Raw genomic sequence first — 115343 nt, 5'->3', positions numbered from 1 at the left:
CGGGCGATACCCACCGATGACTGGGTGTCGGGGTCGGTCTCCTCCCCCAGCGGCACGACGAGCTCGAGGTTGGTGCCGACCTCGGGGACGGGGTCGTAGGCGACCGGGTCCGCGGAGTCGGTGAGCCCGGCGAAGGCGGCCGCCTCGAGCTCGCCCTCCTCCCCCAGGGCGACGACGGTGTGGGGGCCGGAGATTTCCACGCTCAGGGCGGCCCGCGGCCCGTCCAGGCCAGGGACGACGACGGCCGTGTCCCAGCCCTCGTCCTCGGCCTCCTCGGGGCTGGCCAGGCGGGCCGGTCCCATGTCCACGGTCCACAGCTCCCCCAGGCGGGTGATGGTGCGGGCCCCGCCGCGTGTGCCGATGGTGACCGACTCGCCGTCGGCGATGGGGCACAGCCCCTCATGGTCCAGGACGTGGGCGAACAGGCGTGCGGCGTTGCCGCTCATCTCGGCCACGGTTCCGTCGGCGCGGTAGTAGTCCAGGAACCACTCGGCCTCGGGCACGGAGGCGGCGAAGGCTCCGCCGCCGGGCAGGGCGGTGGTCCGTACGACGCGCACGAAGCCGTCGGCGCCGATGCCGCGGTGGCGGTCACAGGCCGCCGCGATGTCGGCGCCGCTGATGGCGACCTCGCAGCCGGGGTCGACCAGCATGAGGAAGTCGTTGAGGGTCGCGTGGCCCTTGATGAGCTCACGACCGCGAAGACCTGTCGAGTGCGGCATGGTCCCTAGCCTAAGCGACGCCGCGACCCACGCAGACGAGCTCCCATGCCTGCCGGGTGAGCCGGGAGCGCTCGGAGTCGGTGCACTGCCCGGTCTCGGTGAGGGCGACGTCGATCCAGAGCAGCCGTGGGTCACGCCGAAACCACTTGATCTGGCGGGAGGCGAGCTGGCGGGTGGCCAGGGCGGTGGAGTCGACCGCCTCGGGCACGCTCATGGTCCCGTCGATGACCGCGAGCGCCTGGGCGTAGCCGATGGCGCGTGGGGCGGTCTCCCCCTCCCGAAGACCCTGGTCGATGAGGGCCTCCACCTCCTCGACGAGGCCGCCGTCGAACATGGCGCGGGCCCGCTCGTTGATGCGCTTATCCAGGAGCCGGCGCTCGCAGCGCAGGGCGATGTGGACGGTGGGGGCGATGTCCTCGTAGCGGGGCAGGGAGGCGGAGAAGGGACGGCCGGTGATCTCGATGACCTCCAGGGCCCGCACGATCCTGCGGGTGTTGGAGGCCTCGACGCGCTCGGCGGCGACCGGGTCGAGGCGGGCCAGCTCGGCGTGGAGGGCGGCGGTTCCCTCCTGCTCGGCGCGCTCGCTCAGGCGGGTGCGCACGGCCGGGTCGGTGCCGGGGAAGTCGAGGTCGTCGGTCAGGGCCCGCACGTACAGGCCAGAGCCTCCGGCGATGATCGGCAGGTGGCCCCGTGACTCGACGGCGTCGATGTCTCCGCGGGCGCTGCGCTGGAAGGCGGCCACGGATGCCCTGTCCCTGACGGTGAGGACGTCGATCTGGTGGTGGGGGACGCGGGCCCGCTCGGCGGGGCTGGGTTTGGCGGTGCCGATGTCCATGCCGCGGTAGAGCAGGGAGGCGTCGGCGTTGATGATCTCGGCGCGGGTCGCCGGTTCGTCGGAGTGCATCCGCTCGGCGAGGTCGAGGGCGAGGGCGGACTTGCCGGTGGCGGTGGGCCCCACGACGACGAGTCTGGGCAGACGGGGGGCGCTCGGGGACGCTGGGCTCATGGGGGCTCAGATCTCCGGCAGGAGAGGACCCACCAGGCTGAGGGCCTGGGTGCAGGCGGACAGCGCCGTGTCCAGGTGGAGGCGCAGCTGGGCGTCGGTGGCCCCGGCGGACAGGTCGGTGAGGTAGGTGGCGCGCACCAGCGGACCGATGGGGGTGTCGATGACGCCGACGGTGGGGAAGAACTTGTCCCGGTTCCAGTCGTTGACGCTGGCGGCGATCTCGTCCCTCTGGGAGGCGGGGGCGGCCTCCTCCCAGTCCCCCGAGACCAGGAGCCAGCCGTCGTGCCCCTCAGGAATCTCGATGACGAAGGGGAAGGAGTCCCAAGTGCCCAGGAGGCAGGGGTGCTCGCGGTCCTCGGTCAGCTGGACGTTGTACTCCATGGGGCCGGTGAGCATGGACTCGATCCGCGCCAGGGTCAGCTCCTGGGGCTCCTCGTCGGTCGCCTCCAGGTCCGACGAGCGGTCGGCGCCCCGTCCTTCCGCTGCCGGCTCCTCTTCCAGTCGGCTCGATGTGCTCGACCAGCTGCGTGAGGCGTCCAGGGTCTGCGCCGAGGCGGTTGTCCTGGTCGGCTCCGATGGACCACTGGAGTCGGTCGGAGTGGTTGAGTCGGCTGATTCCCCTGAGGCTGAGGGTTCCACGTGACCTGTGACGTACGGCGAGATGGTCGGGGGCTCGTCGGGTCGGCTCTGGGAGTCGACGGGCCCACTGCTGCGCCGGTGGTCCAGCGCCCGCACGTCCCACTCCTTGCCCAGGAGGCGTGCGATGAAGTCGGTGAGGCGTTGCAGTCTGGGCATCACGGCTCCAGGCTTCCGCGCAGCTCGTCGGGGAACTGCTCCTCGGCCTCGTGCATGAGGGCGACGATGAGCCGGCAGCCGCCGAAGACGAAGTCCTCGAGCTGTCGGTCCGTCATTCCCGCCTCGAGGGGGTAGGTGTACTCACCGTGAAGACGCACGACTCCGCCGTCGGCGACGGTGAGGTAGGCCTTGGGGCCGATGCGGGTGGTGTTCCAGTCCTCGACCAGGGCACGCAGCTGGGTCAGGTGCTCGGTGTCGGCGATGCGGTGCCAGATTCCGCGCATCTGGACGGCCCTGGTGTCCTGGAAGATGGCGTGGACGGTGACGTAGCGCCAGGGGATGCCGATGTCGCCCTCGTCGTCGATGAAGTAACGCAGTCCCAGTCGTTTGACGCACTCGTGGATACGGTCGACGTCCACGGGCCTGGGGACCGTGGCGGCGGCAGCAGAGCTGGCGTCGAAGCTGGGCATGCTTCCCAGCCTAGCGGGGCCTGCGGGCTGCTCCCCAGCGCAGCCCGGCCCGCTCCACCGTCAGCGCAATCAGCCGTGGTCCGCCTCAGGCCGGTGCGCCCACGCGCAGGGTGGGCAGACCCAGGCTCACCGGGGCGGTGTCGGGTTCGGGAGTGGCGCAGGCCTCGGCCTGGCGGCGCTCCCAGGCGTCTCCGGCGCGGGTGCGTCGCACCTGGAACAGGGCGGGGCCGTCGTCGAGCCAGAGGCGGTCGCCGGGCTTGAGGGCCTCGTTGGCGGCCGCGGCGCGCGGGTCCAGCTCGCGCCCGCAGCGGGCGGAGTCGGCGATGAGGTTGTGGGGGGCGCCGTGGGTGACGCGCACGGTGACCATGTCGCCGGGGCGCGGGGCCCCGCCGGCGTAGTCGTCCTCGGTCAGACCATCGGGCAGGGCGACGTGGACGAGGCGGTTGTCGGCGGCGCGCCCGGAGATGCGGGCGGTGACCGCATCCCGGCGCCCTTCGCCCTCGGCGACGAGCACCTCCACGACGCGCCCCTCCTGGCGCTCGTTCTCCTCGTGGGCGATGCGGCGCACGAGCGCGTCAAGCCGCCGGTAGCGGTCCTTGACGACCTCGGTGGGAACCTGGTCGTCGCGGTCGGCGGCGGGGGTACCCGGGCGCGGGGAGTACTCGAAGGTGTAGGCCGAGGCGAAGCGGGCCTGCTCGACGACGTCGAGGGTGGCCTGGAAGTCCTCCTCGGTCTCGCCGGGGAAGCCGACGATGATGTCGGTGGTGATGGCGGCCTCGGGCATGACGGCGCGGACCTTGTCCAGGATGCCCAGGAAGCGCTGGGTGCGGTAGGAGCGGCGCATGGCGCGCAGCACCCGGTCCGAGCCGGACTGCAGGGGCATGTGCAGGCTGGGCATGACGGCCTCGGTGGTGGCCATGGCCTCGATGACGTCGTCGGTGAAGGCGGCGGGGTGGGGGCTGGTGAAGCGCACGCGCTCGATGCCCTCGACTGAGCCGGCCGCCCGCAGCAGCTTGGCGAAGGCACCGCGGTCCCCGAAGCCGACCCCGTAGGAGTTGACGTTCTGCCCCAGGAGGGTCACCTCGATGGCGCCCTGCGCGGCGACGGCCTCGACCTCGGCCAGGACGTCGCCGGGACGGCGGTCGCGCTGCTTGCCGCGCAGGGAGGGCACGATGCAGAAGGTGCAGGTGTTGTTGCAGCCCACGGCGATGGAGACCCAGGCGGCGTAGGAGGACTCGCGGCGGGTGGGCAGGGTGGAGGGGAAGACCTTGAGGGACTCCTCGAGCTCGACGGCGGCCGCGGAGTTGTGCCGGGCGCGCTCGAGCAGGGCGGGCAGGACGTCGAGGTTGTGGGTGCCGAAGACGACGTCGACCCAGGGGGCCCGCTCGACGATCCCCTCCCCCATCTGCTGGGCCAGGCACCCAGCCACGGCGATCTGCATGCCGGGGCGCTCGCGCTTGACGGCGGCGAGCTGGCCCAGGTTGCCGAAGAGCCGGGTGGCGGCGTTCTCACGCACCGAGCAGGTGTTGATGATGACGACATCGGCCCCGCCGTCACCGGCGTCGGTGGCGCGGGCGGCGGCCTCGGGCACGTCCTCGACGCGCAGGTAGCCGGCTCTCTCCAGCAGTCCCGCCATGTGCTCGGAGTCGTGGACGTTCATCTGGCAGCCGAGCGTGCGCACGTGGTAGGTGCGCGGCAGGCCGCCTCGGGCGTCGAGAACGGGGGCGGAGGTGGTCAGCGTGGTCATCGCCGAGCAGTGTAGGTGGCGGCGGGGCCCCGCCCCAGCCCTGGCGCAGCGTCGTGACCAGATGCACGACTGATGGTCCTCGACCTGGGCCTCACGGAGCGCCGCTTCCATTCTGCTGCGCGGATGCGGGCTCCTTCACTAGGATGTGACGCGCCACACGATGAGAGGGAGGGTTATGACGGCGCCCCACACACCCGCGCGCTTCCTGGACCGGCACCTGGGCACGACGGGAGCGGACCTGGACGCGGTCCTGACCCGCATCGGTGCTCGGAGCCTGGAGGACCTGGCCGTCCGGGTGGTCCCCGCCACCCTGCCCGTCCTCGACCCCCCGCAGCAGCCCGAGCGACCCGATGCCGTCGTCGGCGGGCTGAGCGAGGACGAGGCCGTCGGCGCGCTCAGGTCCCTGGCCGCCCTCAACGACCCGCACACCGAGATGATCGGGCGCGGTTACCACCCCACCGTCACCCCCGCCGTCATCGTGCGCGACGTCCTGTCCAACCCCGCTTGGACCACCGCCTACACCCCCTACCAGGCGGAGATCAGCCAGGGGCGCCTGGAGGCCCAGCTGCTTTTCCAGACCGTCGTGGCCGATCTCACCGGCCTGCCGGTGGCCTGCACCTCCCTGCTGGACGAGGCCACGGCCGTGGCCGAGGCCGTCCTGCTCATGACGCGCGCGCACCGCGGCCCCGGCGCTCCCGTGCTCCTCGACTCCGGCCTGCACCCCCAGCTCATCGAGGTGGCCTCGGCCCGGGCCGAGGCCCTGGGCATCGACGTCGAGGTCGTCTGCATCTCCACGATCACCGAAGACGGCGCTCCCCTGACCGGGGCGGTCCTGGCCCACACCACCAGCCGCGGACTCGTCCAGGACCTCTCCGGTGCCATCGCGGCCGTCCATGCCCGCGGCGGCCTGGTGGCAGTCGATGCCGACCCGCTGGCCCTGACGCTGCTGACCGAGCCGGGCGCCGTCGGCGCGGACATCGCCGTCGGTACCGCGCAGCGCCTGGGGGTGCCCCTGTTCTTCGGAGGCCCCCACCCGGGCTTCATGTCCGTCACCGAGGCGCTGCGGCGCCAGCTGCCGGGACGCGTCGTCGGCGTCTCCCGGGACACCGAGGGCCGTGAGGCCTACCGCCTGGCCCTGCAGACCCGCGAACAGCACATTCGCCGGGAGAAGGCCACCTCGAATATCTGCACCGCGCAGGCCCTGCTGGCGGTCGTCGCGGCCTTCTACGCGGTCTACCACGGTCCCGAGGGCCTGGTGTCCATCGCCGAGCACGTGCACCGCCGGGCCGAGCACCTGGCCGTCGGCGCCTGCGCGCTCGGGCTCGCCCTCGAGCACGAGGAGTTCTTCGACACGGTGAGCGTGCGCCTGCCCGGCGCCGCCCGCCGGGCCATCGAGCGTGCTGAGGCGCTGGGCTACAACCTGCGCATGCTCGATGCCGACCACGTGGGTGTGAGCGTCAACGAGACCACCACCGATGACGACGTCACCACGGTCCTGCGGGCGCTCGCCGACTCACTCCCCCGCGCCGCGCAGGAGCCCACCCCGGGCACCGACGGCGCCTCCCGGTTCCCCCTGCCCACCTCGCTGGCGCGCACGAGCAGCTTCCTGACCCACCCGAGCTTCCACCGCTACCGCAGCGAGACCGCCCTCGTGCGCTACATCCGACGGCTGGCGGACCGCGACCTCGCCCTCGACCGGACGATGATCCCGCTGGGCTCGTGCACCCTCAAGCTCAACGCGGCCGCGCAGTCGGCCGTGTGGCTCAGCCCAGGGCTCGCCGGCATCCACCCCTACGCCCCCACGTCCCAGACGCGCGGCTGGCGCCTGCTGCTGGACGGTCTCGCCGACCGGCTGGCGCGGCTTACCGGCTACGACCGGTGCAGCCTGCAGCCTGCCTCCGGCGCCCAGGGCGAGCTCGCCGGCCTGCTGGCGGTGCGCGGCTACCTCTGGGCCACCGGGCAGCAGCAGCGCGACCTCGTCCTGGTACCCGCCAGCGCCCACGGCACGAACGCCGCCTCGGCCGCCGGCGCCGGCTTCAGCGTCACGGTGGTCGCCACCGCCGAGGACGGCTCCATCGACATCGACCACCTGCGCGAGCTCCTGGCCGAGTACGGTCAGCGCGTCGCGGCCATCATGCTCACGTACCCGTCCACCCACGGCGTCTTCGAGCCGCAGGTCACTGAGGTCACCGCCCTCGTCCACGACGCCGGCGGCCAGGTCTACATCGACGGCGCCAACCTCAACGCCCTCACGGGGCTGCTGCGCCCGGGTGACCTCGGTGGCGATGTGTCCCACCTCAACCTGCACAAGACCTTCGCCATCCCTCACGGCGGCGGCGGTCCGGGCGTGGGCCCCGTCGTCGTCAAGGAGCACCTGGCCCCCTACCTTCCGGCCGGCCCCACCGGATCGGCCCTCCCGACGGACGAGGACCATGACCGGGGCTTCGGCGGAGCAGCGGCCATGGGGGCCCGCTTCGGCTCGGCGGGGGTCATGCCGCTGGCCTGGACGTACCTGGCCACGCTCACCGACGCCGATCTGCGCCGGGCCACCCTCACGGCGCTGGCCCACGCGAGCTACCTCTCGCAAACGCTCGCCGACGTCTTCCCCACCCTGTACACCCACCGCGGGCACGTGGCGCACGAGTGCGTCCTCGACCTGCGTGCGCTCACCGCCGCCACCGGCGTGACCGCCGAGGACGTGGCCAAGAGGCTCATCGACTACGGGTTCCACGCGCCGACCCTCTCCTTCCCCGTGGCCGGCACGCTCATGGTCGAGCCCACCGAGTCCGAGCCCCTGGCCGAGCTGGACCGCTTCATCGCGGCCATGCGCTCGATCCGTGCCGAGATCGACGAGGTCGCCTCGGGGGCCGTGGCGCTGGAGGACTCGGTGCTGCGCCGCTCGCCGCACACGCTGGCGGCCGTCACGGCCGAGCCCTGGCAGCGGCCCTACTCGCGCGCCACCGCGGCCTTCCCGCTGGCGGGCATGGAGACGGACAAGTACTTCCCCCCGGTCTCGCGGGTGGACAACGCGTGGGGCGACCGCCACCTGATGTGCACCTGCCCGCCACCCGATGCCTTCGAGGCGCACGAGGCATGAGCCGAGACCACGTCTGACGAGGAGACAGCGATGAGCGAGCACACCGAGACCGGCGCATCCGTCCTGCGCACCACGCCCCTGCACCGCGTGCACACGGCCCTGGGCGCGTCCTTCACCGACTTCGGCGGCTGGCAGATGCCGTTGCGCTACACCTCTGACCTGGCCGAGCACCACGCGGTGCGCCGCAGCGCGGGGATCTTCGACCTGTCCCACATGGGTGAGGTCAAGGTCGCCGGCCCCGAGGCGGGCGCCGCCCTGGACCACGCGCTCGTGGGGGCCCTGTCGGCCGTGGCGGTGGGGCGCGCCCGCTACACGATGATCGTCTCGCCCTCCGGCGGGGTCATCGATGATCTCATCGTCTACCACGTGGGCGACGAGGAGTACCTCGTGGTGCCCAACGCCGGCAACCGCGAGCGCGTCGCCGCCGAGCTGGTCGCCCGTTGCGCGGGCTTCGACTGCACGGTCGAGGACATCTCTCTGCGCACCTGCCTCATCGCCGTCCAGGGGCCGCGGGCACAGGAGGTGCTCGTCGGCGTCGTCGAGTCCGGTGCCGCCATGCCCGGCGCCCTCAGGCCCCTTGAGGGCTCGGAGGAGGAAGACTGCGGACCGGACGTGCTGTGCGGTCCCACGCTCTTGGAGCGCCTGCGCTTCTACGCTGCCGTCAGGGCGACGGCGGCGGGGCACTCGGTGCTGCTGGCCCGTACCGGCTACACGGGTGAGGACGGCTTCGAGCTGTTCTGCGGCGCGGAGGACGCCGTGGACCTGTGGACGGTCATCACCAGTGCCGCGGCGGCCCTGGAGCCCACCGTCATCGACGGCGAGCCGGTGCCGGCGCTGACCCCCTGCGGGCTGGCGGCGCGCGACTCTCTGCGACTGGAGGCCGGGATGCCCTTGTACGGGCACGAGCTCCACGAGGGGATGACGCCCTACGACGCCGGCCTGGGCATGGTGGTGCGGCTCGACAAGGGCGCTTTCGTCGGACGTGACGCCCTGGCCGCCCGGGCCGAGCAGGAGGGCGCTGAGGGAACCTCAGTGCTGGTCGCTCTGACCGCTGAGGGTCGACGTGCGGCCCGGGCCGGTGCGCCGGTACTGGGCGACGACGGCGAGGTGCTCGGTACCGTGACCTCCGGCCTGCTGTCACCCACCCTGGGTCACCCCGTGGCCCTGGCGCTCCTGCGTCCCTGGAGTGAGGACGCCCCCGCCTGGCCCGTGGGCACGGTGCTCGTCGCCGACGTGCGCGGCAGGCCGCTGGAGGTCACGGTCGTCGACTCCCCCTTCTACAAGCGGACCCGATAAGGCGTCCCGCACCACCCACCACCACCTGACAGGAAGGACCCCATCATGGCTCAGAGCGTACACGCCCACCTGCGCTACAGCATCGACCACGAGTGGCTGGAGGACGGTGAGCCCGCATGCGTGGGCATCACTACCGTCGCCGCCGATGCTCTCGGTGAGGTCGTCTTCGTCGACCTGCCCGAGGTCGGCGCCCAGGTCGAGGCGGGCGAGCCCTGCGGCGAGCTCGAGTCGACCAAGTCCGTCTCGGACCTCGTCTCGCCCGTGAGCGGCACCGTCGTCGCCGTCAACGATGCGGTCGTCGACGAGCCGGGCACCATCAACGAGGACCCCTACGGTGCCGGCTGGCTGTTCACGGTGACGGTCAGCGCTGAGGGAGATCTGCTCAGCGCCCAGGACTACGCAGACAAGTTCGACGCCGTCGTCGACGGCTGAGCGCTCAGGCCCCGCTGTCGGCGGCCTTGCGGCGGGCGGCGAGGTCGGCGTCGTGACGGGCCGCCGTGGCGAAGGCCGCGCCGGGCTCGGCGATGGAGCCGAAGGAGGCCAGGTCGCGACGGAAGACGACGGCGGCCAGCCAGTCCATCATGATGCGCACCTTCCGGTTGAGGGTCGGCATCGCGTAGACGTGGTAGCCGCGGTGAGCGGTCCAGGCGGTGAAGCCGCGCAGGTCCCGGCCCATGATGCGGGCGACGCCCTTGCCGATGCCCAGGGAGGCCACGGTGCCCAAGTTCGCGTGCGCGTAGGACTTCAGAGGCACACCGTTCTCGTCCCCGGCGGCGAGGACGGCCACGAGGTTGTCGGCCAGCAGCTTGGCCTGACGCACCGCGTGCTGGGCGGTGGGGGCGCAGGTGGCCTCGGGGTCCTCGGAGGTCAGGTCAGGAACGGCGGCGCAGTCGCCGGCGGCCCAGGCTCCCTCGACCGGCGCGCCGTCGCGCGCCACCTGGAGGGTGGGCAGCGCGGTGACCCGGCCGCGGGCATCGATGGGCAGGTCGGAGGCGGTCTGCAGCACCGGGGCGGCCTTGACGCCGGCGGTCCACACGATGGTGTCGGCGTCGAACTCGGTGCCGTCGGACAGGACGACGTGGCCGTCGACGCAGGAGCTGAGGAAGGTGTTGAGCCGCACGTCGATGCCACGCTCGCGCAGCTGCTGCAGCCCGTAGCCGGAGAGCTCCTCGGTGAGCTCGGGCAGGATGCGGCGCGAGCCCTCGACGAGGACGAAGCGGACGTCGCGCTGCTCGATGGAAGGGATGGTGCGCACGGTCGCGCGTGCCATGTCCTCCAGCTCGGCGATGGCCTCGACGCCCGCGAAGCCTCCTCCGACGAAGACGAAGGTGAGCAGGCGCCTGCGGCGCTCGGTGTCCCAGGTGGAGGCGGCGTCCTCGATGCGGGTGAGCACCCGGTTGCGCAGGGCGGTGGCCTCCTCGACCTGCTTGAAGCCCATGGCCTGCTCCGCCAGGCCGGGGATCGGCAGGGTGCGGGCCTCGGCGCCCAGGGCGATGACGAGGTGGTCGTAGGTCAGGGTGTAGGGCTCGACCCGCTCGTGCGTGGACTGGGGGGTCGGGGACGCACGGTGACGGTGCGGCCCGCGTGGTCGATGGCGGTGACGGCGCCGGTGATGATGGTGACGCCGTCGAGGTTACGGCGGTGGGGGGCGACGACGTGGCGCGGCTGGATGGAGCCGGCCGCGACCTCCGGCAGGAAGGGCTGGTAGGTCATGTAGGCGCGCGAGTCGATGATGGCGATCTCGACCTGGTCGAGGTTGAGCTGGGCGCGCAGGGCCCGGGCGACGCAGAAGCCGACGTAGCCGCCACCGGCAATGACGACGCGGGGCGGACGGCGGCTGCCCGTGCCGGCGGCGACGTCGGGGACGTCGTGGCGGGCCGGACGTACGGCCAGTGCGAGGGCGGCTCCGGCGGCCAGGAGGCCGGCGGTCGACAGGGCAATGGTGGTGCGACGACTCATGGGCACAATCTAAGGGCACCCTTATTCCAAGATCACGCTAGGACCTATTTCCCAGACATGGTTCCTGTCACAGTGCCGCGCCCGGCCAAGAGCCGCCTTCACCGGCCGCCTGCGACCACCGTCCACTGATCCAGGGCCAGAGCGGCCGCCCCACGCGCCCACTCGTCGAACTCGAAGGGACGCAGCAGGACGGGCACGGGCGCCGCGGCCCAGTGCCGCAGACCGCCCACCTCCTTATCAAAGACCTCGCGGTAGGTCTCCACCACGGCGACCCCCTCCCCGGAGACGACGACGAGCTCGGGATCGACGTAGGCGATGAGAGTCCCCACGACCCTTCCGATCGCCAGCACTGCACGCCGTAGGACGTCGTCGACGCCGTTGTGGCGACGCATGTCGGGACTCAGGAGCAGATCGAGACTCAGCTCGCTGGCCTCACACTCCAGGTGCTCGGCGGCCGCCCGCAGGATCCCGGGGGTCGAGGCGAGGGCCCGAGCGCACCCGGGGTGCCCGATCTCGCAGCTGGGCCCCGAGGGATCCACCGGCAGGTGCCCGACACTGCCGGCCGCCCCCTGCGCACCGGAGACGACCTCACCGGCCACCACGACCCCGCAGCCGATTCCAGCCCCCAAGGTGACCATCGCGAAGGGGTCCTTCCCGCGGCCGGCCCCGAACCACGCCTCGGCGTAGGCGAAGGCGCGCACGTCGTTGGCCGCGACGCAGGGCAGCCCGGTGGCCTCGGCGACCATGGCGGCCAGAGGTACGTTGCGCCATCCCAGGAAGCTGGCCACCACCACAGTCCGTCTCCCGACGACGGCCGCCCCCAGGGAGATTCCGATGGCATCGGGCCGTCGCCCGCTGCGCTCGGCCAGCTGCACCACCACCGAGGCGATGAGGGCGGTCACGGAGCCGGCATCGGTGTCGGTCAACGGCCGAGAGTCACTGATGAGGACCTCACCCAGCGGATCGGTCAGGACGGCGTAGAGGCGGTCATCTGTGAGCTTGATGCCTGCAACGGTGGCACTGCTCGGGACGACGGCCAGCAGGCGGGTGGGTCGCCCCGGCCCGGCCACCTCCACCGGCGGCTGCTCCTCGATGAGTCCCGCCTCGATGAGGGGGCGCACCGTACGTGTCGTCGTCGCCGCGGACAGCCCCAGGCGCTCGGCGAGGTCGCCGCGACTCATGGGGCCGGCGGAGATCAGGGCGAGCAGCGCCCTGGCGCCGAGGCTGCGTCCATCGCCCATCGTCGACTCCCACTCCCATCGTCGTCAGCTGCCACTGGGACCGCACGGCCTGTGACCTGGGACGACGTTCACCGCCGTCCACGTCGTACCGACACTGTAGAGCAAACCCTTGCAAAATCTAACATTGTCAATTATTTTCATCCTACAAGGAATCGCTCCCGGTTCCTCCCCCTCCCCTGGAAGGACGATGATGACCCTCCATCTGCGATGCGCCGACACCTCCGTGGTCCTCGACCTGCCCGAGGACCGTTTCCCGGTGGTGCGCCACTGGGGCCCTGACCTGGGTGACGTCAGCGGTGACGACCTGTCCGACGCGGCCCTGGCCGCCGAGACGTCCTTGGGCACCAACACCGCCTGGATCACCAACGACCTGCCGATCCTGCCCCTGGCCCACCTGGGCTGGAACGCGCGCCCCGCCGTGGCGCTCTCACGCACCGACGGCTCGGCCTTCTCACCCCACCCCACCGCCTTCACCCACGAGGAGGGCTCCGAGGACACCCCGGCCGGGCCCGCCCTCGTTGTGCGCTCCAGCGGAACCGACGCCGCCCACGAGCTGACCCTGGGTACTGAGCTGCGTCTGGAGGCCTGCGGCCTGGTACGTCTGCGCGCCTGGGTCCGCAATGACCGCCCCGAGTCCGACGGCGAGCAGGGGGCCGACCTCGTCGTCGGCGAGCTCACGCCGGTACTGCCGCTGCCCGACAGCGCCGACGAGCTGCTGGACACCACCGGACACCATGTCCAGGAGCGCCGGCTCGTGCGCACCCCCTTCACCCCGGGTACCCGCCTGCGCGAGTCCTGGGAGGGACGCCCGGGGCACGACGCCGTCACCTGGCTGGCCGCCGGCCCCACCGGCTTCGGCTGGCGCAGCGGACGCGTCCATGGCGTTCACGCGGCATGGTCCGGCAACGTCCGTCACCTGGCGATGAACCCAGCCTCGGGCCGCAAGCTCCTGGGAGCCGGAGAGCTGCTCCTGCCGGGCGAGGTCTCGCTGGCCCCGGGGCAGACCTACACCTCTCCGTGGACGGTCTTCTCCTGGGGCGAGGGCCTGGACGCCCTGGCCCAGCGCAGCCACGCCTGGCTGCGCTCGCGCCCCTCCCACCCCACCCGTCCCCGCCCGGTGCTGCTCAACACCTGGGAGGCCGTCTACTTCGACCATGACCTGGACAAGCTCAAGGCCCTGGCCGACGCCGCCGCCCAGGTCGGTATCGAGCGCTACGTCCTGGACGACGGCTGGTTCGGCTCCCGCCGCGACGACACCTCGGGGCTGGGCGACTGGCAGGTCTCCCCGGAGGCCTGGCCGAACGGTCTGGAGCCTCTCGTGGAGCACGTCCACGCCCTGGGCATGGAGTTCGGCCTGTGGTTCGAGCCGGAGATGGTCAACGTCGACTCCGAGCTGGCCAGCGCCCACCCGGAGTGGATCCTGTCCGACGGCGCCGGCGGAGCACCCGAGCACCGCCACCAGCGGGTCCTGGACCTGACCGCCCCCGGCGCCTGGGACTACCTGTTCGATGCCATCTCCACCCTCGTGGAGCGCCTGGACATCGCCTACCTCAAGTGGGACCACAACTCCCCTCTGCTGGCCACGGGGCATGAGGTCTCCGACCCCACCGCGGGGCGTCCGGGGGCGGCCGCCATCCACGACCAGACCCTGGCCGTCTACCGTCTCCTGGATGCGCTCCATGAGCGCTTCCCCTCCCTGGAGATCGAGTCCTGCGCCGGCGGCGGCGGCCGCATCGACCTGGGGATCATGGAGCGCACTCAGCGGGTGTGGGCCTCGGACTGCATCGACGCTCACGACCGCCAGAACATCCAGCGCGGCACCACGCTGCTGCTTCCTCCCGAGATGGTGGGCACCCACGTCGGCTCGGGACGGGCCCACACCACCTTGCGCGACCTCGATCTCGACTTCCGGGCCGGTACCGCCCTGTGGGGCCATATGGGTGTGGAGTGGGACCTCACCGAGGCCGACGACGCCACCCGCGAGCGCCTGGCCTCCATCATCGCGCTGCACAAGGAGCTGCGCGGCCTGCTGCACTCGGGGGTGACGGTCCACGCGGACCTGCCCGACGACGACGTGCTGCGCATCGAGGGGGTCGTCGCCCCTGACGGCTCCGACGCCCTGTTCGAGATCGCCTCGCTGGGCCAGCTCCTGGCCTGGCCCACGGCACCGCGACCTCTGCCCGGCCTGGACCCCTCGCGCCGCTACCACGTGCGCCTGGCGGCGCCGACCTACCCCGAGCTGCGCCTGGCAGCGGGCTGGATGGCCCAGGGCGTCACCCTGCCGGGCTCCTACCTGACCACCACGGGTCTGGCACTGCCGGTGCTGCACCCCGACCACCTCATCCTGCTGCGCGCGAGCGCCGTCGACTGACGGCTCAGCGATCCTCCGAGTCGCTGATCCGTCCTCTCTTCTTCTACCCGCCCCTACCCCGCCCGTCCGTCTTCGACCCGTTTTCCCTCATCACCGTCGATTTGGAGACCCGATGTCAACCTCGACCCTGCTCGCACGACCATCGCGTCGGCAACGCAAGCCACGCTCCGACCTCAAGCTCGGCCTCGCCTTCATCCTCCCGGCGACGATCGGCCTCGTCGCCTTCTACATCTGGCCCCTCATCCGAGGCATCTGGCTGTCCTTCACCGAGTACAACCTCCTGACTCCCGAGGAGTTCACCGGCCTGGACAACTACAAGCGCATGGCCCAGGACGACACCTTCTGGAACGCCGTCGTCGTCACCGTGGAGTACGTGGTCATCAACATCGGTCTGCAGACGATCCTGGCGCTCCTCATCGCCGTCCTCATGCAGCGCCTGACCCAGTCCACCTTCGTGCGCTCCATCGTGCTGACGCCCTACCTCGTCTCCAACGTGGTCGCCGCCATGCTGTGGCTGTGGATCCTGGACAACACGCTGGGCATCACCAACCAGCTCCTGGAGTCCCTGACGGGCTCAGCCGTCGACTTCTTCTCCTCGTCGATGGCCATCCCCACCATTGCCATCATCAACGTGTGGCGGCACGTGGGCTACACGGCCCTGCTCATCTTCGCGGGTCTGCAGTCGATCCCGAACACGGTCTATGAGGCGGGCAAGATGGACGGCGCCAGCGAGTGGAGGATGTTCTGGCGGATCACCGTCCCGCTGTTGCGTCCCATCCTGGCGCTGGTGCTCATCATGACGATGATCGGTTCCTTCCAGGTCTTCGACACCGTCTCGGTGGCCACCCAGGGCGGCCCCGTCAACGCCACCCGCGTGCTGCAGTACTACATCTACGACATGGCCTTCGGACGCTTCCAGTTCGGATACGCCTCCGCCATGGCGGTGGGGCTGCTCCTCGTCCTGGCGGCGATCACGATCCTGCAGTACCGCATGACCCGTGCCGGCGAGACGGACCTGGACTGAAGGAGGACCACCCATGACAACGACAACCGCATCCGTCTCCTCCGCACCGTCCCCCAAGGCGCCCGCTGCGGCGTCCTCCGAGGCCCCGGGGCGCCGGTTCACCGTCGGCAAGGCCCTGGCCTGGGCGGCGATGATCCTCATCATGCTGTTCACGCTCCTGCCCTTCTACTGGGTCCTGCGTACGGCACTGTCCTCCAACGCGGGCATCACCGCCCACCCCACCAGCCTGCTGCCGGTGGACATCAACCTGCGCGGCTTCGCCCGTGTCTTCGGCATGCAGTCCACTGAGGAGGCACTGGCCGACGGCGGCAGCGGCGCAGCCATCAACTTCTGGCTCTACCTGCGCAACTCGGTCATCATCTCCACACTGGTCACCGTGGGGCAGGTGTTCTTCTCAGCGATGGCCGCCTACTCCTTCTCCCGCCTGCGCTGGAGGGGACGCGACACGGTCTTCGCCGTGTTCCTGGGCGCCCTCATGGTCCCCTCGATCTTCACGCTCCTGCCCAACTTCGTGCTGGTCAAGCAGCTCCACCTCATCGACACCTTCCTCGGGGTGGCACTGCCGACCATGTTCATGACGCCCTTCGCGGTGTTCTTCCTCAAACAGTTCTTCATGAATATCCCGCGCGAGCTGGAGGAGGCCGCCCTGCTCGACGGAGCCTCCAAGGTCCGGGTGTTCTTCACCCTCATCCTGCCCATGGCCAAGGCCCCGATCTCGACGCTGGCGATCCTGACCTACATCACGGCCTGGAATGACTACTTCTGGCCCCTGCTGGTCTCCTACACGGACTCCTCGCGGGTACTCACGGTGGCTCTGGCCGTCTTCCGCTCCCAGGCCCCTCAGACCGGTCCCGACTGGGCCGGGCTCATGGCCGCCACGCTCGTGGCCGCCCTCCCGATGCTCCTGCTGTTCATGGCCTTCGCCCGGCGCATCGTCAACTCCATCGGCTTTACCGGAATCAAGTGAGGCACCAGATGACGACTCAACCGATCAGCCCTCTTCGCTCCTCACTGTCGCGCCGAGGCCTCCTGTGCGGCTTGGCCTCGGGCGCGGCCGCCCTGACCCTGGCCGCCTGCTCCGGCGGCTCCAGGAAGTCGGGAGCCGGCGCCGTCGAGTACTGGATGTGGGACGCCAGCCAGCTGCCCGCCTATGAGGCCTGCGCCAAGGCCTTCGAGGCCAAGACCGGCATCAAGGTCAACATCACCCAGATCGCCTGGGGTGACTACTGGACCAAGCTGACGGCCGGCTTCATCGCCGGGACCGGCCCGGACGCCTTCACCGACCACATCTCCAAGTTCGCCCAGTTCGTGGACCTGGAGGTCCTGGTCCCGCTGGAGAAGCAGGCCGCCTGGGCGGGCGTCGACGAGTCCGCCTTCCAGGAGGGCCTCATCGACCTGTGGAAGGGGGAGGACGGCCACCAGTACGGCTGCCCCAAGGACTGGGACACCGTGGCGGTCTTCTACAACCGGGACATGCTCGCCCAGGCGGGCCTGTCCGAGGCGGACCTGGCCGACTGGTCCTGGAACCCCGCTGACGGCGGAACCTTCGAGAAGGTCCTGGCCCGCCTGACCGTGGACAAGAACGGCGTGCGCGGAGATGAGCCCGGTTTCGATAAGAACCGCGTGGCCGTCTACGGCCTGGGTATCCAGGACGCCGGTACCGGGGACGGCCAGACCCAGTGGAGCCCCTTCACCGGCTCAGCCGGCGACTGGTTCTACACGAACAAGGAAACCTGGGGTGACCACTACCGCTACGACGAGAAGGTCTTCCAGGACACGATGGACTGGTACTTCGGCCTGGTGGACAAGGGATACATGCCTCCGCGCGGCGCCTTCTCCTCCACGACCAGCACCGATGTCCAACTCGGCAGCGGCAAGATCGCCATGTGCTTCAACGGGTCGTGGATGTTCGGCACCTACGCCAAGCTCGACGTCAAGGTCGGGATCGCGGCGAACCCCGTGGGCCCCAACGGCAAGTCGGTCTCCCTGTTCAACGGGCTGGGCGACTCAATCTCCAAGCAGTCGGCCAATATCGACAACGCCTCCAAGTGGGTGGCCTTCCTGGGAACCGCTGAGGCGCAGGACATCGTGGCCTCTCACGGAATCGTCTTCCCAGCGATCGCCTCCTCCACGAAGAAGGCCGTCAAGGTCTTCGAGGAGACGGGGCTTCCCACCAAGCCCTTCACCCAGCACCTGGAGGACAAGTCCACGTTCTTCTTCCCACTGACCTACTTCGGGGCGGATGTGGGCGCCATCATGAAGCCGGCGACGGACGACCTGTGGGCCAACCGGGTGCCGGCCTCAACGCTGACGAAGTACAACGAGCAGGTCAACCTCCTGTTCAAGACGTCCAAGCACAAGAAGAGCTGACAGCTCGGTTGCTCGTGACCACCACGGGCCGGGTCCGGTACATCGCCGGACCCGGCCCGCGATCGTCAACGCAGCCCCACGATCTGCCCGGTGTCGAGGTCGACGTCGATGCGCTCGGCGGCTGGCCGGCTCGGCAGCCCCGGCATGGTCGACAGGCTGCCGCAGATCGCGTAGACGTAGCCGGCCCCCGCGGCCAGGCGCACCTCGCGCACCGGCAGGCGCCACCCGGTGGGCACACCCTTGCGGCCGGGTTCAGCGGACAGGGACAGCGGGGTCTTGGCGACGATGACGGGCAGGTGGCCGAAGCCTGCCTGCTCGTAGGCCTCCAGCAGCCTGCTCGCGGCGGGGGTGTAGTCCACGCCGTCGGCGCCGTAGAGGTCGGCGAGCTTGGAGATCTTGGTGCACAGGTCGTCCTGCGGCTCGTAGGCGGGTCGGCTGCTGGCCGGCTCTCCCGCCTCCTGGCAGGCCTCGACGACGGCTCCGGCCAGGTCGAGGCAGCCCTCGCCTCCCCTGGTGACGGGGTGGCAGACCGCGACCCGGGCTCCGGCGTCCCCGGCGATACGCGTCACCTCCTCGATCTCGGCGTCGTGGTCGGTGGGGAAGACGTTGACGGCCACGACCGGGGTGATGCCGAAGCCCCGCACGATCTGCAGGTGCTTGAGCAGGTTGGCGGCGCCGTCGCGCACGTCATCGACGTTCTCCTGGAGCATCTCCTCGGGCAGGTCCTTGCCGCTGACGAGGCGGTGGCGTCCGCTGTGGGCCTTGAGCGCCCTGATGGTGACCACGACGACGGCGACGCTCGGGTGCATCCCGGAGACGGCGCACTTGAGGTCGATGAAGCGCTCCAGGCCCATGTCGGATCCGAAGCCGGCCTCGGTGAGGATGTAGCCGCCGTCGCGGGCTCCTGCCGCGGCGACGCGGTCGGCGATGACCGATGAGCAGCCGGTGGCAATGTTGCCGAAGGGGCCGGTATGGACCAGGACGGGGGTGCCCTCGCCGGTGCGCAGGAGATTGGGCTCGAGCGCATCGCGCAGGACGGCGCACATGGCGCCGGCCGCCTTGAGGTCCTCGGCGCTGATCCACTCCCCGCCGCGGCTTCGGCCGATGACGATGCGCCCCAGGCGCCTGCGCAGGTCGGCCAGGTCCGTGGCCAGCGACATGATGACCATGAGCTCGCTGGCCGGGGTGATGTCGAAGGATGCCTGCCGGGTGACACCGTCGATCTTGGCCCCCAGGCCGGAGACGATATGGCGCAGGGCGCGGTCGTTGACATCCAGGACCCGGGGCCAGGTGATGGTGCGCTCGTCAATGTCGAGCTCATTGCCGTGGTGCAGGTGGTTGTCGATCATCGCCGACAGGAGGTTGTGGGCGGCGGTGATGGCGTGGAAGTCGCCGGTCAGGTGCAGGTTCATCCGCTCGGCCGGCAGGATGCGGGCGCCTCCGGAGCCTCCGGCTCCGCCCTTGATGCCGAAGGTGGGGCCCATGGCCGACTGGCGCAGGGTGAGAACCGCCTGCTCTCCCAGGCGAGCGAGCCCCTGGGCCAGTCCGATGGCCGTGGTGGTCTTGCCCTCCCCGAAAGGCGTCGGCGTGATCGCAGTGACGACGACGTAGTGAGGGCTACTCGCCCGACCGCCACTCACGTGCTGGCTGGATTCCAGCGCCCGCAGGTCGATCTTGGCCACATCACGGCCATAGGGAATGACGTATTCGGCAGCTATTCCCGCTGACGCCGCCAGCGCGTGAAGGTCGATCGGAGCGTCGGAGCCGCCAGTGGCCGCAATCACCTGGGTCATGGATGAAGCCTAGTCGGAACCGGCTCCCGGCTTCTGTCTTTCGCCATGGAGCCGCCAATCAGTGGAACATTAATTGCTCCTGACAAAGAGTCATACCTTCAGCACGCCGAGCCTTATTCGACTAGTCTGTCGGTTACCCATCGACCAACCATGGAGGTTGTTGTGAACCGTCGGATCGTCCTCTCCGCCCTCGCCGCATCGGCGTCACTGTGCCTTGCCGTGACGGGATGCTCCGGCACATCGGGGACATCGCAGGCCGGTGCCAGCAGTTCTGCGAGCGCGTCGCCCGCGGGCCCTGTCGGCACCGTCGACCCGCCATCGGACATCAAGGGCCTCGACAAGCTCGGCCTGTCAAAGGCCACGATGAGCATCAAAACCGCTCCCGGACTGAGCAACTATGACGACAAGGGCCTCACCTACGTCGACCCGATTACGGATCCGGCCGCTGATCTCTCGGTCCATCACGTGACCTGGGACGGCAAGGAGGCCTGGAAGGCGAGCGTGCCGGTCCCCAGCGGCGCCGATCCCGCCTCACTGACTCCCATGATGAGCTACGACGACGCGCTGGGTGTCGTCTCCTACTGGTTCACCACCGACCAGATCAACCGGGAGGACTCCACCCTGCGCCTCCACCCGGTCAGCGGCCAGCTTCACTGGTTCGACACCAGCACTGGGAAGCAGGGGTCTGATCCCTTTGCCGAGGATGGCAACACCTACTCGGCGCACACGCAGCTGGTCGGAGGACTTCAGTTGGGCTCAGACGGCGGAATGAGTGCCGTGAAGATCGTGGACTCCTCGCAGGCCCTTGTGAGTCACTCCGCGCAGGAGCTGGGACTGAGCGGCGGCAGTCGGGGCGAGTTCTACTCATGGAAGGGGCAGGTGCGTTTCAGAGGCACTGAGCCCGCCGACCCCGCAGATCTCCTCAAGCTCAACACCTCCAAACCCATCCCCGACCTCAGCGCCGACGCCCGAATCTGGACCACGCCCACCAGAATCCTGGTTCTGGACCAGTCGGACAGCCGCTTGCAGTCTGTGACCGACAGTGGGGCGCAGGTCCTGGATCTCAAGGGATGCACCATTCCACCCAAGAGCAACCTCACGGTCGGCAGCGGCGACACCTATGACCACCTCGGGCAGCTGCGCATCGCTCAGGACGGGACCACTGAGTGCCTCTCCAAGACCATTGGAAACCCCGCCGACACCATCAGCACCACCCTGAGCGACGGCAGCATCATCGTTCGTTCCACCGCCGATGAGGGAAAGACCTTCTCCTTCCGCTACATCAGCGCCGACGGCTCCACGAAAGTCGACCTGCCGAACAAACCGGTCCCCAGCGCCCACGACAAGCACCTCGTGTACTCCACCTCCGCCGACGGCATCTCGACCGTGACCGCCTTCAGCGAGAAGGACCTCAAGCCCTCGGGCTCCTGAGCCATGGGCTCCCCTCGGGGCTACTCCTCGGCGAGGGCCTCGGCGATGGCCCGCATGGTCACGTCCCGGCTGTAGCCCTTGCGCCCCAGCACGGCCGCGGTGCGACGCCGGCGCACCTCCCAGGGCAGGTGGCCGGTGGCGGAGAGCTTCTTGCGAGCCAGCGCCAGCGCCGCTGAGTCCTCGTCCTCGGAGCTGATCTGCTCGAGGGCTTCGGCGACGTCCGACTCACCCAGCCCCTTGCGCCGCAGCTCCTCGGCGATGGCTCGCCTGGCCGCCCCCTTCTCCGCGAAGCGGGTGCGCGCTAGGCGGGCCGCGTAGGCGGTGTCGTCAATGACTCCGGCGGCCTCCAGACGGTCAAGAACCTCGGAGGCTACACGGGGGTCCACCTCCTTGCGCTCGAGGAGCTCGGCCAGGGCGGCGCGAGGAGCCGCGCTGCGGTCCAGGCGGCGCAGGACGATCTCCCGCGCCGCCTCGACCGCCTGCGCATGGGCGTCAGGGATGAGCCAGGGCATCAGAACCCGCCGGCCTCCTCACCGAAGATGGTGTCCGACTCATCCGCCGACGCCTCCTTGGAGGTCTTGACGCTCTTGGAGGTCTTAGCAGTGGAGGTGGCCTTCTTCCCGCGCCCTCGGGCGGTCTTGACCGCGCTCGTGGCGGCGGTGTCAGCGCTCTCCACCGGGACGGCTGCCGCGGCCACGGCGGCCTCGGCAGCAGCGAGCTCCTCAGCCTCCCGGGCCTTGCGGCCGGGCTCACCGATGCCCAGGGCGGCGAGGATCTTCTCCTCGATCTCGGCGGCCAGCTGCGGGTTGTCCTTGAGGAAGTTGCGGGCATTCTCCTTGCCCTGACCGAGCTGGTCCTCCCCATAGGTGAACCAGGCCCCCGACTTGCGCACCACGCCGTTGTCCACTCCCAGGTCCAGCAGGCTGCCCTCGCGGGAGATGCCCTGGCCGTAGAGGATGTCGAACTCGGCCTGCTTGAAGGGCGGCGCCATCTTGTTCTTGACGACCTTGACCCGGGTGCGGTTGCCCACAGGCTGGTCCCCGTCCTTGAGGCCGCCGATGCGGCGTACATCCAGGCGCACGGAGGCGTAGAACTTCAGGGCCTTCCCTCCGGTGGTGGTCTCCGGGTTGCCGAAGAACACACCGATCTTCTCGCGCAGCTGGTTGATGAAGATGGCCGTGGTGCCGGTGGAGGACAGCGCACCGGTGATCTTGCGCAGCGCCTGGCTCATGAGGCGGGCCTGGAGACCGACGTGGGAGTCCCCCATCTCTCCCTCGATCTCAGCCTTGGGGACCAGGGCCGCCACGGAGTCGATGACGATGATGTCCAGGCCGCCTGAGCGCACCAGCATGTCGGTGATCTCCAGGGCCTGCTCCCCGGTGTCCGGCTGTGAGACCAGGAGGTTGTCGATGTCGACGCCCAGGGCCTTGGCGTAGACCGGGTCGAGGGCGTGCTCGGCGTCGATGAAGGCCGCGTTCCCGCCGGCCCTCTGCGCGCTGGCCACGGCGTGCAGGGCGACGGTGGTCTTTCCGGAGGACTCCGGCCCGTAGACCTCGACGATGCGTCCCCTCGGGAGCCCTCCGACTCCCAGAGCCACGTCGAGGGCGACCGACCCCGTCGGGATGACGGAGACCGGAGGACGGGACTCGTCCCCCAGACGCATGACGGATCCCTTACCGAAGCTCTTGTCGATCTGGGCGAGGGCTGTGGCCAGGGCCTTGGAGCGGTCCTGGGTCTGGCTGGCAGCAGGCATTGTTCTACCTCGGTTCTCAGGGCGGCGCGCAGCCGCGGCGGGCATGGCTGGTCAACTTCGGCGAGGTCCCCTCTCCGGGGCTCACCAACGACGGTATGCCTGACCACTGACATCTATCTCCGCCCCGCATCAGCCCTGTGGACTCACGTGGCGTCGTCGTCGTTCGTGGAGAACAGTACCCGAACACCTGTTCGATCGTGACATCATCGTCACGCGCGTGTCGGCGGCTCCACACCTGTCCCCCGCATCCACCCTCGTCACCTGGGCTCAGCGACGCGGATCCGAGCGGAAGATCCACCGCTCGGCATCCGAGCGCTCGGTCTCCTCACACAGAAGACCCCAGACCCGCTCCGGTGCCACACCGTCGTCGAGCGCCTGCACGCAGGTCACCCCCAGCCCTGGAAGAACCAGGTCCTGAGCCAGGGACCGGCCGTAGGCCGGACCGAAGACCGTCTCGACGGCATTCCAGAACTCCGAGTGCTTCACCACTCCCCCTTTGTCAACAGGCAACCCGGCGGCGAGTCCACTCATTGTGGCCCCACCGCCGGGAAGGTCGGCTCACTGGCAACGATCTGCGCGCCACAAGAGCGGCGCACGCGGAGCGTCAGCGGATGGTCACCGCAGGGCGACCCCCTGCTGACGCACGAGCTCATCGGGAACCGTGTCCGGAATCATGACACCCTCGGTCAGGGCAATGCGGTCGGAGACCTCACGCAGCACCATGGACAGGGGGGCGTCAAGCGCCTGGCAGATGGAGGCGAGCAGCTCGGAGGAGGCCTCCTTCTGGCCGCGCTCGACCTCGGAGAGGTACCCCAGGGAGACACGGGCCTGCGAGGAGACCTCGCGCAGCGTGCGTCCCTGGTGCTGTCGGACGCCGCGCAGGACTTCTCCGATCTCGCGGCGCAGGACGACATTCTCGTGCTTCGGGGTGTCCACGGACACACCGTACCCTGCCCCGGGTCCCTGGCGCATCGGCATCCGGTTGTTGATCGGGCGAGTGGTGCGGGGGTGAGTCGTGTTGTTCATCGTCTAGCACAACCATTCACGTCGTGGATTCATTCCCGCCACGTGGGGCCAGGTCTCCGGCTCCTGTGACGTTGAGAACCACTCTACCGGCATTCCTGAGAGAAATCTGAAATACGTCTTAGTCTGCGGTCTGTAGTTGGTCAGTCGTCATTGAGAAGCAATCAGGGCTGCGGCCCACACTCGTCCTTCTGTAGGAAGCCGATGGCCAGCTCGCACACCTCCATCACGGTGGCGCACCGGATCTGCGAGCGATCACCGCTCAGGTGCAGCTCGCGGTGCCTCTGCCCCCAAGGAGCGACGACGGCGATATGGACCGTTCCGGCCGGATGTCCGTCGGCCGGCCCCGGCCCGGCCACCCCGGTGGTCGCCAGTCCCAGATCGGCCCCGAGGAGCCGACGCACTCCGTGCGCCATCTGCAGGGCGACATCGCGGTCCACTGGCCCGGTCCGCTCCAGGTGCGCGGCATCGACCCCAAGGACCTGCGCCTTGATCCGGGTGGCGTAGGCCACGACCGCCCCCACGAGCACACGGGAGGCGCCGGGAACCTCCACCAGACTGGAGGCGACCTGCCCACCCGTCAACGACTCGGCGATCGCCAGAGTCATTCCGCGCTCCTCTGCGGAGTGCAGGAGAGCCCTCGCCGCGCGGACACGGTCCTCGGCGCCGGACGCCCCCTCGATCACCACGGCCCCCGGGCGGTCACTGGCCGCCCCGCCCGTTCTGACGGCTCAGCAGCATCGCCTCGCGGACGTAGTCCAGGCCGGTCACCACCGTGACGATGAGCGCCGCAGCCACAATGACGTAGGCCGCCTTGGTCAGGAACGCGGCCGGCCCCGAGGGCAGCATGAGCATGGACCATGGCGTGAGCAGCCCGACCAGCCCCACCATCTGCAGCGCCGTCTTGATCTTGCCGCCGCGCGAGGCCGCCATGACGGCACGACGCAGCATGAAGAAGCGCATGACCGTGATGCCGAGCTCGCGCACGACGATGAGGATGGTGACCCACCACCACAGTCGTTGGTTGACGCTCAGCAGGACGAAGGCGGACAGAGTCAGTGCCTTGTCCGCGATCGGGTCGGCGATCTTGCCGAAGGAGGTCACCAGCCCCCACGAGCGCGCCAGCTGGCCGTCCAGGCGGTCCGTGAAGGCCGCGACGACGAAGACCACGACTGCGGCGAGCCTGGCCCGGTCCCCGGGCAGCAGGGCGAGCCAGATGAAGACGGGCACGAGCAGCAGGCGCAGCACCGTCAGGACGTTGGCGATGTTGAGCAGCGGCGCCTGCTCTGACGGCGCGGCGCCATCCGGGGCGGTCGGGGCGTTCATCAGGTCCAGCCTAGTCGCGGACGACCTCCCACCGACGCAGAAACCTCGATCCATCTTCTCAACGGCCTCGCATCCGAACGCCTGCACCGTACGCGTTATGCCCCATTGCAGACGACACGCGGCATAAGATCCGTTCTCACCCACGGTTCACGCCGACATCCGGGAGCCTCCCCCGCACCATTGGAACGAGCACGAACCGCGCACACACTCTTAAGGTTCACTTCATACGTTCATCATCATGCACCCCTCCACTCTTCTCCCCTCATCTTCACCGGACTCCACCGGCCTCACCCGCAGGTCACGGGGTCCTGGCCTGCTGACCGCCGTCGTTCTCACCGCATCCGTCGCCGTGAACGGTTGCTCAACGAGTTCCGATCAGGCTGTGCCGGCTCAATCGCCGACTCCGTCCGCCTCCGCCAGCGTCGGCGGCTCGCAGGACGTCCACTTCACCGTGGGTTACGCCGGCGACGTCCTCATGCATATGCCGGTGATGGAGTCCACTCCGGCAGGCTCAGGGGATATCACCGCCAACATCGCCGCTGAGACCCCCTGGGTCGAGGGCCTGGATCTGGCTCTGTGCGGGATGGAGGTGCCCGTCGCTCCGGACGGGGTCTACTCGGGCTACCCCGCCTTCGGCACCTCTAGCGAGGTCGTGGCCGCCTTGGCGAGATCCGGCTGGGACGGCTGCGCGACCGCCTCCAACCACGCCGCGGACCGGGGGGAGGCCGGCGTCGTGGCCACCTTGGACGCCCTGGACGCTCACGGGTTGGGCCACGCGGGCACCTACCGGAGCCAGCAGGACGCCTCGGTGCCCTTCGCGCTCTACGAGCTGGAGCGGGGCGGGCGCACCGTGACCGTCGCCCAGATCTCCACGACCATGGACCTCAACGGCCTGGAGGATCCCACCGGATACTCCGTGTCGCTCAACGACGTCGGCGCCATCACGAAGGCGGCGAAGTCGGCCCGCGCGGCGGGTGCCGATCTCGTCGTCGTCCATTCCCAGCTCGGTGAGGAGTACGAGACCACGCCCAACGACAAGCAGATCTCCTACGCCCAGTCCCTGGCCGACACCGGGCAGGTCGACATCTTCTTCGGAGCTCATCCCCATGTGCCTCAGCCCGCCGAGAAGCTCTCCGGAGGAGTCGGGGGCAAGGGGATGTGGGTGTCGTACTCGGCCGGCAACTACATCTCGAACCAGGATGAGGAGTGCTGCGCCCCGCTGTCCGACGTCGGTCAGCTGGTCTGGGCCGACGTCACCTCCCACGCCGACGGCTCGGTGAGCGTGGACAAGCTGAACTGGCACCCGTTCACCATGGATCTCGCCGGCGGCCACAAGATCAGGGACCTGGCGGCGCTTCACAACGGCGAGCAGCCTGCCGGCCTGGGGCTGAGCAAAGAGCAGATCGACCGGCGCTGGAGCCTGCTCACCTCTCAGGTCAAGGACGCCTCGACCATGGCCGGCACACCGCCCAAGCCCACCGGACCGGCTCCGACGATTCCCAGTCGGGAAGAGGTCATCACACGGGCAGGGGCGCACCCGGCCCCGCAGGGCGCGGCATCGGCCTCCGCCTCACCACGATGAGCCGCGGCCAGTGAGCGACCAGGCGTCCTCGGAGTCCTCATCGGCGGAGGTATCGTCCCAGGACTCCGACTCCGGCAGGCTGGAGGCGACCTCCAAGGGATCCGTGCTGTAGCGGTTCGACGGCATGACCGCAGTACGGGGCTCGTTCGCGGCCGCACCCGCCGGGGCCTCGGAATCGGGCTCGCCTTGAGAGGCGTCAGGGGCCTCGGGACTCTCCGCGCTTCCCGGCGCACCGCCCTCGCCCTTGATCCAGGCCAGGGTCTCCTCGAGCTGCTCGGGCTGGACGAGGACATCGCGGGCCTTGGACCCCTCCGAGGGGCCGACGACCTCACGGGACTCGAGCAGGTCCATGAGCCGTCCGGCCTTGGCGAAGCCGACACGCAGCTTGCGCTGGAGCATGGAGGTGGAGCCGAACTGACTGGAGATGATGAGCTCGGCGGCCTGCAGGAGCAGGTCCATGTCATCACCGATCTCCTCGTCGATCTGCTTCTTGACCTCCGGGACGACGACGTCCTCGCGGTACTCGGGCGTCAGCTGGGACTTGACGTGCTCGACGACGGAGCGGATCTCGGACTCGGTGACCCACGAGCCCTGGATGCGCACTGGTGTGGAGGCGCCCGGGCCCAGGTAGAGCGCGTCACCCTGACCGGTGAGCGTCTCGGCCCCGTTCTGGTCGAGGATGACCCGGGAGTCCAGCTGGGAGGCCGTGGCGAAGGCCAGGCGCGAGGGGACGTTGGACTTGATGAGGCCGGTGACCACCTGGGCGACGGGACGCTGGGTGGCCAGGACCAGGTGGATCCCGGCAGCGCGGGCCAGCTGGGTGATGCGCTGGATGGAGGCCTCCACGTCCTTGGGGGCGGTCATCATGAGGTCGGCGAGCTCGTCGACGACGACCAGGAGGTAGGGGTAGGGGCTCAGCTCTCGCTGGGATCCCGGCAGGGGCTGGACCTCTCCTGCGCGCACCGCCTTGTTGAAGTCGTCAATGTGCTTGAAGCCGAAGGAGGCCAGGTCGTCGTAGCGGGCGTCCATCTCGCGCACCACCCACTCCAGGGCCTCGGCCGCCTTCTTCGGGGAGGTGATGATCGGGGTGATGAGGTGGGGGATGCCCTCGTAGATGGTCAGCTCCACCCGCTTGGGGTCCACCAGCACCATGCGCACCTCCTCGGGGGTGGCACGCATCATGATCGAGGTGATCATCGAGTTGACGAAGGAGGACTTACCCGAACCGGTCTGCCCGGCCACCAGCAGGTGCGGGGTCTTGGCCAGGTTGGTGACGACGTAGTCGCCCTCGACGTTCTTGCCCAGCCCGACCACCAGCGGGTGCGCCTGCTTGCGCGCGGCCTGGGAGCGCAGGACGTCGCCGAGCTTGACCATCTCCCGGTCGCTGTTGGGGATCTCGATGCCGATGGCGCTCTTGCCCGGAATGGGGGTGAGCAGGCGGATCTCGTCGGAGGCCACCGCGTAGGCGATGTTCTTCTCCAGCCCCGTGATCCGGGAGACGTTGACCCCCCGGCCCCGGTGGACCTCGTAGCGGGTGACCTGGGGGCCGCGCGTGTAGCCGGTGACCGTGGCGTCCACGTTGAACTCGGCGAAGACGTTCTGCAGGGACTCCACAATGGCGTCGTTGGCGGGGGTGCGGGTGGAGTGGCCCGGGCCGGGACCGAGCAGCGCGTCATCGGGCAGGGTGTAGGTCGATCCGTCGGGCAGAGCCATGTTGCTCAGGTCGCTCATGGCGATCTGGTCGGCGAGGTCGGGCTCCTCCAGCGCGACCTCGGGGGTCTCCTCAGTGACGGCGTCGAAACCGGAGGGCGACTGCGGGGTCGGCTGCGGTGCGCCGCGCTTGGCGGATGAGGGTTTGCGCTGCCCTCCTGCGGCCGGGCCGGAGGCCACGGGGCCGCCTGCCGGGCCGGCGGGCCTGCTCCGGGTGGCGGAGGCGGCCGAGGATGCCGGGGAGGTGATGACATCGGTCTCCTCGCCCACGTCCGGGATGACGAAGTCCTCGCCCTCGGAGTGAGCCCCGTGATCGGCGCCCGGCTCGAAGAGCTCGGTGATCGTCGTCTGCTGGGCCTGCCGGTCGGCCGAGCGCTTACGGCGCCCGCTGCCCCGTTTACGAGAGGCCGACTCCTCCACCTCCAGGGCGGAGCGGAAGGGCTCGTCGCCGTCGTAGGAGTCCAGGAGCGCCGTCTGATCCGAGTCCGCGCCCGAGGCGCCGGCCCGCCCAGAGCCTCCGCGAACCCGCCCCAGCAGGCGCCGGGCCAGGGAGTCACCCGATCCATCGGCGCCGTGGGAGGCTCCGTCACCGTCCGCGGCCCGGTACTGATCCAGCAGGTCACGGATCTCGGCAACGGTCTTGCCGGACATGACCAGGGCGGAGAACGCAGTCAGGAGGAGGAACAGGATGAAGGCCCCCACGGAGGAGAACAGAGCCGCCAGCGGGTAGCCCACCAGCCACCCCAGCAGCCCTCCGGCGGCCTCCAGTCCGCCGAGGTTGTTCTTGAGGACCGGGTTGCCGCTGCCGACCTGGATCATTCCGGTCAGAGCTGTCAGCAGCCCCAGGCAGCCCACGGAGACCCGTGCGTGCACCGCCCCCAGGGTGTGGGCCCGCAGCATGGCGATGCCCAGCGCCGCCAGGAGCGGGGGCACGAAGACACCCAGGACGCCGACGGGGCCCGCGGCGATGTGGTGCAGGAGATCGCCTGCGGCGCCGGAGATCCCGAACCACTCGCGCAGTGCCAGCACCGCTGCGAGAGCCAGGATGAGGAAGGCCCAGCCGGTACGGCGGTAGCGTCCGCCCGAGGGCCCGGTTCCAGGCGCGGAGAAGGGTGCGGCCCCTGGAGCGGAGCCGCCGCGATTACGTCCTCCGCCGGTTCCCGGTGAAGGCGCAGCTGTTCTCGTGGTGCGACGATTGGCCATGATGCTCCAGAAACTATCGGATTCTCGGTGTCATTGACCTTGCCACGCCGCCCGCCCCGGCCGGAGACACGTCACCTTCTCGGTGCCGCGGCCCGGTGCGGGGACTCATCCCCTGAGGGCAGAGGCAGGCGCGCCCCGGTCCCCCGTCAGGACCTCTCGTCGTCGGCGCGGAGGAACTCATCGATCTCCTCGCACAGCGGTGCCTGGGCCGGGCCGCTGCGGGCCACGGCGTGGGCGGCGGCCGCGTTGGCTCGCCTGGCCGCCTCGACGACGTCGAGCCCGCCCAGGAGGCCGGCGACCAGGACACCGGTGTGCGTGTCTCCCGCTCCCGTCGTGTCCACGACCTCACGCACGAAACCGGGTACCTCGATCGGCTCACCGCCCACCGGGTGGAGAACACAGCCGTTCACGCCGGTTCGGTGGACGATCAGTGCTTCAGGGCAGGCCTGCCGGATGGCACCGGTGCCGCCCAGCCGCTTCTCGAGGCGCCCCATCTCCAGGTCGTTCCCGGTCAGTATCGTTGCCCTCCTCAGCAGCGGAAGGAGCACCTGGTCGGGGATGTCGGGCTGCACCGGGCCGAGGTCGATCACGAGCCCGACGCCGTCGGGGATCGACAGGAGCCAGTCGGTCAGGATGCCACGGCTCGTGTAGTGGGCCAGGTCGTAACCCGTGGCGTAGACCCAGTCCCCGGCCCTGAGGTCGATGCTCTCGAGATCCTCACGCTGAGGCTCGCCCTCAACACCCGCGGTGGTGATGAAGGTGCGTCGGCCGGAGGGCTCGATGAGCGTGGTGCAGGTGCCGATGTCCCCGACGAGCTCCTCGACGAGCAGCTCCACCCGGTCCAGCCGCATCGACTCGCGCACCCGCGCGGAGTTGGGTCCGGTTCCCAGGGTGGCGGCCAGGGCCGTGGGAACACCCTGCCGGGCTGCGGCCGAGACCACGGTGTACCCGCCACCGACGACCGGACCCGACGACGCCCCGGTGATCGCCCCTCCTGGCGTCGGCACACTGCTGACGTGGAGGGGGATGTCAATGAGGATGGATCCGGTGGATATGAAGCACGCGGGCCGGAAGAGAGTCATGCAGTAAGCGCCCTCCCGCTATGCCTCGATGACGACCGGGACGATCATGGGACGGCGCCTGAGGCGGCGCCCGATCCAGCGCCCCAGGGTGCGGCGCATGACCTGCTGGAGGGAGTAGGCGTCCGCCTTCCCGGTCTCCAGCGCAGCCGACAGGGCCTCAGTCACATCGGGAAGGATCTCCTCGAAGACCGAGTCGTCCTCCGCCACGCCCCGCGCCTGGATGTGGGGGCCGGCCAGGATCGTGCCGGTCGTGGTCTCCACCACGGCGTAGACCGAGACGAAGCCCTCCTCCGCCAGGATGCGGCGGTCCTTGAGCTCGGCCTCGTCGATCTCCCCCACCGAGGAGCCGTCGACGTAGATGTAGCCGCAGGGCACCTGGCCGGCGATACGGGCCACTCCCCCCTCCAGGTCGACGGCCACGCCGTCCTCGCACAGCATGACCCGTTCCGGGGCGATTCCCGTCTTGACGGCGAGCCCACCATTGGCCACCAGATGACGAATCTCACCGTGAATGGGCATGACGTTGCGGGGCTGGACGATGTTGTAGACGTGGAGCAGCTCCTCGGAGGAGGCGTGCCCGGAGACGTGGACCTTGGCGTTGCCCTGGTGGACCACGCGTGCCCCCAGCCTCATGAGCTGGTTGATGACCCGGAAGACGGAGTTCTCGTTACCGGGGATGAGGGAGGAGGCGAAGATGACGGTGTCCCCGGGCTCGATGGTGACGCTGCGGTGCTCGGAGTGGGCCATCCGGGACAGGGCCGCCATGGGCTCTCCCTGAGAGCCGGTGACCATGAGGACTCTCTCGTGCGGGGGCAGCGAGGTGATGTCCCGGGCATCGATGAGGACGCCGGCGGGGACCTTGAGGTAGCCGCGCTCGGCGGCGATCCCCATGTTGCGCACCATGGAGCGCCCCACGAGGGCGACCCGCCTGTCGTGCAGGGCGGCGGCGTCGAGGACCTGCTGGACCCGGTGGACGTGGCTGGCGAAGGAGGCCACGACGATCTGCCCGTCGGAGTCGGCGAAGACGTTGTCCAGGACCTGGCCGATCTCGCCCTCATGGCCCACCATGCCCGGGACCTCGGCGTTGGTGGAGTCAACGCAGAACAGGTCCACGCCCTCCTCACCGAAACGGGCGAAGGAGCGCAGGTCCGTGATGCGCCCGTCGATGGGCAGGGAGTCCATCTTGAAGTCACCGGTGGCCAGCACGTTGCCGGCATCGGTGCGGATCATGACGGCCATGGCGTCGGGGATGGAGTGGTTGACGGCCACGAACTCCAGGTCGAAGGGGCCGTAGGAGACCTCCTCGTGCTCGATGACCTGGCGCAGCACCGGGCGAATACGGTGCTCCTTGAGCTTGGCCTCCACGAAGGCCAGCGTGAGCTCGCTTCCCACCAGGGGGATGTCGTCACGCAGGCGCAGCAGGTAGGGCACACCACCGATGTGGTCCTCGTGCCCGTGAGTTAGCACCAGGGCGACGACGTCGTCGATACGGTGCTCGATGGAGGAGAAGTCAGGAAGGATGAGATCGACGCCGGGCTGGTCCTCCTCGGGGAAGAGCACACCGCAGTCAACGATGAGCAGCTTGCCGTCCAGCTCGAAGACGGTCATGTTGCGGCCGACCTCGCCCAGGCCCCCCAGGGGAGTGATGCGCATGGCGCCATCAGCGAGGGGGCCGGGGGTCTTCAGCGCGGGAAAGTTCGTCACGCGGGCATCCTACCGAGGATGTCTCGGATATCGATTGATACGGCGCGGGGCAGTTCGACGCCGTCGTGGTTCTGCAACGTTCCGACGGCGAGTTCAGGGGCTTGCCGGGTTCGCTCTACGATATGCCGGTGACGACCACGAGCCTGCCGGATGACGGAGCTAGGGACACCGCTCCCTCTTCGTCAACAGAGTCACAGCCGAGTCCCGCTCCTCGTGAGAGCCGGCGAGGCCTCCTGGGAAGAGCCGCCCTGGCAACGACGGCGGGCGTGCTCGGCGCGGGCGCCGGCGCAGGAGCCACTCACTGGCGGGAGACCCACCTCTCCCCCACCGCCAGAACCGCCCCTCGCCCGGCGGGCCCCGGCAGCGCGCTCGGTACGCGAGTGGTCTTCCAGACCGACGGGAAGTCCGGAAAGCTGGCGCTGACCTTCGACGACGGGCCGGACCCCCGTTGGACTCCACGGGTGCTCGACATGCTGGCGAGGCTGCACATACAGGCCACGTTCTTCGTTCTTGGCTCCGCGGTGCAGGCCCACCCCGAGCTGATCGCGCGACAGGTCGCCGAAGGACACGAGGTCGGGGTCCATAACTGGGTGCACACGGATGTCTACGGCGTGAGCTTCTCCGAGCTGAGCGACTCGGTGGACCGCACGTGTGAGGCGATCGAGGCGGCAGGCGCCCCGTCTCCGCGCCTGTGGCGGCCTCCCTACGGCCGGGTTGACGCGCCGGCCATGATGGTTGCCTCGCTCAAGAGGATGGACCTGCTGCTGTGGAGCGTTCACACGCCAACGGCGGCCGCCGCCGACGCCGTCAAGGACGATGCCGGCGCCGGGTCGGTGGTGCTGTGCCACGACGGGCGCACGCAACCCTCCGAGGGCCTGTTCTCCGCCCTGGAAGGAGGTCTGCGCTCACTGCTGGAGCGAGGGCTCACGGTCACGACGGGTAGCGACCTGCTGGCCTCCGCCTGATGGACCACTGAAGAACCCTCACCCGCATGAGCGCGGTTCACCGCGGCGGCATGGGGCGAACAGATGGGCGAGTACACAAGGCGCCCGTTCCACCGTGCGGTGGAGCGGGCGCCTGTTCCTCGTACCCCCAGCCGGATTCGAACCGGCGCCGCCGCCGTGAGAGGGCGGTGTCCTAGGCCACTAAACGATGGGGGCATGCTATGGAGTTGTGAACCAGCAGACCTGATCGGACTGATTGATCCGTACCCCCAGCCGGATTCGAACCGGCGCCGCCGCCGTGAGAGGGCGGTGTCCTAGGCCACTAAACGATGGGGGCATATGACAGTCCGAATACCGTAATCGGCAACCGGACCCTCGTACCCCCAGCCGGATTCGAACCGGCGCCGCCGCCGTGAGAGGGCGGTGTCCTAGGCCACTAAACGATGGGGGCCACAGATCATGAGATCCGCTGGGGTACCAGGACTCGAACCTAGAATAACTGAACCAGAATCAGTCGTGTTGCCAATTACACCATACCCCAAAGGGCTTCACCCCGGAACGGATCACGTCCGAGGCAGCGGGCAGTAATCTACACGCCCGCCCTCAGCCCATCAAATCGCCAGGAGGTGAAGACCGACACACAACGGACGTCTCGGGATCGTCCCCCTCCATCCTCCCACTCGCCGCCTCACAGGCCCCTGGCAGCCGGCACCGCAGCCCCTCCTGAGTGCTCACAACCAAGCGGAGCTCCAGAGGCATCCCCTACACTCCCATCTAGTTCCTGCTCACCCCACCCTCCTGGAAGGCCTTATGCCCATCCACCCTCAGCGCCACCAGGCATGTCGCGGCCCGCGCAGCAACCGCCTCCTCACCCTTGGACTGACCCTGACCGCAGCACTCGCGCTGAGTGCCTGCGGGCCGGCCCACAAGGGGCAGCTGACCGTCGAACCTGCGAACGCCTCCGCCGAGGCCAGCACCTCCGCCCCGGAACCATCCGAGACGCCGAGCCCAACGCCGTCGGCAACAACCTGGACGGCCCCGAACGTCACGATCTCCAACGACACCACCGGCGCGTGGCACCGACAGGACGACATACTCAAACAGCCGACCAACACATCATCAGAAATCAGCCAGGCCTACAATTTCGACACAGAAGGCTGCCTGGCCATCATCTTCTACAAAGCGAACCACTCAATCTACGACGAAAGAAAAATAGGTGGAGACAACACCACCTCCTCCGCCAAGGTTCAGGAGACGATGCCGAACCACAGTTCTTTCGCGATGACCTCAGGGCCGACTTCCGTCAGCGCCGTACGAGACGACAATGGAACACTCCCCGGATACGAGATCGGCTACACGGCCACCGTCAAGTACGCCAGTGGCTCGACGGGCGACGTGGCTGGATATCGTTTCTTCCGGCAGATCAGCGATCAGGGTGTCACCCTGGAAATCTTCCTGGAGTGCTCCCCGGACAAGCTCGCCTCCGCCGACACATGGCACCAGTTCTTGTTCTCGACACGAGTGACGGGAGTCGACGCCGGGTCCATGGGATAGATGAGTTCCAGGACCGAGCCACAGCACCTCCCTTCCTCCTTCCTCACCACCAGGAGAGCCGCATTGCCTCATCCAGCACCGCATCGCCACATGTTCCTCGCCCGCACCCCCTCCAGAGCTCGTCGCCTCGCCCTGGGGATGTGCCTCGCAGCCAGTCTGGCGCTGAGCGCCTGCGGCCCGGCCCACCAGGGGCAGCTGAAGGTCGAGCCGGCCGACGCCTCCGCCGAGGCCAGCCCCTCCGACTCGGAACCATCCGAGACACCGAGCCCGACGTCGTCGAAGACGCCGTCCGCCACCCCCTCTGCAGCCGCCACGTGGTCTCGACCGTCAGTCACCTTCACCAACGAAGATACATCCGTCTGGTCCCGAAACGACGATCTGGCCAACACCGATAAGAACTCCGATTCTGTCCACATCGAGGGATACCAGTTCACCAACGGGCAGGTCTGTCAGGGATACATCAGCCAATACGTCTCGGAAAAATATTTCACGCCCCACCCCACCGATGGGCTGCAGTCGATGACTGACGTATCGATTAAGACTGACGACTACACAACCTATCAGACCACCAGCACCCCTTCCCCTGTCGAAGCAGTGCGCGACGACAACGGAACGATTCCCGGTTACGAGGTGGGATTCAGCGGTAACGTCAACTTCTCTAACGCCCCGAATACACCTGTCGTGGGATATCGTTTTAGCAGGACCGTCGGAAAAGAGGGATACGTCCTGAATGTTGGACTTGTGTGCCAAACGAATACACCGGCCTCTTTAGAGCAGTGGCACACAATTCTCGCCGGTATCCGAGTCCAGGGAATCGACGCCGGAGCCATGTGATCGGCCGGCGCGACCCGCAGAAGAGCGGGACGGCTGGTGCGGTCCTGTACTCAGCTCCGCACTCACTGGCTGGTGGGGCCGGGACGCACGCGCTAGCGCTGCGTCCCGGCCCCACCGGCTCAGTTCATCGTGCAGTCACCTCACCCGAGCCGGGCCCGAAGAGTCTTCAGCCTGGTCAGGGTGGAGCTGCTTCCGAGGATCTCCATGGACTCGAACAGGGGCGGAGAGACCTGCCGCCCGGTCACCGCGACGCGCAACGGACCGTATGCCAGGCGCGGTTTGATCCCCTCGCCGTCGGGCATGCCCCGCCCCTCGACGATGGCGGTCTTGAGGGCCTCCTCGAGATGGTCCTTGTCCCACTGCTCAGGGTTGAGCCCCTCTAGGGCGCTGATGCCCGCATCCAGCACGTCTCCGGCCGAGGCCTTGAGCTTGGCCACGGCCTTGTCGTCGACGACGAGATCGTCGTCGGACACGAAGAGGAAGCCGAGCATGTCGCGGCTCTCTCGCAGCAGCTGGATCCGCGTCTGGATGAGCGGGGCCGCCGCGTTGAGGATCTCCTGCTCGCGCGCTGTGAGCTTGTCGAAGGCCTCCGCTGAGACCAGTGGCACCTGAGCGGTCTCACCGGTCGGGTCGGGGTAGGCGTCGGCGAGGTAGGGCACCAGCCGGTCCCGGAAGTCGATCTCTCCCAGCGCACGCACCTGCTCGGCGTTGATGGCTTCGCACTTCTTGGGGTCGAAGCGGGCCGGGTTGGGGTTGACGTCATGGACGTCGAAGGCCTCGATCATCTCCGCGGCTGAGAAGACGTCGCGGTCCGCGCTCAGTGACCACCCCAGGAGGGCCAGGTAGTTGAGGAGACCCTCGGGGATCATGCCGCGGTAGCGGTGGATGAGGAGGTTGGACTGGGGGTCCCGCTTGGACAGCTTCCGGTTGCCCTCCCCCATGACGTAGGGCAGGTGCCCGAACTCGGGAATGACCTGAGCCCGACCGATGTCCATGAGGGCCCGGTAGAGGACCACCTGCCGCGGCGTGGAGGACAGCAGGTCCTCACCGCGCAGAACGTGGGTGATGCCCATTGCGGCGTCGTCAACGGGGTTGACCAGGGTGTAGAGCGGCTCACCGCCCGCGCGCACGACGACGTAGTCCGGCACGCTGCCGGCCTTGAAGGTGATGGGGCCGCGGACCAGGTCGGTGAAGGTGATGTCCTCGTCCGGCATCCGCATCCGCAGGACGGGCAGGCGCCCCTCGGCGCGGAAGGCGTCCTTCTGCTCCTGGGTCAGATCGCGGTCGAAGCCGTCGTAACCGAGCTTGGGGTCCTCGCCGCGCTCACGGTGACGGGCCTCGATCTCCTCGGGGGTGGAGAAGGACTCGTACAGGTAGCCGGCAGCCAGCAGCTCGGCGGCCACCTCCTTGTACAGGTCCATACGCTGGGACTGGCGGTAGGGCTCATGAGGGCCCCCTTTACCCACGCCCTCGTCCCAGTCCAGGCCCAACCAGGTCAGGGAGTCCAGGATGGCGTCGAAGGACTCCTCGGAGTCACGGGCGGAGTCGGTGTCCTCGATCCGGAAGACGAAGGTTCCGCCGGTGTGGCGGGCGTAAGCCCAGTTGAACAGGCAGGTGCGCACCATGCCCACGTGAGGGGTTCCCGTAGGTGAGGGGCAGAAACGTACGCGCACGGACGATGAGCCCTGCTCCGGGATACCGGAGGTGCTGGTGGGCTCAGGACGGAAGGCGGATGAGTGATCACTGAGTTCAGGCATGATGGGGCCAGGATAGTCCCCTCTGACGCCACCCAGGGAACAGGTCGGGCCCCTCGGGCGGGGTGCCCCGCCACGCCGGCCGCCGCCGGCACCGTGAACGCTCCAGCTGTCAGAACCAGCAACCCAGGCCCCTGTGGCAAGGTGCCCAGCAAGCACCGCCCTCCTGGCAACGACGGCCTTTCTTTCCATCAACATGTTCTGAGGACGATGCGTTGCCCAGAGTTCATCATCAGGCACAGAGACGCTATGAGGAGATCAATCTCCTCTCCATCGAGGTCACCCCTCTTCGGCATGACCACCCACATCCTGTAAGCGGAATTACCGCATAGACGCCCCCCCATTATCTGGGTCTCTCACCTGAAGTATTCGCCATCGACTCCGCGAGATGGGGATCTCGCCCCATCGCACTGCGCATACGGAGGAATTAGGGTGCCATCCGTGAGATCATGATGTCGCCGCCATGAAGTCCTCGCGGCTCCCACCAGTGGTGATGACATCCCCAGCCCGTTCGGGAAGACTCCCGACTCATCGTTCCTTGGAGGCCTCATGTCCCCGTCCCCTCATCCCGCAGCACGTTCCGCCAGCCGCCGCCGATCATCACTCAAACTCCCCCTTGTCGCCGGCCTCAGCCTTGCTTTGGCCCTCCCGGCTCTCGCGGCGTGCCAGGACGAGTCCGGCCCCGCGCGTCCCAGTGCCTCCAGCAGTGCGTCATCATCCGCCAAAAAATCGGACAAGACTGCAGAACCATCGGAAAAGCCCTCCAAGGGAGGTAAGAACAGCAACGTCGAGTACGTTCCTTCGTGGGAGTTCCCGCAGTCTCACTCCGGGTGGAACGTGACCACCTACGACACCGACGGCAAGAACCGGATGGAAAAGTCGAACGGTTGCGTGTTCTCCGCGACGCAGAACCTGTACGAACCGAGCGGTGAGGGTGATCGCGCCGAGTCGGACTATCAGGCGGACGCCTTTATCGCCGCCTATCAGAAGCCGGAATTCAAGAATGTCTCCTTCGAGCCTACCAAGGACGATTCCACCCTGGTCAAGGACACCGATGGTCACCCCATCGAGACCAGGCGGCTGGACTTCACGTACACCGGCACACAAGACAACAAGGACTACAAGATCACCAGGGTCGTCCGTGTATTCAGCACGGTGGGCAGACCCGTCATGCTCCAGGCGGCGTACGCCTGCCCTGTTGATGCCTACTCCGCCAGTGAGATGGAGACGCTGTTCAAGGCCACACCGATCAGTAATCCCGGTCCGACAGACATGGATGAGGGCACATCTGACAACGGAACCGGCAAGGGCTCCAAGAGCGAGGACAAGAAGAGCGGATCCGAGGACAAGAAGAGCGACGAGAAGGGCTCAGGCAGCTCGCCCAAGGACACCTGATCGACTCTCCCTCGGCTCACCATGAGCCGATGAGTAACGCCGGTACCTACCGGCATGGGTGGGGTTCTCGGAACATGTCTCGAGAACCCCACCCGTCGTCGTCTTCGGGGCGAGGACTCCGGCTCCGCGGGGCCAGACGTGTCGCCTCAGCGGCGAACCACCGGGTTGGAGAAGGAGCCGATGCCCTCGACCTCGACCTCGACGCGCTGACCGGCTCGGATCTCGCCGACTCCCGCCGGCGTGCCGGTGAGAATGACGTCGCCGGGCAGGAGGGTGAAGATCGTCGATACGTAGGCGACCAGCTCGGGAATCGATCGGATCATGTCAGTGGTCCGTCCCTCCTGGACGAGGCGGCCGTCGACCCGGGCGCGCACCACCGCGTCTCCGGGTGAGAAGAGCGGCTCGCGGCCGGGCTCGGGGACCTCGATCCACGGCCCCAGGGGGCAGGAGGTGTCGAAGGCCTTGGCCCGCACCCACTGCGGCTCGGCGCGCTGGCGGTCGCGGGCCGAGACGTCGTTGGCGACCGTGTACCCCAGGATGACGTCGTCGGCGTGCTCCACGGGGACGTCCTTGGCGAGGGTCTTGATGACGACGGCGAGCTCGGCCTCGTAGTGAACCTCCTCGCTCCAGGCGGGCAGGACGATGGGAGCGTCCGGCCCGATGACGGAGGTGTTGGGCTTGAGGAAGACCACCGGGTCGCGTGGCGGCTGGTCCTCACCCATCTCGGCGATGTGGCCCGCGTAGTTCTTCCCGATCCCCACGACCTTGGAGCGCGGGATGACCGGCGACAGGAGCCGGGCCTCGCCCAGCTCGACGACCTCCCCGGTGGCCTCGGGCAGGGAGTAGAGGGGGTCTCCCTTGAGGACCAGGAGGTGCCCCTCGGACTCGCCCGAGGCGACCTCGTGCTCGGGCAGGCCCTGGACGATGCCGTAGCGGGGCTCGTCACCGGTGGAGAAGCGCGCGATCTTCATGGGCCTCAGCCTAGCGCTGTTGGGCTCAGCTGCCCGAGGCCTCCTCGAGCGCGGCGCGACGCTCCGTGATGGCGGCGTGGGCGGCGCCGTCGGCGGCCCAGATGTCCCCGGGAAGCGTGCCGGGCAGATAGGGGTTGTCGGTGGCGATGAAACGGATCTCGTCCTTCTCACCGGCCTCGACGGCGCGGCGCTGGGCCTCCCAGTCGCGCAGGGCTCCGAAGGCCCAGCCTCCCAGGGCGAGGATGGAGACCATGTTAATGACGGTCATCGCCCCCATGACGAGGTCGGACAGGCTCCACACGAAGGAGAGTGTGGACAGGGAGCCGACGGCGGTGGCCACGATGATCATGGCCCGCAGGGCGTAGTGCTTGTGCTGCTTGCCCTGGAGATAGTCCACGTTGACCTGGGCATAGGTGTAGTTGCCCAGGAGCGAGGAGTAGGCGAAGACGAAGATGATGACGGCCATGAGGTACTGCGCCCAGCCGCCGAGCACGTTGGTGACCGATGCCGACGTCAGGGTATTGGCGGCGTCTTCGGCCGCTTTGGCTGCCGCCTTGGAGACGTTGGGGCCTGCCGGGGTGTAGACCCCGGAGAGCAGGACGATGAGGGCGGTGACGGTGCACACCACGATCGTGTCGACGAAGACGCCCAGGGACTGCACGAATCCCTGCTGGACGGGGTGGGAGACGGTGGCGGTGGCCGCGATATTGGGGACCGAGCCCTCACCGGCCTCGTTGGAGAACAGGCCTCGTCGGGTACCGTACTGAAGGGCGGCAATGAATCCTCCGGCGGTCCCCGCGAAGGCCTGGTTGATTCCGAAGGCGCCCTTAAAGATGGAGACGAACGCACCCGGGATCGCACTGGCGTGCAGCACCAGGATGGCCACGGCGATGAGGGCGTAGACCACCGTCATGATCGGCACGAGCCACTCCGAGACGGCAGCGACCGACTTGATGCCCTTGAAGATGATCGGCGTGGTGATGACGACCAGAGCAACGGCGGTCATCCACGGCTCGATGTTGAAGGTGCTCTTCATCGTGGCGGAGATCGTGTTGGCCTGAAGAGCCTCGAAGGCGAAGCCGAAGACGAAGGTGATGACGACGGCGAAGAGCATGGCGGCGGGCTTGGACCCCAGGCCGCGCTGGATGTAGTAGGCGGGGCCGCCACGGAAGGTGCCGTCGGGGTGGGTGACCTTGTAGAGCTGGGCAAGGGTGGCCTCGATGAATCCGGTGGCCATGCCCACCAGCGCCACGATCCACATCCAGAACACGGCACCGGGGCCACCCATGGTGATGGCGAGGGCCACGCCCACGATGTTGCCGGTGCCCACGCGGGAGGCCAACCCGATGGCGAAGGCCTGGAAGGAGGAGATCCCGCCCTCCTTGCTGTCACGGGAGGAGGTGATGGCCCGCACCATGTAGGGGAAGAGCCGCAGCTGCACGAATCCGGTCCGCATGGTGAAGTACAGGCCCCCCAGCACGAGCAGCCAGGCGAGCAGGTAGAGGAACAGGTACCCGGCGGCGTCATCGAGGATCTTGGCGCCATCGTTGAAGAAGCGCTCCAAGGATGCGGTCCAGCCGTTGCCTGCGCTGGATGCCGCACTGGTCAGGGAAGCCAGAACCGGTTGCACGTGAGATCCTCCGTAGGGGTGGGACGACGGCGCGGACGAGGTGGGCGTCGGGCGCGCGAACCAGCACGGGAGCGGTCCGGGATACACGTCCTGCCCACGTCCCCCTCCTTCGGGAGGGAGGGCACCGTATTCGCGAAGGCTACGGATACAGTGTTTCGATTCGGTGACGGCCCTGTGGCATCGCTGCCGCACGTGCGCGAGGCGCGTGGTGCGTTGTGCGCGACACCGCCCATCTACCGCTCGCCTGCCCCCTCCCAGGCGCCTTCCGGCAGAGGCGCCGGAAGGTACTCGGAGTCCCTGCGGAAGACCGACTTGTCGCCCTCCGCCGTTGACGTGCCCCGCCTGGCCTCCCAGTCCCTGAGCGCGCCGACGACCCATCGGCTCAGGAGCACCAGCGCCACGAGGTTGATGATGGCGCCCAGTCCCAGGAGCACGTCCGCCAGGGTCCACACGGTGGTCAGCTGCTGCACGCTGCCGATGCCGGCGCAGATGACGGCGCCGATCTGCAGCGCACGCGCGACCCAGGGACGATCGGTGAGGTAGTCGAGGCAGACCTGGGCGTAGGAGAAGGCCCCGATGATGGTGGTGTAGGCCAGGACGACGACGAGCAGGGCCATGGGCCAGCGGCTCCACTCCCCCACGAGGTGGGCGATGGCGTCCTGGGTCAGGGTTCCGGCACTGTCCTTGGCACTCGCCCCGGGCTGGAGGACGTCCGCGCCGGCGACCAGGATCGCCAGCGCCGTCGCCGTGCAGACGAACAGGGTGTCCACCACGACCCCGAAGGCCTGGATGAATCCCTGCTGGACGGGGTGGCTCACGGTGGCCGAGCCCGCGGCGCAGGCGGCCCCTCCGAGTCCCGCCTCATTGGAGAACAGGCCGCGGCGCACGCCGTTGAGCAGCGCGGCGGTCACCCCGCCGGCCAGGCCGCCCAGCCCCTGGCGCAGGCCGACGGCGCCCTCGATGATGGACCACAGCGCCTCCCACGCCTGGACGGGGTGGGTCACGAGGATGGCCAGGACCAGCACCAGGTAGGCCAGCGCCATGAACGGGGCCAGGTACTCAGCCACCCGGGCCATGGCGCGCAGGCCCCCCAGGAGGACCGGCGCGGTCAGGGCCACGACGAGGACCGCTCCCAGACTCGGTGAGAGCCCTCCGGCCCCCTGCAGGGACGCGGTGATGGCGTTGGCCTGCACCATGGGCATGACCAGGCCGTTGGCGATGAGGAAGACGACGGCGAACACCCCGCCCAGGATCGGCAGCCCCAGTCCTCGCGAGATGTAGTAGGCGGGACCACCGCGGAAGGTGCCGTCGGGGCGACGCACCTTGAACAGCTGGGCGAGCGTGGCCTCGCTGAAGGCGGTGGCGGTTCCCAGGATCGCCACGAGCCACATCCACAGCACGGCTCCGGGCCCGCCCAGGATGAGCGCCAGGGCGACCCCGACGATGTTGCCGGTCCCCACCCGGCAGGCCAGTCCGACGGCGAAGGCCTGGAAGGAGGTGATGCCGCCGTGGCTCCCGTCGCGCGATCCGACCACCGAGGCGGCGATCGCGTCGGTGTGCCGCAACTGGACAGCCCCAGTTCTCACGGTGAAGAAGATGCCCGCCCCGATGAGGAGCCACATGAGGCCCCAGGAGTAGAGCATGTCGGAGAAGGAGGCCAGGACGGCGTCGACCTGGCCCATCCATGAGATGCGCCCCAGAGGTGCCATGAGAATCAGCCCCGCTTCGCCACGTCGTCGGGCTCCCAGATACCGGGGACCACGTCTCCGGGCAGGAGGGAGTTGCCGTGCCCCACGAAGGCGGGCTCGGTGATGCCCCGGGCACGCTGGGACTCGAAGTCCCGCAGGGCTCCGATGACCCAGGGGGCCAGACGGACGATGACGACGAGGTTGAGCACGCCCAGCAGTCCCAGGGCGATGTCGGTCAGGGCCCAGACGATGGGCAGGGTCAGGACGGTGCCGCCGAAGGCCGCCACGGTCAGGACGATCCCGAAGACCTGTTCGGCCCGGCGCTCTCCGCCCAGGAAGTTGACGTTGACCTGGGCGTAGGAGTAGCAGCCCAGCACCGTGGAGAAGACCAGGACGAAGATGAGCACCACCATGGGCCAGGTGGTCCAGGCGCCCAGATGCTCGGCAACGGCCTGCTGGGTGAGAATCGCGCCGACCAGGGAGTCGTCCCCAGGATGGTAGGTGTCGGTGGCCAGCAGGATGAGCAGGCCGGTGGCCGTGCACACGAGGATCGTGTCGACGAAGACGCCGAAGGACTGGATGAGCCCCTGACGCACGGGGTGGGCGACGGTCGCGGTGCCGGCAGCATTGGGGACGGTTCCGAGCCCGGCCTCGTTGGAGAACAGACCGCGGCGCACACCGTTGAGCAGCGCTGCGAGGACTCCTCCGGCGGTGCCGAAGAAGGCCTGGTTGACGCCGAAGGCCCCTTCAAAGATGCTCACAAGGACCTCGAGAAGCTTGTCCGCGTTAAGGACGATGACCACCACGGCCATGAGCACGTAGGCCAGCGCCATGACGGGAGCGAGCCACTCCGCGACGCGGGCCACGAGCCGGACTCCCCCCAGGACCACCGGCGCGGTCAGTAGAACGAGGAAGACCCCGACCATCCAGCCCGAGACGCTGGGGACGGTGGCGGTGATGACCTCGGCCAGCGAGTTGGTCTGCACCATGACCACTGTGACGCCGACCGAGACGATGCACATGGCGGCGAAGACCTTGCCCCACAGAGCCGATCCCAGGCCGTTCTTGATGTAGTAGGCGGGGCCCCCACGGAAGGTGAAGTCCCGGCCGCGCTCCTTGAAGATCTGGGCGAGCGTGGACTCCACGAAGCTGGTGGCCATGCCGATGAGGGCGACGACCCACATCCAGAACAGGGCGCCGGGGCCGCCGGCCACAATGGCCAGGGCCACTCCAGCGATGTTGCCGATGCCGACGCGCGCGGCCAGCCCCACGGCGAAGGCCTGGAAGGAGGAGATACCGCCCTGCGCACCGGATCGGGACCCGGACAGCGAGTTGACCATGGTGCCGAAGTGGCGCAGCTGAACCAGGTGGGTGCGAGTGGTCAGGTAGATGCCGGCCAGGATGAGCAGGGCGGCAAGAAGGTAGGTGTAGAAGAAGTCGTCGACGACCTTGAGCAGGTTCTCGATACTGGTGAGGTTCATGCGTCGGCTCCTGTCGAGGCGGCGGGCTGGCTGCTGGCCGGGGTGGCTGCGGGAACGCCGTCGTCGGCGGTGCCGCCCGCATCGGCCAAGTGGGTCCTCTCGCCGGTCCAGACGTCACCGGGAAGGTCGCCGGGCAGGTAGGGGTTGCCCACGCCGGTGAAAAGGGGGGCGACTCGTCCCGCCGCGCGCTGGGCGTCCCAGTCCCTGAGGGCGCCCACGCCCCAGCGGGCGAGCCAGATGAGGGCGACCAGGTTGGTCAGGGTCATGACGGCCATGGTGATGTCGACGGTGTTCCACACGACGGTCAGAGAGGCGAGCGCCCCCAGCCCGGTGGAGACCACCGAGACGAGCCGGGGCAGCCAGCGCCACTCGGGCCGCTCGGAGATGAAGGTCATGGAGACCTCGGAGTAGGTGGCCGCGGCGATGATGGAGGAGAAGGCCAGGACGAAGATGACGATGGCCATGGGGACGGCCGTCCAGCTGCCGAGGGTGGCGGCGACGGCGTCGGAGGTCAAGGTTGCCGCGGCATCGGGGGTCAGCGTGCCGGCCTGGACGAGGGCGGGGCTGTAGACCCCGGAGACCAGGATGATGAAGGCGGTCGCGGTGCACACGACGATGGTGTCGACGAACACGCCGAGGGACTGGATGAGGCCCTGCTGGACGGGGTGGGCCACGGTGGCGGTGGCGGCGGCGAAGGGGGCGGTGCCCTGCCCGGCCTCGTTGGAGAACAGGCCGCGGCGGGTCCCGTTGGTCAGAGCGGCGATGATGCCCCCGGTCACCCCTCCGGCGAAGGGCACCGGGCCGAAGGCCGAGAAGACGATCGTGACCAGCAGCCCCGGGAGCTGAGTGACGTGGAGGGCGACGATGACGACGGCCATGACGACGTAGACCAGGGCCATGATGGGCGCCATCCACTCGGTGACGCGGGCGACCCGGCGTACTCCGCCCAGGATGACCAGGGCGGACAGCCCCACCAGCACCGCGGCGGCGGCGCTCGGGGGCAGGTGCAGCGGGGAGTCAGGGCCGATGACCCCGGCGACGGCGTTGGACTGGACCATGATGATGGAGAAGCCGCAGGTGAAGATCGTCAGTCCCGCGAAGGCGACACCCAGAAGGCGGCTGCGCATCCCGCGCGCCATGTAGTAGGCGGGCCCGCCGCGGAAGGAGCCGTCGGTGTGGCGGACCTTGAACATCTGGGCCAGGGTCGCCTCGAAGAAGGCGGTGGCCATCCCGACCAGGGCGACCACCCACATCCAGAAGATCGCACCGGGGCCGCCCAGGATGAGGGCGGCGGCCACTCCGAAAACATTGCCGATGCCCACGCGGGCGGCCAGGGAGATCGTGAAGGCCTGGAAGGAGGAGATCCCCCCCTGAGCACCCGAACGCGACCCGGCCACCTGGCGGAACATGTCCGGCAGGCGGCGGAGCTGCACGAAGCCGGTGCGGGCGGTCAGCAGGATCCCGGTACCGACGAGCACCCACATGGTGATGTGGAGCGTGATCCAGTCCGAGACCGCCGCGAGCTGAGCAGCGAGGACATCCATGGGAGATTCAGCCTTTCACGGTGTCACGACAGGTGGGGACGGCCCGCATGCTCTCATGAATCTCCGCCCGGGACATAGTGCGGTCGTTCCTCAGGACGCGGGAGCGGCTCCTCAGCATCGGATTCCCGCCCTCCTCCCCGGATCGTTCACGATCCAGCCTCGTGAGACGATGACGCCGTGACCTCCCAGACTGCTCCGGCCCTCAACGCGATGCTCGACGCCCTCATTCCGGCTGACGATCCCGAGCGCGTCCCCGAGCCCGAGGAGGTCTACCTGGCCTTCTCAAGCTGGGCGGAGACGACCGGCCGCCCCCTCTACCCGCACCAGGACGAGGCGCTGTCGGAGATCCTGGAGGACCGCCACGTCATCGCCGCCACCCCGACCGGATCGGGCAAGTCGATGATCGCGCTGGCAGCCCACACCGCCTCCCTGGCCCGCGGGGGCCGCTCCTACTACACGGCCCCCCTCAAGGCCCTGGTCAGTGAGAAATTCTTCGAGCTGGTGCGCCTGTTCGGGGCGGACAACGTCGGCATGGTCACCGGGGACACCTCCATCAACGCCGCCGCCCCGATCATCTGCTGCACCGCGGAGATTCTGGCCAACCAGTCCCTGCGCGAGGGCGAGGACATGGACGTGGACTGCGTCATCATGGACGAGTTCCACTACTACGCCGACCCGCAGCGCGGCTGGGCCTGGCAGGTGCCCCTCCTGGAGCTGCCCCAGGCGCAGATGGTGCTGCTGTCGGCCACGCTGGGCGACGTCTCCTTCTTCGTGCGGGACCTGCGCGAGCGCACGGGCCGCGAGGTCGCCGTCGTCGACGACGCCGTGCGGCCGGTTCCGTTGGAGATGGAGTACGTCGTCGAGCCGATCGGTGAGCTGCTTCAGCGCCTGGTGGGGCAGGACAAGGCGCCGGTCTATGTCGTCCACTTCTCCCAGAAGGAGGCGGTGGAGCGGGCGACCTCCCTGCTGAGCGTGGACCTGGTGCCCAAGTCCCGCAAGGCCGAGGTTGTGGAGGCGCTGGGCGACTTCCGCTTCGGGGGCGGTTTCGGGGCCACGCTCTCGCGGCTGCTGCGCGCCGGGATCGGCGTGCACCATGCGGGCATGCTGCCGCGCTACCGGCGGCTGGTGGAGCGCCTGGCCCGCGAGGGCCTGCTGTCCGTCATCTGCGGCACTGACACGCTCGGGGTGGGGATCAACGTGCCGATCCGCTCAGTGGTCATGACCTCCCTGGTGAAGTTCGACGGCTCCAAGGAGCGCCACCTCACCGCCCGCGAGTTCCACCAGATCGCCGGGCGGGCCGGGCGCGCCGGCTTCGACACCCGCGGCTACGTCTCCGTCCAGGCCCCCGAGCACGTCATCGAGAACGCCAAGGCGCTGGCCAAGGCCGGCGACGACGAGCGCAAGCGCCGCAAGATCGTGCGCAAGAAGGCCCCTGAGGGGCGCGTCAACTGGACGGACAAGACCTTCGAGCGGCTGCGCGACGCGGCCCCGGAGACACTGACCAGCCAGTTCCAGGTCACCACCACCATGGTGCTCAACCTCATGGAGCGCGCCGGCGACCCGGTGGCGGCGATGGCGGGCCTGCTGGAGCGCGCCCACGAGCCCGAGGCCCAGCGGCGCCGGCACGTGCGACGCGCCCTGGAGATCTACCTGTCCCTGCGCACGGCGGGGGTCCTCACGCATGTCTCCAGCGCCCAGGCCGCCGCCGATGGGCGCCCCCGGTTGCGCCTGGCCGTGGACCTGCCGGCCGACTTCGCCCTCAACCAGCCCCTGGCGCCCTTCGCCCTGGCGGCCATGGACCTGCTGAACGTGGAGGCCCCGGAGCACACGGTCGACGTCGTCAGCGTCGTCGAGGCCACCCTGGACGATCCGCGCCCGCTGCTCTACGCCCAGCAGCGCGCCGCCCGCGGCGAGGCGATCGCCGCGATGAAGGCCGAGGGCATGGACTACGAGGAGCGCATGGCCGCCCTGGAGGAGGTCACCTGGCCCCAGCCGCTGGCCGAGCTGCTCTCCCCCGCCCTGGAGATGTATAAGCAGGCCAACCCGTGGATCGCCGAGCACGAGCTGGCGCCCAAGTCGGTGGTGCGCGAGATGGTGGAGAACGCGATGACCTTCTCCGACCTCATCTCCCGCTACGAGCTGGGCCGCAGCGAGGGCGTGGTGCTGCGCTACCTGACCGATGCCTACCGGGCGCTGCGCCAGGTCGTGCCCGAGGAGCACCGCACTCCTGAGGTGGTCGAGCTCATCGACTGGCTGGGGGCGCTCGTGCGCGCCGTCGACTCCTCCCTGCTCGATGAGTGGGAGGCGCTCGGTCAGGCGCAGGCGGGCAAGGCCGGCGAGGCCGCCGGCCTGCTGGAGGGCGACCGTCCCGGTGCGGACGACTCATCCGGGGTGGAGCGGGCCTTCGGCGCGGACGAGAACGGGACGGTGGCCTTCACTCGCAACCGTCACGCCTTCCGGGTGGCGGTGCGCCGGGAGATGTTCCGGCGCGTGGAGCTCATGGCGCGCGACGACGTCGAGGCCCTGGGGCGCCTGGACGCCTCCTCCGGCTGGGGCGAGGACCGCTGGGACGAGGTGCTGGGCCGTTACTGGGACGAGTACGACTGGATCGGCACCGACACCTCGGCTCGGGCGATCTCACTGGCGCCGCTCGACGAGGCCCCCGATGAGACGGCCCTGGCGGCCGCCGGGGTCAGTGAGCGCCTGCGCGAGGCCCTGGAGGCCTCCGGCAAGCAGGTGTGGCTGGCCACGCAGGTCCTGGAGGACCCCGACGGCGACCACGACTGGCGGCTGACGGCCCTGGTGGATCTGGCTGAGTGCGACCGGGAGGGACGCGCGGTCGTCCACCTGCTGTCCGTGGGCCCGCAGCAGGGTTAGCGCGCCTCGCGGGAGTCCGTGACGGGCCTGACCGGCTGGCGCAGGAGGGTCTTCATCCTCTCGGGTGCCACGCGCCTGGGGTCGCTGAGGTAGATCTCGTGGTGGGGCCCGTTCCAGGTGAGGCCGAGGCCCGGCATGATCTCGTCGTGCAGGCGCGCCAGGGTGGGGGCCTCGTCGTCGTAGGTGCCCACGTGGAGGATCTGCAGCGACCTGCCCTCACTCAGGGAGAGTTCCTTGAGAGCGGAGACGGGCAGCTCCGGTTTCTTCCGCGCCACCTGCGCCAGCCCCTCGGCGATGTCCTGCGAGGAGACCGCCTCGGGCAGGGGGATCATCATGGTCCAGTCCCACTCCCCCTTGTCACCGGCGACGAAGGCCGCATTGTCGGCGCTCGTCCACAGTCCCTCCAGGGGGCCGACGACGAAGTCATCGCCGGTTCGTTTCTTCAGCACCGCGCGGATCGCGTAGGCGCCCGCGTAGAGCGTCTGGATCGCGGTGGCGTAGGCCGGTGAGGTGTTGGGGTCGCCGTGGCCGTCGATGGCCAGGTAGGTCATGGCCGGTACGTCCACCTCCGTGAAGTCGGCTCGCCCCGGCAGGTACAGGTCCTTGCGGTCCTTCTTGATGTCAGTCCTCATCACTGTCTGCTTTCTTCAGAAGGGATCGGGTCCAGGCGAGATCCGCTTCCTGGCGCAGGATCTCGTAGTCGAAGATGGCCAGGGCGTGCTCCTCGTCGACCTGGGCACGCAGGGCGCGCAGCTCATCGAGCCTGCCGAGGAGTGCCTCGGCGCGACGCGCGAGGAGGGCCGCGAGCGCGGGATCCTCGAGCCGGCTATAGGCATTGAGCGCCGGGAGCACACCGGCGGAAGGCGGAGCCGGGGCGAGGACACGTTCACCGGCGGCCTGCCTCAGCTCACGGCGCCCGGCCTCGGTGACCCGGAAGACGGTGCGCCGCCCCTGGGAGCCCTCGTCGGGCTCGAGGAGCCCCCGCTCCGACAGGCGCTTGAGGAGGTAGTAGACGGAGGAGAAGGCCAAGGAGGTCCACTGACGGTAGCCGCGCTGCTCAATGACCCGATCGAGGTCGTAGCCATGGCGCGGCTGCTCGGCAAGGAGCGAGAGGACAACGATGTCGGCGTCGGAGGACATACCAATACTCTAGCACTAGAGTAATGGTGAGCAAGTCGGTTACCGGGCTGATTCACCGGAGCGGCGAGGTCGAAGGACTCTCGGTTACGGGCAGACCGCGCGGGCGAGCTGGCGGATCTGGGCCGGCCGGGTGCGGCAGCAGCCGCCGACGAGCCGAACCCCTTCGGCGATCCATGAGGGCGCCAGCTCCGGGATTCCAGCCCCGTCACCTGTGGACTGCCAGGTCTTGGTCGCCGGGTCGTAGAGATCGCCCACATTGGGGTAGGCCACCAGCGGCTTGCCGGTCGCCGCACGCAGTACCGGCAGCGCGCGGGCGACGACGCCCGGGGCCACGCAGTTGATGCCGACCGCGACGACGATCTCCTCCTGCTCAGCCCAGGCCGCCGCCTCGGCCAGCGGCGTACCGTCCGCAAGCGTGGAGCCGTCGGGGCGCACCTGAAAGGAGACCCAGCACTGGGCCTGAGGGGCGAGGTCCGTGACCATGGAGGCGAGCGCCCGCGCCTCATCCAGTCGCGGAAGCGTCTCCAGGGCGAACAGGTCGAGCCCCTCCCCCACCATCACCTCGATACGAGGCAGGTGAACCTCCTGGAAACCGGGGTCCTCAAGGATGTCGATGCCGTAGGTGCCGGTGTACTCACTGCCATCAGCCAGATAGGCCCCATACGGCCCGAGCCCTCCGGCGACGAGTACCGGCTCCTCGGGGTGCTCCTTGCTGAACTGGCGGGCCGCTCCCTTGGCCAGGCGGGCGCCGGCTGCGATGACCCGCCTTGCTCCGGCGGCATCCTCCCCGGAGTGGATCAGCGCCGGGAGCGTGGCCTGGTAGGTGTTGGTCGTGATGACGCGAGCCCCCGCATCCAGGTAGTCGGAGTGCACCTCGCGCACGACGTCGGGCGCCGTGGTGAGCGCGCGCGCCGACCACAGCGCGTTGCGGGTGTCGATCCCGCGGGCGTCGAGCTCGGTCCCCATCGCCCCGTCGAGGACGACCGGACCTCGGTCCAGCAGATCAGACAACCGGACCGGCTCTCGCCCGAAGGACGTGGCGGATTCCGAGAGCGTTCGCATTGCGACACGGTATCGAATGGCTCGAGACGGCACCGGTAGCGTCTCAGGCATGGACCCGGTTGCACATCACCGCGAGCCCGCCGCCGCATCGGATACGTCACCCGCCCCTCCCCCTCGACCCCACCACGACGGCCCCGAAGGTCGGGGAGACCATGACAGCCGGGGGCATGTCACCGCGCTGGAACGCCGCATGAACCGCCGTCATCTCATGATGATTAGCTTTGGCGGAGTCATCGGCACGGGACTGTTTCTCTCGACCGGCAACACGATCCACCAGGCCGGCCCCTTGGGGACCGTGCTGGCCTACTCCATCGGTGCCGTCATCGTCTACCTGGTCATGCTGTGCCTGGGAGAGCTGAGCGTTGCGATGCCCTTCACCGGCGCCTTCCATGTCTACGCCCGCCAGTACCTGGGGCCGGCCACGGGTTTCGTCACTGCCGTCCTGTACTGGCTCACGTGGACGGTCGCCCTGGGAAGTGAGTTCACCGGCGCGGCGATCATCATGTACGGGTGGTTCCCGGGCGTTCCGGTATGGGTGTGGGCGGCCGCCTTCATCGTCCTGGTCCTTGTGCTCAACATGGTCTCGGTCCGGGTCTTCGCCGAGGCGGAGACTGTGCTGTCCGGGATCAAGGTGGTGGCCATCATCGTGTTCATCGCTCTGGGCACGGCCGCAATCGTCGGGCTCCTGCCCTACGAGGGGCACCGCTCGTTCCTGGGGCTGACGAATCTGTACCGGGACGGTCTCTTCCCCAACGGCTTCGGCTCGGTGTTCACCACGATCCTGGCCGTCAACTTCGCTTTCTCCGGCACCGAGCTCATCGGCATCACCGCCGGGGAGGTCGAGGATCCGGGCACCACTGTTCCGCGCGCGATCCGGGCGACCCTGGCCCGCCTGGCCATCTTCTTCATCGGCTCAATCATCGTCATCGCAGCGCTGATCCCGTGGGAGAGGGCCGGAGTCGAGGAGAGTCCCTTCGTGACGGTCCTGTCCAGAATCGGCGTGCCATACGCCGGGGTCCTCATGAACATCGTCATTCTGGCCGCGATCCTGTCGGCGGCGAACTCGGGGCTCTACGCCTCGACCCGCATGCTGTGGTCGCTGGCCAACGAGGGCACTCTGCCCAAGGTCCTGGCGCGCACTAATCGCTTCGGGGTGCCCGCCCTGGCGATGGGCCTGTCCATGGTCGGCGGGCTGGCCTCGCTGCTGACCTCGACCTATGCGGCCTCCACGGTCTATCTGGTCCTTGTGTCAGTCTCCGGTCTCGCCGTCGTCCTGGTCTGGGTGGTGATTGCCGCGTGCCACCTGTCCTTCCGACGGCGCTGGCTCGCTGAGGGCCGCAGCCTTGAGGACCTGGCCTACCGGGCTCCCGGGTATCCGTGGGTCTCGATCGCGGCGCTGGGGCTGTCTATGGCCTCGTGCCTGCTCATCGTCTTCGACCCCGAGCAGCGCGCCGGCCTGGCGATCACCGCCGTCTTCCTCGTGGTCTGCTACGTGGGCTACTGGGGAGTCAACCGCCGCGTCAGTCTGTGAGCCGCTGGCGGTCCGGCACCCGAGGGGCCTTAGCGGGTCTCGATGATCTGCTTACCGAAGGGGAAGCAGGTGACGGGGATGAGCTTGATGTTGGCCACGGCCAGCGGGATCCCGATGATGGTGATGGCCTGCGCGGCGGCGGTGGTGAGGTGGCCGATGGCCAGCCAGAGCCCGGCGACGAGGAACCAGATGATGTTGCTGATCCCGCTCATGGCGCCGGCCCCGGGGGCCGGAACCACCTCACGCCCGAAGGGCCACAGGACGTAGGCGGCGATACGGAAGGAGGCGACACCCGCTGGAATCGTGACGATGAGCAGGCAGGCGATCAGTCCGAAGAAGAGGTAGCTGAGGAAGAGCCAGAACCCGCCGAAGACGACCCAGATGATGTTGAGCAGCGTGCGCATGGCACCTATCTACCACACCCGGGCGCCTCGAGAGCCCCGTGCCCGTACGGTCACCAGAAGATGCGCTGAGCGATGGCGTCGGCGAAGTTGTCCAGTGCCTCCGGTGCCGCGCCGAGGTAGAGGCCCGCGTCGATCAGCGAGACCTCCATGAGGTAGAAACCGCCCTGACCGTCCCCGACGACGTCGACACGGTTGAACAGGAGCTGGATGTCGCGACCGGAGACCTCCTTAATCAGCGTGTGGATGGCCTTGCGCACCCGCTCACCCCAGAGCCACTCCTGCTCACTGGGCTCGCGCGCCGTGACGATCTCCTCGTGGATCTCGTCGGTGGACTTGAAGGAGGGGTGGAGCATCGGGGCCTTCTCCACCGCGTGGGACAGCACGCCGTTGAAGTAGACCAAGGAGACCTCGCCCTTACGGTCGACCTCCTCGAGGTAGCGCTGGACCATGACGGTGCGCCCGCGGCGCAGGTGGTGCATGGCGTCATTGATCGCGGCGGACCGGGAGGCGGCGTCGGTGGCGGTGTATCGCCCAGTGCCGCGCCCACCCGAGGAGACGGCCGGCTTGACGACGAAGTCGCCATGGGCCGGGAAGCGGGTGTGAACCTGGTGCTTGGAGTATCCGGCCTCGGGCTCCAGCCACATCGTCGGGATCATGGGGACCCCCCACTCGCTGAGCCGGGTGAGGTAGTGCTTGTCCGAGTTCCAGGTGACGACGTCGGGGTGGTTGGCGAGCCTGGGCACTGACCGGGCCCACTGGAGGAACCGGGAGTAGTTGCCCTTGGTGGCGTAGTCGCGCACGCTGCGCAGCACGACTGTGCCGGACTGGCTCCAGTCGACGTCGGGGTCGTCCCATACGGCAACCCGCGGCTCGATGCCACGCGCACGCAGGGCATCCGGCAGGCCACGGTCATCGTCATCAAGGTGAGGGAAGTCGGCGCAGGTCGCCAGCGTCACGATCGGGTCGCTCATGCGGCCCACGCTACCGCGCGCAGCACCGCGGCGAGAGCCACCGACATGTGACACTGAACCGCGCCCGCACCAGCACACATGTCTACCTACCGGTTGGGGCGACCAGCTGGTCTCCGTTCCGCAACCTTTCGACACCCGCACGCTGCTCAGCCCGCGCGTGCGAGGGTGTCACAATGCCGAGGTGACTTCTCAATCCCGCAAGCCGCGCATCACCGCCGCGCAGCGCTACTGGGCATCCATGGCCGCCATCGTCGTCGTGACCATTCTTGCCGCGGGCCTGCTCGGAGGAACCGTCTCGATACTCACTGGCGCCCGCGCTGGCCGCAGCAGCATGTGGGGCGGCATGGTGGTCGCACTGGTCATGTTGGCGGGCTGGACCCTCGGCACCCGGGTGCGCGACCGCAAGAAGCTCGACCTGCCCCTGTGGCACCGTCTCACCGAGGAGCAGGCGGCCACGCTGAAGCAGTACCACCAGTGGTCTCGCACCGGCCGCATCGAGCAGGACGACGACGCCAAGCGCACTTCGGCCGGGCGGAGCGGCCATCGCCGCAGCGGGCGGACTGGCACTGGCGCATCGAAGGCAGCGCCGTCGAGGGGGTCCTCCTCGACCGGTGCGATGTCGAAACGCGACCGCGCCCGTGCCGCCGACGTGCGCCGTCGCAGGCAAGGCCGCGAGGGCCGTTCGTCGCACTGAACAGGGACACTGGGCAGCGCGCAGTGGCAACTGCGTCTACCCACCCACCCCACCGCACCCTTGAGACTTGCCGCACAATCGCCAGGTTTCATGGATCCCGACTGGACGAAGCCCTCCTCCATCCGTAAAGTATTCCTCCGTCGCCCAGCGAGCCACATCAAATGACATCGCTGTGGTGAAAGCACCGCTAGCTCAATTGGCAGAGCAGCTGACTCTTAATCAGCGGGTTCAGGGTTCAAGTCCCTGGCGGTGTACGAGTCTTCCAGCCCTCGGGCCCGGAAGAGTTGGTCACAAACTGACCGAGCACCGCTAGCTCAATTGGCAGAGCAGCTGACTCTTAATCAGCGGGTTCAGGGTTCAAGTCCCTGGCGGTGTACCACGAAGGGCACGCGCTTCGCCCGGGATGATCCCGAAGGCACAGCAGAGGCGCATGACGGCGGTCGAAGACAATCGCCTCCGCACTGAGAAACTCTCAGGATGCCACCGTTTCAACGGTTCCCACGCCCTCGTGAGCACTGTCTGCAGCGGCGCAACCGGCCGCTGCGCCAGGAGTCTTGACCCGCGCACGCCGGCTCGGCAGGTACGTCCCTGCTTCGGCACGTGCTGCGACCCCAGGCCCCTTCGGGCCGACGACGTTGAAGGAAGATGAGGAGATACGTATGACACGCAACATCCACACCATGACCACCATGACGACTCCGGCCACCGGTCCGGCAGCCACTGACGCCCTGGCCGACGAGGCCGCCATCAGGGAGCTCTTCGCCGCCCGCGCGGAGCTCGACTCGCTGGGGGCAACCGCCTCCCCCTCCCGACTGGAGCGGGCGCTGGAGCGCCTGGAGGCGGCGCAGCGGGCCTCGGAGCGAACGCTCGCTCAGGCCGCCTGACCGGCAGGCGCCACCCGGACCTGGGTCAGGGGTCCCGGGCGACTGACGTCCTGAACGTTTGCCAGATCACGAAAGTAAGTCCTCGAATCCACTGCCACAGGTACCGGAGGCGATGCGAGGATGAGCGCATCTGTCCAGGAGCCCGAGGAGGACCCATGACCCAGCTCGCCGCCGGTGACCGAGCCCCGGAGTTCGCCCTGCCCGACCAGAACGGCCGTACCGTAACCCTTGGCGACCTTTGCGCCAGCACGGACAAGGGCGTCATCGTCTACTTCTACCCCAAGGCCTGCACTCCGGGATGCACCAAGGAGGCGTGCGACTTCAGGGACTCCTTGGAAGCACTCGAGGCGGCCGGCTATGCCGTCGTCGGCATCTCCCCCGACTCGGAAAGCGCGCAGGCCAAGTTCTCCGACCGCCACGACCTGCCCTTCCCCCTGCTGTCGGACGCCGACCACGCCGTTATGGAGGCCTGGGGCGTGTGGGGCGAGAAGAAGAACTACGGCAGGGTCTACACCGGCGTCATCCGCTCAACCGTGGTGGTGGCCCCCGACGGGACCGTGGCGCTGGCCCAGTACAACGTGCGAGCTACCGGTCACGTCAAGCGGCTGCGCGCCGCACTGGGCGTGGACTGAGTGGACTGATATGAGCACAGCAGCGGTCGCCGCATTCTGCTATCCGGGACTTGGATCGGTAGAGTAGGCGCCGCACAGCGCGAGTGGCGGAATTGGTAGACGCCCCAGGTTTAGGTCCTGGTGCCTTCGGGCGTGAGGGTTCGAGTCCCTTCTCGCGTACCAGCAAGCTCTTACCCGAACCCACCCCAGTCAAAAACGTCTGGGATGTGGTCTCAGATGATGAACAACGCTCACCCACCAGGGTGGGCGTTGTTCGTGTTGTGGGGCTCGTGGGCTCGTCGCCAGCGGTGGGCGGCGTAGTCGAGTTGCCAGGCTGAGCCACGTGCTGCAGATAGTGCGCATGGGCGGCAGTGTGCAGGCTGGGGCTGGCCAGTTGGTCGAAGGGAGGGGTGAGCAGGGCGCTGAGTCGTGTGCCGGAGCCCGTGTCAGCGAGGTGGATGGAGTGAGGAACCGGGGCTGGTGTGTCAGCATCGGTAGCTCCTCCCCCACTGGCATCGCTCATTCTTTCTTTTTCTCCGGCGCTGTGCTGCTCATCGTGTGCACTCGTATTGCGCCTGCCTGCTTGGTCATGGTGGCTCTTCGCGTTTGAGGGTGTGGTAGCTGGAGCCTATTGAAGTGCATAGGTGGGGTGGGTGCGTCGTTGCTTGGGTAGAGGTCGAGGTCTCCCGATGATGGGAGCTGCTACACAACCGTCACGAGAGACCTCGACGTGCCTGAGACTACCTTCGCCTGCCCTGATCTGACGACCTTCCTGGGCCTGGATGCCCTGGGACTGACCGCGGTGGGTCAGCTCCTGACCTCGACGAGAGCCATTGTGGAGTGCCGCATGCCGATCGGGTTCGAGGACCCCTTCTGCAGAGCCTGCGGCGCTCAGGGAGTATCCCGTGGGACGGTGGCCCGACGCCTGGCCCACGTGCCGGTGGGGTGGAGGCCCACGCAGCTGGTGGTGCGCGTGCGGCGCTTCGCCTGCACCCACTGCCGTCGAGTGTGGAGACAGGACACGAGCGGCCTGGCTGAGCCCAGGGCGCGGCTGACGCGCTCGGCGGTGGAGTGGGGGCTGCGGTCCCTTGCCCTGGAGTGCATGTCGGTCTCCCGGGTGGCAGCCGCTCTGGGGATCTCCTGGCACACCGCCAACAACGCAATCCTGACCCGAGCCGAGCAGATCCTCAACGAGGCGCCAGACCGCTTCAAGGGGGTGGAGGCTCTCGGAGTTGATGAGCATGTGTGGCGCCACACCAGGCGGGGCGACCGCTATGTCACCGTCATGATCGACCTGACTCCCGTGCGCGACCGCAGTGGTCCGGCGCGTCTGCTGGACGTGGTCCCGGGTCGTTCCAAGAAGGTCCTCAAGACCTGGCTCTCCCAGCGCGACCAGGAATGGCGTGGGCGGGTCGAGGTGGTAGCCATGGACGGTTTCACCGGGTTCAAGAGCGCCGCCGGCGAGGAGCTCCCACAGGCTCGGGCGGTCATGGATCCCTTTCACGTCGTGGCCCTGGCGGCCCGCAAGCTTGACCAGTGCCGCCGGCGGATCCAGCGGGCGATCACGGGCCGGCGGGGCCGAGCGGGTGACCGGCTCTACCGGGCCCGGCGCACTCTGCTGACCGGGGCCGGCCTGCTCACCGATGCCCAGGCCGAGCGCCTGGAGAACCTCTTCGCCGATGAGCGCCACGCTGCGGTCCAGGCCGCCTGGGGCGTCTACCAGCGCCTCATCCAGGCCTACCGCACCGAGGAGGCGGGCCTGGGAAAGTACCTGATGCAACGGCTCATCGACTCCTTGAGGCAGGCCGTCCCCGACGGGCTGGAGGAGATCCAGACACTGGCCAGAACCCTGACCGAAAGAGCCTCCGACATCCTGGCCTACTTCGACCGCCCCCGTACCTCCAACGGCCCCACCGAAGCGATCAACGGACGCCTGGAGCAACTACGCGGCATCGCCCTGGGATTCCGCAACCTCACGCACTACACCATCCGCAGCCTCATCCACACCGGACGCCTCAAAGACCACCTGGCAGCAACCACCTAAACCAGCCGATAAGCCCCGCCTAAAACACCCTCAAATACGAAGAGCCGTCATGGTCAGGGTCGGCCGAGAGTGAGGTGCTGCCCTCACCGACTGTCTCCTTACCTGCTGCATCCTTATCCACTGGCCCGCCAGCATTGGCAGCATCGCTCGTTCCTTCACCTGGCAAGATGACCCGTCCCTCCTCATCGACCAGTGGGTTCACTAGGACCCGCTCGAAGAAGACTTGGTTGAGCAGCTTCTTCAGGTGCGGTGGGGCGGCCGTGTAGAGGCGGTGGCAATCTTCGAGGAGGTCAAGGGCCTGGGTGAGGTGCTGGCGGACTTCGGTGGCGTCGGCTTGGTAGGCGGTTAGTTGGCGCTCGATATGGTTCAGCTCGCTCGTGAGCTTGGCTTGTTCCTCTTTGAGGAGGTCAAGGGGGATGGCTCCTTCGTAGTGGGCATGGAGCAGACGGCGGCGCTTGTCCTCAATGTTGGTGCGCCGGGTGGTCAGGGAGCGCACTGCTTTGGCCTTGTCTCCTTCGATCTGGCTTAGCTCGTCGTGGAGGTAGTGCTCGATCTGCGTTCTGTCTGCTGTACTGAGCTGGATGGTTCGGTAGAGGTCTACCATCCGGTCTTCGACGACGTCGATGAGGACGGCGGTGAAGGCGCAGTCGTGGAGGCGGCAGCGGCGGGCGCAGACGAAGTAGGGATAGATGGTGCCCTTGCTGTTCTTAGCGTTTTGGACGGACAGACGCGCCCCGCACTGGCCACAGACGACAGTGCTCTTGAGGAAGTGGTTGTGGATGCGCTGGCGCTCCCCGTAGCGGCGTGAGGCCAGGATGGTCTGGACGGTCTGCCAGGTCTGGCTGTCTACCAGCGGCTCGTGCTTGCCGGGGTACTCCACGCCCTGGAAGGTGACGATGCCCTTGTAGTAGGGGTGGCGCAGGATCTCGTGCAGGCGCGTTGCCGTGATGGGCTTGGCAGGGCGCCGCGGCGTAGGCGGGATAGAGAGTCCGAGGGTGTTGAGATGGTCGGCCAGTTGCCGCACCGTCCAGTTACCGGTCGCATACTCCGTAAACGCCAGCCGCACCAGTGGTGCCCGCTCCTCATCCAGGGCGATGGTGCGGATCTCGCGGCCGCGCTCGTCTTTGGCGCGGACGTTGACGTAGCCCAAGGGTGCTTTGCCAAGTGTCCCGCCGTTCCTCGCCTTCTCTCCCATCCCCTTGATGACCTCATTGGCCAAGTTACGGCTGTAGAACTCGGCGATGCTGCTCATAATGCCGTGCAGCAGCATGCCACCTGGCGTCTGGTCGATGTTCTCGCTGGTCGACACCAGCCGCACACCCGCCTCCTCGAATGCCCGGTTGATCTCCACATCGTCCGCCCGGTTCCGTGCCAGGCGATCCAGCTTGTGGACGATGACGTAGTCAATCCCACCGTCTTCCTTGAGGTAGGCCAGCATCTTCTGTAGCTCAGGCCGGTTAGCGGAGCGGGCGGACTCACCCCGGTCAGCGAACTCCTTGACGACCAGGGCACCCATCGACTGGGCCTTGCGCTTGTTGGCCTCCCGCTGAGCGGGCAGGGAGAAGCCTTCCTCCGACCCGCCACGCTGAGCCTGCTCACGGGTGGAGACACGGATGTATGAGACGGCCCGTTTGGGAGTGAGCTGGGCGGCCATGGCGGTGAAGGGATCGGGGGCGAGTGCGTCAGGCATGGTGCACCTCCTTGGTGGGTTCGGTGTGTTCACTGGTCTGCTCGCGCTGTCGGCGCTCTTCCTCTCTGAGTGCGTCGAGCTGGCGCATCCACGCGCCTTCTTCATCGTTCCACCAGGCGGGCGGCTCACCGTCGCCGGGCTGCCAGCTGTTGAGGCAGACCAGGTGGGTGCCGCTGGCTGCGAGCTGGTCGACGACCGCGTCTGCTTCGGTGATGGTGAGGTTGGGGGTGGGCCAGCCTGCCGTGATGACGTACTCCACCCCACCGCGCTGGCAGGCATCGAGCAGCATCTTCAGCCCGTGCTGGCGCTGCTGTCGGTCGTGGAACTCGGTGACCAGGTTGAGGCCAGCCGCGTCGGCGTAGTCCTCCACCAGCTCCCGTTGCCGGGCCAGCTCGAAGGGGTAGCGGGCGGCGCCGTAGAAGATGGCGATCGCCCCGGTACCCGCTGGGCTGTTCAGCGTTGCGGCTGGCACAGCGTCAAGTACGGCCGGGTGCTCATCTCGTGCGTTCATCTTTGTTTGTGTTGTCATCGGTGTCCTCCTCTCGTCATATAGTTCTATTTCACTCGTTTGTGTTTCTCCTCTTTCTATTGACGCTCAGATGGACGGAAAAGTCCAGTCCGGTTTTATGTTCCCCCGAGAAACGATCTCACCGACCCTGCACTAGCGGCTGTTCCGCGCTGTTGCGCCATTTTCTGTCGATGCTGCATCCTTTTCTGCATCACTGTTCTCTTTGTGGCGAAAGCAGCGCGCTGAGAACGCCAGGGCGGGTGGAGTGTTTTTAGCGTGTCACGGGCCGCGCTGGATCAGGGCGGCGAGCTGCTCGGGGGCGGCGGTGATCTTGAACAGCCCCGGGGTCAGCGTCTGGTCGGCGGCGATCTGCTCGGCCAGGCGGCCGGCTCGCGCCTGGTTGGGCAGCAGCCAGACCACCTGCGGGTAGTAGCCGTGCTGGGCCTGGAAGGTACCGCTGGCCAGGTGGGCCTGGTAGTCGTGACACTTGGCCAGCAGCCGCGCCGGATGCTCAGTGTCCAGGTCGACCTCGAGCAGCCAGTGATCCTCTGCGCCCGTATCCGTCGCCGTGATTGCTTCCAGATCCGGCTTGAGCCAGCCCAGCGCCCCACCGAGCCGCAGCCAGGAGCGCCAGCAGGCCGGCTCAGTACGCAGCCGAGCCAGGTGCCCACCGACGGCGTGAATGGCCTGCTCGATGACGACCCGCGCCTGCGTGATCGCCAGCGTATGAGCGAGGAACAGCGCCGACGGCTCCTGAAACCGTCGCCGCGATCCACGCCCTTGCCCCTCGCTCGTCAGGCGCTGCCCCGCTGCTGTCAGGTACCAGACGTACCCGGCTGAGCCGGCCCGCGTGCCACCGATCCGCCGCGCTAGGTGAGCAACCAGCCCCAGCCCGTGCTGACGCCGCAGCCGCCGACTGGTCTGGCGCAGCGCCGAACGGGCCGAACCGTACTGCCCAGACAGCTCAGTGATCTGCGCCAGCTGGCGCGTCGTGGCATAGCGATGGGCCGCCAGCAGATCAAGCAGTGCCCGATCGGTGTCATCGAGCCGCTCGGCGATCGCTTGCAGCTGAGCGCGGCCAATCCGGGCCGGAACCTGGCGCTGAGACTTCGCTGCTTCTGTCGTCGCTGCTCCCTTCATCGTCGTTGGTGTCGTCGTAGCTGTCGGCACTGCCAGACCGGTGCCTATCCCGACGCTCGCGTATTCCGATATCGCTGTGTTCATGGCTGTTTCCTCCTGTCTGATCGTCATGTGGTTGATCGAGTCGCTGCTGTGAGGCCGGGGCCGTTGTCAGTGGTGGATGGGATGGCCACACGGGGCCATCAGTCGCCTCCCGTAACCGCGCCTGAGCCGCACCACGACGCCGATAGCCCCGCCTGCTCGCTGCAGCGATGCGTCTAGCGATTCGTCCCCCGACGCGTCTCGGCAAGCCAGTGGTGGAGACAAGCGCAGGGGCCAGATAGGGGCGATACTTCGCAGCCCGCAATAGTTCCAGAGGGAGAGGGCCGGCACTGTTCTTGACGGCAGCGCTGACGGGCCGTCCCTCAATCCGCAGGAGTGTGAAAACCGATCGTAATGAGCGGTTTTCAGCCCAGCGCAAGCGGTCGATACTCGGGGAGTGTCGACCCTTATAGCGTTCCGGAGGAGGGAGGGTGGCCAGGCAGCGCGTGCAACTAGGCTCATGACTGAGGCGATGACCTCCCCGCGGACAGCCGGTGGCTCCTGGGATAGCGCTCCCACGCGAGGGATGGCCCATCAGCGCAGCCGACGCGCTGAGGAGAACACGCTCGATCTCTCCGCCCGTCATGCCGTCCCTCCATCCCGTCCAGGCCTGCGGCCGAACACCACACCAGCTGTCGAGCCAGGTACGCCATTCGCTGGCCCAGTGCCGTCATTCGTGGCTTCTCCCCCGAGCTCACCCGTCGCGTCGTCCGTTGCCATCCGAGCTACGTCATCGCCAGTCACGTCGCCGTGCTGCCCAAGCCGCGCGAGCAAGGCGGCCTCAACCTGCGCGGCGTCCTGGCCGTAGCGCGCCTGGCTGGCGGCGCGCAGTGCCAGGGCGTCCTGGGTTGGTGGGGTTGGTGGCAGGGTGGTGGCGTGGCACCAGGGGTTCTCCCGCCCGTGGTGCATGGTGCGCACGTAGACGCCGAAGCGCGGCAGCAGCTGGAAGTCAGCCGCCTCCAGGTCAATCGCCTGACGGGACAGCTCGGCCGCGTCCGCCGCGCTCAGGGAGAAGATGATCTTGTTGCGCGCATTGGCATCGATCCCCGCCTTGAGCGCCGAGGGCAGCTGCCCCCGGTACTGATGCGCCAGGTGAAACGCCGCCCCCAGTGACCGGGCCTGGGCCAGGGCGTCGGCCAGGCTGCCCGGCAGTGACAGGTAGTCCTGTACCTCATCAATGAAGACACTGACCACATGCCGCTGCGATGGCTCCACCGCTGCTCGGGCCAGGATGAGTGGCCAGAGCTGGCCTACCAGCAGCGACCCGAGCAGCCGCGCCGACTCCGCCCCCAGTACTCCCTTGTTGAGGCTGACCAGCACGATGCGCCGCCGCGTGAACACCTCCCCCAGGTCGAACGACGGCGCGGCCTGCCCTAGCGTGGCCCGCAGATGCGGGCGGATCAGGAAAGGCTGCAACCGCGTCAGCACCGGCCCAACCCACTGCTGACGCTGCGCCTCACTGAGTGCCTCATAGGCCGCCCAGAACTGCCCCGTCCCCAGCGGATCCGCCCCCGAGGCCGCAATGAGCCGCTGACGGTAAGCCGGATTGGTCAGCACGAGGGGCAGATCGACCAGCGTCGCCCCGGGCGTGCGCGCGAGCGTCACCAGCGCCGCAGAGAGCACCTGCTCCACCCGCACACCCCAGGATTCAGCGAACACCCCCTTCAACGTCGCCAGCACCGTATCCGCCACCAGCTCCGGCGACGCACCACCACCTGGCACGCCGCGTCCCACCGATGACGACGCACCACGCGTCGTCTGCGTCCGGGCCAGCGGGTTGATCCCCACCGGGCGGCTACTGGTCGGGTCGATCACCACCACGTCACCCCGTCGCTGCTCAGGAATCCGCGCCAGAATGTCCGCCACCAGATCCGTCTTCGGATCAATCAGCAGCACACCCCGACCAGCATGAATATCCGCCAACGCCAGATGCGCCAAGGCGGTGGACTTACCAGCCCCCGTCGGCCCCAGCAGCACCGTGTGATAGAGCGCATCACCAATCGAGATACCAAGCCGCTCACCCACCTGATCCGCCACCCCCGAAGCAAACGCCCGCTGCGTCTCACGCGCCGATGGCAGCGCCAGCACCCGCGGATGAGCCGACGGCGTCGCAGGAAGCGCCCCCTCACCCACCGGCCATCCCGCCATCGCCACAATCTCTCCTGCACCAAGCTCCAACCCCGCCCGCCACGGCCGCCGCACCCCATCAAGCTTGGAGGGGTTCTCCTGGCGGGCGCGCAGCCGCACCCCTGGCCCCTCTAATAGGCGCAGCGCCCCCAGCAGCCCCTGCAGCAGGACCCGCTGGCGCAGCGGCGAGGCCGCCCGCACCCCCAAGCGCAGACACCCCGCCGCCCGATGCCGCCCCACCTGCGCCCGCATCCGCCGACCCTGCTCACCACTAGCCGATGGAATCGGTACGAGGCCAAGTAGCTCCAGCCAGCCCTGCGGCTCCACCCGCCCCAGTACCTGCGGGGCAAAGCGCCGCCCCAGCTGCAGCTGAACCACCAGCTCCTCCCCCTCAACCGTCACCGCCATTGCAGCCAACACCGCTCGCACCACCGCCGCCAACCGCTCCGTCGCCAGCAGCGTTCCCACCGGCCGGGCTGACACCACCACCGCCTGGCTTACCGCCCGCCGCGAGAACCCACGAGACACCCGGCACCCCGGCACCAGCTCACGCACCACCGAGACCAACCGCTCACCCGCGCGCGAGCCCACCGCCCAGACCGCCTGACCACCCGAGGCCCGCAGCTCCAGCACCACCCGACCAAGCGAACCATCCGCCAGAATGCGCTCCACCAAACCGACCGCTGTGTCCTGGGCGAGCGGCAGGGCAAACTGCAGTTGGTGCCACACCAGGGGGCGAGTGGGGCGGGCCATCACGGAGCACCTCCCGGGGTAGACGAAGCAGCGGCAGCCTCGTGAGGTGAGTGGTGAACACTGGTATGACGACAGGATGGCAACCGCTCCGCAGCGCAACGCCCCACCGAGGCGACGCCGCGGGCACTTTGCCCGCTATGAGCGCCAGCCCACGGAACCGCAGCATCACCACTCCCGGTAGCCGACACATCGCTGGTACCAGGCTCGCTCCTCGAGCAGCTCTCAGCACCTGAGGACACCGCGTCATTCGCCGCCGAGTCCGCAGCCTCATCCGCTGCCATCTGCCGCGCCAGAGCCAGCACGATCCGCGCCACCGCCCGGTGATCCAAGTCGCTCTGCCGCACCGGCACCAACCGCACCCGCCGCGACGAACCAGGGCGACCACCAGGATGCAGGGCCATCATGAGTGCCTCCTTGGGGAGTGAGGCCGTCCACCGTTCTCTCGGTGGCCTGCACCATTGGAGTGAGTGCGTCGCTCCCGGCTGTCTGTTCCAGCATCAAGCGCGGGACTCGAGCTGCGACCGCCCCATTGCGACTGATGCCGCTGCTCAGCCCGTTCCACCTGATGGCCTGCATCAGTTCGCCGCTGCTCAAGCTGGCTAGACCGATGGTGGCCACCGTGAGTGCTCGGCTCCCTCACCATTCCCGTCGGCTGCGCCACCAGCGCACTGCCAGCCAGGCGGCGGCGCTCACGGCGAGCAGCCCGACGAGCCAGGGCCAGCTGCTTTGCACGATGGCGACGATCCACCTCAGCCCCATCGCGATCAGGAGCAGGCCGACGCCGCATCGCAGCAGGCTGCCGGGCAAAGAACGCCTCGAATCGCTCATCATCACCATCTCCTCGAAGACTGCAAATTGGGTACTTGTCATGCCACGGCCGACTCATCGCAGGACCTCCTTGCCGTTACCGCCGCAGCCATCACCAGCTGCATCGTCGGTCTGCGGCATCGCTTCCGCTTTCTCAACACATTCGCTGTAGCGCGGCACGGCAAAGCCGGGGATACGGATGTCGCTCGCTACTTGGTCGCCCCACACTGCCCAGGGCTGGTTCGACTCTGGCCGGCGGCGGGCAAACAGCTCCAGGTACGGCCCAGGGCTGACCCGCTCGATGATGGCAAACTGCTCAGCCGGCTTGCGCGAATGCTCCGTGACGGGGGCGTTGAACCAGGTCGGCTGGGAACGCGACCCCAAGGGTGCTCTCCCTCGGGTGCAGAACAGCAGCTGCTCGGTAGCGTTACGCAGCTGGTAGCGGCCACCCAGGCCAAGGCGGAACTTCACCCAGGTCAGTGGGCTGCGCACCGTAAAGCCCCAGGCCTCAGCCACCTCATACGCCTTCGGCAAGAGCGCGTTGGTCGTCCACAGCCACAGGTGGGCATCACGGGCCGCCAACGCTCCCACCGGCAGCGCCTTGATCCGTGCCAGGCTCATCGTCCGGTAGTGCTTCTCACCACTCTGCAGCGGCCAAGGCGGATCGACCAGGATGGTGGCGAAACCGCCAGGCGGCAGGCCAGGGATGGCGGGCGATGAGTCAGTGCCCTCGGAGCTGCTCCGACCGGCTGAGACATCGGTACTGCGAATCGTCAGGTCTCCAGCACGAGGCCAGTCAGTACGGTGTTCCTCCGTCATTGAGCCAGCACCGGGTGCCGTCACGCTGGCGTTCTGCTTCGTCGCTGCGCCCGCCTGTCTGGCCGCCTCACCTCGCCGAACCGCCGCTCCCCCAGCGCACGCTCGTCTTGTCTGTTTCGTCTGTTGCATGATGTCCCTCCTTTTTTGTTCATACGTGCTATTTGCTCCGGGCTATCCCACTGCCAGCTTTTCGCACGTCGGCAGCCGGTTGCCCTTATCCCATACATTCCACGAACACTCGCGTGTTGCAAGACCTCCCAATTCAGATTGCCAAGCGACGCGACACGCACTGCTTTTGAGCCGTTTCTGTGGTGCCACCCCAGGAAACAAAATGGACACACGCGCCACTTAGTGGCTATGAAAGTCGGTGCTGTAGTTTTTGCAACAAGTGGGCGAGAATGACGCAGCATGTGGGTGAGGAATGGAGCCAGACGCTCACGGCTGGCGCTCGTCCGACCGAGCCGGTCGCTGCTGCGTGCACCGCCTGGGACGCGGCCGCGGCGGACGACGCGAGGACGACTGAGTCGGCCAGGTGGGAGGAGCCGTACCAGCCGCCGACTGACCACTGTCGCCGCTGTCCACTCCATCCGGCACCATGCCAGAAGGCGCACCGCTACTACTAGCTCTGTTACCACTGCTCTCATCAGTGACACCGCCGCCGCTGCTGGCACCATTCCCGCCATTGCTGGTGTCGCGTCTTCCTCCGGCAGCCTCAGCTGCTGCCTCCCGCACTGCCTGCTCGTTGTCCTGCAGCACCTGAGCCATGGCTGCTTGCATGGCTCGGCCTGCTTCTTGGCGCTGTTGGCTCAGCTCACTGCCCAGGGCCAGGGCGGCTGCCCATGATGAGCTGGCCGGGACACCGGCTCCTGCTGCTCTGGCCGCCTGGTGTGCGGAGCGCCAGCTGGCTGCGACCTCACCGGCGAGCTGGCCGGCCTGGTAGCTGCTCGGCAGCGCGGCGGACAGCGAAAGCGGCGATGCGCCGACGGGCACCGGCTGGCTCATTCCACCCGGCGGTGCCTCCCACCACGCTGCCAGTCCATCGCGCACCCCGTGGGCGAACGCCCAGCCGATTGCGCCCACTACCGCCAGACCGATGAGGGCCAGGATCCCGACTATGACCGTCATGATGAAACCTCCGAAGATGAGAAGAGATGAGAGAAGAAGAGAAGAGAACGAAAGAGCGACAGGATGCTCACCAGCACGTTGACGAGCTTCCAGACGCATCAGCACCACGCACAGAGTGAGCGTGCTTGGCCGCCGTCCTTGGGACTACAGCTGCCCGATCCGCTGCCCGGCACCCAGGGCGTATCCCGTGATGATCGCTTCGTAGAACTGAGCGCCGCCGGGGGCGATGCGGGTCTGGGCCTCGGCCTGGGTGACCAGCGTGGCGATATTGGTCAGGACCTGGGAGGTCAGGAAAGCCCGGGCCTGCTCGGCCTGGGCAGCTACTTCTGCCTGGGCGGCGACCTGCTCGATCTCCCGCCTGGTCACCCGGGCCTGGCCATTACCCAGCACCACCCCCATCCGGGTGCGCTGGGGTGAGAAGAGACTGAGATTGGTAGAAGCCATGAGAGGAGTCCTTTCGAGACGAGAAGAAGGAAGAGAAAGACGACCAGCCGAGCTGGTCATCTCACGTCGACGGCCCGTGCTGCCGCTCTGTGCGGAGCGGACCGTACTACCTGCCACTTGCCGCGCTAGACCAGCGTTTTCTACCGATCTAGCCCTGGGCTCGTGGCGTTGGTTAGAACGGTAGGCAGGCCGCGCCGCAGCACCGTCAAAGTTGGAAGAAAGTTGGAAAAGCGGGCTCACTCAGGCATCCACCGCCGACCCGAGCAGCTACGAGCCAGCCTCACCGTGGTCGGCAGGCCAGCAGCTGCGGCAAGGAGCCAGTCGGCCAAGCCAGGCACAGACGCCTCGCCTCTAGTTCTTCGGCTCCCCCGCAATATCTCCTGGTTTGTCCCGACCGCTCGGTCTAGGCTGGCTTGCGGCCCGTCCCCAGCTCACACCGTGCGGTTGCCGCGCCTGGCGGGCGCTTCACCGCTCACCCGACTGCCACTTACGCCTTGCTCCTACTTCCCCAGGAGGCTTACTCATGTCCCGCGCTCGTCTTGATGCCGATGACGCGGCGTCCTTGCTGCGTGAGCTGGCGTGGCTGCGCAAGCGCGGCGGGTTTACGGCGGCGCGGCTGGTGCACGCCCCGATCGTCGATGAGGTGCTCCGGGGCAGCTTGGAGGACTCCTTCGAGCGGCTGCGCCACCGCTTCGTCTCAGCCATCCACAGCCTGAGCGAGAGCGGGAGTGAGCAGGATGAGCCGCTGGTGGGTGTGCTGCTGGCAGCCTTCGCCCTCAGCCCTGAGACGGCCGGGAGTGGCAGCCTGCTGGAGCGGCGGCGAGCCATGGCGACCCGCTTGGGGTGCAGCATGGAGACGATCGCGTCCCGGGAGGAGGCCGGCCTGCGCCTGCTGCACAGCCGTCTGGTGGCCGGGCGCTACGCTCAGGCACCGCTGGTGCTGGATGTGCCGGAGATGCACGGCGGGATCGTCTATGAGGAAACCACCACCCTCATCGTGGTCGAGCACCGTCTGTGGCGCGGCACGGTGGAGCACTACCGGCTGGCCAACATGGCCGGCGAGCTGGACTTCGTCACCATCTCCCGCTCCTACCCGGCCCACGTCACCGCGCAGCCGGGCGGGGAGTTCAGCGTCAACAGCCGCCCCGTCGAAGGCGCGGGGTGGAACGACCACTTCTGGCACATCGACCCGGCCAGCGGCAGGCGCACGCCGATGCAGGACGCGACGCGCTACGACCTCGCCTTCCGAGCCGAGCCCCTGCCGGGCGAGGCACCCACCACGCCGATCTCGCTGGCCAGCCGGGCCTTCCACGCCCGCTCGCTGCTGGCCACCATCCAGGTGCGCTTCATTGGGGAGGTGCCAGCCAGCATCTGGCAGTTCACCGGGGCAAGCCCCTTCGCCCGACCACAGGCAGCCAACCAGTACAACCGTACCCACCTGGATGCCCAGCAGCGCGCCACCCTCACCCAGCGCGACGTCCATGGCGGGCTGTTCGGCGGGTTTGGGTGGGAGTGGTAAGGAGCGATGTGCCCAAAAGTGGGGCCTCGCCGTTGGAGGGTTGTGCTAACTGCCGGTTGGTCAACTCTGGTAATCGTCAATGGTGATACGCGCTACCAGGTTGCTAGCGTCAACATCGCCTGATCCACGCTCCTTTCCCCGACGGTTCGTGAGGACGCAGAGATGACACAGCCACCTGCCAACGGTGGCGGCTCGGTCGCCGGAGTCGCCCCGCATCATCCCAATCCCATCGCCCAGCAAGCACCCGCCCGCGAGGTGCCACGAGTCGGCACCGTTGCCCTGATCGATGACCACGATGTCATCGCCCTGGGTGTGACGACCATGCTGGCGATGACCGCCAGCCTTCACTTTCGCGGCGGGTATCCCAGTGTTGCCCAGCTGCTGGAAGAGACGGCTGCGACGAAGGATCGCTTGCCCGATGTAGTACTGCTCGACCTGCGCCTACCGGACAACTCCGACCCCTCACACAACGCCCGTACCCTGCGCACGCGAGGCGCAGCGGTGATCGCTTACACCAGCGGCGATGACCCCTACCTGATCCGACGTGCCTGTGAGGGCGGTGTTCTGGGTGTCGTCCGCAAGTCCGAGACGCCGGATGTTTTGATCAGCACAATCTGGGCGGCGCTGCGTGGTGAGCTAACGCCATCACTGGACTGGGCAAGTGCTCTGGATGCAGACAGCGCATTCGTCACTTCTGCTCTGACGCCCAGCGAGCAAGAGGTGCTATCGCTCTACGCCACCGGCGCGGAGGCGAGCTTCGTCGCTCGTCAGCTCAGCCTGTCGATCCACACCGTCAACACCTACGTCTCACGCATCCGCCGCAAATTCATGGACGCTGGCGTCCCCGCTGGTAGCCGTGTCGATCTTCTGGTACGGGCCCAGGCCGAGGGGCTTGTGCCCACGCTGGATCTCCAGCACTCGTTCTGAGCGCTATGGCAGCCTCCGCCGCTCCGTTCACCGCCGACACCGGCTCGGCCAGTGCTTCCCAGCAGAAGCGAACCGGCGTGGTCAACCGGATACTGCTCGATGGCACCAACCAGGACGCGTATCAGATCATCCTGATTATGGGGGCAAGCCTGTTTGGGATGCTCTTCGAGCTGTTCCATCAGGAGCCATCGCTGTTTCAACAAGTTGCCGAGGCACCCCGATGGTATCGCTGGGCAGCTGGCTACCCGTTTCTCTTTGGCCTGTTGATCCCGCCAGTGCTGTGTCCACTGGCGGCATTCACTATTTCGCGCCAGCGTAGGTCCCGCGCGTCGGCTGCTGCCGCTGGGGCACGACTGGGGGGATGGGTTTATCTTGCGCTTCATGGCTGGGCATGTGCCGCCATACTGACGCTGCACAATCTCGATCCCGATCAGCCACATCTGGCATCAGGCATCCACCCGCTGCCAGCCTTTGGGATGGTGATTGCTGCGGCACTGCTTGCAGCGGTGGCGAGCTGGCGGACGGCGGTGATTGGCCTGGCGGTGCTGTTCTTGCTCGAGTTCATCGTCCGTCTCTATGCCGGAAGCGAGGGGCTACTCGAAGCGCTGACCCGCGCTGGCTACAGCACGACCTTCGCGGGCTGCTACTGCCTGCCGATCAACTGGCTGATCGGATGCGCCAGGCATATTGACACTGAGAGCCAGCGCAACAGCCACGAGGAAGACCTCGCCACGCGGCTGAGCGCCCAGCTGGCCGGCAGCCGCCATGCCCGCAACCTCGTCCACGATCATGTCCTGGCCGCGCTCGTCTCGTCCTTTCCGGAACGCGGGATGCCGGCAAAACGACTCCGCGCCGCCGCAGCCAATGCACTCAAACTCCTCAAGCAGCCAACACACAGCGACGACCACCACACCACCACCGAGCTCGTCGACCAACTGCGCTCATGGTGCCAGCAGCACACGCACCCACAGGTTGAGTACCAGTTCGCTTCTGCTGCCGATCCTGGGCAGGTAACTGAGGCAGAGCTCAGCCTGTCTGAGGACGAATTCGTTGAAGTTCTCGCCGCGAGTCTAGAGGCACTGCGAAACGTCGCAGCGCACAGCAGCGGCGGCGAGCCGCAGCGCCACATCCACTGCACGGTATCCACCCAACAGTCCGCTAGCACCCTCACCATCACGATCGCCGACGACGGCGTCGGCTTCGACACCAGCCGCTTAAGCCCACTTCGCCTCGGGCTACGCCAATCAATCATTGGACGGATGCGCCACTTACCAGGCGGGCACGCCAGCGTGTCGTCGGACGTCGGGCGCGGTACCACTGTCCAGCTCGGGCTTAGGAAAGCCACTCCGGAGGCTCACTCCGCAGACGTCCTCCCACTGACCGGTGACGGCTTGTCAGCCACGGTACACGGGCACTGGGGCCGCATCGGGCTCGGCTGCATCGTCCTCACCGCCTGGGCCCACGTCATGCGCAGCAGCGGCACACCCGCCCACGTGTTGGTTTCCATCCCCAGCGCCGTCGGCGTCACATGCTCCTTTCTTGCTTTGGCCTGGCCGCCACGGGGCCTAGCGCGAGCACTTCAGCGCTGGTGCATACTCTCCACCTCAGCACTGAGCACAATTCCGTTCCTCACCTGGGGCCCCCTCACACCAACACTCGAGCTGGCGTCATGGCCCCAAGGGTATAGCGCCATCTTCACCGTGCTCCTGCTTCATCAGCGGCGCTTGAAACTGGCACTAGTCAACCTCGGAGTCGTGGGAGCCGCCCACCTTCTGCCAGTCGTCATGATCGGTGCACCAGCAGCCCCATTCGTTCGCTCGTTCGGATTTCAGTGCATCAACATCCTGACGGTCGCCACCGTGATTGCTCTAGTGCGCTCGATCGAGCCACGCATCACCGCCATGCAGCGCCAAGCCCACCAGGCACAGGTGCTCCGCACCGCCCGGCAAGCCCGCCTCGAAGCCGAAACCACCCTACTGGCCGACGTCAGCCGGCGTTCGCGCCCCGTGCTTGAGCAACTGCGTTCACTCACCGACACCCCAAGCGACGCCTTGGTGCAACTGGCCCGGCGGGTCGAAGCCGAGCTGCGCGATCTCATTCGCGTGCCGCGCCTGGCGAGCCAGCCTGTTCTCGTCGCTGCCGTTCGGCAGGCGCGCGATCGAGGTGTCGACGTCATCCAGCTCGACGACTCCCTGCAGGACACAGACCTCACCATCACACCGCCACCGCTCCCCACCACGCTGGTCGACACCGCCACCCGCATGCTGCACCGCGCGAAGAACGGCGAGTCAGTCGTCCTTCGCCTCTGCCCGCAGCACTCGCCGTACGCCGCCACCATCCAATGCCACAGCGCAGCGGGGGCGATCGCACTGGAGCGGATTCGCCGCGCGAGTTGACGTTGGCATCGGCGATTGAGGCACCCAGACAGCCCACGAGGCGCAGCAGAGGCGTTCAGCGCCGCTCAGCCACGACTCACCAGTCGACGCACACGCTGTAGGCGTTCTCGAACTCTCAGCAGCCAGCAAACACGCACGTAGCACCCACATACATGCATGACTCATACCGTTGCGAGCAGATCGATAAAGACTACGAATCAAACTTACGAGACCGCACTGCGCCAGGCCTTCCCACCATTTGTCTAACAACTTGCAGTTGATACGACACCCAGCCTGGGACTTCCACACAGGACACACCAGCTCACTTTCATGTATCCCACAACCGGCTTAATTCCGCGCCGTAAGCCACTGTCTCAGTACTCAGACTGGTCGATTACGCCACGGTCTCACTAATCTCGGTTCCGCCAAGCGAATACAAATCAGACGCAGCACCAGCGCCTGTGCGCAACGATGCGTCTACCACTCGCTTCGCTTTCCTCTCCGAATCCCGAATCGTTGAGTTAGGAACCCTTGAGATGGCATATGAGCAGACTGTCGCCGTGGTCGATTACTACCAGGAACTGAACCTGGACAAGGACGACGCCACCCCTGACATTCAGGTGCAATTGAATAAGATCCGCATGCAGTGGCGGCAACGCGCGTCACTGAACGGCAGTCGCGGCGAAGAGGCGAGAGCAAAGCTCAAGATGATTGAGAACGCCTCGAACGTGTTCTCAAACGAAGACTCGCGCGATGCATACGACCGCTCTCTGCGAGCACTGCCTGAAGTGGCTGAGCAGGATATCGACTGGATCGGTCGCGCCTGGACGTACTACTTCGCTGACGACCCAGGAGCGGCCAGCATTGCCGCACGCAAGGCACGAAACGAGCATGGCGACGACCCCAACGCCCATGTGATCTCTGCGTGGATCGAGCTAGCGGAGGAAAACTGGCGAGAAGCAAAACACTATGCAGACGAGGCCTATGTTCTTGATGAGCTCGGTGAAGATACCGTGGATGTCTACCGAGTACGCGGCGTCACATTCTACTTCACAAAGAGATACGAAAAAGGCATTGAGTGCTTCCAGCGCGCCCTGACCAAGGCGCCGCGCGAAATGGTTCCTGATATCGCATTCCGCATGGCAGCGTGCTACGTCGAGATGAAGCAATACACGAGAGCAATAGATATCTGCGTTGAGGGCCTTAAGGCTGACCCAGATATGGACTCTGCCACACTCCTCGCCGTCAGCCAGAACTGCTGCGAAGCGATTGAGAAACACTGCTATGACATGAATGAGCTCGAGAAGTCGAAGAACTGGTTCCGCAACATGCGAGACAAGTTCACTAGTCTTGGCGTACCGCAACACCTCACGAAACGCATCATCACGTTCATCGATCTCTACATCAAGCGCATCGAGCTACTGCAGGTTCCGCCCGCCGACCCGAACCGGGTCCCGGATTTCCCACTCAAGGCAATCGGGATCGCCGTTCTTGGCATCATCGCATTCATCTCATACCCCCACATCGTGACATTGATATTCTTTGCGGCGCCAACCACTTGGGTTGTATTCTATTTTGTCCGCCACGCCGAGTACAAACGCATGAAGGAGGCTTACGATCAATCTGTCGTCGAGCACGAGAAAGTGAGCGCTGCCCTACAAGCCATGACAGAAGAATCATGACAGGCATGGGTACCGCAATATTTCGGCGATTGGATCAATAATGCAAAGCCAGGTAGCCGACACGATTTCTCTTGGTAATGACATCCTAGGCTTCATCGGGCGGAGCAACATATGGGTCGAGGATTCCTTGGTGAATCGTGACTCGGTGCGGTTCACCCAGTTCCTGATGGCCAAAGCGCTGAAGGAGACTGCGCCAGGGCAGTTGGAGGTGCTGGTCTTCGATGATGCGCTCAAAGGTATGGCAGCGCCGTTCCAGGAGGTCAACAGTGGTGGGGAGAAGATCCTGCACCACATCAACGACACGCAGGAGCTCACCGAGACCATCCACCACCTGCACGAGCACATCCAGGCCGTCCTCAACGTCATCCAGGGCCGCACGGAGAGCCTGCTGGACTTCCGTCAGCAACTCTCACCCAAGGTGGAGGGCTTCAAGCTGGTCGTCCTGTCCACCGACTATGAGCTGCTCAGCGATGAGATCAAGGACAAGCTGACCGTCCTGTTCAAGGCTGGTCCCGCCGCTGGCGTCACCTTCCTCGTCCACTCCATGACGTTGGGGGTCAACGAGCTTGTTCTTGGCCTGAGCCAGCAGTGCCAGGTCGATGGAAGCACGGTTCTTGACGAACGCAGTGGCGTACGGGGTCGCTTCGACCCGCTGAGCGCTGATGAGCTGATCGCGGTCAGTCGCCACGTGGCGTCCGCCGTTGCGTCGGCGCAGGTGGAGCCAGTGGCCTTCAGCGAGGTGCAGCCGCTGGATGCCCCCTGGTCGCAGTCCAGCCGTGACGGCATCAGCTTCGCGGTGGGTACCTACGGGATGTCCACCATCGAGGTCACCCTTGGCGACGAGCTCAACCAGCGCCACAACGCCCTGATAACTGGCGCGGTTGGGCAGGGCAAGTCCAACCTCATCTCGGTGGTGGTGCACTCCCTGTGCCAGCGCTACTCCCCCAGTGAGGTCGAGTTCTACATGCTCGACTTCAAGGAGGGTGTCACTCTCCAGGCCTTCGCCCCAGCCCCGCACACCGGCTCATTCCTGCCGCACGCCCGTGTGCTGGGGCTTGACGCCGATCGGGAGTACGGCGTCAACGTCCTGCGCCATCTCTTCGCTATCTACCGCCAGCGCATGGCCACCTTCAAGGCCGCCGGCGTGCAGAACATCCGCCAGTACCGCCTGGCGGATCCCGAGGCCGTCATGCCCCGCATCGTGGTGGTCATCGACGAGTTCCAGATGCTCTTCGGCGAGGACGACGACACCGCCGAGAACGCGGTCGACTTGCTGGTTAAGGGTGCCCGGTTGTTCCGCGCCTGCGGCATCCACTTCATCCTGGCCTCCCAGACGATCAGCAGCGGCTACCTCCTGGGTGGCACCGCAGGCGAAGGGCTCTTCGGCCAGGTGCCGGTGCGCATCGCACTGAAGAACTCCTTGGCGGAGTCCCACGCCACGTTGGGGTTTAAGAACGACGCCGCCAGCCACCTGCGCTCCCGGGAGGCCATCGTCAACCTCGACTACGGCGAGCTGTCCTCCAACCGCAAGACCACCATCGCCTATGCCGACGACGCCATCCTGGCCGAGCTGCGCACCGCATGGTGGCAGCAGGCCCGAGACACCGTCGCTCCGCCAGAGGTCTTCGAAGGCGAACGCCGCCTCAGCCTCCACGACGACGCACGCGTCCTACCGTCGCTCCACGCCGGCCAGGCGATGCTCGGCAGACACATCAGCGTCGGCGCTGCACCACTCACAGTTGACTTCACGACCGACGTCGGCCGCAACCTGGCTCTGCTTGGCACCGGCCCGGGCCACGCCGTCCTGCTCAACACTGCGCTCTCCCTCCTGCACAGTACGCCCGCTGCCGAGCTCATTCTGCTCGACCTGATCGGCGACTGGCACTCGCCGTCTCGCGACGCTGTGCGTGCCGCCTTCGAGCAGCAGCTCACCAAGATCGGCGGCGCTTACCGCGTTGTCGACAAGCACCAGGCCGCCACCCTCGTCGATGCGCTAACCGAGCAGGTCGCTGACCGCGCTGACGACGCCGACGCACCGCCGGTCTACGTCGTCGGGTTTGGCCTCGAGCGCTGGCGCACTAGCTCCGACGAACGAGAAGAAGCCCTCCAGGAGCTGTTTAAGACCGCGCCCGTCAGCCACATCCACTTCCTGCTCTGGTGGAAGAAGCAGACATCGTTCGAGAACTGCGTTGGCTACAACGGCAGCACCTACTTCGATATCAAAACGGCCATGCAGCTCGACGCCTCGTCGGCCGTCGACTTCTTCGACGACGCCCTGCTGCGCTGGCGCGGTGCCGACAATCGCATGCTCGTCTGGGACGCAGCCGAGATGAGTAGGCCGCAGCTCGTCATCCCCTACGCCCAGCTCCCACACCCATCGCTCCAGAACGAAGGTGCACCGTGACCTCACTTGCCCAAGTCAAAGCCGCCATCAACGCCGTCATCAGCCAGATCAACGAGCAGAACGGCCTGATCAACGACTTCAAATCCACCAACAGCGACAACATGACCCTCGTCACCAGCACCCTCCAAGGCGGCCAAGCCGGCCATGAGCAAGCCATGCTCGCCGCCCTCCGCCGCGCCGACGACAGCCTCAGCAAAGCCCAGCAGGCGCTCCGCCAAGCAGAGCAGTCCGCCAAGAAAGTCACCAACATCTAGGCACTTTGCTCACAACTCTTAACCACTCCATTTCCCGAGAGGAACAGGCTCATGGCTCTAGACAACGCCGGCGACGACCTCAACGCCGTCATCACCGCCGCCAGCCAGATCGGCTCCAGCGCCGCACAGCTCAGCCAACGCACCAGCGCCGCCTCCACCACCCTCGGCAAAAAGGGCCAGAAGCTCGCCGCCGTCTCCCACCCGTCCAAGAGCGGTGCCGCAGCCGCCAGAGCCGTCACCACCGCCCAACGCAGCCTCCAAGACAGCAGCACCGCACTCGCAGAGCTCGGCAGGGCTGTTGAGCAGTTTATACAGGCAGCAAAACAATAATATAGCCGCATTGGATTATAATGATACAATCATACAAAAAGACATTACATGAACTAACTACAGCATATACGGAGGCTGCGGAAGCAGTCAATTCATGCTGCGACGTCAGCAACAGAACCAGATCAATCATGAAAGGCGCTAATTCTCAACTAGGAGACAAAATGATTCAAGCGGCCAGTACAGCTTTAGCTGAATATGAAGACTGTAAAAACGCAATAATTAAAATGCAGGAAGCAGTCGAGGCGCGCCTAAATAGTAGCTACCCTCATCACAGGTAAACGCCATGTCAGATAATTTGAATGACATCCTTGACGAGCTCAAGGAATGTGTCAATACAATATGCTCTAACAATGGCCCCATCAAGGCCCAGGAACGTATTGTAAAGATACTCAACGATAAACTTAAATCTAACATCTCCCGAGATTCCCACAACGAAAACGATAAAGCCTCCTCTCGTGTCGACACCGCAGTTAAAGCAGCAAAGCGTGCAAGAAGGGCACTGAATGACTACCTGAAAGCAGAGATGGAATTTCGGGTAAGAAGCAGGGAAGGTACCTACGCAAAAGGACCAACCGGTCAGAGCACTCTAGGCGACTACAAAGCAGCGGGACGTAAAGAAGGTTCAATCCGAACTCACATCGAAGCGTTGATCATTCAGGGACAGCCAACACACGCTTCAGACCCCAAGGCCGAACTTCAACTTTTTGAAGTTGGAACGTATGGAGACCTCGCATCCCGACCAAGAAACGGGATGGAAATTGATCACATCCCCTCGAAAGCGGCACTATGTGAAGCAGCTTGTCGATACATCGAAATAATAACCGAAAATCCAGTCACTGAGGAAGAGAAACAAATGATTAGAAAGGTTGTGGAACGACATGGAGGAGCAATTGCGGTGCCAAAGAATATGCATCGAAAGAACAGTCGCACGATCGGAGGCCGAAACACTGCTAAACAGGTTGTTGAGGATTCATTAAACATAGTCGACGCCGTAACAAAAGATCTTGAATATTACGATATTGACAGCAGTCACATTAGTGTGTTAAAAACTAAATTAGTAAATCAATTAAGTGTCTTCCCGGAGGGAATATGGAAACTCAGCTAGCTGGCGCAATCACAAAGTATTTCGAACTAGTCGGAAAAAACATAGCAGAAATTGAAACGGCAGTTAGTGCTGCTACAAACGGACTAGCAGCTGACCCGCTCATCAAAGACACTGAACCAGACTTCCTCCCAGTCGATTCGACTGAATCGTACTGGCTGTACTACAACTCAGGCCTCGAGCTGCAGTTACGTGATGATATCCTCGTCGTTGTTTCTTTATATCTGCAGAAAGATAATTTCTACAAAGCTCCCTTTACTCCGCTTTCTCATCAGTTACTAGATTCACTGCCGAATACAGCCACGATACAGGAGGTTATCGACATATTTGGAGCTCCTGACTTTGAAGGAGGACTCGCAGGACGTAAGAATATGCAATACAGACTAGATCACGGGAAGTTCATCGTATTTCGCTTCAATCGTGAAGGTACCTTATGGTCGGTTCAACTTGGCTTGACTCGCATCTTGAGGCATTAGTCCTGTCCAGACAGTTAACATCACCGCACTCCAGTGCCAATTGACGTAGCCGCACATCATTAGTCGTTGGTTAATCACTCTTCTCATTGAAAGCACAACGAGCAAGGAATCGATCATAGTGTCGAATCAGGGAAATATCAACTTCTATCAAGAACTTGGGCTGGGACAAGATGAGAACACAGAAGAACTGCACAGGAAAGCGAGCCACATAGCACGTCAGTGGCGGCAACGTGCCTCATTGAGTGGCCGCAATGGGCAAGAAGCGGCCGAGAAGCTAAAGATAGCTAAGGCGGCCATCGAAGTATTCCGCGATGACGAAACCCGTCAAAACTACGACGCTACCCTCACCTTCTCACCAGCAGCGGACTCCCAAGAGATTGACTGGATTGACGAAGCGTGGAAGTACTACTTTGCAGATGACTATGACGCCGCTCGCGCTGCCGCGCAGCAGGCACGCAGTTTCGATGACAGAAATCCTCGTAGTTATGTGATCTCGGCGCAGATTGAAACCTTCCATGGCGACGCAAAGCATGCTCTTGAGTACGCAAATCAGGCCTACATTCTAGATCTCAATCAAGAAAATGTGATTGATGTTAGTCAAGCACGGGGAGACGCGTTTCTCATCCTCAATGAGAACGAAAAGGCGCTCAATAACTATCGTCGTGCGCTCGACGTAGCAACGGATTCATACTTTCCTATCGTTGTGTGGTCAGCTGCCTGGGCATACATCAAAATGCGGAGATACGATGAAGCCGTCGAACTATGCTTGACCGCTCTTGGGAAGGATCCAGATATTGCGTCGTCTACCATTCAGGGCGTGAGCAAGCCGTACTTCGTTGCGATCGATCACCTGTGTCTCACATTCGACTTGCAGGAGTATCAGCTTAGCAGTTGGATCGAGAACGACAAGATAAATGAAGAGAAGATCAATGAGTCTCTGAGGCTCCTAAACAAGCAACTTACGACGCTTGATGCGTGGCGAATTGTTGATGAGGCACGCACAAGGCTGTCTGACTACATCAATCTTCATATCACGCGACTTGAGTTGATTCGCAAGCGCATGCAGGCAATCTACGCTATGCCGGTAGAGGAGCCGACAATCCAGAGGCCCGACAAGCCACTCAGAAAGCCACACTGGATTCCCCTCGCAATCTGCATTTACATGACAGCGCACATAATACTAACCAGTATCTTCATGCCGTATCTTCCCGGGCTTCTCCTGGTGCCGCTCCCAGTGCTGGGTATCGTTCACTGGGTTCGTCGATCACGGCGACACAAAGAAAGTGTGCAGACATACGAGCGTGAGACAGAACGCGCGGAAAGAGAAGTGTTCAATGCTAGTCGGCGGCTAGAAGAGCAACAGGCAGCAGCCCGCGAAACCTACCGAGAGGAGATCAAGACAATTGAGGAGCAGCTCAAGGAGCGCAAGTCTTCTTGATTTCGTGAGCTGGTAGACGGGCAAACTTGAGACGCCTGAGCACTGTATCACTGGTCTCTACACCTTGAACGTCTCTACACCTTGAACGTCGCTGCACCAGGTGGCACCAGCGAGGGCTGGTACGACGTCTTCCACTAGCAAGACGGCGCTGAGCAGCCACGCCAGGTCATCCTGGCGGGCATGGGAGGTATCGAGACTACACCGATCTATGGCGGTCTTGGCATCAGCGAGGGCAAAATCAGCTGGCACAACCTGAACGTCGAACAGCACGTCAAGGAGGAAGTCGCTCTAGACACGACAGCACACGCTGGGACGTAGGACCTATCTTGCACGCAGAACAACCATATTAATAGGTAGTATTCCGGAAATACCGTAGTCACCAATGTGCAGCATCGGCACCTCATTCCAATGCTATGATATGCCAACGCGGATCGCCTGTGATTTAGCCACCTGGTCGGAATCTACTCCAGCATACAGGCCTTTTGCTCACCCTTCAGGTCAACGCTCAGAAACGGGCCGTTCCCTGAGTCAGAAAAGCAAGCGCTTCAGAAAGAGAGACTGATAATGTCAACGATTTACACCACCAACGAGTGGAAAGGCTACGGCAAACAGAATTACTACTGGAACGAGTATCGACTTGAGGGTGATACGGTCACGAAGTACAAGTGCCATCGCCAAAAGTTCTTCGATGGAGACGAGAACACATGGGAAGAGGAAGAGGAAGAGGTCGACTCTTGGTCTGTGGATGATCCGAGCATGCCAGAATGGCTGCATGAATACATCTGAATTTGTGCGGCCAAGGTGGGGCATGCAGCCATCAAGTTATGTTTCTCGCACGGCCCCACCTCAGACAGTCTCATCATACTGTCTGAGGTGGATATCTTCGCCTAGTTTTCGCACTCGCTCAAAGCAATCCACTAAAAAGGCGTTGAACTCATCGACGAGTTGATGCATGGGGACAACAACGAACTCACAGTCCTTAGTTCTATTATTTCGAGGATAGGAAAGAAGGTAGACACAGGGTTCATCTGCCCCGATAATGTGCGCGTCAGACTGTGCAAATGAATGTTTGTGGGCGTTGGATAGTCGTCGCAGCTCTTCCAGGAAGGCGTCATGCTTGTTATTAAGTAGTTCCTGGCTTTTTGGGAGGAACGAGTCAATCATGTCAACCTTGATCTTCTCAGGAAACTGTCCGGTCTCGTCGTATTGAGTCAAGTACCAGATGAGCGTAACAAGTTCGTCAGCACATCGACGAATGGCGGCGACCGCCTCCTCGCCGGCATATTGTTGCTGAATATAGTTATTACCATAACTGAGAATACGTGCATCGACACCCTCTGGACTGGCATCGTGTTCCATCGCGGCTGCCATTGTATTTTGCCAGCAGGTATAGCATTCTTGGAGTCGCACGTTGGCGTGGGCAAGTCGTTGACCGACAGCGAAAATTTTGGTAGTGAGATTGCCGAACGGGGTGTCGGGCGGCAACCAGAAGAAGTCTTGTGCAAGTGCGGGGTTGCCCCACAGTTCGCTAGTTCCTGGCTTTACGATGTAGCTAAACACATACAAAAGTATACGCAGGCATCGCTGTGGCCAGGAACGGCGTTGGCACCCTGCACTACTTCTGCAGGAGTGTCAGAGCTTCCACCCCAATCTGCTCTGCCATCTTCTCCAGGCTCTTGAGGGTGAGGTTGCGTTCGCCTCGTTAGACGCCACCCCACAATCTGTCTAACTAAGTCCAGTCAGACTGGCGCTACAGCACGAAGTTACCGGACCGAGGGCTGTGTTTCACTAAGTACACCTATTTTATCCAACTTATAAAAGTGCTAAAATTAATAATGTAATGTCCGAATTCGAGCCTTCTCCCCACCACCGCCTCCGTCGGCTCAAAGCCGCCCTGCTCGCCGTCTCCCTGACGCTTGCCGGCATCCTGCTCATGATGCTCAACGCCTGGCTGTCCCCGTTGCAGCTGGGCGACTGGCAGTGGCTGCACGCCCTGCCGCTGGGTGAGCTGGGTGGAACGCTGTTTGGAGCGGGGCTGCTGTCGACGTTCTTCGAGTACACCTTCCGGAGAGACCAGGAGGCGCACACGCTGGCCCGCTTCCGTCAGATCATCCGGGAGGAGGCTCCGGCGATGCGTGATGCGGTGGTGGAGGGCTTCGCCATCCACCCTGATGACTTGAAGCGTGTGGCGACGCCAGAACTGCTGGACGACATCGCGGCCAACGTGATGGCGCTGCGCCTGGGCGACGAGCAGTTCGCCCGGGAGATCTACCGCGACATCCGCGACCAAGCCATCCGCGCCGCCGAGCGGTGGTACGACATGACGGTGCGCGTTCGGCTCTCTACTGCAGTAGAGAGGAGTACCGCAGGTACTCCTCTGCTGGACGTCACCGTGGAGTGGGAGTACACCACCGTGCCCAGCAGTGCCACCCGGCGCTTCGCGTGCGTGTCTGACCAGGATGAGTACACCGAGCTCCGCCAGGACGTCCCAGCCACCTCCACCTGGTTCATGGCACCGCGCCCTGGCATGGACGCCCGCCGCCGGGAGGCATACGAACTGCTGGAGCTGACCGTCGATGGCCGGCCACAGCCGATCCGCCGCAGTACCCGTGCTACCGGCCAGACCTACAGCGTCGACCTTGACGAAGACGCCAGGAGCGGCAAGCCAGTCCGTATCCGCCAGATCTTCCGCACCATCACCCCGCAGTGGAGCCACCGGCTGTACTTCGCCGTCGCGCAGCCGACACGGGGCTGGTCACTGCGCCTGGACTACACAGACACCACCATTGCCGAAGTCCAGATCAGTGACACGATGGCGACCACGCCGGCTTCCACCATCGTCCACTCGCCAGAGGCTGTACCAGGCAAGGAGATCACCGTCGAGACCTCTAGCTGGCTACTCCCCCAATCTGGCGTGGCCTTCACGTGGGCAACCAACGACGAGCTGCCCCAGACCAAGCAGCCTGAGGCAGTCGCCTCCTCGAGAGAGGGCTAGTTCCGAGGGATAGTCAGCTTCCGCCGTTCATCTGGCTCACCTCCTCACCAGTTCGACCGCTACGGACAGCCACAGGATACATCGTCTTGAGATATATAGTCTCTGGATTGGGAGTCTTCGGCCGGTTGAGATGGAGCCGTGCCCACCGACCGCAAGCCGCCGCTCTCACCAGCCACTGGTGAGTTCGGTCGGCGTGTGCGCGCCCGCCGCGAGCAGCTGGGCCTGTCCCAGGAGAAGCTGGCCGAGCGCACCACCCTGCACTGGTCGTACATCGGCCAGGTCGAACGCGGCCAACGCAACCTCAGCCTCCACAACATCCTCCGCATCGCCCACGCCCTCGACACCGACGCTGGTGGGTTGGTGAGCGGGTTGGAAGTGTCGCCAAGTTGACTTTGGATGGTCTTCAAGGCTGACGGCACCGCTCTTACCGCAGTTACCGTCACTCCTCGCGAGCAGCCGCCAGCGACACTACTGCCGGCGTGGTCACTGCCGTATGTTCATCATTCCCCAGCGATCTCTCCATTCTGTCGTATTTTCTGTATACTTATTACAGAGTAGCCAAAATAGAATACCCGGAGGAATAATGGCAGTTACTGTTGACGGTCGCACCGACATCGAGAAACTCACTGAGTTGCTCTCTGAGCCAGAGCAACAACACCTCGAATTCAAAGAAAGCGTTGACCTTTCTAAGAACGAGGGGAGAGTAAAGTTCGTCAAAGATGTTGTATCTATGTCGAACCGACCGCCAGGCGGATACATCCTCATTGGAGTTGACGACAGCGGAAAGCCTGTTGCCCCGCAAGGAACCTTTGATCAGAAAACACGTGAACTCTTCGACGGTGCGCGCCTCAACGACCTTATCCGCAGGTACACCGAAGGCCCCGTACACATCGTCTCACAGTTCCACACTGTTAGCGGGCACGAGGTAGTTGTCATCTACGCTCATCATAACGAAAGTGGCTTCCCTGTACCCATGAGCGCACTTGGGCAATATGAAAAGAATGGTAAAACTGTACAATTGTTTCGCACGGGAGACATCTGCATCCGAGATGGCGCGCAAAACGCCCCTCTTCGGTGGTCGCACTGGAATGAGCTGCTACGGGAGCATGATCAGCGCATCCGCGATGATGCCCGAAAAAACATAGAATCTCTGGTGGCAGAAGTTGTCAAGTCATTGCGAAGCCCAGGTGGACGATCCAATGTGCCGCTATCGATAGAAATGTCAGACGACACATTCGTCGAGGCACTGCTCACCAATATTGAACTCAGCGGAGACATGCGTATCCGCTACTTCTTGTCTCAGCTCTCCGGATTTGCCGCCGACGAGGAGCGTTATGTCGAGGCGCTCAATAAGGCAACTATCATCGTCGTGCAGGCTCTGTTCCTCGGCAAAATCGACATTGCTGATCTGACGATCACCCGCCTGTTCGATGCGTATAAGCAACTTGACCCGCAAGATCCATCAAAGCAACTCGCAATCATCGTACGCTGCTACATCATCGGCGCAGCCGCTGTCCGATGCGAAGCGTGGTCGACTATATCGAATCTTGTACTCCAGCCCTATCCTCCAAAAATCGACGCCTTCACGTACGTCTACACATCGTGGATCCGCCACGGACAAGTCCAAGCGTCTTGCGCAGAATTATTTCCTGCCGACGACCGTGGAGGCCTCATGATTCCCCCAGCACGCCTACTTATGGTCGAGCATCCCGCGATGCGTCCTGACGTGCCAGATATAGCACTCAATACTGACGAAGTCATCCCAGTGGGTGACCCACTCCTTAACTCACTGTGCCAGTTTGACATTCTGTACTGCGCTATTGTTGCGACCGACAAAACGCACAGCGGTAGCGCCTATCCCGCTTCGTCTGCTTTCAAACAGAATCACACCTACCCAATTCTCGTTCGACTCATCGACGATGACAATATGCGGCAGCAGTTGTTTCCACAAAAAAACGATTCCCAGATCGCCACAGCCTTGAATGAAGCGATTAGCACTGCTCAACAACAATCAATCCAATACCCTAATGGATGGTGGTGGAGCGACCATCCAGACGTTCGAAGTTTCATCAACGAGCACCAGAGTTAATAATACAGGCATTACCTCATTAGTCAGTGTTGTTACCAAGATGGAGAACACTCGATGAGCAAAAGCCAGCCACTCCCGGCGGTTGCATACCGATTCACTGATAGACACAAAACAGACTTCAGCTTGCTTACTTAACAATCAAGCCGAACCTTCTCATAGTGCTACAATCATTGTATACTGATTGGAGTAATGAATGCATATAATACAAAATACCCACAACTCTCAGGATCGTCATACAACGAAGTACTAAAGCGTGCTCGCCAGGAATACAACGTCATCGCACACTCAACCAAGCGACAGCCGTACGTCAAGTCGAAGTACTTCAGCGGCGAGAAAGTATTTCTCGCCGTGTTTTGGACACATTTGATGGATAAGAATCAGAAGGATCGCACCAAGCGACTTCGCTTCTATAAGGCGGCGCTTGACCTGCTTCGCAATTCTCAGATCAATCCAGATACGATCGCTAGCACCGAAGATCAGCGGATGCTGCTCTATCGGTTCTATGGTGTAACGAAAGACGGCAGCTATTTCTGCGTTCAAGTCAAGGAAGACATACGAACAAAGCGCAAAGACTTCATGTCTGTCTTCGACAGGAAGCCGCACTAAATCAGCCTAAAATAAAAATCTCCCGCGGTGTAGCCTAGAAACTACCTGCCGGAGATTTCTTGGTGACACGGCGATCAACTGTGTCTGGTTATGATTATATGCTTTTCGATTGAGTTGTCAATAGTTTTACTCGATTTTGACATGACTCACCTTTTTCTCGAACACGTAAAGCCGTACCAGCTGAATCAAAGATACACTGCCACCAGGCCGACCTCTTTCCAATCGCCACGATGTCGTGGTTTACACTCATGCACCAACATGCTTAAATAGAAGTATGACTGAAAAAGACTTTCAACGTATACAAGAATTATTAACCACGAGTCTCAACGCCACAGAGGCACGGAATGCTGAGCGCTTCGACAAGATAGACAAGCGCTTAGACGGCATGGAGAGACGGCTCGATAAGCTGGAACATGAGACGAAGGAGATGCGTGCAAGCATGGAAACACGCTTTGACGCCATTGGCGCTCATTTCAATGAGATTGACACGCGCTTTGCAGCACTAAACGAGAAGATCGATCGCAACCATCAGGAAGTGACCACGCGGATCGACACACTCAGTAAAGACATCGAGTCTCAGCACCAAGACGCCCTCGAAGCGAGAGGCGCACTACGGCTGCTCACCACGCAGCATGAGGCTCTCGCCGGCCGGGTAGCGGTTGTTGAGAGTAGGTTGCAGTCGGCGTAGCAGCATCATCGTTTTCACAGAGCGATTTTGTGTCTCGATGAGTTGATTGTTATTAAAAAGCACGCAACTCCAGCGCAGTACCGATCAGTCTAGGACGACTACTACCTAAGGCGCTACATCCAGGTCGACAAGCAGCTTGAGAGGTCCGCGCCCCACTGCCGTTACCAAACCGCAACGGCGTAGGCTCACTCACCATCCTCACGACAAGCTATCGTGAAAGCGCCCCACTCGGGCACGATGTCGCAATGGCTGCGACAGACACACCATGAGGAACCCATCATGTATTTCAAGTCCCTAACCATCACCAATTTCAAGTCTTTTGAGGGCGAACAGCCTATCATCTTCTCCAAAGGAATCAACTACATCGTTGGCAATAATAACTGCGGAAAGTCCACTATAATTGATGCTCTACGGTATCTTGCCGAAGGAAATCGCGACACGTCAGCATTGCAAAACAAGTCTGCCAGCGAGGACTTCTCGGTCGAAGCCATCATTGCCGGGGAAGATTTGTCCCAGATTGTTGAAGACAGAAAATACTCTAAGCTTAAGGACTATTTGCTCTTCAATGAAGACGGACCTTATTTCAAGGTACGCCGCTCACCAAAAGAAGAGGAAATTGAGCAGAACGGCAAGAAAGTAAAACTTGACGGGAAGAAAATCACTTTATGGAACCCAGATACGCAGCGGTTCGAGAACCCGACCGGTATCGACGCACTTTTCAGGTCGTTAGTCGACCTCGTGCCGGTGCTTGCCGACACCACCACCTCCGAAGTCGTCGATCTTGGCACAACAAAACCACTCGGTAAACTCATCGCGGCCATCTCACAAAAATTCCAAGAGACCGACAGGTGGACGGCGTTTCAGAGGGCTCATCTAGAGGCGTTCTCCGATGGCGAGGAATCGCTCTCATCTCTGACTGAAGAGGTCACCAGCCAAGTTGAAAGCCTTTTACAGGCGCAATACGGCGCGGCCAAAGTCCGGCTCAACTTCGATCTTCCTGATGCTACGACCTTCATCAAGGGTGGCCAGCTACTCGTCACGGATGGCAACTACGAGACCCCGCTGTGCGACAAAGGTACCGGGATGCAGCGCGCCGTCACGTTGGCACTGATTCAGGTGTACTCGAATATGCAGCACAAAACGAAGGAGCTTGCGCCCCTTACGCTCCTCCTGGACGAGCCCGAAACCTGGCTCCACCCTCGTGCGCAGATTCAGCTCGGAAAAGCGCTGGCAAAAATCTCGGAAAACGAGCAACTATTCCTCATCACGCACTCGCCGTACATGCTGCGCTCATACCTCCCAGCACAGCACAAACTGCTCATCCTTTCGCGCGAAGATGACGGGCCATCGATTCGGTACTCGGAAGAACTCGGACTCGTCGCCAACCAAAAGCCTTCTCTAGGCGAGATCACCTACTTTGCATTTGGAATTTCTTCGCCTGAATTCCATGATGAGTTGTGGGGTGAGATACAGGTGATTACCAAACGTAAGAGTGAGTGGAGTCTTAACGTCTGCCTACACGATACGCACAAGCTGCCATACGACAAAGAATGGAAACGCGATGACCGGCCGAACGATGGCCCAGAGGAAGCCACACTTCCATACTTCATTCGGAACTCTATACACCATCCAGAGAACAGACTCAACGCTCCATACACGGACGACGAGTTGGAAGAGTCAACCGAGAGCCTCATCGCAGTGCTGAAGACGCTACAGAGCACGCAAGTTAGCACCCCGTAGAGGATCAGCCACTCGCATTAAGCGCCGTTGCCCACCTGAAGGTTGTCGGTCGCGCACCTGTGGAACGTGTCGGGATTCCCCGCGCGTTCCACAGGTGGCATGCCTGCGGCATCAGTTCGCAACGGTTCGCATCCGTGTTAATACTGAAGAAGCTGGGCACCATGTGCTCGACGCAGAGCCACCAGTCAGCTGGCCGCACGACAGAACATCACGGACGTCGTGGCTGAGCAGCACAACGCCGCTGACAGAACATATTAACTGCTCAATATGTTGCGTGAGCCCACTATATGCAGGAGGCTGGCCTACTGACCTCGAAATCTTGCAGCACACTCCCGCTTTGAGAGTTAGGCCCAACATTCCATCCGCGTGTCACTGGTGCCCTTCACTACCCTCCGCTGCCACTGCGCCCCGATAGTTCCCCTCCCCCTCTGACATCAAGTTGCAAGATGTATTCCAAACTAGTTGCATCACTCTAGATTGCTGGCACGGTGATTCAAGATTGCCGACGCTGCATCTCGCGAGCCCACATCTATGATTGTGAAGTATGAGTATACGGTTGAAATTGAAGTTAGCGCTAAAAATGCGACAACATAATGCGACGTGAAGCCACCTCCAGAGGTGATCCATGCACCGATCAACGACAACGCACTTATGACAGCAAAGGTACCCCTGAGTCTGAGGTCTTGACTGGCCTTGATTGACGCGGATATTGCAAGCATTTTTTCTGATTCACTACTAATCTCTGGATACCCGCAGTCTTTGAGTATTTTGTTTGTCTTGCGGATTATGCGAGGAACGTCTGAGCTTGACATGTTCCTACTGTAGGGCAAATGCCAACGATAGGCGTCGCCTTTCGTGCGTGACTCACGTCTCATACGACAAGCGCAGAATAGTTCACTGTTCTACATTTGAAGATGACGCTCACGGCTCTCAGAAGCATCACACGACGAAGTTCTAAAGCATGATCTTCAGGAATGTAACGTAACCGTGCGCTCGACGAAGTGGTAGCCGCACGTCAAGTCTCAGATCGATCCAGATACGATCGCAAGCGGCGAAGATATGCGGATGCTGCCCCATCGGTTCTATTGCGCAACGAAGGGTAACAGCTACTTCTGCGTGCAAGTCAAGGAAGACAAGTGCACCAGCCGCAAAGACTTCATGTCAGTCTTTGATAGGAAACCGCGTTAAAGCTCACTAAATAAAAATCTCCCGCTGTGTGACCTGAAAACCACTCGCCGGAGATTCTGGTGACACGGTGTTGGCCTGTGTCTAGTTATGATTATATGCTTTTCTTTGGCGATGTCAATAGTAATTTCCGGAATCACGTCGAATAATGATCACCGCTGGCAGGGTACGCAGACGGATCTTGTGGTGTATTCGAGCTCGTGCCGACTTCACCTTCTACGGGGATCAGGGCTGCTGGCAACGCTAAAGTGTTTGCCGGGCCCAACCTGCGGCGGCAACGAGAGAAGACAAGTAGTGGCGTAATGACTCTGTCTGTCTCCACTCCCCCAGCCATCAGTCAGGTCTATGCCGCTGCCAGATGCTTGCTCACCGTATCCCGCCCAAAGCCGAGCTCCAGGCCGATCTCGATGTAGGTGCGGCCCTGGGCGTGGAGTTGCTGAGCACGCCGGAGGTCGTCGTCGGTGAAGCGTCGCTTGCGGCGGGGTGGTTGCTTGGCTTGGCGGCACGTGGCGCGGACGGTGGACTCGGTGACACCGACCTGGGCAGCGATCTCGCGGGCAGTCATGCCGGTAGGCTCAAGGCTCAGGATCTGCTGCTTCTTCGCCGCGCTGATCGGACGGCAGGCCGTCTTGCGGATACCGCGGGCTGCAGTGGTCTCGCTTGCTTCTGACGTAGGCGCTACGCTAGCCGTGCTCGACTCCGGAGCAACCTCACCCGCGATGAGGCGCTGACGGAAGGTGAGCAGGGGTAGCCAGTTGTTCGGATTGATGCTGCCCAGGTGTACCAACAAGCTCTTACCTGAACCCACCCCAGTCGAAACAGGCTGGGATGCGGTTCCAGATGTTGAACAACGCTCACCCACCAGGGTGGGCGTTGTTCGTGTTGTGGGGCTCGTGGGCTCGTCGTCAGCGGTGTGCGACGTGATCGAGTTGTCAGGCTGAGCCGCGTGCTGCAGGTGGTGCGCATGAGCGGCGGCGTGCAGGCTGGGGCTGGCCAGCTGGTCGAAGGGTGGGGTGAGCAGGGCACTGAGGCGAGTGCCGGAGCCGGTGTCGGCGAGATGGACGGAGTGCGGCATCAGGACTGGCGTGTCAGCATCGGCACCTCCTCCCCCGCTAGCATCGCCAGTTCCTTCTTCTTCTCCGGCGCTGTGCTGCTCATCGTGTGCGCCCACATCGCCCTAGCGACAGCGCTGGACTGCGGGCAGAGAAGTTGGTCGGCGGGATACGCGAGCAAGTCGCAGGAGGCGTACCGACGCAGGCACCACGATCGCTCCGTTGGACGCCTGCTCACCAGCGTCCGCCGCTCTTCCGTACTGCGGAAATGACGCCCTCGAGCGCCAACGCGAAGAGTCCTTCCCCGCACTCAGACACAGGCACGAGTGATTCACAAAGACGCTCTAGTCATCCCTGATAGCAGGATGCGGGCTCTCATAGATGACTGCCCCGCTCTCACCCACATCAGATCACGATTCGGCCGCAAACAGCCCGCTGGGACGGGAGACCGCTGCAGGCTGGTCGTGCGGCGCTCTACTATCGATTGCGGCAACGCAGCCCCGTCCCTGTTGGAGTCATCCTCCAGCCCCCGTCCCCTGTGGCGACACCGGCGTCGCTCGGCTCTGCACTGCCGTATATCCCTCTTAACCCTGCGGTGGAGCCTCCCATGAGCCTGACGCGCGAACTGAACAAGAAGCAGTCTCCGTTTCGGCAGCTGGTGGAAAATTGTGCCCCCGCTCTGGCTATAGCTGGTGGCAGGTCACCGGAAGGCAAGCGGGTCGCTGAACGGCTTGGTTTCTACGATCTCGTCAAGGCACGATCCCTGGCACCACTTCCAGACGGAGTGACCGACGCACGACGCCATTCGCCAACTGTCGGCATGGCCTTCGACATCCGCACCAGGATGATGCTAGGCCAGTTCGATCCACGCCGAAGCGCTTCGGCGATGGGCATGGACGTCTTCAACCATCTCCTCGCACCACTGTTGCCGAACAGCCAGCACATATCAGACGTGCTTGGCGACGCTTTCCTCGAAGCGGAACGACTCACCAGGGACGGCGACGACGTCGACCAGGACTATGCCAGCATCGTCTTTGCCTGGTGCGAGTCGATCTACCGCGCCGGCGGGCGGGCGATACGCAGCTCGCTGGGCGAACGCCTGTCAACAGCACGGAACGTCGACGAGGTGTACGACTCGATCCCACCGCTCATGCTCGAAGACATCTTTCGCCTGCGCATCGTCAACCAACGCCAGATCAAGCACTGGCGCCTACGCATGAGACACGGGGCCTTCTTCATCTCGAACCCATCCTTCTCCGGCGACTTCTTAGTCGGCGGCGCCGACGGCGACTGGTTCATCGACGACACCCTCTTCGACTTCAAGGTCAAGGACACCATCACAGCACCGTGGGTGCGGAAAGTTCTCATGCAGCTCCTGGGCTACCTCATTCTCGACCTCGACAACGACTACCAAGCCCAGCGCGTCGGCATCTGGTTACCACGACAGGCAACGGTTAGAACCTGGGAGATAGAAGAAATTATTGGTGGTGATGCGAGCAAAATACTATCTAAAGCACGACGTAATATTCAGGGCACAATTAAACGAAAGAACGGGGCCACAACATAGATTATGCCCGCAAAAGCATTTCATTGAACCTACAGCACATCGAAGATGTTTCTCACGTCATTTTAACTACTTTGGTCAGGCGACACAATAAACCAAAGATTTCAGGCACCCGAGATCTAGGCTAGAGGAAATGGAGGATAAACCGATTCGATTGACAAGACGACATGTGCACATTAAGGAATAAACCGACAATTCCCAGCCTCCCACCAACAACCGACCACAATAGACAAATGTCGATATCTCTTCGATCACACCCTCACTAGCAGATCATGTGAGCCCTCATCAGGCCGATGATGCTACATCCCACTCTTCCTTCTGCCTGCAACAGCATCACCTGTCATCAGGCACGCTCTGAAAACCGCCTCCATGTGGCTCGAGGTCTCGCCGTTTGGAGCAGACGACCGCTGCACCCGAACCTGTCGTCGCTGCGGCGCAGTTAGTATGGACGGTGGTCGCTACGACGTCGACCTGCGCAGCGATCTGGCTGACAGTCAGGCCCGCGCAGACCAGGTCGAGAATCTGCTGCTTCTTCGTCGCGCTGATCGGACGGCAGGCCGTGTTGCGGATGCCGCGGGCCGTCGCGGTCTCGCTCCTCTCCTCGGTAGACGCTACGCTAGACGTGTTCGACTCCGGAGCTACCTCACCCGCGATGAGGCGCTCACGGAAGGCGAGCAGGGGTAGCCAGTTGTTCGAATTGATGCTGCCCAGGTGTATAGATTTCAGTTTCCAGCACCAAGAGGGTCCCCAAATTCTGACAGGAGGCCCTAACTCTTTCGTACGCTCCGACACCTGCCGTTTCCGGCTCTTCGCGTTTGAGGGTGTGGTAGCTGGAGCCTATTGAAGTGCATAGGTGGGGTGGGTGCGTCGTTGCTTGGGTAGAGGTCGAGGTCTCCCGATGATGGGAGCTGCTACACAACCGTCACGAGAGACCTCGACGTGCCTGAGACTACCTTCGCCTGCCCTGATCTGACGACCTTCCTGGGCCTGGATGCCCTGGGACTGACCGCGGTGGGTCAGCTCCTGACCTCGACGAGAGCCATTGTGGAGTGCCGCATGCCGATCGGGTTCGAGGACCCCTTCTGCAGAGCCTGCGGCGCTCAGGGAGTATCCCGTGGGACGGTGGCCCGACGCCTGGCCCACGTGCCGGTGGGGTGGAGGCCCACGCAGCTGGTGGTGCGCGTGCGGCGCTTCGCCTGCACCCACTGCCGTCGAGTGTGGAGACAGGACACGAGCGGCCTGGCTGAGCCCAGGGCGCGGCTGACGCGCTCGGCGGTGGAGTGGGGGCTGCGGTCCCTTGCCCTGGAGTGCATGTCGGTCTCCCGGGTGGCAGCCGCTCTGGGGATCTCCTGGCACACCGCCAACAACGCAATCCTGACCCGAGCCGAGCAGATCCTCAACGAGGCGCCAGACCGCTTCAAGGGGGTGGAGGCTCTCGGAGTTGATGAGCATGTGTGGCGCCACACCAGGCGGGGCGACCGCTATGTCACCGTCATGATCGACCTGACTCCCGTGCGCGACCGCAGTGGTCCGGCGCGTCTGCTGGACGTGGTCCCGGGTCGTTCCAAGAAGGTCCTCAAGACCTGGCTCTCCCAGCGCGACCAGGAATGGCGTGGGCGGGTCGAGGTGGTAGCCATGGACGGTTTCACCGGGTTCAAGAGCGCCGCCGGCGAGGAGCTCCCACAGGCTCGGGCGGTCATGGATCCCTTTCACGTCGTGGCCCTGGCGGCCCGCAAGCTTGACCAGTGCCGCCGGCGGATCCAGCGGGCGATCACGGGCCGGCGGGGCCGAGCGGGTGACCGGCTCTACCGGGCCCGGCGCACTCTGCTGACCGGGGCCGGCCTGCTCACCGATGCCCAGGCCGAGCGCCTGGAGAACCTCTTCGCCGATGAGCGCCACGCTGCGGTCCAGGCCGCCTGGGGCGTCTACCAGCGCCTCATCCAGGCCTACCGCACCGAGGAGGCGGGCCTGGGAAAGTACCTGATGCAACGGCTCATCGACTCCTTGAGGCAGGCCGTCCCCGACGGGCTGGAGGAGATCCAGACACTGGCCAGAACCCTGACCGAAAGAGCCTCCGACATCCTGGCCTACTTCGACCGCCCCCGTACCTCCAACGGCCCCACCGAAGCGATCAACGGACGCCTGGAGCAACTACGCGGCATCGCCCTGGGATTCCGCAACCTCACGCACTACACCATCCGCAGCCTCATCCACACCGGACGCCTCAAAGACCACCTGGCAGCAACCACCTAAACCAGCCGATAAGCCCCGCCTAAAACACCCTCAAATACGAAGAGCCCCGTTTCCATCGACTTGTTCCGAGGCATCGATGAAAGAGAACTCCTTCGATTCGGGTACCCCCGCATTCGACGTCGTGCTGGCGCAGACGATCGCCAGGCACTTCCGAGGCGCCACGACCGAGACCATCGACGGTACCCAGACGGTCCGGCTGGGCGAGGGCCTGCCCGTCATCGAGTGCTTCATTGACGAGCTCCAGGACCACGAGCCATACGGCGCGTTCCTCTTCCTTCAGATCAGCGGAGGCGCCTTCGGGAGCAGACGGGTCCTGGTCACGGCCAGCGGCTACGGCTCCAGCCAGCTGGAGTCGGTGGTCACCGCCGGATGCAACTGGGCCTGTGCCTTCGGGCCTGTCCTGCTGACCGGAATCGGCCACCCGGACCTCATTGATTCTGACAATCCCGACGTCGAGCAGTTCGAGGCCACCGTCGGAGGCAGACGCTACCGGGTGGCCACCGGGCATCTCGACCGCAGCATGAACATGCCGATCGAGGAGGTGGAGGCCTACCGCCAGCGGCTGGGTGGCCCCCGCGCCCTGACCGACCGGGTACTCGCTAGCCCCTTGATTCCCGCCACTCGCTCCGACGACGCTGTGGCACTGGGCTGCTATGCGGCCATCGGCCCCCACTCGATCACCGAGCTCAAGCTCGCCGGCGCCGACTGGCCCGCGGGACGCAGCGTCCTGGACGCGATCCCGCCCGAGCCCGGTGGCCACCGTATGCTCCGGGAATGGTCGGTACTCACGCCCCTAGAGCCCGCACCACCCCTGACCAGGGACGGACTCCAGCACACCCTCAACCTCATCGCCGCGACCTCCCACGATCCCAGCAGCGAAGCCGGCTGGCTCGGCAGCCGCCACCACGGCATGAGGCTGGGGCCGCCGAACCTGCCTGCGGGACTCTCGCTGCCGGAGGACCTGCGCTGGTTCCTCAGCACCATCGCGGGCTCAGGCGCCGGCCCCGGCTACGGGCTGGACATCTACCCGGCCGACGACGGAGGCATCCACCTGGCCGACGCCGGTTGCGGCGCCGAGTGGCGCATGAGCCCCTACGACGGCAGCGTCTGGCTGGACTCGCGGGCCTGCGACGACGGTTTCACCCGCGTGGCCCCGAGCTTCATCTCCTGGTACGAGGCCTGGCTCGACCACGCCATCCGCGGCGGCGGCTCCTTCGGGCGGTGGTCCTACCAGGTCGATGCCGCCTACAAGATGCTCGAACAGAGCGCCGCCGAGTTCGGCGTCGATCGCCTCCCCGAGACCGTCACCCGGGTGAAGATCCAGACCCCGACCAGGGCCTTCGGCCCCTGCCACACCTGCCAGCTCGCCTACTCCCGGTGTGGGGTGCCGGCGTCGGTCTTCGTCACGGCGCCATCCCCGGCTCCCTGAGTCACCGAGGGGACTAGACGCGCCCTGGTGCGCCGTAGAACTGGTGCGCCTGTTGAAGCAGGGCCAGGAGGTCCTCCTTACTGCCCTCCAAGGTGCCGGGAAGGTAGACGCGCTCCTCCTTGCCCATCCCACGGTCGGCAACCTCATTGATCTGCTGGCTCAGCTGGGCGGTGCTCGGGTCCTGGCGGCGCATCTGCCGGCCCAGCGGCGTCAGGGTGTAGCCGATCACCAGCTGCGCTCGTGAGCCACTGTCGGGAGTGACTTCCTGCCCGAAGAACTCGGCGATATCCGACCAGCGTGCGGACTCATTGACGATGTTGCGCCGTTCCAGGCGCAGCCCCTCAGGCGTCACCACCAGTCGACTGCGGAGGATGATCTTCCTCATCATGCCGGGGATACCGATGACGCCGAAGAAACCGATACAGGCGATACCAGCGAGCATGTAGAGGAGCGGGGAGCTCGACTGATTCGCAATCAGAATGATCCAGACCCCCACCGCTGTGAAGCCGACGCAGCCCAGAAGGCTTCCCCAGAGACGCATCGGTGACTCCGGAATAACAAGCATCCCGGTGCCGCGCAGCTGCTCGCTCATCTGACGAACTCGTCCGGCATCGACTCCCACGTGACTCGTCTCCTTACCCCTCATCGGTACGACGGATACGCCCCCTACCCTAGTGACCTCACGATGGTGAGGGGCCCTATCCGACCAGGAATTCACCCGAAGAGCTGATTCCCGGCTCCCGTCTCGGGAGGTGGAGGCGCCGGGCTACGACGCAGTGATCGGTTCCCTCCCCATCACCGCACTTACGCCCAGCGACGTCCTGAGTCACTCCTCGTGCTGGACGACCTCGAAGCCGAGGACCTCCACGCTCATGCCCCGGCGCTTGTCGTCCTCGTGCCCGCCGGCGGGCCGCGCCGCGCTCCAGCGCTCGTAGTCCTCACGCCTGTCCCACCGGGTCACCACGAAGTAGCGGTCCTCTCCGACCAGCGGGCGCAGCAGCTCGAAGCCCTGAAAGCCCTGTGAGGTGTCAACGCCTCGCTTCCGGGCGGCGAAGCGCTTCTCGATCTCGGCCTGGGCTCCCTCGGGGAAGGTCAGTGCGGTGATGTTGACATAGGTCATAGGTGCTCTCCTCTGTGTCTCCGTCGGCTCACGGCCGCAAGCAGATATCTCAACGAACGCTACCGCCTGACCACCGGTGCGGACTACAGACATGAAGCATCCCGCGGTGTTGAGCCGCCCCGATACCGGATGGCTGCCGGGTAGCCTGAGCCCATGACAACTGCCCCCTTCACCCGCAAGGACGGCCGCGCCGTCGACGAGCTGCGCCCCGTGACCATGACCCGCCACTGGCTCGACCACGCCGAGGGATCGGTCCTGGTGACCTTCGGGCGCACCCGGGTCCTGTGCGCCGCCTCCTTCACCGAGGGCGTCCCACGCTGGCGCAAGGGCAGTGGCGAGGGCTGGGTGACCGCCGAGTACGCCATGCTCCCCCGGGCCGGCTCGGAGCGCTCCGGCCGGGAGTCCGTGCGGGGCAAGGTCGGTGGCCGCACCCATGAGATCTCTCGCCTCATCGGCCGCAGCCTGCGCGGCATCATCGACGTCGCCGCACTGGGTGAGAACACGATCGCCCTGGACTGTGACGTGCTGCAAGCCGACGGCGGCACCCGCACCGCGGCGATCACCGGCGCCTACGTGGCCCTGGCCGACGCCGTAGCCTGGGGCACGCAGCGCGGCCTCATCAAGGCCCGTCCCGGCAAGCCGGTGCTCTCCGACTCGCTGTCGGCCATCTCGGTGGGGATCATCGACGGCGTTCCCTGCCTCGACCTGCCCTATGAGGAGGACGTGCGCGCCCAGACCGACATGAACGTCGTCCAGACCGGGGACGGGCGCTTCATCGAGGTTCAGGGCACCGCCGAGCATGCCCCCTTCGACCGCTCCGAGCTCGGAGAGCTGCTCGACCTGGCCGCAACCGGCAACAGCCGTCTGGCGGCGCTCCAGCGCCAGGCCCTGGCCGGCCCCAGCGGTGAGCCCTTCACCGTGTCCTCGGCGGACTCCTCGCCCCAGTCGCAGGCCTGAGCCGTGAGTGCCTCGTCCAACGCCGACGGCGCCGCCCCGCTCACGAACCGGGTCCGGGTGCCCGCCGGAGCCCGTCTCGTCCTGGCCACCCACAACGCCGGCAAGCTGGCCGAGCTGCGGCAGATCCTGGCGCCGCTCGTGCCCGGGCTGGTGCCCGAATCCGTCATCTCGGCCGCCTCACTCCAGGCGCCTGAGCCGGTGGAGGACGGTCTGTCCTTCGCCGACAACGCCCTGCTCAAGGCCCGTGCCCTGGCCCGGGCCACGGGCCTGCCCGCGGTCGCCGATGACTCGGGCCTGTGCGTCGACGTCCTGGGTGGGGCGCCGGGGATCTTCTCAGCGCGCTGGAGCGGCCGGCACGGGGACGACACCGCGAACCTTCAGCTGCTCCTGGCCCAGCTGGCCGACGTCGCCGACCCGCACCGCGGCGCCCGCTTCACCTGCGCGGCGGTCCTGGTCCAGCCGGCCTCCGGCGGGCAGGCAGAGCAGGTCACCACCATCGAGCGCTCCATGGAGGGGCGCCTGGTCCACGCTCCTCAGGGCGAGGGGGGCTTCGGCTACGACCCGATCTTCGTGCCCGTCCAGGAGGACGAGCCGGGGAGTCGGAGCCGCACCACCGCCCAGATGACACCTGAGGAGAAGCACGCCATCTCCCACCGGGGACAGGCCTTCCGCGCCCTGGCGCCGGTCCTGGCCGAGGTCCTGGCCGGCTGAGCCCGCGAGGGCGCCGTCAGTGAAGTGCCGTCAGTAGTGTGTCACCACGGTGGTACCGATCTCGGACCACTGCCAGATCGCCTGAGCGTCCGGCACCGGGATGTTGATGCAGCCGTGCGAGGACTCATCCGTGCCGATACCGAACTCCTTGACCCAGGGGGCGCCGTGGAGGGCGTAGCTGTCGTGCCAGTAGCTCACCCACGGGACCCCTCGTTCGCAGTAGGGCCACTCGGGGGTGCAGCCCATGTCCTGCGCCTGGTAGCGCAGGTAGATCTTGTAGGTGCCGGTGACGGTCTCGTGCCCGACGCCGCCGTGGTTGATGAGGATCGGCCCGTAGACGACCTTCTGGCCCTCGTAGGCGGTCAGTGTTGAGTCGGTGAGGTTGACATCGACCCACTTCTCCCCCGCCTTGGCCTGGTAGGCGAAGCGCTCCGGCCCGTTGGGCACTACCCGGTTCTCGGTGGAGTGGGGCACCTCGTTCCAGCTGATCTGTTGGCTGACGCTCCGGCCCTGGCCGAGTCCCTGGACGAGCGCCGTCGTGGCCGGCTCGATGTTGCCGGCCTTCCTTCCGGCCTTGCCCGGGCGGGCGAGCTGCAGCACCGTGCCGGCTGAGTCAACGTCGTTGATGGCGTTGACCGGTGTGCGCTCCTCCGGCGTACTCAGTGAGGTCACCCAGGCCCTGACTCTCTCCTGGGAGACCGTCGGCACGATGCGGCCCTCCTTGATGGGGAAGTCGATCCATGAGGCCTTCTGAGCCTTGGAGGCGGCGTGCGCTGCGCCGTCGACCGTCACCTGGAGCTCGGCGTCCAGCAGTGCCGTTGCCGATTGTGCGACCGAGCTCGCCTCCTGGGCGCTCACCGTGGGCTCGGTCCGGCGGATCGACACCGGCGCGGTATGGTTCTTCGCCAGCTCGCGTGCGGCGACGTCGAGCGCCGCATCAAGATCAGCGGGGTCGATGGCGTTGCCGGTTCGTCCCGGTGAGGTGGTGAAACCGCCGCTGCCCTCGTTCCAGGTCACGGCCGGCTCGACAACGTGGTCGCGCAGCGTGCTGCTCAGCTGCGACACCAATGCGGCGCGGGCCTCCTGGTTGACCACGTACCGCACCGCCACCTGCCGTGTCCCCACAATGCCGTGCAGGTGGGTCACCAGTGACCCCGCCCCGGACACGGCTGCCTCCACGGTGGCTCGGGCATCGACCTGGGCGATCCGGGCCAGCGGAACCGTGGTGGGGGTTCCGTCGACGGTCAGCGTCAGTGACGCCGATGCGGCCCGCTGAAGCACGAGCGCGGTCAGGGACGCCCGGTCCATTCCGGTCACATCCTGGCCCATGAGGATGGTTCCGCGCGGAGCCCGCCCCTCGTGCCTGTGGAGATAGACGACCGATCCGCCCACCGTTCCTCCCAGAATGAGGCAGACGGCGATCAAGACGCCGACCCACCGAAGCGGTCGACGTCGGCTGGCGCAGTGCTGCATGGCGCCAAGGTATGAATGGTGGGGTTGTCATTGCGTAAAGACAACTGAAGACAAGCGCCCTGTTACCGGAACGAGTCCGGGCCGACCACCGCGGGGCTAGCTGCCCTCACTCTCCTGCTCGGCGAGGCGCCGCGCCACGGGCTTGGGGGTCAGGGAGTCGTGGGCGCGCACGTAGCCGTAGAGCCATCTCCATCCGCCCAGGAACACCAGGAGGAAGGCCCCGGTCATCACCGCCCAGGAGGCCATGGCGGACACGTCGTCGAATGCGGATGCCACCTGGCGCAACACGGTCCAGACCACCCAGCTGACCCCCACGACGATGAGCCCCTCGGGCAGCGCCATCTCCAGGTGATCGGGGCGGGAGCGCCGCACAAGCCAGGTCACGCCCCAGGCGACGAGGAGGGCCGTGCCCGCCTGCCACAGGGAGGCGGGAACCTCCCCCAGGCTGCGGGTGGAGGCGGCACCGAACAGGGCCACGAGGGCCGCCGCCGCCAGGTCGGCGGGAACCACCAGCCACCAGCGCGTCCGTCTTCCTCGGGTCCAGGGACAGTCCGCCCCGTCGGGAAGAGCCGGGGTGAAGGAGACCGTTCTGCGCGGGGCGGGGCGATCGTGCCCGTCAGCGCTCACAGCTCCCAGACGGCGTCCGCCGTCGCCGCTTCCAGCGGGCCGGAGTAGACGGCTGCGGCCTCCTTGAGGGGCACGGCCGGATCCGTCCAGGGCTGGATGTGGGTGAGGACCAGGTGCCCCGCACCGGCCTGGGCGGCGAGCTCGCCGGCGCGACGCCCCGTCATGTGCATGCCGCCCACGGTGTCGCGGCCCTCAACGAAGGCCGCCTCGGCCAGGAGGAGGTCCACTCCTTGAGCCATGTCGCTCATCGCCTGGCAGATGTCCGTGTCCCCGGTGAAGGCCAGGCTGACCCGACGGGAGGGGTCCTCCTCGCTGGGGCCCTCGATCCGGTAGCCGTAGGCCTCCACGGGGTGGAGCGCCTCGAAGGGGGAGATCACCAAGGGGCCCACACTGTAGGACCTGCCGGGCACGGCGGTGACGAAGCCGAACTCCGTGGCGTAGCGCTCACTGGGCGGGACGCCGTCGACCCCCTGGAGGCGCTCCAGCAGCTCCGAAGGCCCCAGGCAGGCCACCGGCCCGAGCGCCCCGGTGGGCAGCCAGCGCCGGTAGACGTGCATGCCCACCAGGTCCACCATGTGATCGGCGTGGCAGTGGGAGATCGCAATGGCGTCGAGCTCGGCGGGATCGAGGTGGCGCAGCAGCTGCCCCATCGACCCGGGCCCGAGGTCCAGCACGATCGAGTAGGTGCGCACCGCGCCGTCGGCGTCGACTCCTTCGGCCTGCACCAGGTAGGAGGAGGCCGAGGACTGGGGGCCCGACATGGAGCCGGAGCAGCCGATAATCGTGAGTCTCATGCAGATCCTTGGTGGGAGGTGGGAGGTGAGGGAGGGTGGGGCGGCCCGGCAGGGGCGCCGGCTGCCCCAGGAGCGAAGGCGACATGCTCAACGGCGGTGACCTCGGGGCCCAGGAAGCGCCGGGCCAGGACGGAGAAGGCCTCCGGGTCGCCGGTGGAGGCAAAGTCATGGCGCGGTTCAGGAGCCTCCGGCCCGCGCAGAAGGTTCTTGCCGGCCAGTGCCCGGTAGACGTCCTTGGCGGTCTCGTCCGAGGAGGTCACCAGAGTCACGTCTCGCCCCATGACGTAGGAGATCGGCCCCACCAGCAACGGGTAGTGGGTGCAGCCGAGGATGAGGGTGTCCACACCGGCGGCCTTGATGGGGGCCAAATACTCCTCGGCGACGTCGAGCACCTCGGGGCCGGTGGTCACCCCCCGCTCGGCCAGCTCGACGAAGCGCGGGCAGGCCTGTGAGACGAGCTCGACGCCGGGAACGGCCTGGAGGGCGTCGTCGTAGGCGCGCGAGTCGACCGTCCCACGGGTGGCGATCAGCCCCACCTTGCCGTTGCGGGTCACTCGGGCCGCGGTACGTGCCGCCGGGTGGATGACCTCGATGACCGGGACTCCCCGTCCCAGGGTGTAGCGCTCCCGCGCATCGTGCAGGACGGCCGCCGAGGCGGTGTTGCAGGCGATGACGAGCAGCTTGACCCCTCGGTCCACGAGCTCGTCCATGATGCCCAGAGCCAGCGACCGGACCTCAGCGATGTCCCGGGGACCGTAGGGACTGTTGGCAGTGTCCCCGATGTAGAGCACCTGCTCATGGGGCAGCTGGTCGAGGACAGAACGGGCGACGGTGAGGCCACCGACCCCAGAGTCGAACATCCCGATCGGAGCATCATTCACACCGCGAGACTATGCGGGCCCTGTGCCCCCGAACAGCGCGGATACCAGTGATTCCTGCCACCAGGTGACCATGTCGTAGACGAGCGCCGTCCCCCGGTACCACTGCTCGCGAGAGGTCTCCTCCTCGGGGGCCTCCTGGAAGGCTGCTGCGTGAACGCGCTCGGCGTCCTGAGCCGACTCGATGCCCAGACGCTGGGCCAGCACGAGCCGGATGTCATTGCTCGCCCCCAGCCAGTCGGACTCCTGGCCCGGAGCCACGAGCACCGTTCCCTCAGGGCCCGACGGCGCCCGCAGCTCGGCGGCCAGGCGCGCCAGGCGGTCGACCTTGTCACCCCGCAGGCGCGCACGAGTCAGGCTGCTGACCTCCATCGAGGTGATGGGATCCTCCGAGGCCTGCGGGAGCAGGACAGCGATAACGGGGTCCGCGCTCGGGCGGCCGGCGTGGACGTGGTTGGTCGGCGCATCGAGGTCGAAGTCCAGGGCCTCCAGGACCTCACGGTCCCGCTCGCTCTCCCCCGGGCGGACCGGGTCGGGACGCGACGGCGAGGAGGTCTCGGACTGGCTGGCCCCCTGGGGAGCATCCGCTTGGAGAAGGGCCCTCACCTCCAGGGCCAGCCTGGCCAGGAGCTCGCGCTCCCAGTCGTCAAGACCGCAGGCCAGCCCCTCTGGGACGCGGCGGAAGGCTCGCATCAGCGCCCTCCTGAAGAGTCGTCAGCACCGGCGTCGTCACCCACGGGCTCGATGGTGGCGCGCAGGCCGTATCCGTGCATCGCCGTGACATCGACCTCCATGCGCTCTCGGGCTCCCCGGGAGACCACGGCGCGGCCGGTGGTGTGCACCTGCATCATCCGGGCCTCGGCCACAGGCAGCGAGAAACCGAAGTAGGAATGGAACACCCAGGTCACATAGCTCATCGTGTTCACCGGGTCGTCGTGAACCACGGTGCACCACAGGCGCTGGGCACGGACGCGCGACTCCTCCAGGATCTCCGGTTCCGCAACGGGCAACGAGGTGCTCATACCACCAGGGTAGCGGTGAGGCGCGATAGGTTGTTCCCGTGAACAGCTACGCGCCCTCTGCCGATTCCGCCGCCGCCTCCATGGACGTGTCCATGGCCTCCACCTCCCTGCTGACCGACATGTACGAGCTCACGATGCTGCAAGGAGCACTGGCATCGGGGGCCGCCTCACGGCGCAGCGTCTTCGAGCTCTTCGGCCGCAGGCTCCCCGGGTCACGCCGCTTCGGTGTGGTGGCGGGCACTGGTCGGCTGCTGGACGCCATCGAGGCCTTCACGTTCACCCCCGCCCAGATCGACTTCCTGCACCGCACCGGGGTCGTCAACGACGAGACCCTGGACTTCCTGCGCGACTACCGCTTCTCCGGGACGATCCGCGGCTACGCCGAGGGCGAGTGCTACTTCGCCGGCTCCCCGCTGCTGACCGTGGAGGGCACCTTCGCCGAGGCCTGCATCCTGGAGACCCTGGCCCTGTCGATCTACAACTACGACTGCGCCGTCGCCGCAGCCGCCTCCCGTATGACCATTGCCGCCCACGGGCGCCCCTGCGTGGACTTCGGGGCGCGCCGGGCCCACGAGCAGGCAGCCGTCGCCGCGGCCAGGGCCTCGGTCGTCGGCGGTTTCGTGGGAACGAGCAACCTGGAGGCGGGGCTCCTCTACGGCATTCCCACTGTGGGGACCTCGGCCCACTCCTTCACCCTCCTGCACGACACCGAGGAGGAGGCCTTCGCGGCGCAGGTGGCCAGCCTCGGACCGAGCACCACGATCCTGGTGGACACCTATGACATCGCCACCGGCGTAGAGCGGGCCGTCAAGGCGGCCCGTGCCGCGGGCGGTGAGCTCGGGGCGGTGCGCCTGGACTCCGGCGACCTGGTGGCTGAGGCCTTCAAGGTGCGCGCCCAGCTCGACGCCATGGGGGCGACCTCGACGAGAATCACCGTCACCAACGACCTCGATGAGCACGCCATCGCGGCACTGGGGGCGGCCCCCGTGGACTCCTACGGTGTGGGCACCAAGCTCGTGACGGGCTCGGGGCGCCCGACTGCGGCGCTCGTCTACAAGCTGGTGGAGCGCGAGGGCGCCGACGGCACCATGGAGGAGGTCGCCAAGTTCTCCTCGGGCGGCAAGTCCACCGTGGGCGGCCGCAAGTGGGCCGGCCGCATCCTCAGCTCCGAAGGCACGGCCGCCGAGGAGCTGGTGGTCGCCTCCAGCTCGCAGGACGAGGGGATGTCGGCGTTGAGCCAGGCCGGTGCCCGGCCGCTTCAGGTGCTCCTGGTCGATGAGGGCCGGATCATCGAGGAGCACCGCGGCAAGGAGGCCTTGAGCGCCGCGGCGGAGCGGCACCGGGCGTCGCGCGCCGAGCTCCCCTACGACGCCTGGCGTCTGAGCGACGGCGAGTCGGCGCTGCCGACCCGTCACGTCGACCTCGACGGGCGAGGCGCCACCCGACGCTGACCGGTGGCCAGGGGCGCATTCCGCCCCTGGCCGGCGCTCCTTGTCAGCGTTATCGGCGTTATCGGCGTTGTCGGCGTTGTGTCCTCAGCCTTATCAGCACTGTCAGCGCTTGCCGACGAACCAGCGCCGCAGGGTCTGGATGCGCTTCTCGATCTCCTCGGTGGAGGCCGCCGCGACCTCCGGTCCCCCGCACACGCGCCTGAGCTCGTTGTGGACGACGCCGTGGGGCTGGCTCGAGCGGCGGGCCCAGGCGGCCACCAGCTGGGAGAGCTCCTTCCGGGCTGCTGCCCGCCGCCGGGCGTCGTCGACGCCTGAGTTCTTGCGCCTCTGCGCCTCGGCTGCGGCCTGCTTCTTCTGGGAGGCGATCTGCTTGTCCTGGCGCTGGCGCAGCAGGGCGGTCACCTGCTCGGGCTCCAGCAGACCGGGCAGCCCCAGGTACTCCTGCTCCTCGATACTGCCCACCATGGCACCGGTGCCGAACTCGCCACCGTCGAAGAGCACCCGGTCGAACTCGGCCTGGCTATCCATGGCCTCGAAGCCCGGCAGCAGCTCGGCCGAGGCGTTCTCAGTCTTGTTGGCCTCGGCGAGGAGACGGTCCTCGGGGCTGAACAGGGCGTCCTCCTGCGCCGCCGAGTCGGGGCGGCTCAGGACATGGTCGCGGGCCACCTCCATCTCGCCGGCCAGGGCCAGCAGCGGCGTGACCGAGGGGAGGAACACCGAGGCGGTCTCGCCCCTCGCCCGCGAGCGCACGAAGCGCCCCACGGCCTGGGCGAAGAAGAGCGGGGTGGAGGTGGAGGTGGCGTAGACGCCCACGGCCAGGCGGGGCACGTCCACTCCCTCGGAGACCATGCGCACGGCCACCAGCCAGCGGTCGGTGGAGGCGGAGAAGGCCTCGATGCGGCTGGAGGCGCCGTTGTCGTCGGAGAGGACCACGGTGGGGGCCTCGCCGGTGATGGCGCGCAGCTGCTTGGCGTAGGCGCGAGCCTTGGCCTGGTCGGAGGCGATGACGAGGGCTCCGGCGTCGGGGACCTGGCGGCGCACCTCGGTCAGGCGCTGGTCGGCGGCGGCCAGGACCGCGGGGATCCACTCCCCCGCCGGGTCGAGCGCGGTGCGCCAGGCCTGGGACTCCAGGTCCTTGGTGAGGGGCTCGCCCAGGCGCGCCGCGACCTCGTCGCCGGCCTTGGTGCGCCACCGCATCTGCCCCGAGTAGGACATGAACATCACCGGGCGCACGACTCCGTCGCGCAGGGCGTCGGAGTAGCCGTAGGAGTAGTCCGCCTGGGAGCGTTTCGCCCCGGAGGCGTCCTCCTTGTACCGCACGAAGGGGATCGGGGAGGTGTCGGAGCGGAAGGGCGTTCCAGTCAGGGCCAGTCGCCTCCGTGCCGGGGTGAAGGCCTCCCGGATCGCGTCTCCCCAGCTCAGGGCGTCTCCCCCGTGGTGGATCTCGTCGAGGATGACCAGGGTGCGGGCCTGATCGGTGCGGGCGCGGTGCAGGTTGGCGTTGGCTGCCACCTGGGCGTAGGTCAGGGCGACGCCGTCGAAGCGCGAGCCGAGTGCCCCTTGGGAGTTGGAGTAGGAGGGGTCGATATGGATGCCGACGCGGGCGGCGGCCTCGGCCCATTGGTACTTGAGGTGCTCAGTGGGGCAGACGATCGTCACCTTGTGGACGTCTCCGGAGCTGAGCAACTCGGTGGCCACCCGCAGCGCGAAGGTCGTCTTGCCGGCCCCAGGGGTGGCCACCGCCAGGAAGTCCTGAGGCATCGTCTCCAGGTACTGCCCGAGCGCAGCGGCCTGCCAGGCACGCAGTGAACCTGCTGTCCCCCAGGCGGCACGGCGCGGGTAGGCCGGGGAGAGGTTCTGGGCCGCCGACGTCGAGGCTCGCGTCGGGGTGGAATGGGTCGCCTGGCCGCCGCGGGCGGCGTTCACCGACCGCCTCGCCCGAACGGGAAGCGGGGGAAGCGAGGCCCCTTGCCGTCGCCGGAGCCCTCCCCGTTGCGCATCTCCTCGTAGATGGACTTGCAGGTGGGGCACACCGGGTACTTCGACGGGTCGCGCCCGGGCGTCCACACCTTGCCGCACAGGGCGACGACGGGACGCCCGGTGACAGCGGCCGCGGCGATCTTGTCCTTGCGGACGTAGTGGGCGAAGCGGTCGGCGTCGCCGTCGTCGGTCGACTGGAGCTCCTCGCGCTCCAGGACAGCCGTACCGACGCCCTGGGTGGGCTCGGCGGCCGGGTCTGTCGGGGCTCCGGGCGATCCGGGATCGGCACTGGCGAGGACGTCTGTCATGCCGCCCAGTGTAGGTCGGACAGTGCGCACCGGCAGTCGCCCGCCCCACCCCTGTGGGCAGGCTCTCCCTTGAGGAGAGCCTGCGCCGTCGTCAGTGCGTCGAGGTGAGCCGGCTGGCGGCGGCGGGATCGACCAGCACGAGGGCGTCGTCGTGACGCTGCATGACGGTCGCCGGCCACTGGGTGCTGACCTCACCTTCGACGAGCTGGGCGATGGCCTCGGCCTTGCCCTCGCCGGTGGCGATGAGGACCAGTTTGCGGGCCTCCATGATGGTGGCCAGCCCCTGGGTGATGCACTGGGTGGGCACGGCCTCGACGTCGCCGCCGAAGAAGCGGGCGTTGTCCCGGCGGGTCTGCTCGTGGAGCTCGCCCAGGTGCGTGCGCGAGTCGAGGGCGCCGCCGGGCTCGTTGAACCCGATGTGCCCGTCGGAGCCGATGCCGAGGATCTGCAGGTCGCAGTATCCGGCCGCAGCCATCTGCGCCTCGTAGTCCCGGCAGGCGGCCTCGAGGTCCTCGCTCAGCGCGTCCGGGCCGTGGAGGGCGCCGGGGCGCATGTCGACACGGGAGCGCAGGTTGGTCTCCATGAAGGTGGCGTAGCGCTCCGGGTGGCCTGCAGGCAGGCCGACGTACTCGTCGAGCATGAATCCAGTGACCTCGGCGAAGCTGAGGCGTCCGGCGGCGCAGCGAGCAGTGAGCTCGTCGTACAGGGGCAGGGGCGAGGAGCCTGTGGCGGTTCCCAGCACGGCTGCCGGTTTGTCCTTGAGCAGCGCCTCGATCTCGTCGGCCGCCCGCTGCGCGATCGCCTGCGCGGAATCCAGAATGACAAGCTGCACGGTGATGTCCTCTCTGACACAACAACTGATGGTATGGGGTGTACGGATCTCTGAGAGCCGCTCATTGAGTGAGCGAGTTTAAAGCAATCCTACCCCGAGCCATCAGAATCAATCAGCCCGTTGTGGTGTGACCAGGGCGATCACACCGGCTGGGAGTGTCCCGGCCAGGTGCGGATCGTGGCAAGAACCTGAGGTCCTCGCCGATCCAGCACCCGCCCGCCGAAGACGACTCCGCCCCACAGCAGCAGACCGCACCACACGACCCCCGCGACGAGCGCCACCCAACCCCACGCCGGCGCACCTTGGACGACGCCGTAGACCGCCACCCCCAGAACCGGGGAGCACACGGCCAGCAGAAGCAGGATCGCCGCCATCTGAACGAGCGCGGCCAGGAAGGCCGTCCCCGAGGTCCGCGAGCGCATGGGGCTGTCCCCGGGGGCGAGTGTCTCGTAGGGCAGCAGGACGCTGGCGAGGCAGGACCAGGCCAGCGCACAGCCGTAGAGCGCCAGGCAGGCACCGGTGACGGCGGGCAGCGCCTCCCATCGCCCTGTCCACGCGACCATGAGCAGGTCGATCACGACCAGCGCAGGAACCTGCCACACGGCCGCCCCGACCACCCGCCCCAGACGGTCGTGGACCCCACGGATCCCGGCGCTGATATGACTCCACAGGGCGGTGGAGTCCAGGCCGAGGTCATCGTGGATCGCCCACCCCATGAAGACGGCCAGGGCGGGTGCCATGAACAGCAGCGGGGCCGGCGCGTGCCCGAGGGCGAAGCTGGTGTCCACCGGCTGGCCGTTGACACCGGCGGAGAACCGACTGGAGTTGAGAGCAGGACCCAGAACGATCACAACGGGAAGGAGCATGGCGGACAGGAACTGAACCAGGTACCTGGGATCGGTGCGCCAGTAGCGCAGGCTGCGGGCCGCCACGGCGGCGGCGGGCGCGGGCAGGGCGGCGCCGAGCCTGCGGGCCCATGGCAGCACGTCGGGCAGGCCCTGATTCCGCGCGTCAGAGTCCGCACTACCGGCTGCGTAGGCCCGCGTCCGGGTGTGCGACGACCCCGGAGAGGTCATCACCTTGCCCACCACACGCTGCCACAGGGGCAGCAGGATCACGGGAAGGATCCACGCTCCGACCGCCAGCGCCAGTGCCGGCAGCACGGAACCGGTGGACATGAGACCAGGGGCCGCGAAGGCCCACCCGAAGGGGCTCAGGCCCATGACCTTGGCCAGGGTCCGGAGCTGTTGAAGAAAGCCGGTGAGATCGTCCCCGAGAATCCGGGGGATGAGATTCGGTGCCTGCGTCACCACCAAGAAGGCGACAAAGGCGATGATCGCCGTCGTCTCACGCCCCCGTCGCGAGGAGGAGATGCCTGCGGCCGTCACGATGATCCGGGACAGCAGGACGCAGGCGGCCAGGGCGGCCGGAGCGCACAGCAGCGCCAGGAGCGCCGCCGCGAGCTGGCCCGCCAGCAACCAGGTGAGAACCGGGATGAGGCAGACGGCAGCCGTGATGCAACCGGGGATCCCCAGGGCGCCGGCGGCCACCAGGCCGAGCGCCAGTCCTCTGGACGGAGCGGCCCAGGCCGCCATGGCGCGGGGGTCCAGGGTGGAGTCGACCCCGGTGACGAGCAGTGGCACCACGGCCCAACCGGCCACCAGCAGCGCCCCGAGAGCCCCGAGAACCAGCCCGATGACGTCAGGTGCGGCCTTGAGCCCCAGCCCGACGGCGCCTGCCAGCACCATGACGAGCGCCCCGATACCGTAGAGGGCCCCGAACACGGTCCCGATGATGGCCCAGACGTTCTTGGTCAGCGCGTTGAGGGTCAGGCGCCACTTCAGCTTGACGAGGGTCGCAACCATGACAGCCCCTCCGTTCGCACGTGGCCCCCCACCAGCTCGGTGAAGCGCTGCTCAAGGTCCGCACCGGCGGCGACCTGCTCCGTCGTGCCTGCGGCGACGACCCGGCCGGCATTGATGATGGCCACGTGGTCGCACAGGCGCTGCACCGTGGCCATGACGTGGCTGGAGATGACCACCGTGCCGCCGGCGGCGGCGTAGTCCCGCAGGATCGCCTGGATCGTCTGGGCGGAGATCGGGTCGACGGCCTCGAAGGGCTCGTCCAGGACCAGGATGGAGGGCGAGTGCACCATGGCGCAGGCCAGGTGGATCTTCTTGCGCATGCCCGCCGAGTAGTCGGCGACCAGGGTGGTTCCGGCATCCCACAGCCCCAGTACCTTGACCAGCTCGGTCGCCCGGGGCAGGACGACGTCGCGCTCGAGCCCACGCAGGAGCCCGGAGTAGGTGACGAGCTCAAGACCGTTGAGACGGTCGAAGGTGCGCAGCCCGTCGGGCAGGACCCCCAGAAGGGTCTTGGCCCGCTGAGGCTGCGTCCACACGTCGACACCATGAACGAGTACCTGACCGGCGTCGGGTCGCAGCAGGCCGGTGGCCATCGACAGGCTGGTCGTCTTGCCCGCTCCGTTGGGCCCGACGATGCCGTAGAAGCTGGATACGGGAATGTCGAGGCTCAACCGATCCACCGCGACTTTGCGATCGAAGGCCTTGACCAGCCCCCTCATCTGAAGTGCTGGAACGGAGGCAGGAGCAGGCGAGGCCCCGGCCAGTGCGGCAACCGCGTCTGTGCGGTCGGGCGAGTTCACCGCGAATGTGGAAGCAGACATGTTTCCACTGTAAAAGCCTGATCCTATTCAGCCCTCCGCCGCAGGGAGGAGATCACTGATCCCGACATCCTCCTGGAGAACCGCCCTGAGCTTCATCAGCCCGATGAGGAGGGAACCGCTGGAGAACACGATTCGGCCCGTTGCCACGCCTCGACCGGGCGGCAACGGGCCGGAATCAGGACATCAGGGGCGCGGCCCCACGTATCACTCGGCGACAGCCTTCTTCAGCGAGGAGCCGACGGTGACCTTGACACCGTAGCCGGCGGGGATCTGAATCTCCTCACCGGTGCGGGGGTTGCGGCCAGTGCGTGCGGCACGCTCGACGCGCTCGATACCCATGAGGCCGGTGATCTTCACGGCCTCACCCTTGGCGACGTTCTCAACGAGGACATCCTGGAAGGCTCCCAGGAAGGCGTCGGCGTCGGTCTTGGTCAGGCCGGCCTTCTCGGCGATGGCGGCGATGAGCTCGGTGCGGTTGACGGACATGTCTTCCCTCTCGATCGTGGACGGACACCCTTGTGTGGTGCCACTTCTGGCAACGCTACGCATAAAACCTTGGGTTTGTCAGGTCAGACCGGAGTGTCGCGCTGGGTAGCGAGTAACAATTCGCACATTTGCGCCACAACAGTCACATCCGTCACACACGGAGCGAGTCGCGGAACGGCGCCGTTTCCTTGCGCCCTTCCGCTCATTCCTTCCACAGGGCGCCGGGCAGCGCGCTGGCGAACCACGAGGTGATGGTCGTCGGGTGGGTGATGGCGGTTCCGACGACGACGGCGAAGGCGCCGTGCTCCATGGCGGCGGCCGCCTGCGCGGGCGTGTGGACCCTGCCCTCCACCACCAGCGGGACCTCCGCGATGCCGGCGACCTGGTCGACGAGCTCGAGGTCGGGCCCGTCGGTCTTGGGACGCTCCCCGGTGTAGCCGGCCAGGGTGGTCCCCAGGATGTCCACTCCCGCGTCCTGTGCGGCCTTGGCGTCATCCAGGGAGCCGCAGTCGGCCATGATGAGGACCTCGGGACGGGCCGCTCGCAGCCCCTCGACGGTCTGGGCCAGGCTCAGCCCGTCGGGGCGGGGGCGCCGGGTGCCGTCCAGTGCCACGATCTGGCTTCCGGTGGCGGCCACGGCGATGGCGTGGGTGAGGGTCGGGGTGATGAAGACGCCGTCGTGCCCGTCCTTCCACAGGCCGATGACGGGGACGTCGACGTGCTGGCAGATGAGGGCCAGGTCCGCCAGTCCTTGTGCACGGATGCCGACGGCGCCGCCAGCGACGCAGGCCTGGGCCACCTGGTCCATGGTGCGGGGGTCGCGCATGGGCTCGCCCGGGTAGGCCTGGGCGGAGGCGATGAGCCCTCCCCTGAGGCGTTCCAGGACGGGGTGGTCCCCCGCCGTGGCGCCCTGCACCTGCGTTGACGGCTGTGAAGATGACTGCTCGGTCATAGGTGTGTCCTGTCTGATGGTGCCCAAGCCCGGCGGCTAGGGGCGATGGTTGTCGTTGCTGGCGGCCAGGGCGAGGGCACCGCGAGCCGCGCCGACGATCGGCGCGGTGGTCCCCAGGGTGGCGGGAAGGATCTTGATGGGAGCCAGGGGGTCGATGATCTCTGCGGCGAAGGTCTGCCGCAGGGGCTCCCACCACAGGTCACCGGCGCGGGCCAGGCCACCGGAGACGACGACGACGTCGGGGTCGATCACGGTGACCAGTCCTGCCAGGGCTCTGCCCAGGCAGGCGGCCGAGTCGCGGTAGACCTCCGCAGCGATGTCGTCCCCGGCAGCGGCGCGCTCCTCGACCCCGCGGGCGTCGGGAACGTCGGGGTCTCCGCCCTTGGCCAGGTAGCGGCGGTGGATCTGGGGCCCGGCGGTGACGCCCTCCAGGTGCCCCGTCCTGCCGCAGGTGCAGGGTTCGCCCTGAGCCCCGGGGACGGGGACGTGGGCGATCTCGCCGGCCACGTGGTGAGCGCCCCTGCGGGTTCGCCCCTCGAAAACAAGGGCGCCGCCGACCCCGGTGCCCACCGCCACCATGAGGACGACCTCGGCCCCGGTGCCGGCACCGAGCCAGGCCTCTCCGGCGGCGTAGGCGTCGACGTCGTTCTCGACGTGGATCGGCAGCTCACCCAGCCCCTGGGCGGCGAGCCGCTCGCGAACGCCGGCGGCGACCTGCGTGCCGGCCCATCCGGTGATGGCGTCAGTGGCCGACAGGATGGTCCCTCGCTCGACGTCGACGACGCCGGCGGTGCCGATTCCGACCGCCGTGATCGCCGCGGCCTTGCCGGGTTCCTGGTGCGTTCCGGTCTCGACGACCGTCGCGATCAGGCCGCTGATGGCGTTGAGCATGGCGGTGGGGCCCTCGTGAGCCGGGGTCGGGCAGGAGCTCACCGGTCCTTGCAGGGTTCCGCCGGAGTCGACCAGTGCGGCGGCCATCTTGGTGCCGCCCAGGTCGAGTCCGACGACGAGCGGGGCGCGACCGGACGACGATGATGATGGGGCAAGGGGGGTGGATGGGAGGACATCCTGACTCATGACGCTCTCCGACGGGATGTTGGGCGCTGGCGCACCGGGGTGAGAAATGGATGAGGGGCGGCCGCAGGAGGCTGCCTGGTGCGAGGCTCTAGGCCTCGCCGCTGCCACGGCGGCTGCATGTCCGGATCGGTCGGTGCCGCGACCACCGGCCATGCAGCCGCCGGGATGTCAGATGAGGCCCTGGGCCTTGACGATCTCCAGGACCCGCTCCTTGGTCTCGCCCTCGAGCGCCTTGACGGGGAAGGCCATCTCGTTGGTGGCGATGATCCCGATCGCCTCCATGGCGGTCTTGAAGGCGCCGATGCCGGTCGCGTCGGCCGAGCGGCCCTGGGGTACGAAGACGATCTCGAAGCCGGCGCAGACCTCGTCCTGGAGGCGACGCACCTCGTCCCACGCCCCCTCGCGGGAGGCCTTCCACATCTCGGCGTAGCGGACCGGGTCCACGTTGCCGTACCCGGGGACGAGGCCGTCGGCACCCAGCAGCAGCATGCCGTCGACGACGCACTCGTGGCCGGTCAGAAGGGCCAGGGGGTGGCCCGCGGCCTCGTTGGCGGCCACCAGCCTGCGGAAGGCGACGTCGTTGCCGGAGGAGTCCTTGACACCGGCCAGGACGCCCTCCTTGCCCAGTTCGACGAGCAGCTCGCAACCGAGCTTCGCGCCGCCGAGGCGCACGGGGACGTCGTAGGCGAAGACGGGGACGTCGATGGCCGCGGCGATGGCGCGGAAGTGAGCCTTGATCTCCTCGGCGTCGTTGAGCGCGTAGAACGGGCAGGTGGCCACGATCGCCTCGGCGCCCAGGGCGGCTGCCCGACGAGCCTGGTCAATGACCCGGTGGGCGGTGGTGTCGATGGCACCGGCGAGCACCGGGACGCGTCCTGCCGCAGCCTTGACGACCCGCTCGATGACGGCGTCGCGCTGGGCGTCGGTGAGGTAAGCGACCTCTCCGGAGGACCCCAGGGCGAACAGGCCGTTGACACCACCGGCGATGAGGTGCTCGACGACCTTGTCCAGACTGTCGAAGTCAACCTCGCCCGCGGCGGTGAAAGGGGTGACGACCGGCGGGATGACGCCGGTGAAACGGTTGTCCATTGTGGTGACTCTCTTCATTGAAAGGATATCGGACGTCTGACATCTGACGTCACGAGGTATTGTTGCAGATGCTCCCGGTTGGCGCCACCCCGGTGCCTGTGAGCATGCGATCACTCACGTCACAGGCACCGAAGCGGCAGGAGGCGGACCGGGGACCGCCCCGAAGGCGCTACTTGACGGAGCCCTCCGAGAGCCCTCCGGAGATGTGCTTCTGAATGATCATGAAGAAGACGACCGACGGGACGATCACGATCACGGAAGCAGCCATCATGGCTCCCCAGTCAAGAACCTCCGACCCCTGGAGAGAGTAGAGGCCGACTGCGACGGGCATCCTGTCCGACTCGGTGATGAACAGGAGCGCGTAGAGGAACTCGTTGAAGGTGTTGATGAAGGTGTAGACGGCGGTGGCCACGATCCCCGGAAGGATGATCGGGACCGAGATCTGCCAGAACACCCGGAACCGACTGGCCCCATCCACGGCTGCCGCCTCCTCCACCCCGATGGGGACCGTCTGGAAGAAGCCGATGAGCATCCAGATCGCGTAGGGGATCGAGAACGACAGGTAGGCGATGATGAGCCCGAA

The 115343-nt window shown here is 66.1% G+C and carries 98 protein-coding genes and 7 tRNA genes (2 of these 105 cut by a window edge); 44 read left to right on the top strand and 61 right to left on the bottom strand.

The genetic code is table 11. From position 1 onward, the window contains the following. From HMPREF9058_RS03600 to miaB, 5 genes are all read right to left on the bottom strand, one after another. Window positions 1–719: the 5' portion of a diaminopimelate epimerase gene (locus HMPREF9058_RS03600; protein WP_009406237.1), read on the bottom strand. Its footprint begins 232 nt before the window's first position; 719 of the gene's 951 nt are visible here — the first part of the coding sequence; the start codon lies at window positions 717–719; the stop codon falls past the left edge of the window. Between the two features lie 10 nt (window positions 720–729). Next, on the bottom strand, window positions 730–1725 hold the full coding sequence (miaA, locus tag HMPREF9058_RS03595; RefSeq protein ID WP_009405447.1) for a tRNA (adenosine(37)-N6)-dimethylallyltransferase MiaA: 996 nt from the start codon (window positions 1723–1725) through the stop codon (window positions 730–732). 6 nt (window positions 1726–1731) lie between these two features. Then, a complete protein-coding gene (locus HMPREF9058_RS03590; protein ID WP_009405469.1) occupies window positions 1732–2520 on the bottom strand; it encodes a YbjN domain-containing protein in 789 nt (262 codons plus the stop codon). After that, complete coding sequence (locus tag HMPREF9058_RS03585; protein ID WP_004565218.1) at window positions 2520–2990, bottom strand: YbjN domain-containing protein; 471 nt, start codon at window positions 2988–2990, stop codon at window positions 2520–2522. The genes HMPREF9058_RS03590 and HMPREF9058_RS03585 overlap by 1 nt, the downstream gene beginning before the upstream one ends. Window positions 2991–3075: 85 nt before the next feature. Further along, window positions 3076–4737: a tRNA (N6-isopentenyl adenosine(37)-C2)-methylthiotransferase MiaB gene (gene miaB / locus HMPREF9058_RS03580; RefSeq protein ID WP_009405836.1), complete on the bottom strand. Its 1662-nt coding sequence runs from the start codon at window positions 4735–4737 to the stop codon at window positions 3076–3078. A 175-nt stretch (window positions 4738–4912) separates the two neighbouring features. On the opposite strand from miaB, the gene gcvP reads away from it, so the two are divergent. Genes gcvP through gcvH form a run of 3 tightly spaced genes read left to right on the top strand, consistent with a single transcriptional unit; the run spans window position 4913 to window position 9562 of the window. After that, entirely contained in the window at window positions 4913–7834 is a 2922-nt protein-coding gene (gene gcvP / locus HMPREF9058_RS03575; RefSeq protein ID WP_009747224.1) for an aminomethyl-transferring glycine dehydrogenase, read from the top strand. 30 nt (window positions 7835–7864) lie between these two features. Continuing rightward, entirely contained in the window at window positions 7865–9130 is a 1266-nt protein-coding gene (locus HMPREF9058_RS03570) for a glycine cleavage system aminomethyltransferase GcvT (protein WP_009747522.1), read from the top strand. A gap of 45 nt (window positions 9131–9175) precedes the next feature. After that, window positions 9176–9562: a glycine cleavage system protein GcvH gene (gcvH, locus tag HMPREF9058_RS03565; RefSeq protein WP_009406011.1), complete on the top strand. Its 387-nt coding sequence runs from the start codon at window positions 9176–9178 to the stop codon at window positions 9560–9562. A 4-nt stretch (window positions 9563–9566) separates the two neighbouring features. Here the strand turns inward: gcvH and HMPREF9058_RS03560 are convergent, their stop codons facing one another. The 3 genes from HMPREF9058_RS03560 to HMPREF9058_RS03555 all read right to left on the bottom strand — a co-directional run bounded on the left by HMPREF9058_RS03560 (window position 9567) and on the right by HMPREF9058_RS03555 (window position 12330). Continuing rightward, window positions 9567–10619, bottom strand: coding sequence for an NAD(P)/FAD-dependent oxidoreductase (locus HMPREF9058_RS03560; protein ID WP_254654079.1), 1053 nt, complete (start codon window positions 10617–10619; stop codon window positions 9567–9569). 23 nt (window positions 10620–10642) lie between these two features. Next, window positions 10643–11089 carry an FAD-dependent oxidoreductase gene (locus HMPREF9058_RS13750; protein ID WP_254654053.1) on the bottom strand — a complete coding sequence of 149 codons (447 nt, stop codon included), beginning with the start codon at window positions 11087–11089 and terminating at the stop codon, window positions 10643–10645. A gap of 98 nt (window positions 11090–11187) precedes the next feature. Beyond that, window positions 11188–12330: an ROK family transcriptional regulator gene (locus tag HMPREF9058_RS03555; protein WP_009405726.1), complete on the bottom strand. Its 1143-nt coding sequence runs from the start codon at window positions 12328–12330 to the stop codon at window positions 11188–11190. A 190-nt stretch (window positions 12331–12520) separates the two neighbouring features. Between HMPREF9058_RS03555 and HMPREF9058_RS03550 the strand changes: the two genes are divergently transcribed. The 4 genes from HMPREF9058_RS03550 to HMPREF9058_RS03535 all read left to right on the top strand — a co-directional run bounded on the left by HMPREF9058_RS03550 (window position 12521) and on the right by HMPREF9058_RS03535 (window position 18095). After that, a complete protein-coding gene (locus HMPREF9058_RS03550) occupies window positions 12521–14701 on the top strand; it encodes an alpha-galactosidase (protein ID WP_009406396.1) in 2181 nt (726 codons plus the stop codon). A gap of 112 nt (window positions 14702–14813) precedes the next feature. Next, a complete protein-coding gene (locus HMPREF9058_RS03545) occupies window positions 14814–15725 on the top strand; it encodes a carbohydrate ABC transporter permease (RefSeq protein ID WP_009747303.1) in 912 nt (303 codons plus the stop codon). A gap of 13 nt (window positions 15726–15738) precedes the next feature. Beyond that, on the top strand, window positions 15739–16692 hold the full coding sequence (locus HMPREF9058_RS03540) for a carbohydrate ABC transporter permease (protein ID WP_009405720.1): 954 nt from the start codon (window positions 15739–15741) through the stop codon (window positions 16690–16692). Between the two features lie 8 nt (window positions 16693–16700). Beyond that, the gene (locus tag HMPREF9058_RS03535; protein ID WP_009747240.1) at window positions 16701–18095 is read left to right on the top strand and encodes an ABC transporter substrate-binding protein; all 1395 of its coding nucleotides are present in this window, start codon (window positions 16701–16703) and stop codon (window positions 18093–18095) included. Window positions 18096–18160: 65 nt separating this feature from the next. On the opposite strand, the gene HMPREF9058_RS03530 is transcribed toward HMPREF9058_RS03535, so the two are convergent. Continuing rightward, the gene (locus HMPREF9058_RS03530) at window positions 18161–19888 is read right to left on the bottom strand and encodes a formate--tetrahydrofolate ligase (RefSeq protein ID WP_009405863.1); all 1728 of its coding nucleotides are present in this window, start codon (window positions 19886–19888) and stop codon (window positions 18161–18163) included. Window positions 19889–20251: 363 nt separating this feature from the next. Here HMPREF9058_RS03530 and HMPREF9058_RS03525 point away from each other — a divergent pair, with 363 nt between their 5' ends. Continuing rightward, a complete protein-coding gene (locus HMPREF9058_RS03525; RefSeq protein WP_254654052.1) occupies window positions 20252–21319 on the top strand; it encodes a hypothetical protein in 1068 nt (355 codons plus the stop codon). A 20-nt stretch (window positions 21320–21339) separates the two neighbouring features. On the opposite strand, the gene HMPREF9058_RS03520 is transcribed toward HMPREF9058_RS03525, so the two are convergent. From HMPREF9058_RS03520 to pgsA, 6 genes are all read right to left on the bottom strand, one after another. Beyond that, entirely contained in the window at window positions 21340–21831 is a 492-nt protein-coding gene (locus HMPREF9058_RS03520) for a regulatory protein RecX (RefSeq protein ID WP_009405662.1), read from the bottom strand. Beyond that, window positions 21831–23072 carry a recombinase RecA gene (gene recA, locus HMPREF9058_RS03515; protein WP_009747550.1) on the bottom strand — a complete coding sequence of 414 codons (1242 nt, stop codon included), beginning with the start codon at window positions 23070–23072 and terminating at the stop codon, window positions 21831–21833. The genes HMPREF9058_RS03520 and recA overlap by 1 nt, the downstream gene beginning before the upstream one ends. Window positions 23073–23339: 267 nt before the next feature. Next, on the bottom strand, window positions 23340–23603 hold the full coding sequence (locus HMPREF9058_RS03510) for a DUF3046 domain-containing protein (protein WP_009405619.1): 264 nt from the start codon (window positions 23601–23603) through the stop codon (window positions 23340–23342). An 84-nt stretch (window positions 23604–23687) separates the two neighbouring features. Beyond that, the gene (locus tag HMPREF9058_RS03505) at window positions 23688–24098 is read right to left on the bottom strand and encodes a helix-turn-helix domain-containing protein (protein WP_004565236.1); all 411 of its coding nucleotides are present in this window, start codon (window positions 24096–24098) and stop codon (window positions 23688–23690) included. 161 nt (window positions 24099–24259) lie between these two features. Next, window positions 24260–24781, bottom strand: a complete 522-nt coding sequence (locus HMPREF9058_RS03500) for a CinA family protein (RefSeq protein ID WP_043537765.1) — start codon at window positions 24779–24781, stop codon at window positions 24260–24262. Window positions 24782–24797: 16 nt separating this feature from the next. Beyond that, the gene (gene pgsA / locus HMPREF9058_RS03495; RefSeq protein ID WP_009747505.1) at window positions 24798–25421 is read right to left on the bottom strand and encodes a CDP-diacylglycerol--glycerol-3-phosphate 3-phosphatidyltransferase; all 624 of its coding nucleotides are present in this window, start codon (window positions 25419–25421) and stop codon (window positions 24798–24800) included. Window positions 25422–25803: 382 nt separating this feature from the next. Between pgsA and HMPREF9058_RS03490 the strand changes: the two genes are divergently transcribed. Continuing rightward, window positions 25804–27003, top strand: coding sequence for a CapA family protein (locus HMPREF9058_RS03490; RefSeq protein WP_254654051.1), 1200 nt, complete (start codon window positions 25804–25806; stop codon window positions 27001–27003). Here the strand turns inward: HMPREF9058_RS03490 and HMPREF9058_RS03485 are convergent. The 3 genes from HMPREF9058_RS03485 to HMPREF9058_RS03475 form a co-directional block, all read right to left on the bottom strand. Next, window positions 26992–29916, bottom strand: coding sequence for a DNA translocase FtsK (locus tag HMPREF9058_RS03485; protein ID WP_009406321.1), 2925 nt, complete (start codon window positions 29914–29916; stop codon window positions 26992–26994). The genes HMPREF9058_RS03490 and HMPREF9058_RS03485 overlap by 12 nt on opposite strands. 146 nt (window positions 29917–30062) lie before the next feature. Continuing rightward, a complete protein-coding gene (locus tag HMPREF9058_RS03480) occupies window positions 30063–30998 on the bottom strand; it encodes a PfkB family carbohydrate kinase (protein WP_009405995.1) in 936 nt (311 codons plus the stop codon). Window positions 30999–31016: 18 nt separating this feature from the next. Continuing rightward, window positions 31017–32651: a ribonuclease J gene (locus HMPREF9058_RS03475; RefSeq protein WP_043537763.1), complete on the bottom strand. Its 1635-nt coding sequence runs from the start codon at window positions 32649–32651 to the stop codon at window positions 31017–31019. A 317-nt stretch (window positions 32652–32968) separates the two neighbouring features. On the opposite strand from HMPREF9058_RS03475, the gene HMPREF9058_RS03470 reads away from it, so the two are divergent. Next, window positions 32969–33667, top strand: coding sequence for a polysaccharide deacetylase family protein (locus HMPREF9058_RS03470; protein ID WP_254654050.1), 699 nt, complete (start codon window positions 32969–32971; stop codon window positions 33665–33667). Window positions 33668–33789: 122 nt separating this feature from the next. Here HMPREF9058_RS03470 and HMPREF9058_RS03465 read toward each other — a convergent pair. From HMPREF9058_RS03465 to HMPREF9058_RS03450, 4 genes are all read right to left on the bottom strand, one after another. After that, a tRNA-Glu gene (locus HMPREF9058_RS03465) sits at window positions 33790–33862 on the bottom strand. A 48-nt stretch (window positions 33863–33910) separates the two neighbouring features. After that, a tRNA-Glu gene (locus HMPREF9058_RS03460) sits at window positions 33911–33983 on the bottom strand. A gap of 41 nt (window positions 33984–34024) precedes the next feature. Beyond that, window positions 34025–34097 (bottom strand) — tRNA-Glu (locus HMPREF9058_RS03455). A gap of 18 nt (window positions 34098–34115) precedes the next feature. Continuing rightward, window positions 34116–34187: transfer RNA gene (locus HMPREF9058_RS03450), tRNA-Gln, on the bottom strand. A 269-nt stretch (window positions 34188–34456) separates the two neighbouring features. On the opposite strand from HMPREF9058_RS03450, the gene HMPREF9058_RS03445 reads away from it, so the two are divergent. After that, window positions 34457–35200, top strand: coding sequence for a hypothetical protein (locus HMPREF9058_RS03445; protein ID WP_009406486.1), 744 nt, complete (start codon window positions 34457–34459; stop codon window positions 35198–35200). 90 nt (window positions 35201–35290) lie between these two features. After that, window positions 35291–36034 carry a serine/arginine repetitive matrix protein 1 gene (locus HMPREF9058_RS12975; RefSeq protein ID WP_139018932.1) on the top strand — a complete coding sequence of 248 codons (744 nt, stop codon included), beginning with the start codon at window positions 35291–35293 and terminating at the stop codon, window positions 36032–36034. A 140-nt stretch (window positions 36035–36174) separates the two neighbouring features. On the opposite strand, the gene gltX is transcribed toward HMPREF9058_RS12975, so the two are convergent. Further along, entirely contained in the window at window positions 36175–37791 is a 1617-nt protein-coding gene (gene gltX / locus HMPREF9058_RS03435; RefSeq protein WP_009405590.1) for a glutamate--tRNA ligase, read from the bottom strand. 834 nt (window positions 37792–38625) lie between these two features. Here gltX and HMPREF9058_RS03430 point away from each other — a divergent pair. Next, window positions 38626–39183 carry a hypothetical protein gene (locus tag HMPREF9058_RS03430; RefSeq protein ID WP_043537609.1) on the top strand — a complete coding sequence of 186 codons (558 nt, stop codon included), beginning with the start codon at window positions 38626–38628 and terminating at the stop codon, window positions 39181–39183. 146 nt (window positions 39184–39329) lie between these two features. On the opposite strand, the gene HMPREF9058_RS03425 is transcribed toward HMPREF9058_RS03430, so the two are convergent. The 5 genes from HMPREF9058_RS03425 to HMPREF9058_RS03405 all read right to left on the bottom strand — a co-directional run bounded on the left by HMPREF9058_RS03425 (window position 39330) and on the right by HMPREF9058_RS03405 (window position 46497). Continuing rightward, a complete protein-coding gene (locus HMPREF9058_RS03425) occupies window positions 39330–40154 on the bottom strand; it encodes a fumarylacetoacetate hydrolase family protein (protein ID WP_009747420.1) in 825 nt (274 codons plus the stop codon). Between the two features lie 25 nt (window positions 40155–40179). Next, window positions 40180–41784, bottom strand: coding sequence for a sodium:alanine symporter family protein (locus HMPREF9058_RS03420; protein ID WP_009406075.1), 1605 nt, complete (start codon window positions 41782–41784; stop codon window positions 40180–40182). 233 nt (window positions 41785–42017) lie between these two features. Continuing rightward, a complete protein-coding gene (locus HMPREF9058_RS03415) occupies window positions 42018–43493 on the bottom strand; it encodes a sodium:alanine symporter family protein (RefSeq protein ID WP_009747562.1) in 1476 nt (491 codons plus the stop codon). 5 nt (window positions 43494–43498) lie between these two features. After that, complete coding sequence (locus tag HMPREF9058_RS03410) at window positions 43499–44953, bottom strand: sodium:alanine symporter family protein (protein WP_009406244.1); 1455 nt, start codon at window positions 44951–44953, stop codon at window positions 43499–43501. Further along, on the bottom strand, window positions 44950–46497 hold the full coding sequence (locus HMPREF9058_RS03405) for a sodium:alanine symporter family protein (protein ID WP_009406319.1): 1548 nt from the start codon (window positions 46495–46497) through the stop codon (window positions 44950–44952). The genes HMPREF9058_RS03410 and HMPREF9058_RS03405 overlap by 4 nt, the downstream gene beginning before the upstream one ends. A 210-nt stretch (window positions 46498–46707) precedes the next feature. Here HMPREF9058_RS03405 and HMPREF9058_RS03400 point away from each other — a divergent pair, with 210 nt between their 5' ends. Beyond that, on the top strand, window positions 46708–49374 hold the full coding sequence (locus HMPREF9058_RS03400; protein WP_050798010.1) for an RNA helicase: 2667 nt from the start codon (window positions 46708–46710) through the stop codon (window positions 49372–49374). Here the strand turns inward: HMPREF9058_RS03400 and HMPREF9058_RS03395 are convergent. The 3 genes from HMPREF9058_RS03395 to mmuM all read right to left on the bottom strand — a co-directional run bounded on the left by HMPREF9058_RS03395 (window position 49371) and on the right by mmuM (window position 51576). Continuing rightward, complete coding sequence (locus HMPREF9058_RS03395; protein ID WP_043537608.1) at window positions 49371–50006, bottom strand: GyrI-like domain-containing protein; 636 nt, start codon at window positions 50004–50006, stop codon at window positions 49371–49373. The genes HMPREF9058_RS03400 and HMPREF9058_RS03395 overlap by 4 nt on opposite strands. Then, window positions 49996–50514 carry a PadR family transcriptional regulator gene (locus HMPREF9058_RS03390; protein WP_009747596.1) on the bottom strand — a complete coding sequence of 173 codons (519 nt, stop codon included), beginning with the start codon at window positions 50512–50514 and terminating at the stop codon, window positions 49996–49998. Before HMPREF9058_RS03390 ends, HMPREF9058_RS03395 begins: the two co-directional genes overlap by 11 nt. A gap of 84 nt (window positions 50515–50598) precedes the next feature. Continuing rightward, a complete protein-coding gene (gene mmuM, locus HMPREF9058_RS03385) occupies window positions 50599–51576 on the bottom strand; it encodes a homocysteine S-methyltransferase (protein ID WP_043537607.1) in 978 nt (325 codons plus the stop codon). Window positions 51577–51766: 190 nt separating this feature from the next. Here mmuM and HMPREF9058_RS03380 point away from each other — a divergent pair, with 190 nt between their 5' ends. Further along, on the top strand, window positions 51767–53107 hold the full coding sequence (locus HMPREF9058_RS03380; RefSeq protein WP_009405596.1) for an amino acid permease: 1341 nt from the start codon (window positions 51767–51769) through the stop codon (window positions 53105–53107). A 29-nt stretch (window positions 53108–53136) separates the two neighbouring features. Here the strand turns inward: HMPREF9058_RS03380 and HMPREF9058_RS03375 are convergent, their stop codons facing one another. Together HMPREF9058_RS03375 and HMPREF9058_RS03370 are read right to left on the bottom strand one after the other, a co-directional pair. Beyond that, the gene (locus HMPREF9058_RS03375) at window positions 53137–53511 is read right to left on the bottom strand and encodes a YccF domain-containing protein (protein ID WP_009406292.1); all 375 of its coding nucleotides are present in this window, start codon (window positions 53509–53511) and stop codon (window positions 53137–53139) included. A 50-nt stretch (window positions 53512–53561) separates the two neighbouring features. Next, window positions 53562–54482, bottom strand: a complete 921-nt coding sequence (locus HMPREF9058_RS03370) for a RimK family alpha-L-glutamate ligase (RefSeq protein WP_004565259.1) — start codon at window positions 54480–54482, stop codon at window positions 53562–53564. Window positions 54483–54663: 181 nt separating this feature from the next. On the opposite strand from HMPREF9058_RS03370, the gene HMPREF9058_RS03365 reads away from it, so the two are divergent. The 7 genes from HMPREF9058_RS03365 to HMPREF9058_RS03335 all read left to right on the top strand — a co-directional run bounded on the left by HMPREF9058_RS03365 (window position 54664) and on the right by HMPREF9058_RS03335 (window position 58715). Continuing rightward, entirely contained in the window at window positions 54664–55176 is a 513-nt protein-coding gene (locus HMPREF9058_RS03365; RefSeq protein ID WP_009406332.1) for a hypothetical protein, read from the top strand. A gap of 181 nt (window positions 55177–55357) precedes the next feature. Beyond that, window positions 55358–55430, top strand: a tRNA-Lys gene (locus HMPREF9058_RS03360). A 49-nt stretch (window positions 55431–55479) separates the two neighbouring features. Next, window positions 55480–55555, top strand: a tRNA-Lys gene (locus HMPREF9058_RS03355). A gap of 280 nt (window positions 55556–55835) precedes the next feature. Then, the gene (locus HMPREF9058_RS03350) at window positions 55836–56060 is read left to right on the top strand and encodes a hypothetical protein (RefSeq protein ID WP_009405589.1); all 225 of its coding nucleotides are present in this window, start codon (window positions 55836–55838) and stop codon (window positions 56058–56060) included. 155 nt (window positions 56061–56215) lie between these two features. Next, a complete protein-coding gene (bcp, locus tag HMPREF9058_RS03345; RefSeq protein WP_009747340.1) occupies window positions 56216–56692 on the top strand; it encodes a thioredoxin-dependent thiol peroxidase in 477 nt (158 codons plus the stop codon). 77 nt (window positions 56693–56769) lie between these two features. Beyond that, window positions 56770–56854: transfer RNA gene (locus HMPREF9058_RS03340), tRNA-Leu, on the top strand. Window positions 56855–57401: 547 nt separating this feature from the next. Further along, window positions 57402–58715 carry an ISL3 family transposase gene (locus tag HMPREF9058_RS03335; RefSeq protein ID WP_009405997.1) on the top strand — a complete coding sequence of 438 codons (1314 nt, stop codon included), beginning with the start codon at window positions 57402–57404 and terminating at the stop codon, window positions 58713–58715. Between the two features lie 19 nt (window positions 58716–58734). Here the strand turns inward: HMPREF9058_RS03335 and HMPREF9058_RS03330 are convergent, their stop codons facing one another. From HMPREF9058_RS03330 to HMPREF9058_RS03300, 7 genes are all read right to left on the bottom strand, one after another. Further along, window positions 58735–60405, bottom strand: a complete 1671-nt coding sequence (locus HMPREF9058_RS03330; protein WP_009747446.1) for a recombinase family protein — start codon at window positions 60403–60405, stop codon at window positions 58735–58737. Continuing rightward, window positions 60398–60877, bottom strand: coding sequence for a recombinase family protein (locus tag HMPREF9058_RS03325; protein WP_254654049.1), 480 nt, complete (start codon window positions 60875–60877; stop codon window positions 60398–60400). Before HMPREF9058_RS03325 ends, HMPREF9058_RS03330 begins: the two co-directional genes overlap by 8 nt. Before the next feature lie 315 nt (window positions 60878–61192). Further along, a complete protein-coding gene (locus HMPREF9058_RS03320; RefSeq protein ID WP_254654048.1) occupies window positions 61193–62053 on the bottom strand; it encodes a replication-relaxation family protein in 861 nt (286 codons plus the stop codon). Window positions 62054–62716: 663 nt separating this feature from the next. Continuing rightward, complete coding sequence (locus tag HMPREF9058_RS03315) at window positions 62717–65014, bottom strand: type IV secretory system conjugative DNA transfer family protein (RefSeq protein WP_175284666.1); 2298 nt, start codon at window positions 65012–65014, stop codon at window positions 62717–62719. 636 nt (window positions 65015–65650) lie between these two features. Next, on the bottom strand, window positions 65651–65884 hold the full coding sequence (locus tag HMPREF9058_RS03310) for a hypothetical protein (RefSeq protein ID WP_009405688.1): 234 nt from the start codon (window positions 65882–65884) through the stop codon (window positions 65651–65653). A gap of 12 nt (window positions 65885–65896) precedes the next feature. Beyond that, window positions 65897–66769, bottom strand: a complete 873-nt coding sequence (locus HMPREF9058_RS03305) for an MT-A70 family methyltransferase (protein WP_009747295.1) — start codon at window positions 66767–66769, stop codon at window positions 65897–65899. Window positions 66770–67909: 1140 nt separating this feature from the next. Next, complete coding sequence (locus tag HMPREF9058_RS03300; RefSeq protein WP_009233120.1) at window positions 67910–68209, bottom strand: hypothetical protein; 300 nt, start codon at window positions 68207–68209, stop codon at window positions 67910–67912. A 523-nt stretch (window positions 68210–68732) separates the two neighbouring features. Here HMPREF9058_RS03300 and HMPREF9058_RS03295 point away from each other — a divergent pair. From HMPREF9058_RS03295 to HMPREF9058_RS03255, 11 genes are all read left to right on the top strand, one after another. Next, the gene (locus HMPREF9058_RS03295; RefSeq protein WP_009406203.1) at window positions 68733–69728 is read left to right on the top strand and encodes a hypothetical protein; all 996 of its coding nucleotides are present in this window, start codon (window positions 68733–68735) and stop codon (window positions 69726–69728) included. Window positions 69729–69890: 162 nt separating this feature from the next. Then, the gene (locus tag HMPREF9058_RS03290) at window positions 69891–70655 is read left to right on the top strand and encodes a response regulator transcription factor (protein ID WP_009747512.1); all 765 of its coding nucleotides are present in this window, start codon (window positions 69891–69893) and stop codon (window positions 70653–70655) included. Window positions 70656–70660: 5 nt separating this feature from the next. Further along, complete coding sequence (locus tag HMPREF9058_RS03285; protein WP_009406363.1) at window positions 70661–73051, top strand: ATP-binding protein; 2391 nt, start codon at window positions 70661–70663, stop codon at window positions 73049–73051. A 515-nt stretch (window positions 73052–73566) separates the two neighbouring features. Further along, the gene (locus HMPREF9058_RS03280; RefSeq protein ID WP_009406130.1) at window positions 73567–74712 is read left to right on the top strand and encodes a M48 family metallopeptidase; all 1146 of its coding nucleotides are present in this window, start codon (window positions 73567–73569) and stop codon (window positions 74710–74712) included. 130 nt (window positions 74713–74842) lie between these two features. Further along, window positions 74843–77116, top strand: coding sequence for an FtsK/SpoIIIE domain-containing protein (locus HMPREF9058_RS03275; RefSeq protein WP_254654047.1), 2274 nt, complete (start codon window positions 74843–74845; stop codon window positions 77114–77116). Next, window positions 77113–77370 carry a hypothetical protein gene (locus HMPREF9058_RS03270; protein ID WP_009406270.1) on the top strand — a complete coding sequence of 86 codons (258 nt, stop codon included), beginning with the start codon at window positions 77113–77115 and terminating at the stop codon, window positions 77368–77370. The genes HMPREF9058_RS03275 and HMPREF9058_RS03270 overlap by 4 nt, the downstream gene beginning before the upstream one ends. Before the next feature lie 51 nt (window positions 77371–77421). Then, window positions 77422–77700: a hypothetical protein gene (locus tag HMPREF9058_RS03265; protein ID WP_009405839.1), complete on the top strand. Its 279-nt coding sequence runs from the start codon at window positions 77422–77424 to the stop codon at window positions 77698–77700. Window positions 77701–77983: 283 nt separating this feature from the next. After that, entirely contained in the window at window positions 77984–78805 is an 822-nt protein-coding gene (locus HMPREF9058_RS13345) for a hypothetical protein (protein ID WP_009747271.1), read from the top strand. Beyond that, on the top strand, window positions 78790–79278 hold the full coding sequence (locus tag HMPREF9058_RS13340; protein WP_139018930.1) for a hypothetical protein: 489 nt from the start codon (window positions 78790–78792) through the stop codon (window positions 79276–79278). The genes HMPREF9058_RS13345 and HMPREF9058_RS13340 overlap by 16 nt, the downstream gene beginning before the upstream one ends. A gap of 118 nt (window positions 79279–79396) precedes the next feature. Next, on the top strand, window positions 79397–80716 hold the full coding sequence (locus HMPREF9058_RS13335; RefSeq protein WP_009405499.1) for a tetratricopeptide repeat protein: 1320 nt from the start codon (window positions 79397–79399) through the stop codon (window positions 80714–80716). Between the two features lie 564 nt (window positions 80717–81280). Further along, the gene (locus HMPREF9058_RS03255) at window positions 81281–81502 is read left to right on the top strand and encodes a hypothetical protein (RefSeq protein WP_009406058.1); all 222 of its coding nucleotides are present in this window, start codon (window positions 81281–81283) and stop codon (window positions 81500–81502) included. A gap of 60 nt (window positions 81503–81562) precedes the next feature. Here HMPREF9058_RS03255 and HMPREF9058_RS13330 read toward each other — a convergent pair whose 3' ends face one another. Then, complete coding sequence (locus HMPREF9058_RS13330) at window positions 81563–82276, bottom strand: hypothetical protein (protein WP_139018929.1); 714 nt, start codon at window positions 82274–82276, stop codon at window positions 81563–81565. Between the two features lie 280 nt (window positions 82277–82556). Here HMPREF9058_RS13330 and HMPREF9058_RS03250 point away from each other — a divergent pair, with 280 nt between their 5' ends. From HMPREF9058_RS03250 to HMPREF9058_RS12960, 3 genes are all read left to right on the top strand, one after another. Then, window positions 82557–83711: a hypothetical protein gene (locus HMPREF9058_RS03250; RefSeq protein WP_009406222.1), complete on the top strand. Its 1155-nt coding sequence runs from the start codon at window positions 82557–82559 to the stop codon at window positions 83709–83711. Window positions 83712–83849: 138 nt separating this feature from the next. Continuing rightward, entirely contained in the window at window positions 83850–84101 is a 252-nt protein-coding gene (locus HMPREF9058_RS03245) for a helix-turn-helix domain-containing protein (RefSeq protein ID WP_009406232.1), read from the top strand. 193 nt (window positions 84102–84294) lie between these two features. Further along, window positions 84295–85800: a helix-turn-helix domain-containing protein gene (locus HMPREF9058_RS12960; RefSeq protein WP_009406278.1), complete on the top strand. Its 1506-nt coding sequence runs from the start codon at window positions 84295–84297 to the stop codon at window positions 85798–85800. Window positions 85801–86085: 285 nt separating this feature from the next. On the opposite strand, the gene HMPREF9058_RS13580 is transcribed toward HMPREF9058_RS12960, so the two are convergent. Further along, on the bottom strand, window positions 86086–86403 hold the full coding sequence (locus HMPREF9058_RS13580; protein WP_175284665.1) for a hypothetical protein: 318 nt from the start codon (window positions 86401–86403) through the stop codon (window positions 86086–86088). Between the two features lie 277 nt (window positions 86404–86680). Between HMPREF9058_RS13580 and HMPREF9058_RS03235 the strand changes: the two genes are divergently transcribed. Together HMPREF9058_RS03235 and HMPREF9058_RS03230 are read left to right on the top strand one after the other, a co-directional pair. Then, window positions 86681–87094 (top strand): hypothetical protein, encoded by a 414-nt coding sequence (locus tag HMPREF9058_RS03235; RefSeq protein WP_139018927.1) that lies wholly within the window; start codon window positions 86681–86683, stop codon window positions 87092–87094. 279 nt (window positions 87095–87373) lie between these two features. Continuing rightward, entirely contained in the window at window positions 87374–88834 is a 1461-nt protein-coding gene (locus tag HMPREF9058_RS03230) for an ATP-dependent endonuclease (RefSeq protein WP_009747445.1), read from the top strand. Window positions 88835–90362: 1528 nt separating this feature from the next. On the opposite strand, the gene HMPREF9058_RS13745 is transcribed toward HMPREF9058_RS03230, so the two are convergent. Continuing rightward, window positions 90363–91094, bottom strand: coding sequence for a hypothetical protein (locus tag HMPREF9058_RS13745; protein WP_254654046.1), 732 nt, complete (start codon window positions 91092–91094; stop codon window positions 90363–90365). A 584-nt stretch (window positions 91095–91678) separates the two neighbouring features. Between HMPREF9058_RS13745 and HMPREF9058_RS03215 the strand changes: the two genes are divergently transcribed. The 3 genes from HMPREF9058_RS03215 to HMPREF9058_RS03200 all read left to right on the top strand — a co-directional run bounded on the left by HMPREF9058_RS03215 (window position 91679) and on the right by HMPREF9058_RS03200 (window position 96317). Then, a complete protein-coding gene (locus tag HMPREF9058_RS03215; RefSeq protein ID WP_009747614.1) occupies window positions 91679–92638 on the top strand; it encodes a hypothetical protein in 960 nt (319 codons plus the stop codon). A gap of 936 nt (window positions 92639–93574) precedes the next feature. After that, entirely contained in the window at window positions 93575–94888 is a 1314-nt protein-coding gene (locus HMPREF9058_RS03205; protein WP_009405997.1) for an ISL3 family transposase, read from the top strand. 76 nt (window positions 94889–94964) lie between these two features. After that, entirely contained in the window at window positions 94965–96317 is a 1353-nt protein-coding gene (locus HMPREF9058_RS03200) for an SMI1/KNR4 family protein (protein ID WP_009405586.1), read from the top strand. A gap of 13 nt (window positions 96318–96330) precedes the next feature. On the opposite strand, the gene HMPREF9058_RS03195 is transcribed toward HMPREF9058_RS03200, so the two are convergent. Together HMPREF9058_RS03195 and HMPREF9058_RS03190 are read right to left on the bottom strand one after the other, a co-directional pair. Continuing rightward, complete coding sequence (locus HMPREF9058_RS03195) at window positions 96331–96909, bottom strand: STM3941 family protein (RefSeq protein WP_254654045.1); 579 nt, start codon at window positions 96907–96909, stop codon at window positions 96331–96333. Window positions 96910–97143: 234 nt separating this feature from the next. After that, entirely contained in the window at window positions 97144–97437 is a 294-nt protein-coding gene (locus HMPREF9058_RS03190; protein ID WP_004565265.1) for an antibiotic biosynthesis monooxygenase, read from the bottom strand. A gap of 153 nt (window positions 97438–97590) precedes the next feature. On the opposite strand from HMPREF9058_RS03190, the gene rph reads away from it, so the two are divergent. Together rph and rdgB are read left to right on the top strand one after the other, a co-directional pair. After that, window positions 97591–98394: a ribonuclease PH gene (gene rph / locus HMPREF9058_RS03185; RefSeq protein ID WP_009405675.1), complete on the top strand. Its 804-nt coding sequence runs from the start codon at window positions 97591–97593 to the stop codon at window positions 98392–98394. A 3-nt stretch (window positions 98395–98397) separates the two neighbouring features. Further along, complete coding sequence (gene rdgB / locus HMPREF9058_RS03180) at window positions 98398–99105, top strand: RdgB/HAM1 family non-canonical purine NTP pyrophosphatase (protein ID WP_009747280.1); 708 nt, start codon at window positions 98398–98400, stop codon at window positions 99103–99105. A 30-nt stretch (window positions 99106–99135) separates the two neighbouring features. Here rdgB and HMPREF9058_RS03175 read toward each other — a convergent pair whose 3' ends face one another. The 6 genes from HMPREF9058_RS03175 to clpS form a co-directional block, all read right to left on the bottom strand. Continuing rightward, window positions 99136–100497 (bottom strand): L,D-transpeptidase, encoded by a 1362-nt coding sequence (locus tag HMPREF9058_RS03175; protein WP_254654044.1) that lies wholly within the window; start codon window positions 100495–100497, stop codon window positions 99136–99138. A 177-nt stretch (window positions 100498–100674) separates the two neighbouring features. Then, window positions 100675–101205, bottom strand: a complete 531-nt coding sequence (locus HMPREF9058_RS03170; protein ID WP_139018924.1) for a DUF3054 domain-containing protein — start codon at window positions 101203–101205, stop codon at window positions 100675–100677. Next, window positions 101202–101999: an MBL fold metallo-hydrolase gene (locus HMPREF9058_RS03165; protein ID WP_009406124.1), complete on the bottom strand. Its 798-nt coding sequence runs from the start codon at window positions 101997–101999 to the stop codon at window positions 101202–101204. Before HMPREF9058_RS03165 ends, HMPREF9058_RS03170 begins: the two co-directional genes overlap by 4 nt. Beyond that, window positions 101996–102859 carry a glutamate racemase gene (gene murI, locus HMPREF9058_RS03160; RefSeq protein WP_043537597.1) on the bottom strand — a complete coding sequence of 288 codons (864 nt, stop codon included), beginning with the start codon at window positions 102857–102859 and terminating at the stop codon, window positions 101996–101998. Before murI ends, HMPREF9058_RS03165 begins: the two co-directional genes overlap by 4 nt. A 30-nt stretch (window positions 102860–102889) precedes the next feature. Next, entirely contained in the window at window positions 102890–103570 is a 681-nt protein-coding gene (locus HMPREF9058_RS03155; RefSeq protein ID WP_009747290.1) for a DUF2017 family protein, read from the bottom strand. Further along, window positions 103570–103899: an ATP-dependent Clp protease adapter ClpS gene (gene clpS / locus HMPREF9058_RS03150; RefSeq protein ID WP_009747364.1), complete on the bottom strand. Its 330-nt coding sequence runs from the start codon at window positions 103897–103899 to the stop codon at window positions 103570–103572. The genes HMPREF9058_RS03155 and clpS overlap by 1 nt, the downstream gene beginning before the upstream one ends. Before the next feature lie 80 nt (window positions 103900–103979). Between clpS and HMPREF9058_RS03145 the strand changes: the two genes are divergently transcribed. Then, window positions 103980–105350: a nicotinate phosphoribosyltransferase gene (locus HMPREF9058_RS03145; RefSeq protein WP_043537757.1), complete on the top strand. Its 1371-nt coding sequence runs from the start codon at window positions 103980–103982 to the stop codon at window positions 105348–105350. A gap of 102 nt (window positions 105351–105452) precedes the next feature. On the opposite strand, the gene HMPREF9058_RS03140 is transcribed toward HMPREF9058_RS03145, so the two are convergent. The 10 genes from HMPREF9058_RS03140 to HMPREF9058_RS03095 all read right to left on the bottom strand — a co-directional run. Beyond that, window positions 105453–107276, bottom strand: coding sequence for a DEAD/DEAH box helicase (locus tag HMPREF9058_RS03140; RefSeq protein ID WP_009747631.1), 1824 nt, complete (start codon window positions 107274–107276; stop codon window positions 105453–105455). After that, window positions 107273–107638, bottom strand: coding sequence for a DUF3039 domain-containing protein (locus HMPREF9058_RS03135; protein WP_004565276.1), 366 nt, complete (start codon window positions 107636–107638; stop codon window positions 107273–107275). The genes HMPREF9058_RS03140 and HMPREF9058_RS03135 overlap by 4 nt, the downstream gene beginning before the upstream one ends. Window positions 107639–107729: 91 nt before the next feature. Further along, on the bottom strand, window positions 107730–108470 hold the full coding sequence (gene nagB, locus HMPREF9058_RS03130; RefSeq protein ID WP_009747490.1) for a glucosamine-6-phosphate deaminase: 741 nt from the start codon (window positions 108468–108470) through the stop codon (window positions 107730–107732). 140 nt (window positions 108471–108610) lie between these two features. Next, window positions 108611–110335, bottom strand: coding sequence for a hypothetical protein (locus tag HMPREF9058_RS03125; protein ID WP_009406183.1), 1725 nt, complete (start codon window positions 110333–110335; stop codon window positions 108611–108613). Further along, window positions 110311–111156, bottom strand: a complete 846-nt coding sequence (locus HMPREF9058_RS03120) for an ABC transporter ATP-binding protein (protein ID WP_009747651.1) — start codon at window positions 111154–111156, stop codon at window positions 110311–110313. The genes HMPREF9058_RS03125 and HMPREF9058_RS03120 overlap by 25 nt, the downstream gene beginning before the upstream one ends. 204 nt (window positions 111157–111360) lie before the next feature. Further along, on the bottom strand, window positions 111361–111642 hold the full coding sequence (locus tag HMPREF9058_RS03115) for an HU family DNA-binding protein (protein ID WP_003783064.1): 282 nt from the start codon (window positions 111640–111642) through the stop codon (window positions 111361–111363). A gap of 202 nt (window positions 111643–111844) precedes the next feature. Next, window positions 111845–112594, bottom strand: coding sequence for an N-acetylmannosamine-6-phosphate 2-epimerase (locus tag HMPREF9058_RS03110; RefSeq protein WP_009405665.1), 750 nt, complete (start codon window positions 112592–112594; stop codon window positions 111845–111847). Between the two features lie 36 nt (window positions 112595–112630). Next, window positions 112631–113671 carry an ROK family protein gene (locus HMPREF9058_RS03105; RefSeq protein ID WP_009747305.1) on the bottom strand — a complete coding sequence of 347 codons (1041 nt, stop codon included), beginning with the start codon at window positions 113669–113671 and terminating at the stop codon, window positions 112631–112633. A gap of 168 nt (window positions 113672–113839) precedes the next feature. After that, window positions 113840–114760 carry a dihydrodipicolinate synthase family protein gene (locus HMPREF9058_RS03100; RefSeq protein ID WP_009405971.1) on the bottom strand — a complete coding sequence of 307 codons (921 nt, stop codon included), beginning with the start codon at window positions 114758–114760 and terminating at the stop codon, window positions 113840–113842. 169 nt (window positions 114761–114929) lie between these two features. Continuing rightward, on the bottom strand, window positions 114930–115343 hold the final stretch of the coding sequence (locus tag HMPREF9058_RS03095; protein ID WP_009747433.1) for a carbohydrate ABC transporter permease. Its footprint extends 423 nt past the window's final position; only the last 414 of its 837 coding nucleotides appear in the window; its start codon lies beyond the right edge, outside the window; its stop codon occupies window positions 114930–114932.

Source organism: Actinomyces sp. oral taxon 175 str. F0384 (genome assembly GCF_000223355.1).
GTDB lineage: Bacteria > Actinomycetota > Actinomycetes > Actinomycetales > Actinomycetaceae > Actinomyces > Actinomyces oris.
The sequence above is the reverse complement of the archived record's forward strand: the minus strand, read 5'-3'. Positions and strand labels throughout refer to the sequence as shown.

Excerpts from the sequence above, each read along its gene's own strand:
- HMPREF9058_RS03305 (WP_009747295.1), bottom strand. The coding sequence starts at position 66,769 with ATGCAACAGACGAAACAGACAAGACGAGCGTGCGCTGGGGGAGCGGCG.
- HMPREF9058_RS03375 (WP_009406292.1), bottom strand. The coding sequence starts at position 53,511 with ATGCGCACGCTGCTCAACATCATCTGGGTCGTCTTCGGCGGGTTCTGG.
- HMPREF9058_RS03235 (WP_139018927.1), top strand. The coding sequence starts at position 86,681 with ATGACTGAAAAAGACTTTCAACGTATACAAGAATTATTAACCACGAGT.
- HMPREF9058_RS03505 (WP_004565236.1), bottom strand. The coding sequence starts at position 24,098 with ATGAACAACACGACTCACCCCCGCACCACTCGCCCGATCAACAACCGG.
- HMPREF9058_RS03200 (WP_009405586.1), top strand. The coding sequence starts at position 94,965 with ATGAAAGAGAACTCCTTCGATTCGGGTACCCCCGCATTCGACGTCGTG.
- HMPREF9058_RS03570 (WP_009747522.1), top strand. The coding sequence starts at position 7,865 with ATGAGCGAGCACACCGAGACCGGCGCATCCGTCCTGCGCACCACGCCC.
- HMPREF9058_RS03485 (WP_009406321.1), bottom strand. The coding sequence starts at position 29,916 with ATGGCCAATCGTCGCACCACGAGAACAGCTGCGCCTTCACCGGGAACC.
- HMPREF9058_RS03135 (WP_004565276.1), bottom strand. The coding sequence starts at position 107,638 with ATGACAGACGTCCTCGCCAGTGCCGATCCCGGATCGCCCGGAGCCCCG.
- HMPREF9058_RS13745 (WP_254654046.1), bottom strand. The coding sequence starts at position 91,094 with ATGCCGCACTCCGTCCATCTCGCCGACACCGGCTCCGGCACTCGCCTC.
- HMPREF9058_RS03400 (WP_050798010.1), top strand. The coding sequence starts at position 46,708 with ATGCTCGACGCCCTCATTCCGGCTGACGATCCCGAGCGCGTCCCCGAG.
- bcp (WP_009747340.1), top strand. The coding sequence starts at position 56,216 with ATGACCCAGCTCGCCGCCGGTGACCGAGCCCCGGAGTTCGCCCTGCCC.
- clpS (WP_009747364.1), bottom strand. The coding sequence starts at position 103,899 with ATGAGCACCTCGTTGCCCGTTGCGGAACCGGAGATCCTGGAGGAGTCG.
- HMPREF9058_RS03350 (WP_009405589.1), top strand. The coding sequence starts at position 55,836 with ATGACACGCAACATCCACACCATGACCACCATGACGACTCCGGCCACC.
- HMPREF9058_RS03265 (WP_009405839.1), top strand. The coding sequence starts at position 77,422 with ATGGCTCTAGACAACGCCGGCGACGACCTCAACGCCGTCATCACCGCC.
- HMPREF9058_RS03590 (WP_009405469.1), bottom strand. The coding sequence starts at position 2,520 with ATGCCCAGACTGCAACGCCTCACCGACTTCATCGCACGCCTCCTGGGC.
- HMPREF9058_RS03230 (WP_009747445.1), top strand. The coding sequence starts at position 87,374 with ATGTATTTCAAGTCCCTAACCATCACCAATTTCAAGTCTTTTGAGGGC.
- HMPREF9058_RS03405 (WP_009406319.1), bottom strand. The coding sequence starts at position 46,497 with ATGGATGTCCTCGCTGCTCAGCTCGCGGCGGTCTCGGACTGGATCACG.
- HMPREF9058_RS03280 (WP_009406130.1), top strand. The coding sequence starts at position 73,567 with ATGGCATATGAGCAGACTGTCGCCGTGGTCGATTACTACCAGGAACTG.
- HMPREF9058_RS03475 (WP_043537763.1), bottom strand. The coding sequence starts at position 32,651 with ATGCGCATCACTCCCCTGGGGGGCCTGGGCGAGGTCGGCCGCAACATG.
- HMPREF9058_RS03390 (WP_009747596.1), bottom strand. The coding sequence starts at position 50,514 with ATGTCCTCCGACGCCGACATCGTTGTCCTCTCGCTCCTTGCCGAGCAG.
- HMPREF9058_RS03105 (WP_009747305.1), bottom strand. The coding sequence starts at position 113,671 with ATGAGTCAGGATGTCCTCCCATCCACCCCCCTTGCCCCATCATCATCG.
- gcvP (WP_009747224.1), top strand. The coding sequence starts at position 4,913 with ATGACGGCGCCCCACACACCCGCGCGCTTCCTGGACCGGCACCTGGGC.
- HMPREF9058_RS12960 (WP_009406278.1), top strand. The coding sequence starts at position 84,295 with ATGGCAGTTACTGTTGACGGTCGCACCGACATCGAGAAACTCACTGAG.
- HMPREF9058_RS03445 (WP_009406486.1), top strand. The coding sequence starts at position 34,457 with ATGCCCATCCACCCTCAGCGCCACCAGGCATGTCGCGGCCCGCGCAGC.
- HMPREF9058_RS03525 (WP_254654052.1), top strand. The coding sequence starts at position 20,252 with ATGAGCATCAAAACCGCTCCCGGACTGAGCAACTATGACGACAAGGGC.
- HMPREF9058_RS03285 (WP_009406363.1), top strand. The coding sequence starts at position 70,661 with ATGGCAGCCTCCGCCGCTCCGTTCACCGCCGACACCGGCTCGGCCAGT.
- HMPREF9058_RS03410 (WP_009406244.1), bottom strand. The coding sequence starts at position 44,953 with ATGAACCTCACCAGTATCGAGAACCTGCTCAAGGTCGTCGACGACTTC.
- HMPREF9058_RS03120 (WP_009747651.1), bottom strand. The coding sequence starts at position 111,156 with ATGTCTGCTTCCACATTCGCGGTGAACTCGCCCGACCGCACAGACGCG.
- HMPREF9058_RS13750 (WP_254654053.1), bottom strand. The coding sequence starts at position 11,089 with ATGAGTCGTCGCACCACCATTGCCCTGTCGACCGCCGGCCTCCTGGCC.
- HMPREF9058_RS03545 (WP_009747303.1), top strand. The coding sequence starts at position 14,814 with ATGTCAACCTCGACCCTGCTCGCACGACCATCGCGTCGGCAACGCAAG.
- HMPREF9058_RS03195 (WP_254654045.1), bottom strand. The coding sequence starts at position 96,909 with ATGAGCGAGCAGCTGCGCGGCACCGGGATGCTTGTTATTCCGGAGTCA.
- gcvH (WP_009406011.1), top strand. The coding sequence starts at position 9,176 with ATGGCTCAGAGCGTACACGCCCACCTGCGCTACAGCATCGACCACGAG.
- HMPREF9058_RS03520 (WP_009405662.1), bottom strand. The coding sequence starts at position 21,831 with ATGCCCTGGCTCATCCCTGACGCCCATGCGCAGGCGGTCGAGGCGGCG.
- HMPREF9058_RS03290 (WP_009747512.1), top strand. The coding sequence starts at position 69,891 with ATGACACAGCCACCTGCCAACGGTGGCGGCTCGGTCGCCGGAGTCGCC.
- HMPREF9058_RS03190 (WP_004565265.1), bottom strand. The coding sequence starts at position 97,437 with ATGACCTATGTCAACATCACCGCACTGACCTTCCCCGAGGGAGCCCAG.
- HMPREF9058_RS03155 (WP_009747290.1), bottom strand. The coding sequence starts at position 103,570 with ATGCGAGCCTTCCGCCGCGTCCCAGAGGGGCTGGCCTGCGGTCTTGAC.
- HMPREF9058_RS03315 (WP_175284666.1), bottom strand. The coding sequence starts at position 65,014 with ATGGCCCGCCCCACTCGCCCCCTGGTGTGGCACCAACTGCAGTTTGCC.
- miaA (WP_009405447.1), bottom strand. The coding sequence starts at position 1,725 with ATGAGCCCAGCGTCCCCGAGCGCCCCCCGTCTGCCCAGACTCGTCGTC.
- HMPREF9058_RS03555 (WP_009405726.1), bottom strand. The coding sequence starts at position 12,330 with ATGGGCGATGGACGCAGCCTCGGCGCCAGGGCGCTGCTCGCCCTGATC.
- HMPREF9058_RS03310 (WP_009405688.1), bottom strand. The coding sequence starts at position 65,884 with ATGACAAGTACCCAATTTGCAGTCTTCGAGGAGATGGTGATGATGAGC.
- HMPREF9058_RS03370 (WP_004565259.1), bottom strand. The coding sequence starts at position 54,482 with ATGAGCGACCCGATCGTGACGCTGGCGACCTGCGCCGACTTCCCTCAC.
- HMPREF9058_RS13340 (WP_139018930.1), top strand. The coding sequence starts at position 78,790 with ATGGAAACTCAGCTAGCTGGCGCAATCACAAAGTATTTCGAACTAGTC.
- HMPREF9058_RS03100 (WP_009405971.1), bottom strand. The coding sequence starts at position 114,760 with ATGGACAACCGTTTCACCGGCGTCATCCCGCCGGTCGTCACCCCTTTC.
- HMPREF9058_RS03540 (WP_009405720.1), top strand. The coding sequence starts at position 15,739 with ATGACAACGACAACCGCATCCGTCTCCTCCGCACCGTCCCCCAAGGCG.
- HMPREF9058_RS03145 (WP_043537757.1), top strand. The coding sequence starts at position 103,980 with ATGGACGTGTCCATGGCCTCCACCTCCCTGCTGACCGACATGTACGAG.
- HMPREF9058_RS03510 (WP_009405619.1), bottom strand. The coding sequence starts at position 23,603 with ATGAGTGGACTCGCCGCCGGGTTGCCTGTTGACAAAGGGGGAGTGGTG.
- HMPREF9058_RS03320 (WP_254654048.1), bottom strand. The coding sequence starts at position 62,053 with ATGAAGGGAGCAGCGACGACAGAAGCAGCGAAGTCTCAGCGCCAGGTT.
- HMPREF9058_RS03295 (WP_009406203.1), top strand. The coding sequence starts at position 68,733 with ATGTCCCGCGCTCGTCTTGATGCCGATGACGCGGCGTCCTTGCTGCGT.
- miaB (WP_009405836.1), bottom strand. The coding sequence starts at position 4,737 with ATGACCACGCTGACCACCTCCGCCCCCGTTCTCGACGCCCGAGGCGGC.
- HMPREF9058_RS03550 (WP_009406396.1), top strand. The coding sequence starts at position 12,521 with ATGACCCTCCATCTGCGATGCGCCGACACCTCCGTGGTCCTCGACCTG.
- HMPREF9058_RS03125 (WP_009406183.1), bottom strand. The coding sequence starts at position 110,335 with ATGGTTGCGACCCTCGTCAAGCTGAAGTGGCGCCTGACCCTCAACGCG.
- HMPREF9058_RS03535 (WP_009747240.1), top strand. The coding sequence starts at position 16,701 with ATGACGACTCAACCGATCAGCCCTCTTCGCTCCTCACTGTCGCGCCGA.
- murI (WP_043537597.1), bottom strand. The coding sequence starts at position 102,859 with ATGTTCGACTCTGGGGTCGGTGGCCTCACCGTCGCCCGTTCTGTCCTC.
- HMPREF9058_RS03425 (WP_009747420.1), bottom strand. The coding sequence starts at position 40,154 with ATGAAGATCGCGCGCTTCTCCACCGGTGACGAGCCCCGCTACGGCATC.
- HMPREF9058_RS12975 (WP_139018932.1), top strand. The coding sequence starts at position 35,291 with ATGTTCCTCGCCCGCACCCCCTCCAGAGCTCGTCGCCTCGCCCTGGGG.
- HMPREF9058_RS03215 (WP_009747614.1), top strand. The coding sequence starts at position 91,679 with ATGAGCCTGACGCGCGAACTGAACAAGAAGCAGTCTCCGTTTCGGCAG.
- recA (WP_009747550.1), bottom strand. The coding sequence starts at position 23,072 with ATGCCTGCTGCCAGCCAGACCCAGGACCGCTCCAAGGCCCTGGCCACA.
- HMPREF9058_RS03115 (WP_003783064.1), bottom strand. The coding sequence starts at position 111,642 with ATGTCCGTCAACCGCACCGAGCTCATCGCCGCCATCGCCGAGAAGGCC.
- HMPREF9058_RS03165 (WP_009406124.1), bottom strand. The coding sequence starts at position 101,999 with ATGAGACTCACGATTATCGGCTGCTCCGGCTCCATGTCGGGCCCCCAG.
- HMPREF9058_RS03530 (WP_009405863.1), bottom strand. The coding sequence starts at position 19,888 with ATGACCCAGGTGATTGCGGCCACTGGCGGCTCCGACGCTCCGATCGAC.
- HMPREF9058_RS03395 (WP_043537608.1), bottom strand. The coding sequence starts at position 50,006 with ATGAGGACTGACATCAAGAAGGACCGCAAGGACCTGTACCTGCCGGGG.
- HMPREF9058_RS03255 (WP_009406058.1), top strand. The coding sequence starts at position 81,281 with ATGTCAACGATTTACACCACCAACGAGTGGAAAGGCTACGGCAAACAG.
- HMPREF9058_RS03330 (WP_009747446.1), bottom strand. The coding sequence starts at position 60,405 with ATGCCTGACGCACTCGCCCCCGATCCCTTCACCGCCATGGCCGCCCAG.
- HMPREF9058_RS03415 (WP_009747562.1), bottom strand. The coding sequence starts at position 43,493 with ATGGCACCTCTGGGGCGCATCTCATGGATGGGCCAGGTCGACGCCGTC.
- HMPREF9058_RS13345 (WP_009747271.1), top strand. The coding sequence starts at position 77,984 with ATGTCAGATAATTTGAATGACATCCTTGACGAGCTCAAGGAATGTGTC.
- rph (WP_009405675.1), top strand. The coding sequence starts at position 97,591 with ATGACAACTGCCCCCTTCACCCGCAAGGACGGCCGCGCCGTCGACGAG.
- HMPREF9058_RS03300 (WP_009233120.1), bottom strand. The coding sequence starts at position 68,209 with ATGGCTTCTACCAATCTCAGTCTCTTCTCACCCCAGCGCACCCGGATG.
- pgsA (WP_009747505.1), bottom strand. The coding sequence starts at position 25,421 with ATGAACGCCCCGACCGCCCCGGATGGCGCCGCGCCGTCAGAGCAGGCG.
- HMPREF9058_RS03585 (WP_004565218.1), bottom strand. The coding sequence starts at position 2,990 with ATGCCCAGCTTCGACGCCAGCTCTGCTGCCGCCGCCACGGTCCCCAGG.
- gltX (WP_009405590.1), bottom strand. The coding sequence starts at position 37,791 with ATGCCTGAACTCAGTGATCACTCATCCGCCTTCCGTCCTGAGCCCACC.
- HMPREF9058_RS03380 (WP_009405596.1), top strand. The coding sequence starts at position 51,767 with ATGAACCGCCGTCATCTCATGATGATTAGCTTTGGCGGAGTCATCGGC.
- HMPREF9058_RS03480 (WP_009405995.1), bottom strand. The coding sequence starts at position 30,998 with ATGACTCTCTTCCGGCCCGCGTGCTTCATATCCACCGGATCCATCCTC.
- HMPREF9058_RS03250 (WP_009406222.1), top strand. The coding sequence starts at position 82,557 with ATGTCCGAATTCGAGCCTTCTCCCCACCACCGCCTCCGTCGGCTCAAA.
- HMPREF9058_RS03110 (WP_009405665.1), bottom strand. The coding sequence starts at position 112,594 with ATGACCGAGCAGTCATCTTCACAGCCGTCAACGCAGGTGCAGGGCGCC.
- mmuM (WP_043537607.1), bottom strand. The coding sequence starts at position 51,576 with ATGCGAACGCTCTCGGAATCCGCCACGTCCTTCGGGCGAGAGCCGGTC.